This window comes from Enterococcus sp. DIV0691 (assembly GCF_051711145.1).
In the GTDB taxonomy this organism is placed as follows: Bacteria; Bacillota; Bacilli; order Lactobacillales; family Enterococcaceae; genus Enterococcus_B; species Enterococcus_B hirae.
Map to the genome: position 1 here is coordinate 1 of NZ_JBIOLY010000001.1, position 115,343 is coordinate 115,343.

Sequence of the window (115,343 nt, forward strand, 5' to 3'; positions counted from 1 at the left end):
ATGGTATCCCTCGATGCTTTATGGAACGAATTAAAAACAACTTATCAAAAGGATCTCTCACCTGCGAGCTATAATACTTGGATCGAAACCGCTCATCCACGTTCATTGGATCAGAGTCAATTAGTCGTCGAAGTACCAAGTAAAATTCATAAAGAATATTGGGAAAAGAATCTAACAACCAAAATTGTTGAAGTTGGTTACATGCTAACTGGAAAAGAGATCATTCCAAGGTTTGTAACTGGTGAAGAGGTGGAGCAAGAAGTCGTCGAAGAAATCAAAAGTCCTAAAATACCTGTTGCAAATCCAATAAAGAAGGCGATGTTGAACCCAAAATATACATTTGATACCTTCGTTATCGGTAAAGGAAACCAAATGGCTCATGCGGCAGCTTTAGTCGTTGCAGAAGACCCTGGTTCCATTTATAATCCTTTGTTCTTTTATGGTGGTGTCGGCCTTGGTAAAACCCATTTGATGCATGCTATCGGACATCAAATGTTGTTAAGCGAGCCTGATGCAAAGGTCAAATACGTTAGTAGTGAAACATTTGCCAATGACTTTATTAACTCGATCCAAAATAAAACTGCAGAGGAATTTCGCCAAGAATACCGAAACGTCGATCTTTTGCTGGTCGATGATATTCAATTCTTTGCTGAAAAAGAAGCAACACAGGAAGAATTTTTCCATACTTTCAATGCACTCTACAATGAAGGAAAACAAATTGTATTGACGAGTGATCGTTTACCAAATGAGATTCCAAAATTACAAGAACGTTTGGTTTCACGTTTTGCGTGGGGATTGTCAGTTGATATCACACCACCCGATTTAGAAACGAGAACTGCGATTTTACGTAAAAAAGCAGCAGCCGAACGTTTGGAAATACCCGATGATACCTTGAGTTACATTGCCGGACAAATTGATTCAAACATCCGTGAATTAGAAGGAGCACTCGTTCGCGTTCAAGCATTTGCTGCGATGAATAGTGAAGATATCTCAACTAGTTTAGCTGCAGATGCACTGAAAACACTAAAATCTGGTAAAGGTCATCCACAATTATCTATCTTACAGATCCAAGAAGAAGTCGCGAAATATTATCATATTCAGTTAAAAGACCTAAAAGGAAAAAAACGTGTCAAATCAATCGTTGTACCGAGACAAATCGCTATGTACTTAGCAAGAGAGCTAACGGATAGCTCTTTACCAAAAATTGGTGCTGAATTTGGTGGGAAAGACCATACAACAGTGATTCATGCTCACGAAAAAATCCAGCAATTAATGGAATCAAGTGTCAGCATGCAAAATGAAGTATCCGAAATCAAAAATTTCTTATTAAATTAACTTTGAAAAACGAAAAAACGCTTTGTGGATAAAATCAAAAAAAGCCTAAAAGTTATACACAGATTTTCCACAGCTGTTTTTTCTTTTATTTCTTGCATTTTTTTAGTTTTCCACAGAATCAACAGTACCTAATACTTTTATTATTTATATATTAACTAATAATAAATAAACGCTTAAAGGAGACACAACATGAAAGTAACTTTAAATCGAGCAAGTTTTATGCAAGAATTGCAAACTGTTCAACGTGCTATTTCAAGTAAAACCACTATTCCAATCTTGACTGGAGTCAAAATTACTTTGACTCAAGAAGGATTAACGCTAACTGGGAGTAATGCAGATATTTCTATTGAAACTTTTTTATCTGTTGAAAATGAAAAAGCCCAAATGCAAATTGAATCAACTGGAGCAATTGTGTTACAAGCTCGTTTCTTTAGTGAAATTATCCGTCGCTTACCAGAAGACACCTTTACTCTTGAAGTCTTAGAGAATAAACAAGTAGCCATTACTTCAGGAAAAGCCAACTTCTTAGTAAATGGGTTAGATGCAGATAATTACCCTCATTTACCTGTCGTTGAAAGCCATAATCAAATGAAATTACCGGTACATGTCTTAACGAAATTGATCAATGAAACAGTATTCGCTGTCTCACAACATGAAAGTCGTCCAATTCTAACAGGGGTCCATTTTATTTTAGAAGGAAATTCTCTTTTGGCTGTCGCAACTGATTCCCACCGTCTAAGCCAACGAGTGATTCCAGTTGAACAAGCAGCTGATCATTTTGATATCGTGATTCCTGGTAAAAGTCTGACTGAATTATCTCGTTCATTGACAAATGAAGAAGAAATCGTTGAGATCAGTATCATGGAAAACCAAGTACTCTTTAAAACAGAAAACATGTATTTTTATTCCCGTCTGTTGGAAGGAAACTACCCCGATACGAATCGGTTGATTCCTTCAAGCTTCAACACAGAAGTAGAATTTTCTGTTCCAAGTTTCCTTGCAGCGATTGAACGTGCCTCATTACTTTCTCATGAAGGACGTAATAATATCGTTCGTTTATCCATCCAATCAGATGCGGTGATTCTATATGGAAACTCACCTGAAATCGGAAAAGTAGAAGAAAGTCTGAATTATGTGGCAAGTAGTGGGGATCCTTTGGATATTTCCTTTAACCCTGATTACATGAAAGCTGCGTTACGTGCGTTTGGTGATATGAGTATCAAAGTGAAATTTATTTCTTCTATTCGTCCGTTTACATTAGAACCAACAGAAGATGGTGTTCAATTTATCCAGTTAATCACACCAGTACGTACGAACTAATCTGTATATCATTTTGAAAAAGTAATGAAAAAAACAAAAAATAAACAAAAAGCCATAAAATCACTTTTAAGGCTTTTTGTTTATTTTTGTTTAAAACACCTTTTTTCGCTTAAATCGTCTTATATGGAAAAATATATGGATAAATTTGTTTTATTGCCTAAAAAAAGGTATAATAGAGTATACATTTATTAATGAAAATGAGGGATGAACATTGAAACAACAAGTCATTCTAAAAACAGAATTTATGACGTTGGGTCAAATGCTAAAAGAAGTCACAGTAATTAGCAGTGGTGGACAAGCAAAATGGTATTTAGCTGAAAACACTGTCTTGGTAGACGGCGAACCAGAGAATCGTCGTGGACGAAAACTTTATCCCGGCATGATGGTTGAAGTTCCAGAAGTGGGAACTTTTTTTATGGTAAAAAAAGGAATAAACGATAATGAGGCTGAATAAGCTATATCTAAAAAATTATCGAAACTATCAGGAATTAAAGATTACGTTTACTAAAAACCTTGTCATTTTTTTAGGAGAAAATGCCCAAGGTAAGACGAATCTTTTGGAAAGTATTTATGTTTTGGCTATGACGAGAAGTCACCGTACCAGCAGTGAGCAAGAATTGATCGGATGGCAAGGCGAGCAAGCACTGATCCAGGGCGAAGTGACAAAAGGAACCTCTAAGATTCCTTTGGAGATCCTTCTTTCAAAAAAGGGACGCAAAACAAAGATCAATCATATCGAACAAAAAAAATTAAGTAGCTATGTTGGTCAATTAAATGTCATTTTATTTGCACCTGAAGACCTTTCATTAGTAAAGGGTAGTCCGCAGATCAGGCGAAAATTTCTTGATATGGAGTTAGGACAGATCAATCCGATCTATCTTTACGATTTGGTTCAATATCAAGGTATCCTAAAACAAAGAAATCAATATTTGAAACAACTGAATGAAAAAAAACAAACAGATTTACTTTATTTAGATATTTTATCTGAACAGTTAGCTGAATTTGGAAGTAAAGTATTGAAAGCACGTGCACAGTTTGTTCGACGACTGGAATTTTGGGCAAATACATTGCACCAACAAATCACCCATCAAAAAGAGCAATTAGAGATTGAATATGTCACCTCGTTTTCTTCTTTAAGTACACAAACACAAGAAGAGATCCAAACACAATTTTTAGAATTGTTGAATCAAAACAAAAAGAAAGATATGTTTCGCGGAACAACGACAATTGGACCACATCGTGATGATCTTTCTTTTTTCGTCAATCAAAAAAACGTGCAAACGTATGGTTCTCAAGGACAGCAGCGGACCACTGCTTTAAGTGTTAAGTTGGCTGAAATTGATTTGATCAAAGAAGAAACTGGGGAGTATCCAATTCTTTTACTTGATGATGTAATGAGTGAGCTAGATGATAATCGCCAACTACATTTACTAGAAACGATTGAAGGAAAGGTACAGACTTTCTTAACAACAACGACACTTGATCATGTAAAAAACAAAATGACTGTTGAACCAGAGATTTTTTATGTTCAGCAAGGGGAAATAAAAGGAGAAGAAGGCTAAATGACAGATGAAAAAAGTTTAGTAGAACGTGCAAAAGAATATGATGCCAGTCAGATCCAAGTTCTTGAAGGACTTGAAGCCGTTCGAAAACGTCCTGGTATGTATATCGGCTCCACAAGTTCGGAAGGATTACATCACTTAGTATGGGAAATCGTTGATAACTCTATCGATGAAGTCCTAGCAGGATTTGCGACGAAAATCCAAGTAATAATTGAAAAAGATAACAGTATTACTGTCATCGATGATGGCCGAGGTATCCCCGTTGATATCCAAGCCAAAACTGGTCGTCCAGCGGTAGAAACGGTGTTTACGGTACTCCATGCTGGTGGGAAATTCGGCGGAGGCGGTTATAAAGTATCTGGTGGTCTTCACGGGGTAGGTTCTTCGGTTGTAAATGCGCTCTCCACTCAGCTTGATGTAAAAGTCTACAAAGATGGAAATGTGTACTATCAGGAATATCGTCGTGGTGCTGTTGTCGATGATCTGAAGATTATTGAACAAACCGATCGAAACGGGACAACTGTTCATTTTATACCAGATCCAGAAATCTTTACGGAAACAACAGTTTTTGATTTTAATAAGCTAGCGACCCGTATCCGCGAATTAGCATTCTTGAACCGGGGAATGAAGATCTCGATTGAAGATAAGAGAGAAGAATCTCCAGTAGTAAAAGAGTACCATTATGACGGTGGGATCAAGAGCTATGTGGAATATTTGAATGCAAATAAAACGGTCATTTTTCCAGAGCCAGTTTATTTAGAAGGAGAACAACAAGACATCACGGTAGAAGTTTCCATGCAATATACCGATGGTTACCACTCCAACATCATGAGTTTTGCAAATAATATCCATACTTATGAAGGTGGTACGCATGAATCTGGCTTCAAGACAGCGTTGACACGTGTGATCAATGACTATGCACGTAAACAAAAATTGATGAAAGAAAATGATGATAACTTAACTGGTGAAGATGTGCGGGAAGGACTGACCGCAGTAATTTCGATCAAACACCCAGATCCACAATTTGAAGGGCAAACCAAAACAAAATTAGGTAATTCTGAAGTTCGGACAGTAACAGATCGTCTGTTTAGCGAGCATTTCATGAAATTCTTGTTAGAAAATCCAAGTGTTGGACGACAAATCATTGAAAAAGGATTATTGGCTTCTAAAGCACGTCTAGCAGCGAAACGTGCCCGTGAAGTAACCAGAAGAAAAGGCGCATTAGAAATCAGTAATTTGCCTGGTAAACTGGCGGATTGCTCAAGTAATGATCCAGAAAAATGCGAATTGTTCATCGTCGAAGGAGATTCTGCCGGCGGTTCAGCAAAACAAGGGCGAAATCGTGAATTTCAAGCAATTTTACCGATTCGTGGGAAAATCTTAAATGTTGAAAAAGCAAGTATGGATAAAATTCTAGCCAATGAAGAAATCCGCTCTTTATTTACCGCTATGGGAACAGGATTCGGTGAAGACTTCGATGTTTCCAAAGCTCGTTACCACAAATTAGTGATTATGACGGATGCCGATGTCGATGGTGCCCATATTCGAACATTGCTCTTAACCTTGTTTTATCGTTATATGCGCCCAATTGTTGAAGCGGGATATGTTTATATTGCACAACCGCCGCTATACGGGGTAAAACAAGGGAAAAAAATCACGTATGTACAACCCGGTAAAAACGCTGAAGAAGATTTGAAACAAGTAGTTGCTTCTCTACCAGCTACACCAAAACCAAGTGTTCAACGATACAAAGGGTTAGGTGAAATGGATGACCATCAACTATGGGAAACAACGATGGACCCTAGCAATCGTATGATGGCTCGTGTTAGTGTGGATGATGCTATCGCAGCTGATCAAATTTTTGAAATGTTAATGGGTGATCGAGTGGAACCTCGTCGTGCATTCATTGAAGAAAATGCCCATTATGTGAAAAACTTAGATATTTAGTCATGAAGGAGGAAAAAAGATGAGTGAAGAAATCAGAGAGAACATCCATGATGTCAATCTAACTAGCGAAATGAAAGACTCCTTCATCGATTATGCGATGAGTGTTATTGTTGCTCGTGCACTACCGGATGTTCGAGATGGGTTAAAACCTGTTCATCGCCGTATTTTATACGGGATGAACGAATTGGGTGTGACCCCAGATAAAGCCCATAAAAAATCTGCCAGAATCGTTGGGGATGTTATGGGTAAGTATCACCCCCATGGAGACAGTGCTATTTATGAATCCATGGTACGGATGGCACAACCATTTAGTTATCGGTACATGCTAGTGGATGGACATGGTAACTTTGGTTCTGTCGATGGTGATGGAGCAGCTGCGATGCGGTACACCGAAGCACGTATGAGTAAAATTGCCACGGAGATGCTACGGGATATCAATAAAAATACTGTAGATTTCCAAAGTAACTATGACGATACAGAAAGGGAACCAGTCGTACTTCCAGCACGCTTTCCTAATCTGCTAGTTAACGGAACAACAGGGATCGCAGTTGGTATGGCGACGAATATCCCCCCTCATAATTTATCTGAGGTAGTAGCAGCGATCGATCTATTGATGGAAAATCCAGAAGTAACAACCAATGAATTGATGGAAGTTTTACCTGGTCCCGATTTTCCAACCGGTGGTCTCGTGATGGGTAAATCAGGTATTCGCCGTGCATACGAAACGGGGAAAGGCTCAATAACTGTTCGAGCAAAAGTAGAAATCACGGAGATGCCTAATGGCAAAGAACGAATTATCGTAACGGAACTTCCTTATATGGTCAATAAAGCAAAATTGATCGAACGAATCTCTGAATTACACCGCGATAAACGGATTGAAGGAATTACGGATTTGCGTGATGAGTCTTCCCGTGAAGGAATGCGGATCGTTATCGATATCCGCCGTGATGCAAGTGCTTCGGTTATTTTAAATAACCTGTATAAGTTGACTTCATTACAAAATTCATTTGGTTTCAATATGCTGGCCATTGAAAAAGGCGTTCCTAAAGTACTGAGTCTTAAACAAATACTTGAAAACTATGTAGAGCATCAGCGTGAAGTGATCACTCGCCGAACGATTTTTGAAAAAGAAAAGGCAGAAGCACGAGCTCACATTTTAGAAGGTTTACGGATCGCATTGGACCATATTGATGAAATCATTGCAATTATCCGTGGGTCTAAATCTGACGATGAAGCAAAAACAACGATGATTGATCGTTTTGAATTATCTGATCGACAAGCACAAGCGATCTTAGATATGCGTTTACGTCGTCTAACTGGTTTAGAACGTGAGAAAATCGAAAATGAATACCAAGAATTATTACGATTGATCGAAGATTTAACGGATATTCTTGCTCGTCCAGAACGTGTGACCGAAATCATCAAAACAGAGTTAGCAGAATTAAACCAACGTTTTGGTGACAAACGTCGTACAGAATTACTAGTGGGTGAAGTTTTAAGTCTTGAAGATGAAGACTTGATCGAAGAAGAAGAAATCGTTATTACACTCACGAACAATGGGTATATCAAACGTTTAGCGAACAATGAATTTAGAGCACAACGTCGTGGTGGACGTGGTGTACAAGGAATGGGCGTGCATAACGATGACTTCGTCAAAAACCTTGTCTCTTGTTCGACACATGACACCTTGCTGTTCTTTACCAATAACGGGAAAGTCTATCGTGCCAAAGGATATGAAATTCCAGAATATGGTCGAACTGCGAAAGGAATCCCGATCATTAACTTGTTAGGGATCGATTCAAGTGAAAAAATTCAAGCAATTATTGCAGTCACCGGTGAAGCTCAAGAAGGACATTACCTCTTCTTCACTACTCGTCAAGGAACGGTGAAACGGACCACCGTAACTGCTTTTGCGAATATCCGCAGTAATGGATTGATTGCGATTGGCTTAAAAGAAGACGATGAATTAGTCAACGTGTTGTTAACAGATGGTCAATCAAACATTATCATTGGTACACATGATGGTTATTCGGTAACGTTTGCGGAAGGAGCTGTTCGGGACATGGGACGGACAGCGTCAGGAGTTCGAGGTATTCGTTTAAGAGAAGACGATTATGTGATTGGTGCTGCCTTGATGAATGAAAATCATGAAGTCTTGATCATTACTGAAAAAGGCTATGGTAAACGAACGAAAGTGAAAGAGTATCCAGTGAAAGGTCGCGGCGGTAAAGGGATCAAAACAGCAAATATCACTGAAAAAAATGGTCCATTAGCTGGACTAGCCACGATTGTTGGAACAGAAGATATCATGCTGATCACAGATAAAGGCGTTATTATTCGTTTCAATGTCTCAACTGTTTCTCAAACTGGACGTGCTACACTTGGCGTACGTTTGATCAAAATGGAAGCTGATACGAAGGTTGTGACAATGGCGGCCGTCGAGCCAGAAAGCACAGAAGAAACTGAGACACCAACAGAGACCGTGGAAGATACCACAATAGATAAAACAGAAGAATAGTCAAAAAACAGGGCTTGTCTCAGCGATGGGAAGCTTGTAAAAATAAGCCACAACCTCCGATACACAATGATTGTCGGAGGTTGTGGCTTATTATTGTTTTATGTTTATGGATTCTTTTGCAACATAAAAAAGAATCCACCTACGAATAGCTCTTGTAGTTTTTATACTTTGTTATTGTAGGAGATCGTGTTTTTCAAGAGATTCAAAAAGAGAACTTTCGGCAGTCATTTAGTAAAGCATTTTATTAAAACTTCTTTCTACACTATTTTCCCTTCAGCTTATTGCTTTTTTCACTCTATGCGTGTATAATTAAAGATTGTGAGTAGTCTAATTTATTAGAAAACTCTCCTTGCTCTTGGGAATCTAAGAGCCGAAAGTCCATAGGGAGGTGAAAATCAATGGAAAATACGAAATATGAAATCATGTACATTATTCGTCCAAACATTGATGAAGAAGCAAAAACTGCTTTAATCGAACGTTTCGATGCAATCTTGAAAGATAACGGAGCTGAAGTTATCGAATCTAAAGATTGGGAAAAACGCCGTTTAGCGTATGAAATGAACGGTTACCGTGAAGGTATCTATCACATCGTTAAAGTGTCTTCTCCATCATCTGCAACTGCTGTCAATGAATTTGACCGTCTTGCTAAAATCAACGACGATATCATTCGTCACATGATCGTGAAAGAAGAAGCATAATTTATTGTTTCATGTGGAACAATAGAACAACGATGAGAGGAGATGAATCTTTTGATTAATAATGTTGTACTAGTTGGACGTCTAACTAAAGATCCGGATTTACGATATACATCAAGTGGCACTGCAGTAGCAACGTTTACTTTAGCTGTTAATCGTAATTTTACTAGCCAAAACGGCAATCGTGAGGCTGACTTTATTAATTGTGTGATTTGGCGTAAATCAGCAGAGACATTAGCAAACTATGCTCGTAAGGGGACTCTTTTAGGAGTTACTGGACGTATCCAAACTCGTTCTTATGATAATCAGCAAGGACAACGTGTATACGTAACAGAAGTAGTTGCTGAAAACTTCCAATTATTGGAAAGTCGTGCTGCATCTGAAAATCGTCAACAAACTGGCGGTTACCAAAGCTCTGGTCAATCGACAAATGATTTTGGCGGAAGTAATAACTATAATCAAACATCTCAATCATCCAACGGTATGCCTGATTTTGATCGTGACAATTCTGATCCATTTGGTTCAAGTTCAACGATCGACATTTCAGACGATGATTTACCATTCTAAACGAATTTGATAGGAGGGAAATAGAATGGCACAACAAAGAAGAGGCGGACGTAAACGTCGTAAAGTAGACTATATTGCTGCTAACCATATTGAATATATCGATTATAAAGATATTGAATTACTAAAAAGATTTATCTCAGAACGTGGAAAAATCTTGCCACGTCGTGTAACAGGTACAGGCGCTAAAAACCAACGTAAAATTACTGTTGCTATCAAACGCGCACGTATCATGGGCTTACTACCTTTCGTAAGTGAAGATTAATTGAAATAATGAAACGAGGAAATGGTTTTACTACCGTTCCCTCGTTTTTTACTTTTTGAGAATGAATGTTTAGATGTTTTATTATCAAAAAAAAGAGTGTCATCTATACTTAGAAGAATCATAGAGAAAAGCATCCACGATTTTCGTTTAGGATTGGGGATAAAGAATACTATCTTTAAAAATTCCATCTCCCCAAATCTGACTTTCCGACAAGCTGCTCTCAATCAACTCGATCGGTTGCTGATTGACTAAGATCATTGCACAACGGTAGCCAGCGAAAGGTTGATAAAGAGGCATGATGATTTCTTGTCCTTTCAATGCTAGCTCAATGTTATCGACTGTAAAAGCAACATGAGCTTCTTTTTGAATGATTGGATCAAGACGACAATCGGGACCAAAGGCATGGAGTTCGATTGGCATAGATAAAGAATTTTTCACATCCAGTGAGTACATATCGAATAAAGGACTATACTTTGTTTCTGGATGATCTTTGATTTCTTCCAGATCGATTGGTTTACCGATATGATGGAAGCTTAATTTGTTCATTTTATTCATATAATGCTCCTTTGCCTTTTATAAATTGCTCATTTGAACATTCAAAGTAGTAATAATTTGCTTTATTTCGGTTTGAGGTTAGATGATAACTGTCATTTCAAGGTTGAAAACAAGTTATTCTACCATTTTTTTTAATACAGTGAAAAGTATTTTCAGTTAAATAATCAAGCATTTGTTTAGTCGCTTGAATACGGGAAGTTATGGTAAAATTAAACTAATCAACTATGGGAGGAAGAAGATGGAAAAAGAAAAAGAAAACTTAACCCCTAGACCTCTCTTCATTTTTTTATTTTTATTGCTTGAAGTACTGGTTGTATTATTTATGCCATTTCGTTTTGTTAGCGCTTTGGTTGTGCTTTTGATGAACCTTTTTGGCTTACGTTATTGGTTGAAATTAAAACGATGGCTAATGATAAAAAATCGTGAAAAAATCCAACAAGCCTCAACGGTGGCTGAGAACAATCTTGCTTATGTCTCCGAAGTGATGCCAGTAGGAGTGATTGCGTACCAACCAACAAGCCAAAAAATTGAATGGTTGAACCCACTCGCCTTAAAAATCAAAGATCAAAGCAGCTTAACAGAAGAAGAACTATTAGATGCTTTTTTTTCGGCAAAAGAAAAAAAGAAAAAACAAGTATATTTAGCAGATCGAACCTTTCAATTTGAAATGGATACAGTAAAGGGGGTCGTTTATTTCAACGATATCACCCAAAATCAATTGTTGAAGCTCCATCAAACCAACAGCCAACCAGTGATTGGTATCTTATCAATTGATAATTATGCAGATGCTATTGATAAGTTAGATGACAAAGAAATTTCTTATCTCAATTCGTTTGTGACTACAATGGTGTCTGATTGGATGAATGAATACCATGTCTTTTTTAAGCGGATCACTGCAGAACGCTTTTTCTTTGTCGCACAAATGATTGATTTGAAAAAAATGATGGACAAAAAATTTGATCTGTTGGATCGTTTACGTGCAGAAGCAGAGCGACAAAATTTGCCAATTACTCTAAGTATGGGGATTGCTTACGGTCAAGATTCGTTAGATGAAATTGGGGGAGAAGCCCAAAATAATTTGGACATTGCTCTAGTTCGAGGTGGCGACCAAGTTGTCGTGAAAGAACTACGTGAGGGAGCAAAACCTGTTTACTATGGAGGAAAATCAGCTAAGTCAGTCAAACGAACCCGTGTACGTTCACGAGCGATGAGTACTGCACTTCGTAAGATTTTTACTGAAACTGGCGATGTATTTATCATGGGGCATAAATTCCCCGATATGGATGCCATTGGTTCAGCATTTGGGGTAAGTTGCTTAGCTCGTTTCAATCAAAAAAAAGCGTATATCGTACTTGATGAAAACGAGATTATTCCAGACGTAGAACGATGTTTAGAGGAAATTCATAAACACCCTGAACTAGAAGCACAGCTGATTTCGCCCAAAAAAGCGATGGAGCTTAAAAAAGAAGAAGACCTGCTAGTTATGGTAGATTACCACAAACCCTCGCTATCGATCTCTCAGAGCCTATATGAGCAATTTGATAAGATCGTTATTATTGATCATCATCGACGTGGGGAGGAGTTCCCAAGTAAGCCGCTGTTGACGTATATCGAATCTTCTGCTTCTTCTGCTTCAGAGTTAGTGACAGAACTAATTCAGTATCAAAGCAATCGCACGAATCGCTTAGATCGTTTTGAAGCGACGTTGTTATTGGCAGGCATGACTGTTGATACGAACAGTTTTAATGTACGCACAACGGCACGAACTTTTGATGTAGCAAGTTATTTAAGGTCTTGTAGTGCGGATGCTTCCCTAGTACAATATTTATTGAGTTCAGATTTAGCAACCTATTTGGAAATCAGCCATTTGATTGCACAGAGCGAATATGTAACTTCAGATATTGTCGTAGCAGCTGGGACAGATGAAAAGGAATATAATAGTGTGATCGCTGCGAAAACGGCAGACACCCTCTTATCAATGATCAATATCAATGGGGCTTTTGTCATCACGAAACGAACGGACGGGCTAGTCGGGATCAGTGCTCGTAGTTCGGGCACGATCAATGTTCAAGTGATCATGGAGTCTCTTGGCGGCGGCGGTCATTTCACCAATGCAGCGACCCAATTGGAAGGTGTCACAGTAGAAGAAACCAAACAGCGTTTACTTGCTGCAATCAAAGAAAATAGGAATCAATTATATGATAAGGAGTAATGGATATGAAAGTCATTTTCTTACAAGATGTAAAAGGTAAAGGAAAAAAAGGTGATGTTAAAGAAGTACCGAATGGTTACGCACAAAATTTCCTATTAAAAAATAATCTGGCAAAAGAAGCAAATAAAAGTAGTATTAGCCAATTAGCTGGACAAAAAAAGGCACAAGAAAAACAAGAAGCTGAAATTTTAGAAGAAGCAAAAGAACTAAAAGGATTTTTAGAAAAAGAAGAAACGGTTGTCGAACTGAAAGCCAAAGCGGGTGAAGATGGACGTTTATTCGGTTCAATCCCTTCAAAACAAATTGCTGAAGGATTGAACAAGCAATACAAAGTAAAACTAGATAAACGAAAAATCGAATTGAATAATCCAATCCGTACGTTAGGTTACACGAACGTACCAGTCAAATTGCATCATGAAGTGACTGCAACGATCAAAGTGCATGTGGTAGCAGAATAGCTACCTCACCCATCATTTCTGTTAGCAGTCTCTTCAGGTTCTGTAATAGGACTTGTTGAGAAATGATCGCAGAGATTGAGAGTTCTTTTCAAAAAGAAAATCAGCCGGATTTTGATGAATCATGTCAAAATCCGGCTGATTTTCTTCATTTAATGGTAAAGATATTTGATAGGATGGTATGGAAAGCATACTTTCTTTTCGATTGATTTTAGCTACTTTATTCTTACAAGATTATGTGCTTTTTAATACCCTAGATCAAAAAAGTGGGACATTAACCAGATTTTTTTGTTCATGCCCTAGACTCTTTAAGCTTAGATTATTTTTTCTTGCGATATTTCAAAAATAGTAATATCATCACAAGGATTGTTGAATAAATTAATAAAGTTCCCAGTCTCATATACTACACTGCGTTTGTGACGTTAAACTGCAAATCGGAAATTCTGCTGTTAAAGTCATCCGCACTCCTCCATTTGATCTATTTTTACTAATCATTGTTTTTACATCACTTTGACCTTGATCGCAACGTTTGGCTAATACTGCAGCACCAATAATTGTCCCAACTACAGCTCCAATCACACCACCAATTACAGCACCATAACCCGCACCATTTACTGCTAAACCAACAGAACAAAAACCTAAATAGTCTCTTAAATTAGCTAATCCTGTCTTACTAGTGGCATAATCGTTGATACCACCATTAACAAATTTTTCTGACCACCCGGTAGTATCGTAAAGTCCTCGTGCGAACGTATTGTCACCATAAGCATAGTGGACTTCAGCGCCATCATATTTTAAGATAAGAGACTGGATCAAAACTTTTGTTTCTGCTGAGTCTGGCTGACTCAGTAACTGTTGTTTGATCTCTGGACGATTCACTTCTTTCACAAAAGTTTTGTATAATTCATTGGATTCGACAATCGTGACTTGATCTAGTTAAAAATGGTTTTCAGCTGGTACACTAGCGGTTTTCTCAGCTGCATCAACGATTTGTGTTACTTCTGGTACTACGGATCCAAATAAAGACAGACAAGACAATAAAATAGCAACGAGTTTCATTTTTTTCGTAACACATTTCCTCCTAAAATTTTTTGTGCGGGATAAAAAACGGTTTCTTTGATGGATTCTAGCACAATCAATAGTATATAGTATTAAATAATCATAAGTGATCTATTTTTTGTCAAAAAAAAAAAATAGGAAAAAACAAAAAAATTTTCCTTTTTTTTTGATTATGACAACACCTATTGAACATATAGCTAGTTTGGTACTAGCGTAAAGGATCACTTGACTGATATACTTTTTATAGTTGTTTCATTTTATCAAGGGATCTTCGTTCTCAAAGTTTTTGCTAGTTTAAGATTTTGCTGGATTTACGTGTGTATTTTCTGTACTTATTCTTGACATTGACTGTCTCTTTTATTGATTTCGAAAGATAAGCAACCATTAAACTCACTTTTTTAAAGTGACTTTTTTACGATTTTCTTGTAAAATAAAGCAATTGAAGACAAGGAGCGATATGTATGAATGAAGTGTGGCAGGATCGAATTCCACCGCAAAATATTGAAGCTGAACAAGCGGTTTTAGGATCGGTTTTTTTAGATGCTGAAACGATCATTGATGCCATGGAGTACATAGAACCGAAAGACTTTTATCGTCGGGGACATCAAATCATTTTTGAAACAATGATCGAGTTAAATGACCGTAATGAAGCAATAGATGTAGTGACTGTAAAAGATCGGTTGGAGCAAGCGAACTTATTAGAAGATGCTGGTGGGTTAAGCTACCTTTCAGATTTAGCGTTAGCTGTGCCTACTGCAGCAAATATCGTCTATTATGCGAAAATCGTTGAAGAAAAATCATTGCTCCGCACACTGATCCAAACAGCTACTGGGATCGTGACAAAAGGGTTTGAACAAGGGGAAGAAGTCCAGTCGATTCTGGATGATGCCGAGCGCAGTATTTTAGAAGTATCAGAAAAAAGAAACCGCAGTGGCTTTCTATCTATTGCAGAAGTCTTGAACTCAACCATTGAAAATATTGACCAACTGGCCCAAAATAATGAAGAAATCACAGGATTACCGACTGGATATCAAGGACTTGATAAAATGACAGCAGGTTTTCAACCTGAGGAATTGATCATCCTAGCAGCTCGGCCTGCGGTAGGGAAAACAGCTTTCGCATTAAATATAGCTCAAAATGTCGGGACAAAAACCGATCGTTCAGTTGCTATTTTTAGTTTGGAAATGGGGGCTGAATCGCTTGTCAATCGGATGCTTTGTGCGGAAGGATCGATCGAAGCAAGCCATTTGCGTACCGGTCAACTTTCTGAAGAAGAGTGGTCTAATTTGATCGTTGCAATGGGGAGTTTGTCACGGGCAAATATCTTTATTGATGATACTCCAGGAATAAAAATTTCTGAGATTCGTGCCAAATGCCGAAAATTAGCGCAGGAAAAAGGAAATCTTGGCTTGATCTTGATTGACTACTTGCAATTGATTGAAGGAAACGGGAGAGAAAATCGTCAACAAGAAGTATCTGATATTTCACGTCAATTAAAAAAGCTAGCCAAAGAATTAAAAGTACCAGTTATTGCGTTGTCCCAGCTTTCCCGTGGAGTAGAACAACGTCAAGATAAACGTCCTGTATTAAGTGATATCCGTGAATCGGGTTCCATTGAGCAAGATGCTGATATCGTAGCCTTCTTATATCGAGATGATTACTATGAAAGAGAAGGTGGCGAAGACAATGAGGATAACGAACCAAAAAACGACAATGTCATTGAAGTCATCATCGAAAAAAACCGTAGTGGTGCCCGTGGTACAGTAGAATTACTGTTTATCAAAGAATACAACAAATTTTCGTCGTTATCCCCGAGAGAAGAATATTGATTATAATATTGACTATAAAAAAGCACCTCCAAATTATCTCGTTAATTTGGAGGTGCTTTTTTAGCTATCGATCATTCCAACTGTTCTTTATCAAAAGAAAACGCAGCAGAATCACATTTGGGAAATAATAGTATAGTAAATTAGGAAGCAGTCTACCCTAGTAATCATTATTTCTAATAAGCAAAGGTGTTTAGATTACGATTCTGTCAGTGGCAACGAGTAATAAACCCTAAAAAACTATCTTATTTGCTTTGTACTAAAGGAACTTTCTTCTCTGAATAGTTTGGTTTACACTAGTTTCTATTTAAAATTTATCATCGTTCGTTTTTCAAGCGTTTTTATAAAATAAATAAAAGAATCATTCGATTTTAGTTGAATAAGTAATGAGTTATTGTTACAATAATTCAGGATTAAATAAAATAAAACGAGGTGTTCAAATGTCATCTGTAGTAGTGGTAGGTACACAATGGGGCGACGAAGGGAAAGGAAAAATTACTGACTTTCTTAGTGAAAATGCTGAAGTGATCGCACGGTACCAAGGTGGCGATAATGCAGGACACACGATCAAATTCAACGGTGTTACTTATAAACTGCATTTGATTCCTTCGGGGATTTTTTATAAAGATAAAATCAGTGTGATCGGGAATGGTGTGGTAGTCAATCCTAAATCATTAGTCAAAGAGTTAGCTTATTTACATGAACAAGGTGTAACTACTGATAACTTACGTATTTCTGACCGAGCACATGTTATTTTGCCTTATCACATCAAGTTGGATCAATTACAAGAAGATGCAAAAGGTGAAAATAAAATCGGTACAACAATCAAAGGGATCGGACCAGCATACATGGACAAAGCAGCTCGTGTAGGGATCCGCATCGCTGACTTACTAGACAAAGAAATTTTTGAAGAACGCTTACGTTTAAACTTAGAAGATAAAAACCGTCAATTTGTAAAAATGTTTGATTCTGAGCCAATTGATTTTGACTCGATATTTGAAGAATATTATGAATATGGTCAACAAATCAAACAGTATGTTACTGATACATCTGTCATTTTAAATGATGCCCTAGATGCAGGAAAACGAGTATTATTTGAAGGCGCACAAGGGGTTATGCTGGATATCGACCAAGGAACCTATCCATTTGTTACTTCTTCAAACCCAGTCGCAGGTGGCGTAACGATCGGTAGTGGCGTAGGTCCATCTAAAATCAATAAAGTTGTTGGTGTATGTAAAGCTTATACTTCTCGTGTAGGAGATGGTCCATTCCCAACTGAATTGTTTGATGAAACGGGACAACAAATTCGTGAAGTTGGTCGCGAATACGGAACGACTACAGGTCGTCCACGACGTGTGGGATGGTTTGATTCAGTAGTGATGCGTCACTCAAAACGTGTTTCAGGAATTACTAATCTATCCCTTAATTCAATTGATGTCTTAAGTGGACTTGATACAGTAAAAATTTGTACAGCTTATGAGCTCGATGGAGAATTGATTTATCATTATCCAGCAAGTTTGAAAGAATTGAAACGTTGTAAACCTGTTTATGAAGAACTTCCAGGTTGGTCTGAAGATATTACAGCATGCAAAACACTTGCTGAATTACCAGAAAATGCACGTAACTATGTCAGACGTATTTCTGAACTCGTAGGTGTGCGTATTTCAACATTTTCTGTTGGACCTGATAGAACACAAACAAATATCTTAGAAAGCGTCTGGGCACAAATTTAAGCCATTCAGCTAAGTTCGTTGAGACAGGACATTCTTGTTCCTTAAGAATGAACTAAATAGCAGAAGTATAGGTAAGAATGCTCATGCGGTAAAGAAAGAAAACGTCGAAACTGCGAAATTTGTTTTTAACATTTTTGTAGATTTTGGCGTTTTTTTTCAATAAGTAATCAAAGTTGGTTTAGAGGTTAGCGTTGTTCTTCTTTTTAATCATCCATTAAAATTTTACGAAGACAATGGTTTCCTTTTTACAAACATAGTTAACGTTATTTTCCATGCAAGAGATTTGCTATAATAGGAGTTAAGGGTAAAATGAAAAGTTGAAGGAGTTGAAGTGTGTGTATCAAATCGTAACCGATTCATGTTGTGATCTGCCTTATCAAGTGCTACAAGCAGCCAAGGTTGATTATTTATCAATGAAGATCCAGTTAGATGAAGAAGAATTAGTAGATGATCTGGGAAAAACGTTTAATTATGATCATTATATGGAACAATTAAGAAATGGGGCTACCCCAACGACCTCACAAATCAATGTGGGTCAATACTTAGAATTTTTCCGTCCTTATGTTGAACAAAATATTCCTATCCTTTATGTTGCTTTTTCCAGTGCTTTAAGTGGATCCTATAGTAGTGCGTTACAAGCAGTAGAATTATTAAAAGAAGAATATCCAGATCCACAAGTAAAGGTCTTTGATACAAAAGCCGCAAGCGTTGGGGAAGGGTTATTAGTATTGGAAGCTGTTCGATTGAAAAACGAGGGGAAAACATTAGAAGAGAACTTAGAATGGTTAGAAAACAATTACTTAAAAGTACATTCTTGGGTAACCGTTGATGATCTCAAACACCTTGAACGTGGGGGGCGTATCTCTAAAACTAGTGCTACACTAGGTAGTATTCTAAACGTGAAGCCAATTATCACAGTCGATCAGGAAGGACGTTTGACGAATATCAGCAAAGTACGAGGACGAAATAAATCGATACAAAAAATTGTTGAGGAAACTGTCAAAACCATTGTCGCCCCATTAGAACAAACTGTTTATATTGCTTATGCAGGCGATTTAGAAAGTGCTGAAAAAACAAAACAATTACTTGAAGAGAATATTAAGATGAAAGAAGTCAAGTTATATCCGCTTGGGCCTACCATCGCAAGCCATACAGGATATGGATGTATTGCGATATTCTCAATGGGAATCACTCGATAAAAAATTGTAGTCATTGTAGAAGAAATGCCCCAAAAAAGAACCATTCAGAAGAAAAAGAATATTCTTCGAGTGGTTCTTTTTTAGAATATAAAATAACTGATCTATATTAAGTTAAATCTTTTGTCGATAGTAAGTACTTCCTAAATTTGCTATAATAAAGCCAGTAATTCGTGGAGTGTAAAAGATGGTAGCTAATCTCTTGAACAAGGGGTGATGCTTATGGTTAAGAGCTTTGTCCCTGGAAAGGAATAAAGTTGTCAGTATATGAATCAATACAACTCATGCTCGCATTTGCGACATTTGTATTGTTGTTAATTGACAAAAAAGACCAAAAAAAATAACCATCTAAACCACTTTTGGCAGAGTTTTTAGATGGTTACCACATTAAAAACAAAGCTACCTTCTTTTTGACGGTACGAATTACTAATGAAGGGGTTGTTAAAGCAATCCCTTTTTCACTATTCATTATAGCTTATCAATTAGAAAAAAGTAAAGTTGTTGATTAAAAAAAATGAAGGCACACGAATCAAATACATGTCAGGTAAAAAATAACATTATTATTTAAAAATAAAGTTAATGAGGATAGTAAGTTTGTACTAAATTTGCTACAATAAAACCAGTAATTCGTGGAGTGTAAAAGATGGTAGCTAATCTCTTAGATAAGGGGTGATGCTTATGGTTAAGAGCTTTATCCCTGGAAAGGAATAAAGTTGTCAGTATATGAAGCAATACAACTCATGCTCGCATTTGCGACATTTGTGCTGTTGCTAATTGACAAAAAAGACCAAAAAAAATAACCATCTAAATCACTTTTGGCAGAGTTTTTAGATGGTATATATACCCAAAAAATAAAGCTACCGTCTTTTTAACGGCACGAGTTACTGATGAAGGGGTTGTTAGAGCAATCCCTTTTTCACTATCCATTATAGCTTATCAATTGGAAAAAAGTAAAGCTGTTGATTAAAAAAAATGAAGGCACACGAATCAAATACATGTCAGGTAAAAAATAACATTATTATTTAAAAATAAAGTTAATGAGGATAGCAAGTTTTCGATAAGTTTGCTACAATAAAACCAGTAATTCGTGGAGTGTAAAAGATGGTAGCTAATCTCTTAGATAAGGGGTGATGCTTATGGTTAAGAGCTTTGTCCCTGGAAAGGAATAAAGTTGTCAGTATATGAAGCAATACAACTAATGCTCGCATTTGCGACATTTGTGTTGTTGTTAATTGACAAAAAAGACCAAAAAAAATAACCATCTAAATCACTTTTAGCAGAAGTTTTAGATGGTCACCATTCTAAAAAGGCTACCGTCTTTTTAACGGCACGAGTTACTGATGAAGGGATTGTTTGCGCAATTCCTTTTTCATTTTCTATTATAGCTTACACATCAGAAAAAATAAAGCGGTTGATTAAGCGAAATAAGAGAAAATGATGAATATAGAAAGTAAATGGATCGAAGGTGTCTTGGTAGTTGTGAAAGACAGTGTTTATCGTAGAAGAAAAGGACATCTCACCGACTGATGAGATGCCCCCGATAGGCTATTTTCTTAAGTCTACAATGATGTTGTCTTATTTCCAAAGCTCATCCAATTGTTTTTGGATATCTTTATTTTCTAAAAATTCATCATAAGTTGTATCTGCTCGATCAATAACACCTTTATCAGAAACAGCAATGATACGATTAGCCAATGTTTGGATAAATTGATGGTCATGTGAAGCAAAAAGAATAGAACCAGTAAAGGCCATCAAGCCATCGTTTAGTGCGGTAATCGATTCTAGGTCTAAATGGTTTGTAGGATCATCTAAAACTAGGACATTTGCTTTAGAAAGCATCATTTTAGAAAGCATGCAACGCACTTTTTCACCACCAGAAAGGACATTGACAGGTTTTAATACTTCTTCTCCAGAAAATAGCATGCGTCCTAAAAAGCTTCGTAAAAACGTATTATCGTCTTCTTCTTTACTTGCATACTGACGTAACCAATCTAAGATCGTCAATTCATTATCAAATTCTTTCGTTGTATCTTTTGGTAGATAAGAATTGCTCGTTGTTACGCCCCATCTTACAGTTCCAGTATCAGGAGTGATCTCACCCATGATTACTTTAAACAAAGTTGTAGTTGTAATATCATTTTCAGCAACAAACGCAACTTTATCTTCTTTGCTTAAATTAAATGATATATCATTTAATATTTTCTTACCGTCGATCGTTACACTCACATTTTCGACCTGTAAAAGATCATTACCGATTTCACGTTCTGGTTTAAATCCAACGAATGGATAACGACGTGAAGAAGGTTGAATATCGTCAAGAGTAATTTTTTCTAACATTTTCTTACGAGAAGTTGCCTGTTTAGATTTTGAAGCATTCGCACTAAAACGAGCAATAAATTCTTGTAGTTCTTTGATTTGTTCCTCTTTTTTGGCATTGGCATTTGCTTGTAATTTTGCAGCAAGTTGACTTGATTCTAACCAAAAATCATAGTTACCAACGTATAATTTGATTTTTCCAAAATCTAAATCTGCCATATGGGTACATACTTTATTTAAGAAATGACGGTCATGAGAAACAACGATAACCGTATTTTCAAATTCAATTAAAAATTCTTCTAACCAGTTGATGGATTGGATATCTAATCCATTCGTAGGCTCATCAAGGAGTAACACATCCGGTTTACCAAACAATGTTTGAGCTAAAAGTACTTTGACTTTTTGACCACCAGTAAGTTCACTCATCAATTGATGGTGCAATTCTTCTGGAATATTCAGTCCTTGTAGTAAAACAGCAGCTTCAGGTTCAGCTTCCCAACCATTTAATTCAGCAAACTCGCCTTCTAATTCAGCTGCTCGGATACCATCTTCATCAGTGAAATCTTCTTTCATATAGATAGCGTCTTTTTCTTTCATAACTTCGTATAAACGCTTATGTCCCATAATAACTGTTTCTAAAACTGTATATTCTTCATAGTCATAATGGTTTTGTTTCAATACAGCCATTCGCTCATCTGGTCCCATGGAAACAGTCCCTGTAGAAGGTTGTAAGTCTCCTGATAATACTTTAAGGAACGTTGATTTACCTGCACCATTTGCACCTATTAAGCCATAGCAATTTCCTGGAGTAAATTTAATATTAACATCATCAAATAGTTTGCGGTCTGAAAAGTGCAAACTTACATCATTTACAGTAATCAATTTTTTTCCTCACTTTATCTTTATAATATTTAACGAGCCTCCTAGAATTATATAGGGGAAAAGAGAAAGTTTCAAGGTAATCAATTATTCTTTGTGTTTCACGTGGAACATGGGAATAAAAAATACTAAAAAATTATGAAAGAGTGAAAAAATTTGTACTTATGAAGCAATAATGAGGTTCGAAGATATCTAAGATAGAAAGGCAAAATGCTCGTTTATTTAGTAGAAGAATAAGTTGGTAGTGAATATACGCAAATTATAAGAAGTAGTAGCTTTTACTAAAAATGATAGTAGCAAAAGCTGATCAGAAGAGAAATTACTTTTGCTTTTCATCACCAGCATATGTTTTGACGTTATTTAAAGAGAGCGTTAGTATAATAATAGATTAAAATGAAAGTTGGAATGAAAATGAATGAAAGAAAAACACTAGACTGGGGATCATTAATTTTAGGGATTTTATTTGTCCTTGTTTCATTAATCTCTTTTCAAGATCCTGTTGGTAATTTAGTGGCGATTGTCGTTGTTTTTGCTATTTTTGCCTTTTTAAAAGGAATTTTTGAATTATTTGTACGAAATCGCATGAAAGAATTGACAGGATATAAAGGGAAAATGCCGTTGGTTATTGGTATCATTGATATTTTAGTCGGGATTTTCTTCTTGTTCAATATTGGTGCAGGAGTAGTTGCTTTACCGTTTGTTTTTGCCATTTGGTTTATTGCCGACTCTATCTTAGCTTTATTTACAGCTGATTTAGCGAAAGGTTATAGCACAGGCTACTATTGGTTTACAGTAATCATCAATATTTTGGGTGTGGTATTAGGATGTATACTATTGTTTAATCCTATTTCCTCCGCTTTGACTTTAAGTTTTCTTGTCGGTTTTTATTTTATGATCTTTGGGATCAACCATATCGTATATGCTTTCAGATAAACAAAGTAAAGTATATAAAGAAGCAATCAGGCTGAATTTTCCTGGTTGCTTCTTTTTTATAGTTGATATGTCTGAATCTCTCAAAGAGTAGAGGTTCAATTATTTACTTTTTTCATATAATTCATTCAATACAGGTAAATCATGCACTTCGTATTTTTCTTTGAATTGTTTGATTTCTTCTTCTGTATATTTTCTTGGATCAAGATGAAGATCTTCAACCGGTAAAGGACGTTTGTTATTGATTTTTACATCAATTACTACTGGTCGTTGGGATTTTTTAGCGGCATCAAATGCAGGTCTTAATTGGTGATACTCAGTAATCGTGAAACCGTCAGCTCCCAGTGCTTCGCTCGCTTTTCCGAAGTCAGCCTCTTCTAAAAACACACCAAATTTTTTCTGTTCAGTATCTTCTTGTTCTGCTTCAATAAACCCAAACGATGTATTCGATAAAACCACATTAATAATCGGTAGTTGGTATTTCACTTGTGTAATGATATCTTGCATCACCATTGCAAAACCACCATCACCGCTTAAAGTAAAGACTTGTCGATCAGGATAACTTAATTGTGCGGCAATGCCACCTGGAACACCATTCCCCATTGTAGCGAACCAACCAGAGGTCGTGTGTTTTTGTTTGCCGTTCATGTCTAATAATCGAATGGAATGGATCGTCGTATTCCCAACATCTGTTACAAAAATCGCATCTTCTTCAGCGATCCGATTGATTTCTTTATAAACAGCTTCAGGACGAATCGGTTGGTCTTCAAGGTCAGCGAATGAGTTTAACCAGTTTACCCAATTCGCTTTGTTTTCTTGGTTGGCTAGATACCAGCGATCTTCAGGACGTGGTTCGCCCAGCTGTGTTAATCTAGCTAATGTGGTATTGGCATCCCCTAAAATGGTATGAGAGGTAGCATGTCTTCGACCAAACTTTGAAGCATCGATGTCCACTTGGATAAATTCAGCCTCTGGGTTAAAGAACGCACGACCAAAAGGAAAGTCACTACCCATAAATAAAATCAAGTCGGACTCTGCTAATGCTTCATTTGCAGGTTTTGTGGCCACACGTCCAGCAAAGCCTAGAAAGTTTTTATAGTTATCTGGAATGATGCCTTTCGCTAAAACAGAAGCAACAACTGGCATGGAAAAGTGTTCTGTAAAATCTTTGATTTGTGAAAAGCCATTACGAGTGCCTTGTCCAATGTAAAGTACAGGCTTTTTAGCTTTTTCAATAAAAGGAAGAGCAGCAATTACATCTTTTTCATCAGGAAGGATAGTACCTGTTTTATGAGTAGCTGCGTTAGATATTTTCTCTTCTTCAATGTCTGCAAAACCTAAATCAACAGGAATGGTTACAATAGCTACTCCTTTATTTTCATAGGCTGCTTTAATTGCTTCGTCCACGACATGAGGTAAACTTTCAGGTGTCATAACTGTCCGGTTATAGACACTAACATCTGCAAAAATTGGATTTTCATTTAATTCTTGGAAAGAGTTATAGTTCATAGCAGTAGTTGCAACTTGTCCAAGCAACGCAACAACTGGAACATGATCCATTTGTGCATCATACAAACCATTGATCAAATGCGTGGCACCTGGTCCAGCAGAACCAAAAACAGCCCCAACTTTTCCTGTTAGTTTCGCATCGGCTGCTGCGGCTAGCGCTCCTACTTCTTCGTGACGTACTTGGATATATTTTATTTGATCTTTTTCATGATAAAGAGCATCCATGATTGAATTAAACGAACCACCAGGAATCCCATAAATGTGCTCGATTCCCCAACTTTCCATTACTTTGACCATTGCGATACCAGCATTGATTGTTGCCATATTCTCCCACTCCTTTATCAAATGAATGATAAAATTTTGTAACTTTATTAATTAAAGTATAGTGCTTTAAGAATAAAAGCCCAACTGATTCGCTTTTTTACACAAACAGTAGTCATGATTTTTTGAATATGCTAGAGTAATAAGTAAAGGCACGAAAGGAGAATAAAATGACAGAATGGCTACTAAGCTTAGCCCCGTGGCAACAAGCATTAGCGGGGACAGCATTTACGTATTTTATGACAGCTCTGGGGGCTGGGTTGGTATTTTTCTTTAAAGAAATCAAAAAAGAAGTATTGAATCTCATGCTTGGTTTTGCTTCGGGGGTCATGATTGCTGCTAGTTTTTGGTCATTGCTTGATCCTGCGATTACAAAAGCTGAAGAAAATGGCGATATCGCTTGGCTGGTCGTTAGTATTGGTTTTGGATTAGGTGGCGTCTTTCTGTACATCGCTGATAAAACGCTTCCCCATATGCATTTTGGCCCACAGCACGAAAAAGAAGGCCTACCTACGCATTTAAAACGAACAATCTTATTAGTTTTTTCGATCACCTTGCACAATATCCCTGAAGGTTTGGCTGTAGGGGTAGCATTTGGGGCTGCCAGTACAGCCGATAATCCAACAGCGGCCGTTTTGGCAGCCATTTCGGTTGCATTGGGTATTGGAATTCAGAATTTTCCGGAAGGTGCAGCTGTTTCGATTCCTTTAAGACAAGAAGGATTGAGTCGAACAAAGGCATTTATATATGGACAAGCTTCAGGTATTGTTGAACCGATCGCAGGTGTGATTGGTGCGGTGCTAGTGACACGAGTAACCATCCTTTTACCTTATGCACTGGCATTTGCAGCAGGTGCGATGATCTATGTGGTTGTTGAGGAATTAATTCCCGAAGCCCAACAAACGTTATCAAGTAAACGACATTTTGCCGTTTTTGGGGTGATGTTAGGTTTTATCATTATGATGGTACTAGATGTAGCTTTAGGGTAATACCATCAAATGATATATCATTTGGAACAACTGATAAAAATATAACGAAAAAAGCAGCACAAGACTGGGGAATCTGTCGTGTGCTGCTTTTTTCAATATTAGTAATATTTTCGATGATGTCGACGATTTGTTCCAGAAATTACACGAATTAGCCAAATAATGATTGCAATAGGAATGAGTAATTTAATTGCAAACCATACAATACTAGTAAAAAGGCTAATTACAAAACTACCTATAATCAATACCATTATTAGCATGAAAATAGTTAAAAAAGTATTTCTTTGTCCCATACAAACCCCTCATTTCTTGCTAGTTCCCAAAATAAGTTAAATTTAATAAAAATGTACTTAGAACTTAGCTTAGTTATTAGAGAACCACGATAGTTAAATCCTCTTGTTTCATTGAGTATAGCAGTATAAAGTGAGCGTTACCTCCAACTATAGACTGATTTAGTTGCTTTTTTCTAGCTATCTTTACTACAATAAGTCAGAAAAGGAGGCAAAAATATGCCAAAAAATCGTTTAGAAGCTTTTACCGATGCAGTTATCGCAATCATTATGACTATCTTGGTCTTAGAGCTTCACCAGCCGAACACTGACACTTGGCAAGCGCTAAGTGCCTTAGGATATCGTTTTATGATCTATATTGTCAGCTTTTTTACATTGGTCATCTATTGGAATAATCATCATCATATGTTTCAAGTCGTTCATAAAGTAAATTGGCGAGTTTTATGGGCGAATAGCTTTTTTATCTTTGCTTTATCATTTTTTCCCTTTGTCACGTCTTGGATCAGCGAGTATAGTCATAGTTTAGCGCCAGAGATCACATACGGTGTAGTAACTTTAGGAGCTAATATTGCTTACTATATTTTAGCAAGAGAGTTGGTTCAGTCTGATCCTAAAAATAAAAAGAATATCAAAGAATTACTAGATAACTATCGAAAATCCTACTGGTCAATTGGGTTAAATATTTTAGGAATTATTTTAGGCTATGTCATTACACCAATAGCTGTTTTAGTAACGAATGCTGTGATTTTACTTGGTTGGCTGATCCCTAGCCGTAAAATCGAATCTCAATATAGTAATTAAAGATGTTCAAAAAAATTAAGAGAAATATAACAAAAAGATAAAAAAATGGTCGAACTTCTAGAGGAAAATCTTCCTTGAAGAGGGATGCTTATGATCAATCAAAAAAAATTGAATATCGGTCTAACTACGAGCATGATAACGATCCTTATCTATATAGATCATCGGCAATGTAGTTTATTGGTTATTTTGTTATCTATGATGATTCCATTTGTTGTAGCATTAAAGAAGTAAGTAGCGTTTATTTTTGATCCCGGATCTTTCAGTCTAAAGAATTGAAAGATCCGGGATTCGTTGTATCTAATTATACACAGATACGTATCAGAGAGGTAATCTGTTTCGAAAGTTTTCCACAGGGGATAACGAAAACGAAAAGTTCCAACCTATCGATAAAAGCAGGTATACAATATTTTTGTATAAATATTAAATGAATAGGCAGACAACAATTTATATAGATTAATCCATCTGATTAAATAACTTTTAGTTTTTGCGTATAGTGTTATTTTATCTTTTTAAAATAACGAATTTAAGAATTGGTTTATTTTCTTCGCAAGAAGGATCAAATAAATTAGGAAAAATGACGAAAAACAAAGGAAACAAGCCGTCTCGAATTAAATAGTTAGTATAAAAGATCAATGGCCGAGTGGGAGAAGAAAAAAATAAACAGAAAAGTTATTCGAGGTTCTTTCCATTGAAAAAGATAAAAGCCAATTAAATATACCCCTACAAGGTATATTTAATTGGTCAGTCTGTTGTATGAGTGGCACTTGCGACAGGATAATTTTTTTTATAAGCAAAGTAGCGTGCTTCTTTTTTTGCTAAGCCAAAAGAATCAGAGAGCTGTAAATTTTGAGGTGAGAATTGTATGGCGGGGATTGAAAATGTCTGTTTTTGTTTGTCTATAATTGAAATAGAAAAGTTGATTTCTTCTTGTTCGGCATTTGCTAACGTCACATAAGAATGTCTGTCGAAATGGATACCAACTACTGTATAAATGCCCAGTAATTGAAGTTGATCTCCTTCAATTTTTACTAGTTCATCTTTTGTTGGCACATATTCCATCTTAGCTCCAGTAGTCATTTTCATTTCAGCTTTTGAAGTAACATCTTTTACAGGAGAAGCAAAGTATTCAATCATAAAAAATAAAGCAATTAAACCTAAAAAACTACTAACTATAATAATTGTTTTCTTCACCTTGGACACTCCCATCTAACAGTTATGACGTAAAAAAGTACATTTATGATAAAAATAGTTTTTTAATCATTAAAAATGGTATAATATATGCCTTTTTTTATTAATTTTTGTTATTAATTAATTGCTTTAAAAACAGTATAAATTTAAATATAAAAAAAATAAAGCATAAAATACTTAATTTTAGCAGTTTATTTTACTGAAGAAATGTTTCAATCAAATAATTTATTTCGCTAAAAAAATTTATTTAGTTATTTTTTAAAATGAGGAGGCGAATGATACTATTGTCTGTTGGCAAGATCAGCATTCTGTTTATTTGCAAGGTCTAAGGGCAAAAAAAGGCCATAGATGATCTATTTATAAAATTGGTAGATAGGATTGCTTATTTTTCATATTTTTTATACCCATTTTTACTATTTTTTTGAAAAAAAAATTCTAATTCGTTAAAAATTTTCTTTAAAATATAAATAGGAACATTCAAATAGAAAAAAGTGAATGCTTTTTTCTATTTGGTAAAAAGAGGGGAGGAAGTAAATGTTAAATATTTTATCGAAAAAAATGAAACGACAGTTACTTCTACTGGAATTGCTTTTTGAAGGAGAAACCTATCGCTTTCAAGATTTAGAATCTCAATTAAAGTGTTCTTCAAAAACATTGAGAAATGACTTGATGGATATCGATTCTTATGCAAAAGAAATTAATATACATACTGATCGTGAGAATGGGATATTTGCAGAAATTGCTCCTCATGTCACAGAAGAATATATTTACCGAATTATTATGAATGAATCGATTGAGTATCAATTTTTAGAAGCAATCGTGTTAAATAAATATACGAACTACTTGGAAGTAACGGAACAACTATTTATTTCAGAGAGCACTTTAAGACGAATGGTGAAGCGCATCAACCTTTCCTTAGAGCAATATCACTTAAGAATTCGAGGATTGATTCGATTAACGGGAAATACACAGTTAATTGAAAAGTTGACGATTCAGTTACTTTTAGAAAAATATGTGTGTTTAGAAGAGGCCTTCAATGAAGAAATTTGTCAAAAAAGTCGTCAATTATACTTAAAATACATAACGAATAATCAACTTCAAGATATAATTCGTAAACTGGAACACCGAAAACATAATCAGCTTTTATTTTATATTGCTATGAAAATTTACCAAGTAAAAAACGAAAAACAATTTATTGAAAAAGAGCAGAATAATCTTTTATGCCTAGAATCAAATGTGAAGCAAAATACTTCTTTATGGTTATCTCTTGAAGAGGATCAGGATCTGATAAAATACATCTTTGAACAGCCGTTTGTTTGTTCGCTACTGGATATACAGAACAACAGCGATGACTACCAACAAAAACCTTATTTAACAAAGATGGTTGAGATATTGCTTGATTATTTGGAAATAAAATATCAGATCAAATGTGAAGAACGGCAAGAAATCTGCTATAAAATAATTAATGATGGCGACTATATGGAAAATCTTTCTTTTATTTTATATGATAAACATCATCAGTTTTTAAAACAGATACTTCCAGAAATCGAAAGTATTCAAGTAGGACTAAAGAATTATTTAATTAACAAGGATCAAAAAGAGTTATTAAAGTATATGAAAAATGACGAATTTACCAGAAAATTAGTCGCTTTGTTACTTGTCTACTGGCATGATCTACTAAAAAAGATTGAAACGAGTAAACAAATTAGGGCTTTGATTGTAACCAATTCTGAACAATATGCTAGCTACATTATTGCAAAGCTTGAGCTTTATCTAGGAGGACGATATCGTTTTGTAGCCAGCAAAACCCCAGTAGTTACAGATCAGATGCTACATAAGGAAAACTATGATTGTATTGTTTCCAATACGATGCTAAACAGGCAGTTCAATATCCCTATATTTGGTATTTCTATTTATCCCAAATCAAGAGAAATTCAAAACTTGATTTTCTTTTATCAACAAACAAGAACAGAAATTAGATAGCGTGTTTGATATTTATTAACTTTGAGACATTGTTAGTTTGAACATAGGTGGTCAATAAAGGGAAACGCTGATCAATGGTGAAGGAATATTCCTCAGATAAAAGAGACAAAAAGAAGAGATAGGTTAAAAGTTAACCTAATTTTAAGGGCTCTTTGTTAAATGATATGATATTGGTAAAGAGAAATCTTAGAATCATTTGGACAGAAAGAAGAAAAACTTCTTTCTGTTCTTTTATAGAAGAGAAATATATCCTCATTGTTTTGGTAGTAATTCAAGTAAGTTTGCAGTAAAAATTACTCATTTAATATTAATGAAAAGTTTAATGTACTTTGCTATTATGGACTAATTAATTAGGAGACAGATGGAGGTTCTCAATGGAAGTACTGAGATCAGTTAGTCAATTTTATGCAATTATAGCGATACCCGTCTTTATTTTTTGTGGTTTTAGATTACGTAATCAAAGACGGGCTATGGAAAAGAAGAAAAAAAATAAAGTGATTGAAATGTTCCCCGAACTTAGTAACGAGGACTTAAAGCTGAGAAAAACAGCAATTATAAATTATCAAAATATGTATTTGAATACCACTTTTAAAAGAGGTATTCAAATGTTATTGACTGTTGCATTACTTGCAAGTATTATAGGCGCTTTGGTCACTAGTATGCTTTATCAAGATTTTTCGACTAGTTTCCTATTTATCATTGCATTAACCTTTTGTATTTTACTTCTTAGTATAATCGCTCCGTCAAGTCAGAACCAAGCGCAGTTTTGGGAGAATTATCTAAATGAACATCCCGATAATCCATTGAAAATCGTTCTGTTGGACAGGGAAGATGTCGAAAAGATAACTGCAATAAGAAAAAAACAAGTTATTAACTTTATGGTCATCGAGTTAGCTTTTCTGATTTTTTACGTTCTTTATTTTTAGCAAGATCTCCGATTTTATACGAATAGTCAATTGATTGTCATAAAGAAGAGGGGGAAGAAATTAAACGATTGACTGGAAATGGAGATAGAAAGAATTTTATCAAAAGGCTGCAGGTAATTTTTATAAAGAAAATACATGCTTCCTATCATTATTTTTTGTTGATTGGGTGGCTTCACATGAATGGTATAATCCTCTTTGATAGTATTTATAAAAAACAGGAAGTAGATTGTCTTTGCTAGAGAGTTATAAAGATTCATTGTTTGAAAAAAAGAACCGTGAGCACCTTTGATATCAAAGGCTTCACAGTTCTTTTTAAATTTATTTCTATTTAAAATTAATCTATCTAATGCCACTTGTTGCTGTTTCTTGCAACTTAATCCATAAACTTTTTTCTTTCTTCAACAATTCCTTGTTGTATTTGTTTCAGTCTAGAACTATAAGAATAGAAGTACATGTTGATAATGACTTCTATTTTTTTAATTTTTAAATCTCACTTTAAAAAAAACAGCTTTTTTGTATTCTTTTGTTTAATTTTAAAAAAATATAGGATATAATTGCTTCAAATATAAGTAGATTGGAGTTGGACAGATGGCAAATGAAGTTCTAAATGCAGAAGAAGCACAATTGGTTGTTGATGGGTTACTACTTGGTTACAAAGAATATCTAGATATTCGTAAAGAGATGAAAGAAAAATTGAAAGTTTCTGCTGGATTTGCTTTTACAAAAGGGAACTTTATTGATGACGGTGTTGCTAGAAAAACTTTTAATTTTGCAGAAAATAAACGCGAAAAAGCAGGCGAAAGTTGGGAATATTTAGAGTTTTCCTTTGGTGGAGAAAAACCTTCTCTTTTTATCGTAAAAAATGACTATAGATTAAATCAAACTTTCTCAAAAGAAAAAAAGAAAAAAGTAAGTAAATATTTGTCTGATTATGCTAAGATTAATAAACCTATCCTTAATTCAGTTCGTAAAGGTCAAAAGAAAGTGCCTAATACCTCAATTCAATTAGAGCTTCCATTGGAAGAACCAATGATTTCAGAACAAGAGTTATCAAAATATGAAAATTTTTACATAGTGGTTTATAAAACGAATACGGCAAAAGTGATAGAATCAGTTTCACTTGTTTTACCTGATGACGAAACAAAAGAACTACATATAATTCAAAATTTAACACCGTATTTGCAAACTACGTCTATAATTATAGAAGATGAAGAATATTCTGCTGTAGTTGGTGAAAAAGAAGAAATTGGTGATCTCTATGATTATGATTATACAATTCCTAAAGAGGAAAAAGAAATCTCCAATTAGTTTCCCAGTGCAGTGTATTAAGAAAGGAAGAGCACAATGTTTTATGGGAAAAATCTGCAAATAATTAGGATGTTGCATGGTCTTTCACGTAAGGAACTTGGAGAAAAACTACGAGTATCTGAACAATCGATATGGCAATTTGAAAAACAAATGATAGAACCATCATTTGAAAATATCTTACAAATGAAAGAAATTTTGCAAGTGAAATCCACTTTTTTCTTTGAAGAATTCCCTGTTGAAAAGACCTTTTTTGAAAATAATGTTGCGTATAGAAAAGCAGATATTTCTTCTAGAAAAAAAACTAATAGTGAGATAGTCTATTTAAATGTGGCTTCTAAAGTGATTAATTATTTAGAAAGCTTTCTAAATGTACCACCTAATAAGTTATTAGATTTTAGACAAAAAAGTTCTGAAATTTTATTTGATGAAATAACAAATGAGAAAATAGAAAAGATTGCTACTCTTTCTAGAAAGTTTTTAGAAATTCAATCTGATAATGGTAACCTATTATTATCATTAGAAAAGTCAGGAATTTATGTTTTAGAAAAAAATGTTGGTGGGAAGGCAGATGCTTATAGTGCGTGGTCAACAGAAGATGTCCCAATCATTGTATTAGGTATAAAAAAATCGGCAGTGAGAAGAAATTTTGATTTAGCTCATGAATTAGGACATTTGTTACTACACCCGTATGTTGACTTTTCTCTGTTAGATAAAAATGAACGACAACAAGTAGAAAGAGAAGCAGATTATTTTGCTTCATGTTTTTTATTGCCGTCAGAAATTATTCAAAAAGACTTAGAAAAAATAAAGAAGATATCAAATCCAGATAGTTATATCTCTTTAAAGGCCAAATACAATGTATCCATTCAAGCTCTTGAAATGCGAGCTTATAAATTAGGATTTCTTACACCAAAACAACATAGCTATTTTTATCGACAAATTGCTATAAAAAATTACAGATTAGAAGAACCCTTGGATAGGGAAATTGTATTTAAGCGTCCTGGAAAAATCCGAAGTATTTTCAACTTAGTTCTAACGAATAAGTTAACTGATTTATCAAGCATTGAAAATAATTTTAGGATTAATAGAAGCTTGTTAGAAAAAATGTTTTCGATTGAACCTGATTTCTTCGTTCCCTTTGCAAAAGAAGAAAATTTTACAGATTTAAATAATGTTTTGAAACTTAATTTTGGTTCTGTATAGTTTACAAGTTTTATCAAAGGATAGATTTGATTTTAGAAACGAAGGATCCATTATCGACAGAAAAAAGAATAATAAACACAAGTGTGACCCAACTGTGATCACACTAAAAGAAACCCGCTAGAAAACCTATGACATAGGCTTTTCTAGCGGGTTGTTTCTTATTCCCACTCCACAGTTGCAGGTGGTTTAGAAGTGATGTCGTACACGATACGGTTGACGTGAGCGACTTCGTTTACGATGCGGACAGAGATTTTTTGTAAAACATCCCATGGGATACGGGCAAAGTCTGCTGTCATCCCATCAATAGAAGTGACTGCACGGATACCTACTGTATAGTCGTAAGTACGGCCATCGCCCATTACACCGACAGAGCGGATTCCTGGTAGAACAGTGAAATATTGCCAAATGTCACGATCTAAGCCAGCTGCTGCGATTTCTTCACGTAAGATCGCATCTGATTCACGGACGATTTCTAGTTTTTCTTCACTGATTTCACCCAAGACACGGATACCTAGACCAGGACCTGGGAAAGGTTGACGCCAAACGATTGAATCTGGCATTCCTAGTTGTGTTCCTAATTCACGGACTTCATCTTTGAATAATGTATTCAAAGGTTCGATCAATTGGAATTGCATGTCTTCTGGTAGTCCACCCACGTTATGGTGAGATTTGATCGTTTGAGCAGTTTCCGTTCCACTTTCGATCACATCAGTATAAAGTGTTCCTTGGGCTAAGAAAGCAATTCCTTCTTCTCCCGCTAATTTTGTTGCTTCATCATCAAAAACATACACAAATTCATTACCAATGATTTTACGTTTTTTCTCAGGATCAGAAACGCCGGCTAACTTGTCTAAGAAACGTTTTCTTGCATCCACTTTGATAATATTTAGACCAAATTTCCCGCCTAAGCTTTCCATTACTTGGTCTGCTTCGCCTTTACGCAATAAACCATGGTCAACAAAGATGGAAGTTAGCTGATCACCGATTGCTTTTTGTAAAAGAACACCAACGACACTAGAATCCACGCCGCCAGAAAGTCCAAGCAATACTTTTTTATCGCCAACTTGTTCACGAATTTTTTCGATTTGCATATCAATGAAGTTATTCATTGTCCAGTTTCCTTCACAATGACAAACATCAAAAGCAAAATGACGGAGTAATTCGATTCCGTATTCAGAATGACGAACTTCTGCATGGAATTGGATACCATAGAAATTACGTTTTGTATCTTGGATGGATGCGATCGGGCAGTCTTTACTTGTACCAACGATTTCAAATCCTTCAGGAACTTGGGTTACTAAGTCCCCGTGGCTCATCCAAACGGTTTGTTGTTTAGGTGTGTCATTGAACAATACTGCATCGTCACTGGTTACTTCTAACTGAGCTTTTCCGTATTCACGGTTTTTAGCTGGTTCAACTTTCCCACCTAGCTTATACGTAATCAATTGCATACCGTAGCAAATACCCAATACAGGAATCCCTAAGTTAAAGATTTCTGGATCGATTCCAAAAGCATTTTCATCATACACACTGTTAGGACCACCGGAAAGAATGATTCCTTTTGGATTCATTGCTTTTACTTCTTCAGCAGAAACCCGATGGCTCAATAATTCAGAAAAAACTCCTAAATCACGGATGCGTCGTGTAATCAATTGGTTATACTGGCTACCGTAGTCTAATACGATAATCTTTTCAACGTTTGTCATGTCGGCAACGTTTGTCACATTTATTACCCCTATCCCTTTAAATTTTATCTCAAAATAGAATAAACTATTTTAAAATGCTAATATTTTCGCATGAAAATCGAATCAATAATATGATTTTCAGTTTTATGGAGAATTATATCTGCTCTGCCACGAGTAGGCAAGATATATTCGTTTAAATTTTTCAAATTCACATTTTTCCATACTTCTTGCGCCATTTTAAATGCATCGTCACGATCGCCAATAGCAAATTGATAGTAATAATTTTGTGGATTTTGAAAAGCGGTGTCGAGTAAGGCACCGAATCGATCTAAATACCATTTTTCAATTAATGATGAATCAGCATCAACATAAACAGAAAAATCAAAAAAATCACTGACATAGATTTGTTGATTAGCAGGCAGTTGTAGCGTGTTGATTCCTTCAACAATCAGAATATCAGGTTGTTGGATCAATTCATATTCGCCAGGAATGATATTGTAAATGTCATGTGAATAAACAGGTACTTTTATTTCTTCCTGACCGGATTTTACTCGATTAAGAAAATCGATCAACATCTCCATATCATAACTTTCTGGGAATCCTTTACGATTCATGATCCCTCGTTCTTTTAACGTTTCATTAGGATACAAAAAACCATCAGTTGTAATCAACTGAACATTCCTGCGTTTAAATGTACGTGATAAGATCGTTTGTAACAGGCGAGCTGTTGTGCTTTTTCCAACGGCAACACTCCCAGCAATTCCAATAATAAATGGCGGTACTTCGACATATTTATGAAGAAATAGACCTTTACTTAACGAAAGAGATTCAAATTCTTTCATATATAGATAAATCAAATGAGCAAGAGGAACATAGATATCTCGAACATCTTGCATTGAAATACGGTCATTTAAACTTTTGATGTTATCTAGCTCGTCTTGGGTCAAAGGTGCTTGTCCATTACGATAAAATTCACGCCATTCTTCTCTTGCCACACGGTAGTAGTTCATTGGATCATTCATAATAGCCTCCTGCATTCTCCCATCAATGGAATCATTTTAACATAAAACACGGCTAAACCCCACCACTAAACGAGAATGGTTATAAGTCTCTTATTTTTAAGCGAATAACTGTTAACTGAATAAATAAAAAGGATGACATATCAAAATTCATTCTGTTCGTGTTTCTGATCAACTATTTATTTAAACTAGGAAAAATAGACATTGCATGCCAATTGATAAAAGGATAGACTAAGAAACAAGAAACAATATAAAAAGGATGAACGATATGACGAATCATTATTATTCGCAAGAGCCAACGACAGAACATGACTTTGAACAATGGTCATTTGAATTAAAAGGAAAAAACTTCCAATTTGTAACAGATTCAGGAGTATTTTCACGTGAAACAGTCGACTTTGGTTCACGAGTGTTAATTGATACCTTTAATTGGGAAGAGCTGCCAGCTGATGGCAAAATTTTGGATGTTGGTTGTGGCTATGGTCCGATTGGATTGGCGATCGCTTTTGCTAGTCAGCGATTTGTTGAGATGGTCGATATTAACTCTCGGGCAGTAGAATTAGCTCAAGGAAACGCGAACCGCAATGGGATCGAACAGGTGGATATTCATCAATCGAATATCTATGAAGCAGTCCATGAAGAAACTTATGCAGCAATCGTCAGCAATCCGCCAATTCGTGCCGGTAAAAAAGTGGTACACGAAATTTTAACCGAAGCATATCCAAGGTTAAAATCGGGTGGAACACTAACCATTGTCATTCAAAAAAAACAAGGGGCTCCTAGTGCGAAAAGCAAAATGGCAGAGACCTTTGGGAATGCTGAAATCGTCCATAAAGAGAAAGGGTACTATATCATCAAAAGTATCAAAGAATAACTGTTAGATTGTGGTGTTTGAGACTAAATAAAAAGCTATGACAAAATAACACACTCTAAAAGCAACCGAAGAATCCTAAAATAGAAGTAACTATTTTCGGGTCCTTCGGTTTATTTTTGTCCCTTTCTTTCTATTAAAAAGCAGGCGACAGGTACTCTAGGTCATGGGAATATGGAGATCGTAAAAAAGTTGATGACAGGAGTGAGACATTTTGCTAACTAGTAGAACTTTTTCCTATTGAAAAGTGGCCTATTTCAAGGAGCTAATAATTGAATAACGTTTCTTCTTTTTTTAGAAAACAAAACTAGCATGGTATTGAAAAATTTGAGTGATTTGAAGGAGAATAAAAAAATGACACAAACCAGAATGATAGTAGATACTAAGTCTATTTTAGAATTACCCATGTATAACCAGGAAAACGTATTAAGGTATTTAGAAAAAGACCATGTCGAAATGGCTACAACATTTAAAGCATGGGAAGAAAAGGCGAAGGGGATCGTCCAGAACAATAAAACGAAAAGAGAAAAATTAAATAGCAAAAGAGAAAAAAGTGAGGTTCAGCCAGATGATCAACATGTTGCTTTAACAAATGAACTTTTAGATCTCTTAGATGGATTAGTACATCATGGTTTGCATCAGTATCGTCCCACGCTGGTGTCTAAGTATAAAAATCTATTGATATGGAAAGATCAAGAAAAATTTGATTTCTTACTTAAGAATCGAGATGCTAAGAACGGGTTCACTCAAATCATGAACGACAAGCCTATGATTAAGCTTTACCAAAAAAAGCCAAAGAAATTTGCTCAGATCAAAAAAGGCTACCATTCTCAAAAAAACAACGATGTCCTATTTGTTGGAAACATGCTGCTGTTTGAACTACTTGATTTTTCTCGCTCAGAGAGGGAACAACTGGTAAAAGAATTTCTAACCCATACGATTCCCAACGATCAGCGACGAGACAACTTAAATCAAGAAATTCAAAATCGTCCTGCGGCAACGCTTGACAAGCTTTCACAGAGAAATAAAACAGTCTATTGGGAGTTTGTTAGTATTAGAAGTGTGGCAGATTATTCTAAAGTAAAACAGGTGAAAGAACAAATTGATCATCAAGTTGGATTGACTCCAGAAGAAAAACAGGCACTTCATAACGATTTAGATGCGCGTATCGCCAAATTTAATAGTCAAGCTATACTGTTTGAAGAAGCAGTCGCGGATCTAAGTGAAAAAAATAAGGATTTACATAAGATGTTCAAAAAAGATGTACCACAAGAGCGAATTGACTTGCTCAAACGAATCAAAGATGAGTCAAATTTGGATTGGCTAACAAAGAATGTGTTGACCGAAGAATTAGTAAGAAAACAAGTGGCTCAAGAAAAACTAGATACATATAAAGCACTGATGAGTGACAAACAATTGACCCGAGAAGTGGTAGCTAGCATCAAACAAAGCAAAGAGTATTCAGAAGAAATAAAAAAAGCTCTCATTTCTGAAATTAATCCCTCAGAGGAAGCGAAAAAGAACAACATCAAAAAAATATCAGTTATCAAACAGGAATTTTTCATTAGAAAGCAACTGTTAGAAGTACTAAAAGAACGAGTGGCAACGGATAAAACCTATCAGCCACTTTTTGAACAAATAGAAAAAGCCACAAATAGTAATGAAAAACAAAAGGAACATGTAACTGCTCAAAGTGATATCAAAGAGTGCCAACGATTTATAAGTGAAAATAAATGGGAAGAGGAAATGATTAAAAGAATCAATCAAGAGGAACGAATCCCTCCACATTTGAAAGTAATCGTTTTATCTGAGTTAAAGGAACCAACAGCAAAAAATCAACGAGTTGGTGGAGAAAATCGGCAAGATTCCACGCTTGTTGCTCTTGTTTTAAAGTCTCACGTTCAAAATATACAACTAGGATACCAACAAGAGGTTTCTCAAAAGACGAAGAAGGAGCAACAAATTGATCATCGCATGATTAAATACGAACAAAAGTTACAAAAAATTCTAAAGATAAGAACAGGACTTTTTGATGCCATAAATAGATTTGAGAGCCAGGAGAAACAACTGATAGGGGATGGGGGAAAGATTTCTGTTCCCAAGGATGAACAAGAAAAAGGCAGTCAACAAGCTACGCTGACTAAAAAAGATTTGCAAGAGAATGAAGAGCAGAGGCTAGCTATGGATATCGGAGAGCTTCTTATGAAAGGAAATACGGCAGACTATTTTCAGGCAGTCGATAAACATGATTTAAACTTTTTAAATCTTAGGCAACAAGTAAGGCAAGATCCAAAGATTCCTATTGAAAATAAAAAACATTTCCTTGAACAGCTAACAACGATGATCGCCACGGATCGAACGGCAGGTTATCAAAAAGAGCTTCAACTTTTTTCATCTGTTCGAGAAAAGATTCTAGAACTCCATAATGAAATCTTAAACGATCAGGAAATAGCTCATGATGAGAAAAAAATACTTCTCAAGCAGGTAGATGGAATGGTAGGAGCGATTGAAAAACGGGATTCTGAACATATAGCTGCTGATCATTTAGTAACCCAAAGTCAGAAGTCTTCTTTGAGTGAGAAAGTAACTAGTGCAATCAATAATAGAAAAGATCAATCGCTAGTTACTCAAGCCAATGAAAAAACTCCTATGAAAGAGAAGAACAATGACAGATGATTGGCAGTTGCAGAAGTTTTTAAGAAGTCAGTTTAGGAAATTGGCACTTTCCAAGCTATTTATTTTTATTAGTGAATAAAAGATTTTTTCTTATTTTTTTCTATCTATTCTTTTTTATATGCTTTTGGTAAACTAAAAAAGAATTTACATCATAAAGGAGGAGAAGAAGTGAAACTAACGATCCGAGACATTGCAGAAATGGCAGGTGTTTCAGTCACCACTGTATCACAAATTTTAAATAATAAAGGGAGCCGCTTTAGTGATAAAACACGAAAAAAAGTCCTGAATATTGTTAACGAGCACCATTATAAACCAGATTACTTTGCCTCGAATGTGATCAATCGTCATTCTAAAACGATTGGTATGATCGTGCCAGATGTCACTGACTTCTTCTTTTCTAAATTGATTGAAGGGGTCGAGAGTTACTTGAATCCACTGGGGTATGTGATCATGCTTTGCAACTCTCGTCATAGTCAAGAAAATGAAATCAAGTATTTAAAAGAATTGGCTCATCGCTCAGTGGATGGAATCTTATTGGCTACGCCCAATGTTTTGCCAGATGACTATTCTTTAGATAGTGGTTTTTATAAAAATATGCCGATTATTTTGATTGATCGTGGATTGAATACCAGAGATAATGGTCGGTTGATCGTAAAAGAGTATGAGGGGGCTTATCAAGCAGTTTCTTTGTTTATTAAGAACGGTCATACCAAAATCGGTATGCTCAAAGAAACAACAGGCTATTACCAGTTAGAAGAACGGTTCAACGGGTATCGTCATGCACTAAAGGATCATGGAATCCCTTTCAATGGAAAGTATGTAGAACAAGGGGAGTTGACGGTCCAAGGGGGATACGAGGCGTCTAAACGGCTCTTAAAGCACAAAGATCTTACAGCAATTTTTTGTGGAAATGATGCAATGGCGATTGGTTGTTACCAAGCGATTGATGAATTAGGCAAAAAAATCCCCGATGATATTTCAGTTATTGGTTTCGATGGGTTGAAGTTATCCGAGTATATGATCCCTCAATTGACAACAGTGAAACAGCCAAGTTCTGATATTGGATTTTATGCCGCAAGATTTTTGATCGACACGATCGAGTTCCCACAACGCAAAGTTCCGAACAAAGTCTTTGAAACAAAATTAATTATTCGTGAGAGCATAAAAACATTGACAAAGGGATAACTCAGCGTTATATTGCTTATGTAAGTGTTTACAAAGGCGGTGAGTAGCTCTTTGTATTCTTAGTAAACTGGTTTACTAAAGTGGTTTACCTTTTGGAAAATTCCTGTATAATACCGAATGAAGACGAGGAGGATCAAGCAATGCGAATGGTGGATCTGATTGAAAAAAAGCGAGACGGAAATGAATTATCGACAAAAGAAATCGAGTATATTATTACAAAATACACGAATGGTGAAATTCCAGATTATCAAATCAGCGCATTGTTGATGGCGATCTTTTATCAAGATATGACCGATAGAGAAATCACGGATTTAACACTTGCCATTGCCCACTCAGGAGATGTCATTGATTTAAGTCCTTTAGATGGGATCAAAGTGGATAAACACTCTACAGGTGGTGTGGGTGATACGACAACGTTGATCTTAGCACCTTTAGTCGCAAGTGTGGGTGTTACAGTTGCCAAAATGTCTGGTAGAGGTTTGGGGTATACAGGTGGTACGCTGGATAAACTAGAAGCAATTCCTGGATTTCAAATCGAGCTTTCTGATGAAGCGTTTATCCGAATTGTCAATGAGAGTAAAGTGGCTGTTATTGGACAATCAGGAAATCTTGCACCAGCAGATAAAAAACTTTATGCTTTGCGGGATGTGACTGCGACAGTGGATTCGATTCCTTTGATTGCCAGTTCGATCATGAGCAAGAAAATTGCCGCAGGAGCAGATGCGATCGTTTTAGACGTGACGACAGGTGACGGCGCCTTTATGAAGAATATTGAAGATGCTAGACGTTTAGCAAAAACAATGACTAGTATTGGAAAATTAGCTCATCGTCAGACAGTAGCCGTAATTTCTGATATGTCTGAACCTCTTGGTGAAGCAATTGGTAATAGTCTTGAAGTTGTGGAAGCAATTGAAACGTTAAACGGCAATGGACCAGAAGACTTGCTGGAAATGTGTTATGCATTAGGGAGTCAGATGGTGGTCTTAGCCAATCAAGCAGCAACAATCGAAGAAGCTAGAAGTTTACTGCAAGAAGCACTAGAATCTGGCAAAGCCTTAGACAAATTTAAGGAAATGATCCGTAATCAAGGTGGAGATGACTCTATCGTAGACCAACCAGAACGATTACTGACAGCTAAGTATGTTGTTGAGTTGCCAGCCAAATCGAGTGGTATTGTCTCAAAACTCGTTGCGAATGAGTTGGGGATTGCAGCTATGATGTTAGGTGCAGGACGCAAAACTAAAGAAGATGATATTGATCACGCAGTTGGTCTTAAATTAAATAAAAAAATTGGTGATTCTGTAAAAGAGGGAGAATCATTGTTGACAATCTACAGTAATACAAAAGAGATTTCTTCTGTTCAAGAATTGCTCTATCAAAATATCCAAATTAGTGACTCGGCTGAAAAGCCTACATTGATACATGATATCATCACCGAATAAAAGGAGAGAAAAAAATGGAATTGAACCGAATGATCGATCACACCATCTTAAAAGCAGATGCTTCTCAAGAAGACGTTATGCGAATTATTGAAGAAGCAAAGAAATACCATTTCTATTCTGTTTGTATCAACCCAACATGGGTCGCACTAGCAAAAGAACAATTAAAAGGCGAACCAGTGGCAGTATGTACAGTAATTGGCTTTCCTTTAGGAGCTAATACTGCTGAAACTAAGGCTTTTGAAACTACAAATGCGATTGAAAATGGCGCAGATGAAGTGGATATGGTCATCAATATTGGGGCAATGAAGTCTCAACAGTTTGATAAAGTCCAAAAAGATATTGAAGCAGTGGTTGCAGCGGCCAAAGATCGTGCTTTAGTCAAAGTCATCATCGAAACAGCTTTATTAAATCATGAGGAAATTGTAAAAGCTTGTGAGCTGGCAAAAGCTGCTGGGGCAGACTTTGTTAAAACTTCTACAGGATTTTCAACTGGAGGAGCAAAAGTCGAAGATGTTCGTTTAATGCGTGAAACTGTTGGACCTGAAATGGGTGTAAAAGCATCTGGTGGTATCCATAACGAAGCTGAAGCTTTGGCAATGATTGAAGCTGGTGCGACAAGAATTGGTACCAGTGCAGGAGTTTCGATTATGTCAGGATCTACTGGCGAAGGCTATTAAGTAGTAAGGGGAAGCTTATGACAGAAGTGAAGCAAGAATGGATCAACATTGCAGTAGAAGCATTGGATAAAGCATATGTACCATATTCACATTTTCCAGTAGGCGCATGTTTAGTCACTGAATCTGGAAAAACGTATCAAGGAGTCAACATCGAAAATGCCTCGTTTGGTTTAACCAATTGTGCGGAGCGCACGGCTTTTTTCAAAGCTGTTTCTGAAGGAGAAAAAGAGTTTACTCATTTAGTAGTGGCTGGTCATACGCCAGAGCCAATTTCTCCTTGTGGTGCTTGTCGTCAAGTAATGGCTGAGTTTTGTGTACCAGACATGCCGGTAACTTTAGTAGGGGATAACGGTGTGACTAAGGCAATGACGGTTAAAGAACTATTACCTTACGCCTTTACAGAAAAAGATCTATAGAATTATCACTCATGTTCATTCAGTCAGCTGACTGTTGAAAAATAAAACAATTATTTTAGGGGGCTTTACAGAAATGAAAAAAGCAAAATTATTTGGTTTAAGTGCTGTAGCGTTATCTGCTGGGTTATTATTGGGCGCATGTGGCAGCGGATCAGATTCAACTGATTCAACCGGTGGAAACAGCGGTTCAAAAACAGCAACTGCAGCATTGATCACAGATACGGGCGGTGTTGATGACCGTTCATTCAACCAGTCAGCTTGGGAAGGACTACAAGCTTGGGGGAAAGATCATGATCTATCACGTGGGAATGATGGGTTCCAATATTTCCAATCAGCAAATGAATCAGATTATATCCCTAATATTGACCAAGCTTTGAATGCAGGTTTTAAAACAATCTTTGGTATTGGTTATAAATTGAAACCAGCTATTGAAGAGCAAGCTGCATCAAATCCTGAAACAAACTTTGCTATTATTGATGACGTTATCGACGGCAAAGACAACGTGGTTTCAGCAACATTTAAAGATAACGAAGCTTCTTATCTTGCTGGGATTGCCGCAGCTTACACAACTGAAACAAACACTGTTGGTTTCATTGGTGGGGTAAAAGGTGAAGTAATCGATCGTTTTGACGCAGGATTCAAAGCTGGTGTAGATGCTGGTGCAAAAGCATTAAACAAAGAAATTAAAGTCTTGAATCAATATGCAGGAGACTTCTCAGCGCCAGATAAAGGACGTTCAATTGCTCAAGGAATGTATGCACAAAATGCAGATATCATTTTCCACGCATCTGGTGGTACTGGTAACGGTGTATTCCAAGAAGCGAAATCATTAAACGAATCAGGCGACAAAAAAGTTTGGGTTATCGGGGTTGACCGTGACCAATCGGACGAAGGCGAATACACTTTAAACGGTGAAAAGAAAAACTTTACTTTGACATCAACTCTAAAAGGTGTAGGAACTGTTGTTGAAGACTTAGCTCAAAAATCAGCTGACGGTGATTTCCCTGGTGGAGAACATACCGTTTACGGATTGAAAGAAGACGGTGTTGGTATCACAAAAGGTCAACTTTCAGAAAAAGCAGAAAAAGCTGTGAATGAAGCAAAAGAAAAAATCATCTCAGGAGATATCAAAGTACCAGAAACTCCTGAAAAATAATCAAACGAATTTCTATAGCCTTGTTGGACAATTGTTTGACAAGGCTATGGTTTAGTAAATAACTAACGATTGTTTCTTTATCAAGATGTTGCTGAGAAGCTATTGAGATTTCCTTCCTTAATGCTCCTGCGGTTACTCGTCGCATTTTTTACTTGTCGGGTGTTCAGGTCAAAGCGCTCTTTTCACAGCTTCTTGCTAAACGGCGTTCAAGAAGCAGCTCCTCAACAATAAGCGATGATTTTTAAAAATATGAGAAGCTATTTTAAAAAATCCTCTCTTATTTGCTCGGAACTAAACGCTTCTTTCACAGCCTCTTGCTAAACGGCGTTCACAGCATTACTTCTGCGGAATTAAGCCCCAAAAAACAAAAATATGAAAAGCTATTTTCGTTTTTTTGTTCTTAATTCTTGAAGTAGAACATGCTGCTCACAGCCTTTTGATAAGGGAATAATCCCCTGAAGTTTTTGCTTCAATTTGAGATTTTATGAAAAATCTTTGTTAATCGTTGCCTAGATAGAAATCGTTAGGATGTGAAAAATTGTGGTTCAAGAAAATATTGTCATCGAAATGCGGAATATCACCAAACAGTTTGGTACGTTCAAAGCAAATGACAACATCAACTTGCAAGTGAAAGCAGGAGAGATCCACGCTTTACTTGGAGAAAATGGTGCCGGAAAATCAACCTTGATGAATGTGCTCTCAGGCCTTTTAGAGCCAACATCAGGTGAAATACTGATGCATGGGAAAGAAGTGAAAATTACAAGTCCGACAAAAGCGAACCAGCTAGGTATCGGAATGGTCCATCAGCACTTTATGCTTGTGGATGCATTTACTGTTACTGAAAATATTGTTTTGGGAAGTGAGCCAAGTCGAGCAGGGGTACTTGATCGTCGCCAAGCACGTGAAGAAATCCAAAAGCTTTCTGAACAATATGGTTTATCGGTCAATCCTGATGCGTATGTCCGAGATATCTCTGTTGGAATGGAACAACGGGTAGAAATCTTAAAAACACTTTATCGTGGGGCAGATGTCTTGATTTTTGACGAACCTACAGCGGTATTAACGCCACAAGAGATTGACGAACTGATTGTAATCATGAAAGAGTTGGTCAAAGAAGGAAAATCGATCATTTTGATCACCCATAAGTTAGATGAGATTAAAGCTGTAGCAGATCGTTGTACAGTTATCCGTCGTGGTAAAGGGATTGGTACAGTAAATGTAAAAGATGTCTCTTCACAACAATTGGCAGATATGATGGTTGGACGTACGGTTTCATTTAAGACAATGAAGAAAGAAAGTCAGCCTCAAGAAGTTGTGTTATCGATTGAAAATCTAGTGGTTAAAGAAAACCGAGGATTGGACGCAGTCAAAGACCTAAGTTTAGAAGTACGAGCAGGAGAAGTTTTAGGGATTGCTGGTATTGATGGTAACGGACAGTCAGAATTGATCCAGGCGTTAACCGGTTTACGTAAAGCAGAAAGTGGAACAATTCGCTTAAAAGATGAAGATATCACGAATAAAAAGCCAAGAAAAATTACGGAGGCTGGTGTAGGACATGTGCCCGAAGACCGTCATAAGTATGGCTTAGTGTTGGATATGACGTTAGCGGAGAATATTGCTTTACAAAATTATTACCAAAAACCTTACAGTAGAAATGGCTTATTGAATTATTCGTTGATCAATGAACATGCACGAGAATTAATCGAAGAGTATGATGTTCGAACAACGAATGAACTTGTGCCAGCAAAAGCATTATCAGGTGGGAATCAACAAAAAGCAATTATTGCTCGGGAAATCGATCGTGATCCTGACTTGTTGATCGTTGCTAATCCGACACGTGGGCTAGATGTTGGAGCAATCGAGTTTATTCATAAACGTTTGATTGAACAAAGAGACAAATACAAAGCGGTCTTATTGATTAGTTTTGAATTAGAAGAAATTTTGAATGTTTCTGATCGTATTGCGGTACTCCACGAAGGAAAAATCGTGGGAATCGTTGATCCAAAAGAAACTTCTGAAAATGAACTAGGATTACTTATGGCGGGCTATTCTTTAGAAGAAGCAAGAAAAGAGTTAGAAAAGGTTGGTGGCGCACATGAATGATCGCAATGAAAAGATACGTAATCTCCTAGTTCCTATTTTTTCGGTAATTCTAGGTTTAGTTTTAGGTGCTATCTTGATGGCAGCTTTTGGTTATAACCCAGGCCAAGGTTATTCTTCAATGTTAAATGCGTCCCTTGGTTCTCAAAGAAGTATTGGTGAAACATTACGGCAAGCAACACCGTTGATTTTTACTGCATTAGGTTTTTCTGTTGCGAACTCAGCAGGATTCTTCAATATCGGGCTTTCGGGACAAGCACTCTGTGGTTGGATCGTTAGTGTGTGGGTAGCACTTGCCTTTCCTGATCTGCCAAAAGTCATTTTATTACCGACTTGTGTGATTTTAGGTGCTTTGGCAGGAGCCTTGGCTGCGGCTATTCCAGGGGTGTTAAGAGCCTTTTTCGGTACAAGTGAAGTAATCGTCACTATTATGATGAACTATATTTTACTTTATTTAAGTACTTTTGCTTTACATGACATCATGCCAGACACGTATCGTTCAAGCTTAGATTCTTCAAATTTGATTGGGCAAAATGCTTCTCTTAGATTACCTTGGCTGACACAGATGTTTGGCGGTTCTCGTGTAAATGCTGGTTTGTTTTTAGCATTGATTGCACTGGTTGTTGTTTGGCTATTGATGAAGAAAACGACGTTAGGCTTTGAAATTCGTTCGGTAGGTCTAAATCCTTTTGCTTCTGAGTATGCTGGAATGAGTAGTAAACGTACGATCGTCTTTTCCATGATGATTTCAGGCGCTTTAGCAGGACTTGGTGGAGTAGTCGAAGGATTAGGAACGTATCAAAACTTTTTCGTCCAAACAACTTCATTAGCCATCGGATTTGACGGAATGGCTGTGTCACTGTTAGGTTCTGGTTCAGCGATTGGAATTTTACTTTCAGCACTCTTGTTCAGTATCTTGAAAATCGGTGGTTTGGGGATGCAAACAGGTGCCGGTATACCATTTGAAATCGTAAATGTATCGATTGCATTGATTATTTTCTTTGTTGGGATCAACTTCTTGATTCGTTTCATTATGGCGAAATTCTTCCAAGGTAAAAAACAAGAAGCGATCGTGGAGACTGTTGAATCGAAACCAACAAATCAGAGTCAAGAAGGAGGAGAATTATAATGTCAACAACTGAGTTAATTGCTTTAATCCTCACTTCAACGTTGGTTTATTCAACACCATTAATTCTTACATCTTTAGGTGGAACTTTTTCTGAACGAAGTGGGATTGTCAATGTAGGTTTAGAAGGCATCATGGTTATGGGTGCTTTCAGTGCGGTAGTATTTAATCTAACCATGAGTCCTACCTTAGGAGACATGACACCATGGATCGCTATTTTAGTCGGTGGGATAGTTGGTGTGTTATTCTCTTTATTACATGCAGTAGCAACTGTTAGTTTACGTGCAGACCATATCATCAGCGGGACAGTTATCAACTTGATGGCACCAGCTTTGGGTGTATTTTTAATTAAAACATGGTATGGAAAAGGGCAAACTGATAATATTTCAGTTAACTTAGGATATTTCTCATTTCCTGGATTATCAAAAATCCCTGTGATTGGACCAATTTTCTTTAAAAATACATTTTTACCAGCTTATTGTGCCATTTTAATTGCGATTCTTGCTTGGTTTATTATCTTTAAGACAAAGTTCGGACTTCGCTTACGTTCAGTGGGTGAAAATCCTCAAGCAGCGGATACATTGGGAATCAATGTTTACGCGATGCGTTATTCTGGGGTATTGATCTCTGGTTTACTTGGCGGAATGGGTGGCGCAGTATTTGCTCAATCGATTTCAGGGAATTTCTCTGCCGGAACGATCGTAGGTCAAGGGTTTATCTCAATGGCTGCTATGATCTTCGGTAAATGGAATCCACTAGGGGCCATGGGCGCTTCTTTATTCTTTGGTTTTGCGCAAAGTTTAAGTATCATCGGGGCTCAATTACCAGTGATTTCTTCGATACCGCCAGTATTGTTGCAGATTGCACCTTACCTATTAACCGTTATTGTGTTAGTAGCGTTCTTAGGAAAAGCATCTGGACCTAAAGCGAACGGTAAAAATTATATAAAATCAAAATAAACTTTTAGTGAATAAAAAGGGTGGGTTACGGGAAATGTTTTTTCGACTCGCCCTTTTTGATTTAATAGCAATAATAAAAAAGAAAGAAGGAATAATCATGTTTAAACGCGTACATTTGATTGTCATGGATTCAGTAGGAATCGGCGAAGCGCCAGATGCTGAAAAATTTGGTGATAAAGGTTCAGATACACTAGGGCATATCGCAAAAGAAGCTGGTTTGACAATTCCTCATTTAGAACAGTTAGGATTAGGAACGATTCGCCCATTAGAAGGTGTCGAAGCGGTTAAAAACCACCAAGGCTATGCCACTAAATTGGAGGAAGTATCTGTAGGAAAAGATACAATGACCGGTCACTGGGAAATCATGGGTCTGAACATCAAGACACCATTTCGAGTATTTCCTAACGGTTTCCCTGATGAATTACTTAAACAAATCGAAGACTTCTCAGGACGCAAAATTGTTTGCAATCAACCATATAGTGGAACCGCTGTTATAGATGACTATGGTGAACATCAAATGAAAACTGGTGATTTGATCGTCTATACGTCCGCAGATCCAGTTCTACAAATTGCTGCGCATGAAGAAATTATTCCTTTAGAAGAACTTTATCGGATTTGTCAGTTCGTTCGTGACATTACTAAAGACGACCCATACATGATTGGTCGAATTATTGCGCGACCTTACGTTGGAGAACCTGGTAATTTTACTCGTACGAGCAACCGACATGATTACGCATTGGATCCATTCGGTCATACGGTTTTAGATTCATTAAAAGAAGCAGGAAAAGACGTTATCGCTGTTGGAAAAATCAACGATATCTTCAACGGTCAAGGGATTACAGAGTTCGTCCGTACGAAAAGCAACATGGATGGCGTTGACCAATTATTAAATGTGATGAAAAAAGAGTTTACAGGGATCAGTTTTACTAATTTAGTTGATTTTGATGCATTATTTGGACATCGTCGGGATGTTGTAGGTTATGCCCACGCAATTGAAGATTTTGATTTACGTATTCCCGAAATATTAGAGGCAATGGCAGAGGACGACTTACTGATGATTACTGCTGATCATGGAAACGATCCAACATTCCCTGGAACAGATCATACACGTGAATATGTACCATTATTAGTTTTCAGCAAAAAAATGCAAGGACAAGGAAGCTTGCCACAAGGCTACTATTCAGATATCGCAGCAACGATTGCTGAAAACTTCGATGTTCCTGCTACCGAAAACGGCGAAAGTTTCTTAAAACTTTTGAAATAGGAATGACAGACCGCGTTTGAAAATTTGACCTGAAAAAGCGTAACTAAGATAGGTCAATCATTTTGTTCAAAGAGCCATCTTGCTTTAACAGTATCAATCAAGAGGTGAAAAAGCCCTGTTAATCAAGCATACCTGTTTTTTTAGCTAGTCGAACGACAGGGCTTCTAACCTCTTGACTTCTGTAGAAAAAAATAGTTAATAGGAGAAAGTAAATGACCCAATTAAGCGAAATGTTACAAGAAACGACTCAATTTATTCTAGAAAAGGGCGTAAAAGAAATTGATTTTGGTTTGATCTTAGGTTCAGGTTTAGGAGAGTTAGCGGAAGAAATCGAGGAAGCGATCGTGATTCCTTATGACCAAATCCCATTTTTCCCAACATCAACAGTTGTCGGCCATGCTGGTCAATTAGTCTATGGTACCTTGTCTGGTAAAAAAGTTCTGGCAATGCAAGGACGATTCCATTTTTATGAAGGTCATTCAATGCAAACTGTCACTTATCCTGTGCGGGTAATGGCAGCATTAAAGGCTCATTCGGTGATTGTCACGAATGCATGTGGTGGGGTAAATGAATCATTTGTTCCTGGCGATTTGATGTTGATTACTGATCATATCAACTTCACAGGTCAAAACCCATTGATTGGTCCTAACGAAGATGAGATCGGTCCACGCTTCCCTGATATGAGCGAGGCGTATACCTTAACTTACCGTGAAGTAGCCAAAGAGGCTGCGAGCCAATTAGATTTGACTCTTAAAGAAGGGGTATATATGGGCTATTCTGGACCAACATACGAAACACCTGCAGAGATTCGGATGTCACGTACGATGGGAGCAGATGCAGTCGGAATGTCCACTGTGCCAGAAGTGATCGTTGCAGCACATAGCGGGTTGAAAGTTCTCGGCATTTCATGTATCACTAATTTAGCAGCAGGCATGCAAGCGAACCTTAACCATGAAGAAGTGGTGGAAACAACGCAACGTGTCAAACAATCATTTAAGGCATTGATTAAAGAAGTATTAGTATTACTATAACTGAATCAAGGAGAGTGTCAGATGAGCGTACACATTGAAGCAAAACAAGGAGAGATCGCTGATAAAATACTACTTCCAGGCGATCCTTTACGAGCAAAATATATTGCTGAAACATTTTTAGAAGATCCAGTATGTTACAGCCAAGTTCGTGGGATGTTAGGTTTTACTGGAACCTACAAAGGCGAACGTGTTTCGGTACAAGGAACGGGGATGGGGATGCCGTCAGCGACGATCTATGCCCATGAATTGATTCATTCATACGGTGTGAAAAAATTGATACGAGTGGGTACATGTGGTGCATTATCTAAAGATGTCCATGTTCGTGATCTTGTTTTAGCTCAAGGAGCAGCTACTAGTTCTTCGATGATCGAGAAAAATTTCCAAGCCTTTCATTTTCCGCCGATCAGTGATTTTAATTTATTGTTGAAGGCGTATGAAATTTCAAAAGACAAAGGATTTACCACACATGTAGGAAATGTTCTCTCGGAAGATTCATTTTATAAAGATGATTCAACAGAAACGTTTAAATTAGCTGAATTAGGTGTGCTAGGTGTGGAAATGGAAGCAGCTGCTTTATACTATTTGGGAGCAAAATATCATGTCCAAACATTAGCAATCATGACAGTGAGTGACCATTTGCTTACCGGAGAAGAAACAACTGCAGAAGAGAGACAAACGACATTTAACGAAATGATCGAAGTCGGATTAGAAACAGCAATCGCAGATTAATAAAAGAAGTGAGCGAGTGATTCAATTGAATCGCTTGCCCACTTTTTTTATTTATTATAAATAGTATTTTTTAGCAACTGTCAAGTCATCGTTTAATTCATAAACAAGTGGTTGACCAGTTGGAATTTCAAGATCCATGATATCTTCATCAGAAATTCCTTCGATGTGTTTTGCTAAAGCACGTAGAGAGTTACCATGTGCAGCTACTAAAACAGTTTTGTTGTCTAGTAAAGCTGGAGCAATTTCGTCTTGCCAGAATGGTAAAGCACGTTCTAAAGTAACTTTCAAGTTTTCGCCACCAGGAATATCGCGTTTGTCTAACATTGCATAACGACGATCGTTTGCAGCAGAACCTTCGTCACTTTCGTCCATCAATGGAGGAAGAGTGTCGTATGAACGACGCCAAATGTGTACTTGGTCATCTCCATATTTTTCAGCTGTTTCTTTTTTGTTCAATCCTTGTAATTTACCATAATGACGTTCGTTTAAGCGCCATGATTTGATTTGAGGAACCCAAAGTTGATCTGAGTGTTCTAAAATCAAATTACATGTTTTGATGGCACGAGTTAAAACTGAAGTGTAAGCAACATCAAATTCAATTCCAGCTTCTTTGATTTTGCGTCCGCCTTCTTTGGCTTCTTCGATTCCTTCTGGTGCTAAGTTTACGTCAGCCCAACCAGTAAATTGGTTTAATGCATTCCATTCACTAAGACCATGACGAGAAAAAACTAATTTTGGCATGTTTAGCTCTCCTTTAAAATAGGTTATATTTCTGAAAATTTCAGTTCTGCTTTATTGTACAATTTTTTTGACTAGATTTCCATTGAAAAATGAAGTTAATGAAAGGGAAAATCAGAAGATAGACAGATAAAAAAACAAAAATAATTCTTACAGTGACAGATAAACAGAGGTAGGTGGGTCAATGGCTGCACTGTCATTGATCCACCTACCTATTCATTATATACAGTTGATTCGTCTTTAGCAGACAGTCTGCGTTTGTTGCGCCAATCCATTTTTAAATGAAAGAATATCAAGATGTAGGCAGTCGTTTAAGATAATTGCTGAATCTCTTTTTCTGGAAGATTGATATATTTATAACAGGTTCCGACTGATACACCACATTTAGTAGAAATTAATTGGATCGTTTCTTTTTTTTCATAATAAAGCCGACGAATTTTTTTAATTGTTTTTGGATCGATTTTTGGACGACCCCCGATTTTACCTTTTTTACGTGCTTCATCTAACCCGACAAGTGTCCGTTCCTTGATTAAAGAGCACTCCATAATGGCTAATCCTTCCATTAGTTGAAAATAGATTTTCCCCATCGGTGTACGCGTATCGATCTCTTCTTGGATACTAACTAGGTGTAAGCCACGATCTTTGAATAATTGTGTGAGTTCTGTTAGCTGACGAGTAGACTTCCCTAGACGATGAAGTTGACAGATAACTAAAGTATCGCCTTGTCGCATTTCCTTGATTACTTTTTCTAAACAAATATTATTAGACACCGCATCTTTAGACTTGTATGTCTCGTGAAAAATCTCCTGACAACCAAAATTAGAGAGTTGCTCCACTTGTGTTGTAAGATCAACATCATTTATGGTTGTGCGTGCATAACCAATAATCTTCATGGTGATTCCTTTCTAGCAATGATTTTCTGTCTATAGATAACAGTAAAAATGTAGCATAAAGTCCATTGAAAAGATAGTTTTTTTATGTTTTTAAAATGAACTATTTTTGCTAATTTTTATAACTAATATCAGGGTTGTTATTTTTGATGAGGTGAGTCGATAATTGATACGCCTTGTGCGGAGCCGACGACGACTTTTGAAACCATATTTAAAAACAGTCCATGTTCAACGACACCAACCAGTTGATCAAGGTACGTTGCTAAAGCTTCAGGGTCATTGATCACTTCTAAATGTAAGTCAATAATGTAATGACCACTGTCTGTTTTGACTATCTGACCTGTTTCGGTTTGACGTAAAACAGGTTGGTAACCTTTCTCATCAAAGATCCGCATCAATTGTTGAGCGCCATAAGGAATCACTTCTACTGGAAGAGGGAACTGCCCAAGTTGCTCCACTAATTTTGATTCATCAACGATCCAAATGACTTGTTTTGAATACGTAGCAACAATTTTTTCAAAAAGTAATGCTGCCCCACCACCTTTAATTCCTTGAAATGCTTTACTGATTTCATCAGCACCATCGATTGTGAGATCAACTACGGGTACTTCATCAATACTCTTAAGAGGAATACCTAATTTTTCTGCTTGTTCTTTAGTGGCATTCGATGTAGTGACACCAGTGATATTTAATCCTTCTTCACGCATTCTTCTACCAATTTCTTCTACCATATAATAGGCTGTAGAACCGGTACCCAAACCAACGATCATTCCGTCCTTCACAAATTTAGCTGCTTCAATTCCAGCTGCTTGTTTCAAATTCATCTGTTGTTCCCACCTTTTCTTTCGTCTCTATTCATAGCTATTTTATATTGAATGATTGGAAAAAGATAGCGTCCTTTTTTTAATTTCAAATGGCTAAAAAAAATACATAACACTGGTTGACAGAGTACTTTATTCATGGTATCCTAACCAAGGTGCTTTATCTACAGGTCTCTGGTAAAGAGACGTGCTGACTGTTTATCAAAGCATATTTGATAAAGATGCAGAATTGCATTTATTTTTTATCGCAAAAAAAGAACCACCTGGATGTGTGGAACTAGACGCGAATCGTGGGAAGGAGGAAACAAGGAATGCCTACAATTAACCAATTAGTACGTAAACCTCGTAAATCAAAGGTGGAAAAATCTAATTCACCTGCTTTGAACAAAGGATATAACAGCTTTAAGAAAACTCAAACAAACGTGAACTCTCCTCAAAAACGTGGGGTAGCAACACGTGTGGGTACAATGACACCTAAAAAACCGAACTCAGCTTTACGTAAATATGCTCGTGTTCGTTTGTCAAACTTAATTGAAGTTACTGCTTATATCCCAGGGATTGGTCACAACTTACAAGAACATAGCGTAGTATTACTACGTGGTGGACGTGTAAAAGACTTACCAGGGGTACGTTACCATATCGTTCGTGGTGCACTTGATACAGCTGGTGTAAACGACCGTAAACAAAGCCGTTCTAAATACGGTACTAAAAAACCTAAAGCTTAATTTTAATTATTAAACAAATGAAACTTGTTCTTACTATGTTAAGAGAGTAAGGCAATTACTATGAAGAATATTTCGGAAGGAGGAGTTACGGATGCCACGTAAAGGTCCTGTTGCAAAACGTGATGTTTTACCAGATCCTATTTATAACTCAAAATTAGTAACTCGCTTGATCAACCGTGTAATGGTTGACGGAAAACGCGGTGTTGCAGCTAGTATTATTTATAACGCCTTTGATTTGATTAAAGAATCTACAGGTAATGATCCATTAGAAGTGTTTGAACAAGCTATGAAAAATGTTATGCCTGTTCTTGAAGTTAAAGCACGTCGTGTTGGGGGTTCAAACTATCAAGTACCAGTTGAAGTTCGCCCTGAACGTCGTACAACTTTAGCTCTTCGTTGGGTAGTAAACTACGCTCGCTTGCGCGGTGAACACACAATGGAAGAACGCTTAGCAAAAGAAATCATGGATGCTGCAAACAACACTGGTGCTTCTGTTAAAAAACGTGAAGACACTCATAAAATGGCTGATGCCAACCGTGCATTTGCTCATTATCGTTGGTAAGATCCTCTCTGCCTGTTGGGTTAAACGACAGCAGAAAGTCAATTTACAATCGATTTAAATAAAGAGAGGAGTAAGAAAATGGCAAGAGAATTTTCGCTAGAAAAAACTCGTAATATTGGTATCATGGCTCACGTTGATGCAGGTAAAACTACAACAACAGAGCGTATCTTGTACTATACTGGTAAAATCCATAAAATTGGTGAAACCCACGAAGGAGCTTCACAAATGGACTGGATGGAACAAGAACAAGAACGTGGTATCACAATTACATCTGCTGCGACTACAGCGCAGTGGAAAGGTTACCGTGTAAACATCATCGACACACCAGGACACGTAGACTTCACAATTGAAGTTCAACGTTCTCTACGTGTATTAGATGGTGCGGTAACTGTACTTGACTCACAGTCAGGTGTTGAACCTCAAACTGAAACAGTTTGGCGTCAAGCAACTGAGTACCGAGTGCCTCGTATCGTATTCTGTAACAAAATGGATAAAATCGGTGCGGACTTCTTGTACTCAGTAAAATCATTGCATGATCGTTTGCAAGCAAACGCGCATCCAATCCAATTGCCAATCGGTGCTGAAGAAAACTTCACTGGTATCATCGACTTGGTTAAAATGAAAGCTGAAATCTATACAAATGACTTAGGAACAGATATTCAAGAAACTGAAATTCCTGAAGAATATTTAGAACAAGCTCAAGAATGGCGCGAAAAATTAGTCGAAGCTGTTGCTGAAACAGACGAAGAACTAATGATGAAATATCTTGAAGGTGAAGAAATCACACAAGAAGAATTGATTGCTGGTATCCGCCGTGCAACAATTAATGTTGAATTCTTCCCTGTATTAGCTGGTTCAGCGTTCAAGAACAAAGGGGTTCAATTAATGTTGGATGCCGTTCTTGATTACTTGCCTTCTCCAGTTGATATCGAAGCAATCAAAGGGATCGATACAAAAACAGACGAAGAAACAACACGTCCAGCTGACGATGAAGCTCCTTTTGCTTCATTAGCGTTTAAAGTAATGACTGACCCATTCGTAGGTCGTCTAACTTTCTTCCGTGTTTATTCTGGTGTCCTTGAAAGTGGTTCATATGTATTGAACGCTTCTAAAGGCAAAAAAGAACGTATCGGACGTATTCTACAAATGCACGCCAACACTCGTCAAGAAATTGATAAAGTGTACTCAGGTGATATCGCCGCTGCTGTTGGATTGAAAGATACAACAACTGGGGATACATTATGTGCATTAGACTCACCGGTTATTCTTGAGTCAATCGAATTCCCTGACCCAGTTATCCAAGTTGCTGTTGAACCTAAATCAAAAGCAGACCAAGATAAAATGGGTGTTGCGTTGCAAAAACTTGCAGAAGAAGATCCTTCATTCCGAGTTGAAACAAACGTTGAAACTGGTGAAACTGTTATCTCAGGTATGGGTGAGTTGCACTTAGACGTTTTAGTAGACCGTATGAAACGTGAATTTAAAGTTGAAGCAAACGTTGGTGCTCCACAAGTTTCATACCGTGAAACATTCCGTGAAGCAACAAAAGCTGAAGGTAAATTCGTACGTCAGTCTGGTGGTAAAGGTCAATACGGTCACGTATGGGTTGAATTTACACCAAACGAAGAAGGTAAAGGCTTCGAATTTGAAAATGCAATCGTCGGTGGGGTCGTTCCTCGTGAATACATCCCTGCTGTTGAAAAAGGACTAGAAGAATCTATGAATAACGGTGTTCTTGCTGGCTATCCATTAGTGGATATCAAAGCAAAACTTTACGATGGTTCATACCATGACGTCGATTCAAATGAAACAGCCTTCCGTGTTGCTGCATCTATGGCTTTAAGAGCTGCTGCAAAACACGCACGTCCTGTTATTTTAGAACCAATGATGAAAGTAACGATTACTGTTCCAGAAGATTACTTAGGTGATATCATGGGACACGTAACTAGCCGACGCGGTCGCGTTGAAGGTATGGAAGCACATGGTAACTCACAAATCGTTAATGCGATTGTTCCATTGGCTGAAATGTTCGGTTACGCAACAACATTGCGTTCAGCAACTCAAGGACGCGGTACATTTATGATGGTATTTGACCACTATGAAGATGTTCCTAAATCAGTCCAAGAAGAAATCATTAAGAAAAACGGCGGTAAAGCTGAATAATTTCTTAAAACAAGATCGTCTGTTTGACAGATTATCTAAAGAGACTGTATTTTTAATATAGTTTCGTGTAAAATAATTATCGATGATATGGGCATGTGATAGACTTTTGGTTTATCACATACCTATCAGACAAATAAAAAATATATTGTATTTTTAGGAGGACATTTTAAAATGGCAAAAGAAAAATTTGACCGTTCTAAACCACACGTTAACATTGGTACAATCGGACACGTTGACCACGGTAAAACAACTTTAACAGCAGCAATCACAACTGTACTATCTAAGAAAAACGGCGGCCAAGCTATGGCTTACGATCAAATCGATGGTGCTCCAGAAGAACGCGAACGCGGAATCACAATTTCAACAGCTCACGTTGAGTACGAAACTGACACTCGTCACTACGCTCACGTTGACTGCCCAGGACACGCGGACTACGTTAAAAACATGATCACTGGTGCTGCTCAAATGGACGGAGCTATCTTAGTAGTTTCTGCTGCTGATGGTCCTATGCCTCAAACTCGTGAACATATCCTATTATCTCGTCAAGTTGGTGTTCCATACATCGTTGTATTCTTGAACAAAGTAGATATGGTTGACGACGAAGAATTACTAGAATTAGTTGAAATGGAAGTTCGTGACTTATTAACAGAATACGAATTCCCTGGTGACGATGTTCCTGTAGTTGCTGGTTCAGCTTTGAAAGCTTTAGAAGGCGACGCTTCATACGAAGAAAAAATCCTTGAATTGATGGCTGCAGTTGACGAATATATCCCAACTCCAGAACGTGACAACGACAAACCATTCATGATGCCAGTCGAAGACGTATTCTCAATCACTGGTCGTGGTACTGTTGCTACAGGTCGTGTTGAACGTGGACAAGTTCGCGTTGGTGACGTTGTAGATATCGTTGGTATCGCAGAAGAAACAGCTCAAACAACAGTTACTGGTGTTGAAATGTTCCGTAAATTATTAGACTACGCTGAAGCTGGAGACAACATTGGTGCTTTACTACGTGGTGTTGCACGTGAAGACATCCAACGTGGACAAGTTTTAGCTAAACCAGGTACAATCACACCTCATACAAAATTCTCTGCAGAAGTATACGTGTTGACAAAAGAAGAAGGTGGACGTCATACTCCATTCTTCACTAACTACCGTCCACAATTCTACTTCCGTACAACTGACGTAACAGGTGTTGTTGAATTACCAGAAGGAACTGAAATGGTTATGCCTGGCGACAACGTAACAATGGAAGTTGAATTAATCCACCCAATCGCTATCGAAAACGGTACTAAATTCTCAATCCGTGAAGGCGGACGTACAGTTGGTGCCGGTGTCGTTACTGAAATCAAAGCTTAATCTTTGATCAACTGAATTGTAAGCAACATTGTATTCGGACAATAAAAAGTCATGGTGTCATTAGACATCATGGCTTTTTTTATGGCTTATTTTAAACTTTATTGAGTAAATGAAAGCATTTTGTTTGACAAAAGGAAAAAAAGATGTTGACAAAAAAACGTTCCCTCGATAAAATTAAAGCGTTAACATATTTATTTTTCATGTGACTAGATCATACTAGGCATGGGAAGATTCCGTCGATAAGGAGACTTTGGTGGAATTTTTCTATGCTTTTTTTGTTGTCAAGCTTAAGATTGATAAAGGATGATTGGTCCATGAAGTAACTTTAATTCTGCAGAAAAAGGGTTATTATTATGAAAATCAAAAAGATTTTTAATCAAAATGCGGTCTTAGTCGATGACGATGGACAAGAAAAGGTCGCAATTGGTAAAGGTGTTGGATTCGATAAAAAGCGCAATGACTTGATTTTTCATCGAGAAATTGAGCGGATGTTTGTGATGGAGCCAGAAAGTCAAATGAAACTACAAAGTTTGCTGAATCAAATTGACGAAAAGTTTCTTTTTGCTGCTGAACACATTATTGATCATGCAGAAACAGTTTTAATGAAAAAGCTGAATGAGCATGTGTTGATCGCGTTAACGGATCATATTGCTTTTGCTGCTGAAAATATTCGTAATGGAATTGTTATTCGAAATAAATTACTGCGAGAAATCGAGGCGCTGTACCACGAAGAATTTAGTATTGCGCAATGGGCAGTTGATTATTTGAATCACACTTTAGCTATTCCTTATACATATGATGAAGCGGGTTATATAGCGATACATATCCATAGTGGTCATAGCGGACAAACTAGTAATCATCGTAGCATTCGCGAAGTCACGATCGTGTCGGAAATTATCCAGTTGATTGAAAAAGAGCTGAGGATCGATATCCATTCCGAACAAATGGCACTGAATTATTCTCGTTTAGCAAACCATCTTCGGTTGTTGATCCAACGGTATCACAATCAGCAGTATGCGGTCTTAGACGAGGAGATTATTGAGATAGTCAAACGAAAATATTCAGGAAGTTATGCAGTCGCAAAAAAAATTCGAGTACTTTTAACTAAACAATATCAAATGTCTATTACAAGCGAAGAACTTGGTTATTTAGTTATTCATATCGAACGCTTGCGAGGGACAACAGAATAGGAGAACAAAATGAAAACATACTTACAACGAATGGGACGTTCCTTGATGTTACCAGTAGCAACCCTTCCAGTAGCTGCTTTATTCATGGGGATTGGTTATTGGATCGATCCGACTGGTTGGGGTGGCAATAACATTTTTGCCGCTTTTATGATCAAAGCTGGAGGAACAGTCTTAGATAATTTAGGAATCATTTTTGCTGTTGGATTAGCATTGGGGATGTCTAAGGACAAAGATGGTTCATCAGCATTGGCAGGATTGATCGCCTTTTTAGCGCCAGTCACATTAGTCAATAGTGCTTCTGTCGCATTGTTTACTAAAGTGGATGTTGAAAAAGTGAATATCGCTTTTGATGCAATCAATAATAAAAATGTATTTATTGGAATTTTGGCAGGCTTAGTCGCTGGTGCGATGTATAATCGCTTCAGCGGAGTTAAATTGCCAATGGCGTTGTCTTTCTTTAGTGGAAAACGAGCAGTACCGATCGTAACAGCTGGTTTAATGGCAATTATTTCTGCTTTATTGATTTTTGTTTGGCCACCAGTTTATGATACATTGGTTAGTTTCGGTGAATTGATCTCTGGAATGGGCGCGTTAGGTGCTGGTCTATATGGCTTCTTCAACCGTTTGCTGATTCCAACTGGTTTACACCATGCACTTAACAATGTTTTTTGGTTCAATTTAGCTGGAATTGATGATATCGGTAAATTCTGGGCAAGTGAAGGGGTAAAAGGAGTCACCGGTATGTACCAAGCTGGTTTCTTCCCTGTCATGATGTTTGGGTTACCTGCTGGTGCACTTGCTATCTATCAATGTGCGCGACCAGAAAAGAAAAAAGTGACTGCATCTTTGATGTTAGCTGCCGCTTTCGCTTCTTTCTTTACAGGAGTGACTGAACCGTTAGAATTTTCATTTATGTTTGTCGCTTGGCCATTGTACGTCGTTCATGCTGCTCTAACAGGGATTTCGATGTTTATCGCAGCAACCTTCCATTGGACAGCGGGCTTTAATTTTAGCGCCGGCTTTATTGATTTCTTCTTAAGCTTACGTGTACCTATTGCCAATCAACCATTAATGCTATTGGTATTAGGCTTGGCGATGGGTGTGATTTATTACTTTACATTTTTATTTGTCATCAAAAAATTCAATTTGATGACGCCGGGGCGTGAAGAAGATACTGGAGTTGCAGAAAATGGGGAAGTAGGAACAGTGCCAACTGGTGACAATCGATTTGCCACGCTAGCTAATCAACTTTATCTAGCATTAGGTGGTGCAGCGAACGTTGTTTCCATTGACAATTGCACGACACGTTTACGCTTGTATGTAAAAGATACGGCAAAAGTTGATCAAGGGAAAATCAAAGCAACTGGCGTTCCAGGCCTGAAAGTAATTGATGCCAAAAATATTCAAGTGATCGTTGGAACGGAAGTCCAATTTGTTGCAGATGAAATGAAAAAAATTCATGGAAGTAGCGGCAAAGGAACTGCTCAGTCCACGCCTACTGTGACAACCAAAACAGTCGTTGATCCACAAAACCAAGATATTTTTGCGGTAGCAAATGGGAAGCTAATGCCAATCACAGAAGTGGCAGATGATGTCTTTTCACAAAAAATGATGGGAGACGGGTTTGCGGTTCTACCAACAAATGGCGAAGTGTTTGCTCCAATCGCTGGTACGATTATCAATATTTTTCCAACGAAACATGCAGTTGGTATCAAAACGGAATCAGGAATTGAAGTTCTCTTGCATATGGGGATCGATACCGTGAACTTAAAAGGAGCGCCTTTTACGATCTACGTTGAAGAGGGACAAAAAGTTGCACGTGGTCAATTAATTGCAACCATGGATTTAGCTGCACTGCAATCAGCAAACAAACAATCAGATCTGATCGTTGCTTTTACCAATGGTGAAAAAGTGGCGAAGCTAACGATGGATGCTAGTGGGGTAGTTAAAGCAAATGCTGTGATTGGTCATGTTAAGAGTAATTAAGGAAGAAAACTACTGACACCAATCAATAGTTACTTATTTTCATCGTTTCGTCTAGTTATCACTTTTATGTACTCTGATGTCTCATGTAAAACACCGAAGACAGGTTTTTGCCTGCTTCGGTGTTTTTTGTCTTTTTTGCCATTTTTTGTAAACGCTTTTAAAAATGTCCAGAGTAATGGACAGAACAAAAAATGAGTTGTCAGAAAATTCCGTTATAGTATAAACAAGGAGGTTGAACAAATGCAGCTAAGCAAAAGAGAGAAAGAAATGGTCGAATACTTTGTTAAACATGGCTTATCCCTTACAGCTCAGGAGTTAGCTGAATTTGCCCATGTTTCTACGAAAACGGTCTACCGTACGATTAAAAAGATAAATGATGTGTCTGAAAACGGGGAAATCATTTTGGCAGAGGCAGGCAAAGGATTTCGGTTAGACTACGATAAATATTTAAATGTGAGTGCAACGCATAATGAAAGTCGAACGAGTCAAGGACCTTTGGAAAGAAGAAATGCGATTTTGCTTAATTTGTTGTTTAAGGCACCCAAGAAGTTATTAATCAATGAATTGTTCCATCCGTATTATGTGAGTGATCCGGTAATTAGTAATGATTTGGCTAAGATCAGTTTATTTTTAATGAAAAACCACCTCCAACTTAAACGACAAGGTACCCGAATTGGTATCGAAGGAACAGAAAAACATATTCGTAAAGTAGTGAATATGCTATTAAGTATCCATTTATTGGAAGATAAAAAAGTGGTTCCTAGTCACCCAATGATCAGCTCATTTGATATCAATTTTATTACTTCGATCGTTGAGTTTATCGAACAAAAACTAGTCAGTCGAATTGCCTATCCATATGCAATGAATATTTTTTCTCATATTTATATCTTAGTCAAACGCTTCCGTGAAGGGGTCGTATATTTAGAAGAAGATACGTGGGATTTAGATGAAGAAGATCAGGCGCTGATCCATTATAACCATGAACTGTACCAACTATCAAAGCAAGTCATGCTCAAATTAGGTCAATATTTAAATACGACTCTCCCTGAAAGTGAAACTTTTTATCTTTTTCAATACTTGATTTCCTCCAGGATCGAAAATGGTTCGATTAAACATCAAAATATTTCAAATGAAGCTGAAGAAATCACCCGTTTTTTTTCTGCTACGATGAGCCGGCTCATGGGAGTGGCGATTGATCAAGAACGAAACCGACATGATTTGTATAGTCACATTCAGCCGCTATTGTATCGATTAAAACATGAGATCACAATCAAAAATGATTTATTGCACGATATTGAATTAGAGTACCAGGAAACGTTTCAATTAGTAGAACTTGTCAGTAAAATGGTCCAAAAAAAATTTCATACAAACCATATATCCAAAGATGAAATTGGATTTTTAACATTATACTTTGTGAGATACAAAGAGTTAGCCCCAATAAAAAAACGTGTATTGATCATGTGTAGTAGTGGTGTTGGAACTTCAGAACTATTGAAAGTCAAAGTAAAAAAAGCCTTTCCTGAATTAGAGATTATTGCTGTTTTATCTTCTCGGCAGTACCAGAAAAACCAAGCGGAATTTAGTAAGATCGATTTGATTTTAACAACGGTTTGTTTGAATGAGCCACCGAAGATTCCCACGATATTAGTAAACTCAGTATTTACCAAGCAAGACGAAAAACGTGTGAAGCAAATGTTAGGAGAGATGTGAAATGGTTACAAAACAGGTAATGTCAGAATTTAGTATCGCAAATGTGATTACAGAAAAACTGATACGTTTAGAAATGAAAGCGAAAACAAAAAAAGAAGCGATTCTCGAATTAAGTGAATTACTAAAAGAAAACGGCATTATCAAAGATGTTGATGATTTTTCATCAGATGTCTTTCAACGGGAGAAAGAAGGAATCACAGGGATTGGAAACGGTGTGGCGATTCCCCACGGAAAATCAGCGAGTGTCATTCAGACTTCTTTGGTTGTGGGTAAAGTCGAGACCCCGATTCCTTGGGAATCATTAGATGAGCAGCCTGTAAAGGTCATTATCTTATTTGCAGTAAAAGATACAGATGCCAATACCGTTCATATCAAATTATTACAAAAAGTAGCAATGTTATTAGCAGAAGATACCATTATCGAAAAAATGAATCAGGCAACTAGTAAAGCAGAATTAATGGAACTATTAGCAAAAGAACCAACTGTCTAAAAGAAAAGGAGGAAGAAAAAATGAAGATCGTCGGAGTAGCAGCCTGTACTTCAGGAATTGCACATACGTATATTGCCAAACAAAAATTAGAAAAAGCAGCAAAAGCATTAGGACATGAAGTGCACATCGAAACACAAGGAACAATTGGTACAGAAGACGAGTTATCGAAGGAGGAGATCAAGCAGGCAGATGTCGTCATTATTGCAGCAGATATCAAAATTGGTGGCAAGGAGCGGTTCGAAGGAAAAAAAGTGATTGAGATTCCTACGAACATGGTCATTAAAGCACCGAAAGGGTTGATTACTAAAATTGAAGAAGAACTCAGTAAAACATAAAAGGAGAGGAATTGGATGCTTCGTCAACTACAATTAAAAAAGCATGCACTGACAGCTATTTCATACATGTTACCAGTTGTTGTGACCGCTGGACTCTTGATCGCTATTGGGAATTTAACAGGTGGGCAAGTCATCAATGATTATCAAACGTCTTATTCTGTACCCGATGCCTTAGTTTCTCTAGGGGTTTTGGGCATGGGATTATTGGCTCCAGTGATTTCTGCAGCGATTGCCTATTCCATTGCCGATCGCCCAGGGATTGGTCCAGGTTTGTTTATGGGGTTAATTGCCAATGCCATTGGCGCAGGTTTTTTAGGTGGTATGTTAGGCGGTTACTTGGTGGGGTTCTTTGTCCTGTTATTGGTGAAATATCTCAAAGTTCCTAAGTGGGCACAAGGATTGATGCCGATGATGATCATCCCACTGTTAGCGACCCTTAGTATCGGTTTATTGATGTTTTTCGTGGTAGGTGTGCCGATTGTTTGGGCAACAGAAGCGATGACCGATTTTTTACAAGGACTACAAGGTTCTGGAAAATTCCTCTTTGGGTCAATTGTCGGTGGGATGGCTGCCTTTGATTTTGGTGGACCAGTCAATAAGGTAGCCTCATTGTTTGCTGATGGGATGCTTTTGGAAGGTGTGCAAGAACCAGAAGCTGTGAAAGTGTTAGCGTCAATGGTTCCGCCTTTCGGTGTCACCATTTCATGGGTTTTATCTAAGTTATTTCGGCAAACAAAATATTCAAAAGAAGAAGAAAACAACATTAAGATTGCTTTTCCGATGGGACTTTGCATGATTACGGAAGGCGTTATCCCCTTAGCGGCAGTTGATCCGCTTCGTGTGATCATTTCGTGTACAGCTGGTGCAGCGATTGGCGGAGGTTTGAGTATGTCGTGGGGAATTGGGTCACCAGTTCCTTCTGGTGGGGTCTTTATTATCCCAGCAATGACGGATCCGTTGAAGTTTACTTTTGCCTTATTGATTGGTTCTGCAGTTACCGGCATTCTATTGTTTGTTTTGAAAAAGGCGCCAGCTGAACATCCTGTCGTAGAGGAAGAAGAGGAAGAAGTAGATTTTTCTTCTATTAAATTATCTTAAAAACTGTAGGGAGAAGGATTTGATATGTATGTGTCAATGAAAGAGATGCTCAAAAAAGCAAATCAAGAAAACTATGCTGTCATGGCGATCAATTGCTTTAATCTAGAAACAGCTAAAGCAACGATCCAAGCTGCTGAGGAATTACATGCGCCGATCATCATAGATTTATTGCAAGATCACTTAAAGCAACACATCAATTATCATTATTTAACGAAGCCCATCATCCGTATGGCACAGGATGCCAAAGTCGAAGTAGCAATTAATCTAGATCACGGGCAAGACATCGCATTTGTCAAACAGTGCTTACAAGAAGGATTTTCCAGTGTCATGATGGATGCTTCGATGTATCCCTTGGATCAGAATATCGAAATAACGAGAGCGATGGTCCAATTTGCCCAAACGTATGATGCGAGCGTAGAAGCAGAAGTAGGAAATATGGGGGCAGTCACAGGCGACCATTTTACAGATGATGCCATGTGTACGGACCCAGCAGAAGCAATCCGATTGATCAATGAAACGGGTGTGGACTGCTTAGCGATTTCCTATGGCTCCAGTCACGGAGATTATCCTAAAGGGTACAAACCACGTTTTCGTTTCGATATTGTCCAAGAAATAAAAGAGAAGACTCAACTTCCGTTAGTTTTACATGGGGGGTCAGGAGCGGGAAAAGACAACATTCGCCAATCCATTGAGTTAGGGATCAATAAGATTAATGTTGGTTCTGATTTTATGAAGGCGCAACAACAAAGATGCCAACAGCTTCTACAACAGGAGCCAACGATCGAATACCCCACTCTCATCCAACAAACAGTCATAGCAGGAAAAGAGTTAGTTCAGCAATACATTCAACTATCAGGTTCAACCAATAAATCATAGAAATGGAGAAAATAGACGATGTTAATCAATATGAATCAAATGTTAGAAATTGCCAAGGAAAATCATTTTGCAGTAGGGGCGTTTAACGTTGCTGACAGCAACTTTTTACGAGTAGTCATTGAGGCGGCAGAAGAAAATGATGCACCCGCAATCATTGCAGTCCATCCGACAGAATTAGACTTTACCAAAGATGAGTTTTTCCAATATGCAGTGAGCCGAGCGAAAAACAGCGCTGTGCCTTTCGTTATCCATATGGATCATGGCGATAGCTTAGCAAGTATCATGCGAGGGATTCATTGTGGGTTTAGTTCAGTTATGATCGACGGCTCCTTGTTGCCATTTGAAGAAAATATTGCACTAACAAAAGAAGTGGTAGATGTTTGCCATAAGATCGGGGTTTCGGTTGAAGGCGAACTAGGAACGATTGGTAACACGGGTACTTCAGTAGAAGGCGGTGTATCGGAAGTCATTTATACGAAGCCGGAAGATGCACAGGAATTTGTGGAACGTACAGGAATCGATTCGTTAGCGGTGGCAATCGGAACCGCTCATGGTATCTATCCAAAAGATGTCAAGCCAGCATTGAAAATGGATGTTTTAACAAGTATTAAAGAAAAAGTAGCCATTCCGCTAGTTTTACATGGAGGATCTGCTAACCCAGACGAAGAAATTGAGAAAGCAGTGCAAATCGGTATTCAGAAAGTCAATATTTCATCCGACTATAAATATGCTTTTTATAAAAAGTGTCGTGAGATCTTAGCTACAACAGAGCTATGGGACCCAAATGCCATTTATCCTGAATGTATCGCAGCAGCAAAAGAAGTGGTGAAGCAAAAGATGGAACTCTTCCATTCAATCAACCAAGCAAAAGTCTATCGTCAAGCGAATATTCAACCTTGGCGACAAGAACAGAACTAAAAAAAATAATCCAAACTTTGTTTTTCAAGAAAAGTGTATGGCTTAGATCGTCTATCACTTCCGATAGTTAATAGAATAAAAAACCGTAGAAACCAACATGATTGGGGGTTCTGCGGTTTTTTTGAATAACTGAAGATAGGCGAACTACTATAGGAAGGAAGTTTAGTAGAAATAAAATGTGACATTTAAGGATAAGAGGCATCTAAAGTTATCTAAATGAAAACTTATGAAAACAAATTGTTTTTTACAGGAAAAAAGCCTTGCTTTGTGGATTTATATATATTATAATTACAAAGGTGCGTTTACCTAAACGTAAATGTCACAGACGTGATCTATAGGATTTCGTCGGCTAAGAAACGAGAGGTTGCGACACGCCCGGACGCTTTGCCACGAACGAGCGTGACGGAAATTTTCGTGGAGCTATGTCTACTTTTCAAAATAGGCGAAGGAGGGAACAAGATGGCAAAACAAAAAATTCGTATCCGTTTAAAAGCGTATGAACACCGTATTTTAGATCAAGCGGCGGATAAAATCGTGGAAACTGCAAAAAGAACTGGAGCTAGCGTGTCTGGTCCAATTCCATTACCAACTGAACGCAGTCTTTACACAGTTATTCGTGCGACTCACAAATACAAAGATTCACGCGAACAATTCGAAATGCGTACACACAAACGTCTTATCGACATTGTGAACCCAACACCAAAAACTGTTGATGCTTTGATGAAGCTAGACTTACCATCTGGTGTTAACATCGAAATCAAACTATAATATTAAAATAAAATTAATGGAGGTGTACTCATGACCAAAGGAATCTTAGGGAAAAAAGTGGGAATGACACAAATCTTCACTGAATCTGGCGAATTAATTCCAGTAACTGTTGTAGAAGCTACTCCAAACGTAGTGCTACAAGTGAAAACAATGGAAACTGATGGCTACGAAGCTATTCAAGTTGGTTACCAAGATATGCGTGAAGTTTTATCAAACAAACCTGCGAAAGGTCATGTTGCAAAAGCAAACACGGCTCCTAAGCGCTTCATTCGTGAATTCAAAAATGTTGAGCTAGGAGAATATGAAGTAGGAAAAGAAATTACAGTAGATGTTTTCCAAGCAGGAGACATTATTGATGTAACAGGTACTACGAAAGGTAAAGGATTCCAAGGGGTTATCAAACGTCACGGCCAAAGCCGCGGACCAATGGCTCACGGTTCTCGCTACCATCGTCGTCCTGGGTCAATGGGTCCAGTTGCACCTAACCGTGTATTCAAAAATAAACGTCTTGCTGGCCGTATGGGTGGCAACCGCGTAACAATCCAAAACTTGGAAGTTGTTCGCGTTGATGCAGAAAGAAACGTTATCTTAATTAAAGGAAATGTTCCTGGAGCTAAAAAATCATTAATCACTATCAAATCAGCTGTGAAAGCTAAATAATAGTAGGAAGAAAGGAGGAACTAAGGAATGCCGAATGTAGCATTATTCAAACAAGATGGAAGCCAAAACGGTGAAATCACACTTAACGAAGAAATCTTCGGAATTGAACCAAATGAAAGTGTTGTTTACGATGCAATCGTTATGCAACGTGCGTCATTAAGACAAGGAACACATGCGGTTAAAAACCGTAGTGCTGTTCGAGGCGGTGGACGTAAACCATGGCGTCAAAAAGGAACTGGTCGTGCTCGTCAAGGATCAATCCGCTCACCACAATGGCGTGGAGGTGGCGTAGTCTTTGGACCAACACCACGTTCTTACAGCTACAAACTTCCTAAAAAAGTTCGTCGTTTAGCAATGAAATCTGTATTGTCAGAAAAAGTTGCTGAAAACAACTTGGTAGCAATTGAAGGATTAAGCTTCGATGCACCAAAAACAAAAGAATTTAAACAAGTTCTTGCTAACTTATCTATTGACTCTAAAGTATTGGTTGTTCTAGAGAATGGTAACGACTTTGCTGCTTTATCAGCACGTAACTTACCAAACGTAACTGTAGTAACTTCTGATAACGTAAGTGTTCTAGATGTTGTTTCAAATACAAAAGTGTTAGCAACACAAACTGCTCTTACTCAAATTGAGGAGGTGCTTGCATAATGAACTTACTAGACGTAATCAAACGCCCAGTGATCACTGAAAAATCAATGCTTGCCATGGATGACAAGAAATATACTTTTGAAGTGGACACTCGTGCAAACAAAACTTTAGTAAAACAAGCGGTTGAAGCTGCTTTTGACGTAAAAGTTAAAAACGTGAACATCGTGAACGTACGTGCGAAATTCAAACGTATGGGCAAATATGCAGGATATACAAAAAAACGTCGCAAAGCGATCGTTACATTGACTGAAGATTCAAAAGAAATCCAATTATTCGAAGCTGCTGAATAAGCACTTACTAGATAACTCATTAAATTAGGAGGGAAAAACGTGGCGATTAAAAAGTACAAACCTACCTCAAATGGTCGTCGTAACATGACAGGTTCTGATTTTGCTGAAATCACAACATCAACACCTGAAAAATCATTGTTACAACCATTGAAAAACCATGCTGGACGTAACAATAACGGCCGCATCACTGTACGTCACCAAGGCGGCGGACACAAACGCCAATATCGCGTGATCGACTTCAAACGTAACAAAGATAACGTTGTTGCAACTGTTCAAACGATCGAATACGATCCAAACCGTTCAGCTAACATCGCGTTAGTACACTATGAAGATGGAGTGAAAGCTTACATCTTAGCACCAAAAGGACTACAAGTTGGAATGAAACTTGTTTCAGGTCCAGATGCAGATATCAAAGTCGGAAATGCTCTTCCTTTAGAAAACATTCCAGTTGGTACTGTTATCCACAATATTGAAATGAAACCTGGTAAAGGTGGACAATTAATCCGTTCTGCTGGTACAAGTGCTCAAGTACTTGGTAAAGAAGGCAAATACGTATTGATCCGCTTAAACTCTGGTGAAGTTCGTATGATCTTAGCTGCTTGCCGTGCAACAATCGGTTCAGTAGGTAACGAACAACACGAATTGATCAACATCGGTAAAGCTGGACGCTCTCGTTGGATGCGTAAACGCCCAACTGTACGTGGTAGCGTAATGAACCCTAACGATCACCCACACGGTGGTGGTGAAGGTAAAGCTCCTATCGGACGTAAAGCACCAGTTTCTCCTTGGGGACAACCAGCACTTGGTTACAAAACTCGTGATAAAAAAGCTAAATCAGACAAACTTATTGTTCGTCGTCGTAAAAATAAATAATTTCTTTGACCATGTGTCGCACATTTTGAGAGGAGGTTCACCATGGGTCGTAGTTTAAAGAAAGGACCTTTCGTTGATGAGCATTTAATGAACAAAGTTGAAGCTCAAGCAGGGGTTGAAAAGAAAAAAGTTATCAAAACTTGGTCTCGTCGTTCGACCATTTTCCCAAGTTTTGTTGGATATACCATCGCAGTATACGATGGACGTAAACACGTACCAGTTTACATCCAAGAAGATATGGTAGGACACAAACTAGGTGAATTCGCACCAACAAGAACTTATCGTGGCCATGCTGCAGACGATAAGAAAACGAAACGCTAATTGAGGGGAGGATAAAACCAAATGGCAGAACAAATCACATCAGCTAAAGCAACTGCAAAAACAGTTCGCACTTCACCTCGAAAAGCCCGTTTAGTAATTGACCTTATCAGAGGTAAAAGTGTTGCGGATGCAATTTCAATCTTGAAATTCACACCAAACAAATCTGCTGGAATCATTGAAAAAGTATTGATGTCAGCAGTTGCGAATGCAGAAAACAATTTTGACTTAGATGTTGAAAACTTGGTAGTATCTGAAGCATTTGTTAACGAAGGACCAACAATGAAACGTTTCCGTCCACGTGCAAAAGGATCAGCTTCTCCAATCAACAAACGTACAAGTCATATCACGGTAGTCGTATCAGAAAAATAAGGAGGGATAATCAGTGGGTCAAAAAGTACATCCAATTGGAATGCGTGTAGGCATCATCCGCGACTGGGATGCTAAATGGTATGCTGAAAAAGAGTATGCAGAGTTCTTACACGAAGATTTAAGAATCCGTAAATTTATTTCAACTAAACTTGCTGATGCTGCTGTATCAACAATTGAAATCGAACGTGCTACAGGCCGTGTTAACATTTCAATTCACACAGCAAAACCAGGTATGGTTATTGGTAAAGGCGGATCTGAAGTCGAAAACCTAAGAAAAGAATTAAATAAATTAACTGGTAAAAGAATCCATATCAACATCGTGGAAATCAAAAAACCAGATTTAGATGCAAAATTAGTAGGTGAAGGAATCGCACGTCAATTAGAAAATCGTGTTGCTTTCCGTCGCGCTCAAAAACAAGCCATCCAACGTTCAATGCGTGCTGGCGCTAAAGGGATCAAAACTCAAGTATCTGGACGTCTAAACGGTGCGGACATCGCTCGTTCAGAAGGATACTCAGAAGGAACTGTTCCTCTTCACACATTACGTGCGGATATTGATTACGCATGGGAAGAAGCAGATACAACATACGGAAAACTAGGAGTTAAAGTGTGGATCTATCGTGGAGAAATTCTTCCAACTAAAAAAAACACTGAGAAAGGAGGGAAATAATCATGTTAGTACCTAAACGTGTAAAACACCGTCGTGAATTCCGCGGAAAAATGCGCGGGGAAGCCAAAGGTGGTAAAGAAGTAGCATTCGGTGAATACGGTTTGCAAGCTGTTGATTCACATTGGATCACTAACCGCCAAATCGAAGCTGCTCGTATCGCAATGACTCGTTACATGAAACGTGGTGGGAAAGTATGGATTAAAATTTTCCCTCACAAATCTTATACTGCCAAAGCAATTGGGGTACGTATGGGTTCTGGTAAAGGGGCACCTGAAGGATGGGTTGCACCAGTAAAACGTGGTAAAATCATGTTTGAAATTGCAGGCGTGTCTGAAGAAGTGGCTCGTGAAGCGTTACGTCTAGCTTCTCACAAATTACCAATGAAAACTAAGATCGTAAAACGTGAGGAAATGGGTGGTGAATCGAATGAAGGTTAAAGAAATCAGAGAATTAACCACTGCCGAAATGCTTGATCAAGAAAAACAATTAAAAGAAGAATTGTTTAATCTTAGATTCCAATTAGCAACAGGTCAATTAGAAAACACTGCACGTATTAAAGAAGTACGTAAATCGATTGCACGCATCAAAACTGTATTGCGTGAACAAGCTAAGTAATTATGGAAGGAGGCCATTAAGCGTATGACTGAAGAAAGAAATCAACGCAAAGTTTATCAAGGTCGCGTGGTATCTGACAAAATGGATAAAACCATTACAGTTTCTGTTGAAACAAAGAAAAACCACCCTATCTATGGCAAACGCATGAACTATTCTAAGAAATACAAAGTGCATGATGAAAACAACACAGCTAAAGTTGGCGACATCGTGAAAATTATGGAAACTCGTCCATTATCAGCTACAAAACGTTTCCGTTTGTTGGAAGTAGTCGAAGAAGCAGTTATTATCTAATAACACGAGATTTTCCTATATAGATTGAATGCAAAATCTGAAAGGAGGATACACAACGTGATCCAAGCAGAAAGTCGTTTAAAAGTCGCTGATAATTCAGGCGCACGTGAAATTTTGACGATCAAAGTCCTTGGTGGTTCTGGTCGTAAAACTGCTAACATCGGTGATGTGATCGTTGCTACGGTTAAACAAGCAACGCCAGGTGGGGTTGTCAAAAAAGGTGACGTCGTAAAAGCCGTTATCGTTCGAACAAAATCAGGAGCTCGTCGTACAGACGGTTCATATATTAAATTTGATGAAAATGCTGCAGTGATTATTCGTGATGATAAAAGCCCTCGTGGAACGCGTATCTTTGGGCCGGTTGCACGTGAACTACGTGAAAACAACTTCATGAAGATCGTTTCACTAGCACCAGAAGTTTTATAATCTTGAGACACTTATCAAAGGAGGTGCGAAACAGTTATGTTTGTTAAAAAAGGCGATAAAGTTAAAGTTATCACTGGAAAAGACAAAAATAAAGAAGGCGTTGTATTAGCAGCGTTTCCGAAAAAAGATAAAGTCATTGTCGAAGGTGTGAATGTTGTTAAAAAACACCAAAAACCTTCTCAAGCTGCTCCTCAAGGTGGAATTGTTGAGATGGAAGCACCAATTCATGTTTCTAACGTGATGGTGATCGACTCTACTGGCGTAGCTGGCCGAGTTGGCTACAAAGAAGTAGATGGCAAAAAAGTCCGCGTTTCTAAAAAAACCGGTGAAGTTTTAGATAATAAATAAGTTTAAGGAAGGAGGGGCTTACTGAATGAACCGCCTAAAAGAAAAATATCTTAAAGAAGTAACTCCATCATTGATGGAAAAATTTAACTATAGCTCTGTTATGCAAACACCTAAAGTTGAAAAAATCGTCATCAACATGGGTGTTGGTGATGCGGTATCAAACGCTAAAAACTTAGATAAAGCAGTTGAAGAATTAACTTTGATCACTGGACAAAAACCAATGATTACTAAAGCTAAAAAATCAATCGCTGGATTCCGTTTACGTGAAGGAATGCCAATTGGGGCAAAAGTTACCTTGCGCGGAGAAAGAATGTACGAATTTCTAGACAAATTGGTTTCAGTTTCTCTACCACGTGTACGTGACTTCCATGGTGTAAGTAAAAAAGCCTTTGACGGTCGTGGAAACTATACTTTAGGTATTAAAGAACAATTGATCTTCCCAGAAGTAGATTACGATTTAGTAGATAAAGTACGTGGTATGGACATCGTTATTGTAACGACAGCTAACTCAGATGAAGAATCTCGTGAGTTGTTGACACAATTAGGCATGCCATTCCAAAAATAATTAAAGGAGGCGAACTACGTGGCTAAAAAATCAATGATTGCTAAAAACAAACGCCCTGCAAAACATTCAACACAAGCTTACACTCGTTGCGAACGTTGCGGACGTCCACATTCAGTTTATCGTAAGTTCCATCTTTGCCGTATTTGCTTCCGCGAACTTGCCTATAAAGGTCAAATTCCCGGCGTGAAGAAAGCTAGCTGGTAAAAAAGTAAATTCGCATAAGAAGGAGGTAAAAGATCAATGGTCATGACAGATCCAATTGCAGATTTTCTAACTCGTATCCGTAACGCAAACATGGTTAAACATGAGTCTTTAGAAGTTCCTGCATCAAAAATTAAACGTGACATCGCTGAAATCTTAAAACGTGAAGGTTTCGTTCGTGATGTTGAATATATCGAAGATGACAAACAAGGCGTGATCCGTGTTTTCCTAAAATTTGGTAAAAACGGCGAACGTGTTATCACTAACTTAAAACGTATCTCTAAACCAGGTTTGCGTGCTTATGTCAAAGCTGACGAAGTACCAAAAGTATTGAACGGTTTAGGTATCGCAATCATTTCGACTTCTGAAGGTGTTGTTACTGATAAAGAAGCTCGTGAAAAAAATATCGGCGGCGAAGTTATCGCTTACGTATGGTAATCAACTAGAATTTACAAGGAGGTGTCTTTAAGTGAGCCGTATTGGAAATAAAGTTGTTGTGATCCCTGAAGGAGTAACAGTTACTCAAGATGGAAACAACATTACAGTTAAAGGACCTAAAGGTGAATTAACACGTACTTTCTCTTCTGATATCAAAATGAATATCGAAGGAAACGAAGTGACTTTCACTCGTCCAAATGACAGTAAAGAAATGAAAACAATCCATGGAACAACTCGTGCTAACTTCAACAACATGGTTGTAGGTGTTAGTGAAGGATTCCAAAAAGCATTAGAATTGATCGGGGTTGGGTACCGTGCGCAATTACAAGGATCAAAACTTGTCTTGAACGTAGGTTACTCACATCCAGTAGAAATCACACCACCAGCTGGCGTAACTGTTGAAGTACCAGCTAACACACAAGTAATTGTTAAAGGTGCGAACAAAGAAGAAGTTGGCGAATTAGCTGCGAACATTCGCGGAACTCGTCCTCCAGAACCTTATAAAGGTAAAGGTATTCGTTATGTTGGCGAATATGTACGCCGTAAAGAAGGTAAAACTGGTAAATAGTTTAGAAAAATTGCATAGAAGCCAGCAGCAGGAAAAAAGGATTTTGCAGAAGTTTACCTTCATTCAAAAGAAATTTAACTTGTGCCGCAGCTTCTATTTTTCGAGACTTTGGTGTTTCTGCCTAAGTGCAGTACAATAAAATTAAAGAGGTGACAATTGTGATTACAAAACCAGATAAGAACAAAACACGTCAGAAAAGACATCGTCGTGTACGTAACAATATCTCTGGTACTGCTGAGCGCCCACGCTTGAACGTTTTTCGTTCTAACAAAAACATCTACGCTCAAATTATTGATGACGTAGCGGGTGTAACGCTAGCAAGTGCCTCTACCTTGGATAAAGAAATTTCAGGTGGAACAAAAACAGAAGCAGCACAAGCTGTCGGTAAATTAGTTGCTGAACGTGCAACTGAAAAAGGCATTAAAGTAGTAGTCTTTGACCGTGGTGGATACCTTTACCATGGCCGTGTGCAAGCTTTAGCTGAAGCTGCTCGCGAAAATGGACTAGAATTTTAGGAAAAGGAGGAATACCATTCATGGTTTATATCGATCCAAAACATTTGGAATTAGAAGACCGCGTTGTTGCAATTAACCGTGTAACAAAAGTTGTTAAAGGTGGACGTCGTCTACGTTTTGCTGCTTTAGTTGTTGTCGGTGACAAAAACGGACATGTAGGATTTGGTACTGGTAAAGCACAAGAAGTACCTGAAGCAATCCGTAAAGCAATTGAAGATGCGAAGAAAAACTTAGTTGAAGTACCTATGGTTGGTTCAACAATCCCACACGAAGTCATCGGTGCTTTTAGTGGTGGTAGAATCCTAATGAAACCTGCTGTTGAAGGTTCTGGGGTTGCTGCTGGTGGACCAGTTCGTGCCGTATTGGAATTAGCAGGGGTAGCAGATATCACTTCTAAATCTTTAGGTTCAAATACACCAATCAACGTTGTTCGTGCAACTGTTGAAGGTTTGAAACAATTGAAACGTGCAGAAGAAGTTGCAGAACTTCGCGGCAAATCAGTTGAAGAATTAATCGGATAAGGAGGACAAAAATAATGGCTGAATTAAAAGTTACTTTAAAACGCAGTATTATCGGACGTCCTCAAAACCAACGTGATACAGTAAAAGCGTTAGGTCTTACAAAGATTAACAGCTCAGTGGTTAAACCTGCTAATGAAGCAATCAAAGGCATGATCAACACTGTTTCTCACTTGGTGGACGTTGAAGAAATCTAATTAAACAAACCTAGTATATAGTAAGAAATATGAACTAGAATATTAAGGAGGTGCCAAACCTATGAAACTTCATGAATTAAAACCTGCAGAAGGTTCACGACAAGTACGTAACCGTGTTGGACGTGGTACTTCTTCTGGTAACGGAAAAACTGCTGGACGTGGTCAAAAAGGTCAAAAAGCTCGTTCAGGCGGTGGTGTACGTCTAGGATTTGAAGGGGGTCAAACTCCATTATTCCGTCGTTTACCAAAACGTGGTTTCACAAACGTGAACCGCAAAGATTATGCAGTCATCAACCTTGATGTCCTAAATCGTTTTGAAGATGGTGCTGAAGTAACTCCAGTTGCTTTAGTAGAAGCTGGAATCGTGAAAAACGAAAAATCTGGAATCAAAGTATTAGCTAACGGTGAGTTAACTAAGAAATTGACTGTGAAAGCCGCAAAATTCTCTAAGGCAGCTGAAGAAGCAATCGTTGCTGCTGGTGGGTCAATTGAGGTGATCTAATGTTCAAACTGTTAAAAGATGCTTTTAAAGTAAAAGACATTAGATCCAAAATCCTATTTACTGTTTTTGTTCTATTTGTATTTCGCTTAGGTGCTCATATCACTGTGCCCGGAGTAAATGCTAGTTCATTGCAAAACCTTTCTTCTTTGCCTTTTTTCAACATGTTGAACTTGGTGAGTGGTAGTGCGATGCAAAACTTCTCCATCTTCTCAATGGGGGTTTCGCCTTACATTACAGCTTCGATCGTTATCCAATTGTTACAAATGGATATCGTGCCACGTTTTGTTGAATGGTCAAAACAAGGGGAGGTTGGTCGTAAGAAGTTGAATCAAGCAACTCGATACCTGACATTAGTATTGGCATTTGTCCAATCTGTTGGGATCACTGCTGGATTTAACCAATATGCTCAACTAGGTTTTGTGAATAACCCTAACGTTTCAACCTATGTTACTATCGGTCTGATTTTGACTGCGGGTACAATGTTTGTCACTTGGTTAGGAGAACAAATCACAGAAAAAGGAATCGGTAACGGAGTATCAATGATCATCTTTGCAGGGATCATTTCTCGACTTCCTGAAAGTGTAAAAGAAATTTATGAAGACTATTTCGTAAATATCAATCAATCAGATATCTGGAAATCTGCAATTTTCATTGCTATTTTAATCGTTGCAATCTTATTGATCGTAACGTGCGTTACATTTTTCCAACAAGCTGAACGCAAAATCCCAATTCAATATACGAAACGTGTAGCAGGGGCGCCAACAAGTAGTTATCTACCGTTGAAAGTCAATGCGGCTGGGGTTATCCCGGTTATCTTTGCAAGTTCGTTTATTGCGACACCTAATGCGGTTTTACAAGCATTGAGTGGAAGATTTGGGGCTGAAAACTGGTATAAAATAATGATGCAGATCTTTAACTATAATACTGCACCTGGTGCAACTATTTATACGATCTTGATCGTCGCATTCACATTCTTCTATGCTTTTGTTCAAGTAAACCCTGAGAAATTAGCGGAAAACTTACAAAAACAAGGAAGCTATATACCAAGCGTACGTCCTGGTAAAGGAACTGAAGAGTATGTCTCAAGCTTATTGATGCGTTTAAGTACAGTCGGTGCGATTTTCCTTGGTTTAGTGGCTTTATTACCAATCATTGCTCAAATGATTTGGAATCTGCCTCAGTCCATTGGGTTAGGTGGTACTAGCTTACTGATCGTCATCGGTGTAGCTTTAGAAACTGCGAAACAGTTAGAAGGCTTAATGCTGAAACGTAAGTACGTTGGATTTATCGAGTAAGAAAGCGTGTTGAGGTTTTTCCTCAACACACGTTCTCACATTTATTAGGAGGGAAAACAATGAACCTCATTTTAATGGGGCTACCAGGCGCAGGTAAAGGAACACAAGCAGAAAAAATCATTGATGCTTATCATATTCCTCACATCTCAACAGGAGACATGTTCCGTGCAGCAATGCAAAATGAAACAGCTCTTGGCTTGGAAGCAAAGTCTTATATTGATAAAGGTGAATTAGTTCCTGATGAAGTAACAAATGGAATCGTGAAAGAGCGCTTAGCTGAACCTGATACGGAAAAAGGCTTCTTATTAGATGGTTTTCCCCGTACACTTGAGCAAGCAGAAGCGCTAGATGCAATGTTAAAAGACTTAGACAAAAAAATTGATGCAGTCATCGATATCCATGTTGGTGAAGATGTATTGGTTGAGCGTTTAGCTGGCCGATTCATTTGCAGCAATTGTGGAGCAACTTATCATAAAATTTTTAACCCTACAAAAGTTGAAGATACATGTGATCGTTGTGGTGGGCATGAATTCTATCAAAGAGAAGATGATAAACCTGAGACGGTTAAAAATCGTCTGGCTATCAACATCAAAAATAGTGAACCAATCTTGGCCTATTACAAAGAACAAGGTTTGCTAAACACTATCGATGGTGATCGTGAAATCGATGCTGTATTTACTGATGTCCAAAAAATTATTGAAAAATAGCACGATTGCCCGTAGCCGACTTGCATTAAGCAGTTACTCTTGTCAAGTTCAATAAATTATGATAGAATATGTCAGTCCGACTTCTAGAGAAATCCTCTAGATGATCCATTTTGAGAATTTTGAGGTGGGAACTGCAGTTTCCGCCATTTTATCGTGTGAAAATGCGAAACAAGTACAAGGAGGTACTGTGCGTGGCAAAAGAAGATATGATTGAAGTCGAAGGTACAGTCGTCGAAACTTTGCCGAATGCAATGTTTAAAGTTGAACTAGAAAACGGACACCAAGTTCTTGCTACTGTTTCAGGTAAAATCCGTATGCATTACATCCGTATCTTACCTGGTGACAAAGTGACGGTTGAATTGTCTCCATATGATTTAAACCGTGGCCGTATTACTTATCGCTTTAAATAATTGTACTCCGTAAAACTACAGGAGGTATTATCATGAAAGTAAGACCATCAGTAAAACCAATGTGCGAACATTGTAAAGTAATTCGTCGTAAAGGACGCGTTATGGTGATTTGCCCAGCAAATCCAAAACATAAACAACGTCAAGGATAATTGGAGGTGCAATAAATATGGCTCGTATTGCAGGAGTAGATATTCCTCGTGATAAACGTGTAGTAGTTTCTCTTACTTATATCTATGGTATTGGTAACACTACTGCTAAAAAAATCTTAGCTGATGCTGGTGTATCTGAAGATGTTCGTGTTCGTGAATTAACGAATGAACAAACAGATGCTATCCGTGCAGAAGTAGATAAATTAAAAGTTGAAGGTGACCTTCGTCGTGAAGTGAACTTAAACATCAAACGTTTGATGGAAATCGGTTCATACCGTGGAATCCGTCATCGTCGTGGATTGCCTGTTCGTGGACAAAACACGAAAAACAATGCACGTACTCGTAAAGGTCCAGCTCGCGCTATCGCTGGCAAGAAAAAATAATTCTTAAGTGAAGGAGGTTAGAACTTCATGGCAGCAAAAAAAGTGAATCGTAAACGCCGTGTGAAAAAGAATATAGAAGCAGGTATTGCACATATCCATTCTACATTCAACAACACTATCATCATGATCACTGATACTCACGGGAATGCATTAGCGTGGTCATCAGCTGGTTCATTAGGCTTCAAAGGAAGCAAAAAATCAACTCCTTTTGCCGCTCAAATGGCAGCAGAAACAGCTACAAAAGCAGCAATGGAACACGGATTAAAAACTGTTGAAGTAACAGTTAAAGGACCTGGTTCTGGACGTGAAGCAGCAATTCGTTCATTACAAGCTACAGGTTTAGAAGTGACTGCAATTCGTGACGTGACTCCAGTTCCTCATAATGGTGCCCGCCCTCCAAAACGCCGTCGTGTTTAATGAGTGCCGCTCATTTTGAGTTCTATTAGTAACGTCATTGAACAAGACACTTTTCGTTTTGAAAGGGGTAAAGATAAGAATGATTGAGTTCGAAAAACCAAGAATCGCAAAAATTGATGAAGAAAAAGATTATGGCAAGTTCATCGTTGAACCTCTTGAAAGAGGATATGGGACTACTTTAGGGAATTCCCTACGTCGTATTTTATTATCTTCTTTGCCAGGTGCTGCCATCACTAATATTCAAATCGATGGTGTACTGCATGAATTCTCTACCATTAAAGGGGTAAGAGAAGACGTCACTCAAATCATCTTGAACATTAAAGGCTTAGCACTTAAAATGTATGGTCAAGAAGAAAAAACCCTTGAAATCGATATTACCGGACCTGCTACAGTAACTGCTGGCGATATTATCGTTGATAGTGAGGTAGAAATTCTTAACAAAGATATGTACATCTGTAGCGTCTCTGAAGGAGCTACGTTCCACGCTCGCTTAACAGTGAAGCCAGGACGTGGTTATGTTCAAGCAGATGAAAACAAAAAAGAAGATATGCCAATTGGTGTACTTCCAGTCGATTCAATCTACACGCCAGTTCGTCGTGTGAACTACCAAGTAGAAAACACTCGTGTTGGACACCGTGAAGATTTTGATAAATTGACGATGGAGATTTGGACAGATGGTTCAATCGAACCGTTGGAAGCAATGAGTTTATCTGCAAAAATCATGACAGAACATTTAGACATCTTTGTAAACCTAACTGATGAAGCTAAAAATGCTGAAATCATGGTCGAAAAAGAAGAAACACAAAAAGAAAAAATGTTAGAAATGACAATTGAAGAATTAGACTTGTCTGTTCGCTCTTATAATTGTTTGAAACGTGCAGGAATCAATACTGTACAAGAACTTACAAATAAATCTGAGCCAGAAATGATCAAAGTCCGTAACTTAGGACGTAAATCATTAGAAGAAGTGAAAGCTAAATTACACGACTTAGGTTTAGGTTTACGTAAGGAAGATTAAAACCTTTTACGAAGGAGGGAAACCAACGTGAGTTATCGTAAACTAGGACGCACATCTAGCCAACGTAAAGCGATGTTGCGTGATTTAACAACTGACTTATTAATTAACGAACGTATTGTGACTACTGAAGCTCGTGCGAAAGAAGTTCGCTCAACTACAGAAAAAATGATCACTTTAGGCAAACGTGGAGACTTACATGCACGTCGTCAAGCTGCGGCTTTTGTACGTAATGAAGTTGCTAGCGTACGTGAAGAGAATGAGGACATCGTCATTGAATCAGCTTTACAAAAACTATTTAATGATATTGCACCTCGTTATGCTGAACGTCAAGGTGGCTACACTCGTATCTTGAAGACAGAACCAAGACGCGGTGATGGTGCACCAATGGTTGTCTTAGAACTTGTCTAAAATCACACTAATAACATCACTTTATAGATGATTCTTTTAGAGTGTTATGATGTTGGAAGTTAACTCTTCCGAGTCTAGCTCAGCGCTACTCCCCAAATCTATCGGTTTGGGGAGTATGCACTCATCATAAAGTGTTTTTTTGTACCTTCAATTACCTGTCAAGACATCTAATTGAAGGTGTAAAAAAACACTTTAATTAAAACGGAAACAATTGAAAAATCAGGTGTTTTTTGATAGTGTTAGTAGGAACTTAGGATGGAGAAGGAGTAATTATGGAGCCAATAATTGAATTAGGAAAGATTAATTACAAATATCAACCTGATGACCCTCGTCCAGCATTAAAAGACATTTCATTTACCATCAAGCAAGGTGAGTGGATCGCAATCATCGGACATAATGGATCAGGGAAATCAACACTTGCAAAAACAATCAATGGGTTGCTTCTACCAGAGTCTGGTATTGTGAAAGTTGGCAATCAAACACTTAATGAAGAAAATATCTGGTCGATCCGTCGAATGGTTGGAATGGTTTTCCAAAATCCAGACAACCAATTTGTTGGATCTACTGTTGAAGATGATGTTGCTTTTGGTCTTGAGAACCAAGGTATACCTAGAGAAGAAATGGTAATCCGTGTACAAGATGCGCTAGAAAAGGTACGTATGATCGATTTTGCCAAACGTGAACCAGCAAGACTTTCTGGTGGACAAAAACAACGAGTAGCCATTGCTGGAGTCGTAGCTCTACGTCCAGATATTATTATCTTAGATGAAGCTACTAGTATGCTTGATCCAGAAGGTCGTGAAGAAGTGATTTCCACGATTAAAAAAATCAAAGATGAAAGTAATTTGACCGTCATATCTATCACTCATGATATCGATGAGGCAGCAAATGCCAATCGGATATTAGTGATGAAACAAGGAGAATTAGTCAATGAAGGCACACCAGAACAAATCTTTTCTGCTGGCCCAGAATTGATCAATTTAGGGTTAGATCTTCCTTTTCCTGAAAAATTGAAAAGCGCCTTGAAGCAACGAGGAATTGATGTTCCTAGTGAATATATGACAGAAGAAAGGATGGTGGAATGGTTATGGACATCCGTTTTGAAAAAGTAGATTTCACCTATCAACCAAACACACCATTCGAACAACGTGCATTATTTGAGATTGATTTAATGATTAAAGAAAATAGCTACACAGCCTTAGTCGGGCATACTGGAAGTGGGAAATCAACCTTACTGCAACATTTGAATGCGTTGATTAAACCTACCAGCGGGATCGTACATATTGGCGATCGACAAATCAAGCCCGATACGAATAATAAAAACTTAAAACCCATTCGTAAAAAAGTAGGCATTGTTTTTCAGTTTCCTGAAGCCCAATTATTTGAAGAAACGGTAGCAAAAGACATTGCTTTTGGACCAAAGAACTTTGGTGTCAGTGAGGAAAATGCACGAGATTTAGCTAAAGAAACATTAGCACAAGTTGGTTTAGATGAAACTTACTTAGAGCGTTCTCCTTTTGAATTATCAGGAGGACAAATGCGTCGAGTAGCGATTGCAGGTGTACTTGCTATGAAGCCGGAAGTACTAGTATTAGACGAACCAACGGCTGGACTTGATCCTCAAGGTCGAAAAGAAATGATGGATATGTTCTGGCGACTGCACAAAGAACAAAAAATCACGATCGTATTGGTCACTCATTTAATGGATGATGTGGCAAATTACGCTGATTATGTTTATGTCTTAGAAAAAGGTAGGATTGTAAATAGCGGTCAACCTCATGCAGTTTTTCAAAATCTATCTTGGCTCAAAGAAAAGCAATTAGGTGTTCCGACTGCGACAGAATTTGCGGAAAAGCTGAATAGTCGAACAGCGCTTTTTTCCGAACTTCCAATCACTGCAGATGAATTAGCAGATCAGCTCGTAGCATTAGTAGGGGGACAACCTGATGATGAATAAATTAATTTTTGGTCGATACATGCCTGGAGATTCTTTGATCCATCGATTAGACCCTCGAGCAAAGTTATTAGCAAGTTTCTACTTTATTGGAATTATTTTTTTAGCAAATAATTGGCAGACTTATGCGTTATTAGCTGTTTTCACTTTACTTGCTGTCTTTCTCTCAAAGGTAGATTTCAAATTTTTCATCCGAGGCATCCGTCCTTTGATCTGGTTGATTTTATTTACAGTGGCACTCCAAGTATTATTTACTAGTGGTGGTGCTACCTACTGGAGTTGGGGAATCTTCAATATTACGGAGTTCGGTGTAATGAATGGGCTGTTTATTTTTTGCCGATTTGTACTAATCATTTTTATGTCTACCTTATTAACATTAACGACTCCACCTTTGGAATTATCTGATGCGATTGAGTATTTACTTCGCCCATTAAAAGCAGTTCGCTTTCCGGTGCATGAAATTTCGTTGATGCTTTCGATTGCTCTACGATTCGTACCAACGTTGATGGATGAAACAGAGAAAATCATGAATGCACAACGAGCCCGTGGGGTTGATTTTGGTGAAGGAAGTCTAGTCCAAAAAATGAAAGCAGTTATTCCTTTGCTGATTCCTTTGTTTGTTAGCAGTTTTAACCGGGCAGAAGATTTAGCGACTGCCATGGAAGCGAGAGGATACCAAGGCGGCGAAGGAAGAACAAAGTACCGCATACTGCATTGGCATCAACGAGATACGATGGTCCTTGTTGTTTTTGTCTTGATGACCATTGCATTAGTCTTTTTAAGAAGTTGATGAGTAGGTGAAAGTATGACACGTTATAAAGCAATTATTGCCTATGATGGTACCCATTTTAATGGTTTTCAGAAGCAACCAAATGGTCGTACTGTCCAAGAGGAAATGGAAAAAACGCTAAAGAAAATGGCCAATGGAAAAGAGATCACTGTCTTTGGTTCTGGCCGTACTGATGCAGGGGTCCATGCGATGGGGCAAGTGATCCATTTTGATTATCCTGAAGAACGACCTTTAGAACGTATGCGTTTTGCATTAGATACGCAATCGCCAGAAGATATCGCAGTTAAAGCCGTTGAGATCGTCTCAGATGATTTTCACGCGCGCTATTTAGTAAAAGAAAAAACTTACCAGTTTCGGGTCGATATTGGAAAACCACGCAGCCCGTTTCGTCGGCATTATGCGAGTTATTTCCCCTATCCACTTGATTTATCGAAAATTCAACGAGCATTGCCTGATTTAATAGGTACCCATGATTTCACTTCTTTTTGTGCTTCTGGAAGTTCAATCGAGGACAAAGTAAGAACGATCTATGAAGCAAAGATGGAAGTCAATGAAGCCGGGGATGAGTTGTTATTTACTTTTCGTGGGAATGGTTTCTTGTACAAGATGATTCGGATCCTTGTCGGTACGTTGCTGAAGATTGGGAACGGGCGACTCTCAGAGGATAGTATACCCGAAATCATTGCGAAAAAAGATCGAAATGCTGCAGGACCCACAGCTCATCCAGAAGGGTTATACCTGTATGAAGTGGTGTATGATCAATAAAGAAAAGTTCCAAATAGATCCTATTGGAGGTAATAAACTTCAAAAAAGGATGAGAGGGTTAAATGGTTAAGAGAAAATAGCTCTTTTTATGAATCCATAAAGACCTTTCATTCACACGTTCCGTTTAGAGAAAAAATATTTCTCTAAACGGAACGTTTTTTTATTTTTTTATGAGTTTTAACTCTCCAAAAATAATAACAGTAACAAGGTATTACTAGTATATAAGTAGCTAAATGATCAATTTTATAGAAATATAAAATAACTATTATTTAAAATAACAATCGAAATAACATAAAGTATATAAAAAAGAAAAAGTTGTTGCTAAAGAGAGGATTCTTTTCTTTATAATAGAACCTAATGAGCGAAAGGAGAATAAATGATATGAGCAATGAAAAATTAGATCAGAATACTTTAATCAGCATACTGGGAGAAGTACATGAGGAAAAACCCTTTATTGAGACGAGACTAGATGAGAAAGAAAATTTTAAAAACGCTATGGGTAATATTTTCCAACAAAACGCATACATACAGCCAAAAATAGTAACACCAGACCCAGCAAAAAATTCGGCAAACAATAATCCATCAGTACTATCGAGTGCGCAGATGGAAAATCCAACTAGCATATTAGGAGAAACAACCGGTTCAAAATCGTTTATGGCTATGACAGCAGCTGAGAAAAAAAATTTTAAAAATGCTATGGGTAATATATTCCAACAAAAGCTAACCATACAGCCAAAAATAGTAACACCAGACCCAGCAAAAAATTCGGCAAACAATAATCCATCCATACTATCGAGTGCGAAGATGGAAAATTCAACTAGCATATTGGGAGAAACAACCGGTTCAAAATCGTTTATGGCTATGACAGCAACTGAGAAAGAAATTTTTAAAAACGCTATGGGTAACATATTCCTAAAGAACCTGCCCATACATCAGACAACAGTAATACCAGTGCCAATAACAAAGGAATCGTCAAAAACTAAACCTTCTGATCAAGGAGAGCATAGAAGAAAATTCGTTGATGTATTAAACCAAATAAAGTTAAATAATCCAGTAGCACAAGAAAGAACAGCAGAGTCTGCAAAAAAAGAATTTACAGAAAACACCTCTTTGATATTACCGAGTGAGGAGAAGTCAGGACAACCCGAGTCAACAAGAATAGATCTTACGGAAAACAATTCTTCGAAACTATTGAGCGGAGAGAAGCCAGAACAACCCGAGCCAGCAAAAAAAGAATTTACAGAAAACATCCCTTTGACATTACCGAGTAAGGAGAAGCTAGAGCAACCTGAGCCAACAAGAACAGATCTTACGGCAAACAATTCTTCGAAACTAGAAGTTGATCAAGAAAAGCATAACAATAAAACCAATCAACTGGTACCAAAAACAAATGTCAAAGCATTAACTAAGTTTTTTGAAACAAAGAGTTCTATAAACGAAGCTTGTGATAGAGCAAAACAAGGTGCGGAGTTAGAAAAAAATAGAATTTCCCAAAATACTGTGACAAATGGACAATCTTTATCTAGGTAATAGCTGATAATCAACCCTTAAATAAAGAAGTCAGATGGATTTTATACGGCTAGTGAGTACACCTGTTGTTTAATTATTTGAGAACGTACCATAGCTACTCAAGGTGAGCCATTTTTGTAGGATAGAATGCTTCAATTCATGATTTTGTTTTATGAATATGCGAATCGAGATCAGTACTCAGCTAAATATTGGAAGAGTAGATATGAAAAATAATGACTAGATATTAAGTTAGACGATGTGTACGAATGTCGAACATTTTTACTAAGCGAAACATAAATTTTAAAAAAAAGAAAAAATAGGTAAAGGAATGATTGGATTTTAGTATACAATATGGACTAACTTAACGGAGGGAGATTTTTTAATGGAAAATAATCAGGAAACATTGGAGACTATACATGGAGACCTTATAGCGATAGCTAACAATCTAGGATTTTATGATAGCGAAACATTTCATAAAAAAATAAGTGAAGAAACAAAGAAAACGTTATCGAAAGACAATAAGCAATTAACCAAAGAAAAACTAGAAGTAGCAGTGATGAACTTAACTGAAATGATACCGAATACTATAAAAACTAAACTAAAGGCAGATGAAAGGCTAGTAGCAAGTAAAAGCTCACGTTTATTTACACGTGCTGTAAGCGAAAAAAAGCAAGATTCAGATGGTATTTTACAAGATATACTAGCATATAACAAAAGTATTAGTGATGGAGTGGAATCACTGAAGAAAGCTAGACCGCATGAAAGAGAACAGCTAATTAGTTCAATTGAAGAAGGTTGGGAAGCTGCTAAGAACAATTTGAACCTATTAAAAAAAGACGAGGGTATTGCCCCTGATGGAATGACTAACACTGCAGTAATAGAATCTCTATTATTTCAGAGAAAGAATTTTTTAAATACATATCACATGATACATCAAGTAAGGGAACAACTTGGTTTAAAACAAATTCGAAGGCAAGATTTAAGCGTTGGTGCTAATAGCCAAAACTCTTCGGTTAGTTTAGTAGAAGGGGTTAAAATGAAATTTAAAGAATTCCAAAAGAAACGACAAGAGAGTCTAAAAAACAGTTCAGAGGACAACACAATACCTAGTTCCCAATTTACGAGTCAAGAACAAAACGGAAATCCTGCTGTTGATGATAATGTGTATGACGAACCAGTTGAATATGGTGAAGTAGGCATTTATGGGGAGAACGAAAATCCTGAGGAGCTAAATCCTCGTTCAAATGCTGTTGATGATAATGTGTATGGCGAACCAGTTGAATATGATGAAGTAGACATTTATGGGGAGAACGGGAATCCTGAGGAGCTAAATCCTCGTCCAAGTGCTGTTGCTGCTCATGTGTATGGCGAATCAGTTGAATATGGTGAAGTAGACAGTTATAGGGAGAACGGGAATCTTGAGGAGCTAAATCCTCGTCCAAGTAATGCTTCTACCACGTCTTCAATATCTTTTAGCATCTATGATGAAGTTGCGGATATTAATAATGATTATGAAGTCGTAGATAATAACCGGGATCAAGGTCCAAAACCTGAACTTTGGCAATCCATGAACTCTTTAAGAAAGGAAAAGCAAAAACTATATAAAGAGATCATTCAGTTATCTAAAGAACATAAAGTAGGTACAAAAGAATTTTCTGAAAAAGTAGAGAGATTACTAGATATTCGCTATAAAATCGCCATAAAAAAAGAACTGATTCAAAAGGTTGGTTTTGATTTCACAAAAATTTTAAATAATTCTAGATTGTTAGGTAGAGACAATCCAGACATGATAAACAAATATGATGATGCAATCAGTAATTTTATAAACCAAAAGAAAACTGATATACCACAAGTAACAACTGACAATACTAAAGATGATAATAAGAAAAAAATAGCTAAATTATATCAGGAAATGAAACATCAATTTAATACCGATAAAACATTGTCTGGAAGAAAATCGGCTGAAGATATTTATCCGCTTATAGTAGAAGCATTGAACAAAAATATACCTAATAACTTATCGACCTATGATTATTACGATTTGAGTAAAAGTAAAACGTTGAAAAAGGCCGGTCTTCATAAATGGGGAAATGTTGAGAAGATATTGGATGCTTCGAATCGATTAAAGTTTAATTATCCGTCACCTGATACTAAAAACTTGCAGTACGTTAAACAAAGCAAAAAAGAGTTAAAGGAACTTGAATTGGTTTTCAATAAACAAGTTACTAAATTTTATAAGCTTTTTAAAAATGCTAAAACTTCACTAAATAAGGATGTGCATGAAAAAGAATTCATCACTAATCTAAGCAACTTACGTGACATCCATCATCAACTTGAGACTAGAAAAACGATCGAACGCATGCTTGGGATGGACTATGAGAAATTTTGTCACAAATTTGCTGAGCGAAACAACGTTGATCCCCAAAAAATCATTCATGCATGGCAGGAGACAGCAGCAACGCAATTAAAAGATAAAAGTCCTAATCTGGTGGATGATTTTACACAGGAGGTTAGCAAAAGATTTCAGGATGTGACAAGGAGTGCTGACCCGCTATCAGTTGGGAAGTTGAATGAATTTTTTAATATGGATCTATATAAGGCTAGAATAGCGAAGAAATATTTAGACTCCAAAAAGGTTGATTATGCTCAAGATAGAGCTTGGATTATTAATAAGGTCAATTATATAAAACGATTGGATAAAGAGGGATCATATAAAAGGGCGAATGAAGAGTTCATAAAGCTACTACCAGAAATAGATAAGCTACTTAATCAATACACGCTAATCGAACAACCATTTTATCACATTAATACCCCTATTAATGAGTGTCCTACATTAAAGAACTTAGGAATTAAAGATTGCCGTGAGTATTTACCAGATCCTGTGAAAAAAATAGAACCCCTTTACGCTGAAGTGAATAAAAATAAGGGAATGAATCCAGAAAATGCCCAAGGACGATTATTAAATATAATAAATGGAGCACAAAGTAAAGTACAGCAGGATGCGCAAAATCAACAACTTGATCCGTCTAAAGGAAAGCCTAGTAATGATTTATTAAGAGAGACTAGTGTCTAATTTAAATTATAAAATGTAAAACAAACAGTTAAAGAATCTAAAACCATTTTTGTACCGATCCCTAAAGATTAGCTCAAAAACTAACTTCTGGGGGTCGGTAGTTTTATGAATAAATAGATAAAAAAGTAAGGGACAAAAAAAGACACCACAACATTATAATTTACCTATGACATAAAGTCTGAAAGAGCGAAGGGAGAAAAAATTTATGGAAAATAAGCAATCAATAGGACAAGGTAAGCACCATGGAAAATAAAAAGAACGATGGTATCCCTAAAGAGCAGGCAATGCGATCCGATCCAAGTATCATCAAATGACAATAAAACAATTGCAACAAACAAAAAAAGAATTGTATAAAACTATTATTGCGTTATCTAAAAAAGGGGAGGTAAATACCGAAACATTTAAAGAAAATCTATCTAATTTGTTGGAAATAAGATATCAACTTGCAATAAAAAAAGAATTTGAACAAAGTATTGGTGTAGATATTTCCATTTTTTATCAAAAAGAGTCATTATTTACTATGCCAGCTATAGAATCAAGTTTGGAGCAAACTTTAGAATCAATACAACCTTTAAATCAAATTTACAAAAATAAAATGACTGAACTTTATCAAAAAAACCAGCAATCATCAGAAGGTCCTTCGGTATAATTTACCATCAACAAATAGTTTTTCTAATAGTCGATCGAAACCTGTAACTAGAAATGATCGTTCTTTTTAACTAATAGATAAATAAAGCATCAAGAGTGGCAGAAGCATTCAGCCAGGATGTATCATTTGTGTTATTTTATTTTTGGAGTTCCTAATTGGAAGACTCAGGTAAGCTCGCGTACTACGGGTAAATTCTAAAATAGATCAATCAGTTTACTGAATCCTCTTTTACTATACAGAACTTAAATTTTAAAAATAAAGAAAAAAATGGACTAGGAACCACTTGTTTTGAGTATATAATGTGAAGGACTTAGTAGGTTTATTAACGGAAGGAGAGTTATTTTATGGGAACTGAAGAAGATAAATATCTAGGAACATCAAGCTTTAACCGTATTACTTACCATCAAAGTTTTGACGATAGTTCGGATTCTGAGGATGAGTTTGAACAAGCTGCAGACCCAAGGGAGAATGCTGGGGCTAACGAAAACCAAGCTATGATCGTTGACTATAGTAAGCTAACAATGAAAGAGTTGAAACACGAGAAAGAAGATTTGTACAAAGAAATCATCCCAGCTTATGAAGAAGGGGATTTGGATACCAATCAATCGAAAGAAAAATTACGTAACTTGTTAAACATACGATACCAAATTCTTGCTAGAAATCAGCTTAAAAAACAATTCGGTATTGATGTTCACGCTTTGTATCATAAAGATCATTTGTTTGATGATCGAAGCGTAGAAGGGCAACCATTGAATCAAACATACAAAAAAAAATAGTTGCTCTTTCTAATGGAATCTCAGACCCTCCAGAACAATCAGTAGATTATTTAGATAAACCATCAAAAAAAGATCTAAAAGAAATTGGTGAGCTCTATAAGCAAATAAAGAAGTTAAAAACAAAAGATTTAGAAAAAGCAAGGAGTTTAGTTAAGCTTTTGCATAACAAACTTCAACCTGAATTGAATAAAAAATTACAATACCTAAATGATCGACATAGCTATGACTATTACGATCTAAGTCGAAGCAAAACTTTACAAAAAGCAAGGATACACGATATAGATAGTAAAAATATACTTATAACAAATAGCAAAGAACGTTTAACTCATAGAAGCTATAATCATAAAACATTTGACTTTGACATCCATACTAAAAATAAGAAGGAACTAAAGCAACTAGAAGAGAAGTACAATAAATCACTTGCTTCGTTGATTAAAAAATCAAGAAAGCAAGAAGTCCCTGGTTTGAATGAGCGTATTAAATGGACTATAGGACAACTACGTGATGTCCGTCTTCATCTTTATGTCGTAAGAAACGTGGATCGTGTTTCTAGTATTGACCTGCGCGAGTTTTGTGAAAAATATGCTCCAAGAATAGGGGAAAATCCGCAACGACTCTATCGGTCGTTTCAATTGACACTGGCAGATCATTTAAAAACGTCGGGGTCTAGCTTAAGTGAAAGGCAATCTATTGATAAAAAATATCAAGAATTAAAAAAAGAGGATAGTGAAATAAACTGGAATGAATCGAAGAAGAAGATAAACGAACTCTGTTCCCAAATATTCCGGGTACTTAAACATAATGGCTTGATAGAAGCTAACGCCTATAAGTACAAAAATGACTTAGAAAATAATAGTCCTATCTATAAGCTATTTGAAAAAGAGATTGAAGAGATCAAAAAGACTACATTAGAAAATGCTGTTCCTGAAATTTCAAAAGAACGAAGTGAGTATGTAGAATTAGGAATAAAAGATTTGAGGAAAACAAAAAAGAAATTATATGATGAGATTATTACGGCGTATCGAAACGGGTATGGAGACACTCCAAGCTTTAAAGAAAATTTACGAGATTTACTAGAAGTTCGTTACCAAATTGCAATGAAAAAAGGGGTGAAACGAAATGTTTTTAGCCTAATGACAAAAGCGGAAAATTCAGTCGCAACAAAAAGCTATAATTATTACGATCTCAGCACAAGCAATACGTTAAAAAAAGCAGGTATACATAACATAGATAGTAAGATGATTCTCAGTAAGGAAAATGAATACACATTAAATGAACAAGATCAAGAATATCTTACAAAAAATGAGCAAGAATTGGAACAAGAATTAGCTGATTTGAAAAATCTGAAGAATACACTTGATAAACAATCAAGTGAACAAACAGATCCTCGGCTGAAAAAGCAAATGGAAGTGGGATTAGCTGAATTAACAGCTCAAATAGAGGACACTTCTCTTCATCATCGTGTATTGCGAGATATAAACGAATTTGTTGGTATTGACCTCCAAGAGTTTTGTGAAAAATATGCTCGAAGAGTAGGGGAAGATCCACAAAAATTACATTATATGTTTCAAAAAAAAGCAGTAGAAAAATTAAAAACGTATAATGGAAATGTTGAAGAAACAAAGTCAGAATTAAAATTTGTTGCTGAGAGCTACGAGAGCATAAAACAGGATGATAAAAAAAAATACTGGAAGAAAGCGAATAGGGAGATAAACACCCTTATTTCAAAAATAAACAATGTATTTGAAACGGATGAGTTAACCGAAAATCAACACTTACAGGAACCACGATTATCTGTGGAAGAAGGACAATCAAGTAGAAGTAGTTTTGATCAATCCGCTCGTAGCTCTCAAGCCGGCTCCGAATTTTCAATTAGTAGTAGTTTATTGGATAAAGCAAATCCAGAAGAAACAAATTTATATCTAGAAGCGAGAAATACTACATTAGCTAGTGAGATAAAAGGAGTAACAGACGGTTTAGGCAAACCCGCTTGTAACTTTAAAACTGGCTCCAATACTTCAAACCAGAGTAGTTTAACAGATAAAGAGATTAATCCAAATCCAGAAGAAACACAGCTTAGTGGAAACAGCAAGGAAGAAGGAAAAACAGGCAGTTTAGATCAACATACCTCTCAAACCAAAAAAACAGGTGGCATGCCTTTGTTTAGACCTACATATTTGAATAATATCGGTGACTTGCAAAACAACCCAATATATCAAAGAATCGCTAGACAATTAAGTAATGAAGTGGGGAATAATGGCAAGTTTAATAACGGAGAAGTGTATAACAGAAAGGTAGATAACGGTAGATTGAGTAATGGTCAGCAAAAAGAACTTAGAGTAATTTTAGGAAACTATGGCACACAGGAGGTCAAAATAGATTCGCAGTCTGAAAGACCTACAGCATCTCGAAATCTTGTAAGCCGGGTAAATAATCCTAAGGGCGCCGTTGGGTACGACAGATGAGTAATCAATAAACCAGAACATTTAACTTTTTAACTTCGTTGAGGAATGATCAGAAATTGATGTTGGTTATGAGAGATAGAATAATTGGGACAGAAAGAAGAAAAGTTTCTTTCTGTCTTTTTTTATTTGGTAGGTTTTACCATGACGGAACATGTTTTGTAGGTTGAAATAATAAAAATAAGCGATTGGATCCTTGACAATTCACACTCTCTTTCCGGAGGTGGGAATTTAAATAAGGGCAGTTCATCTAATCAACAGGGTGATGTTCAACGCTTAAGAGAGCTTTTGGAGAAAAGACGTGAATCAAGTTCGAGTCTGCAATCAACGTCAAGGATTGCAGGCTCCACAAGTCCTGTAAGGAAGATAACAGAACATAATGAAATTACTGAATACGGTAGTAGATAAGTAATCAGAACTATAAGAGTCATCAACGTAAAAATCAGCGCCATCATTTCAATTTTAGAAATGATGGCGCTGAGTGGATCATTAACTATGTTTATATCGCTTATTTACTTTGGGCTCTTTCTTTTGATACCACACATATAGGATAAAAAGTCCGATACAAAGAACGAACAAAATCGATCCGATGATAAAACCTTGAGGTAAGTAACTAAAAGTGACGGTATGTTTGCCTGCAGGTAGTTTGATCATTACAAAGGCATCTTTGAAGTTTTCGACTTTGACTGCCTTTCCATCGATTTTTGCGGACCAGCCAGCATCATAAGGGATCGTTGTGACTAGCATTCTTTCTTCGGATGTGTTGACAGTACCAGTGGCTGTTCGACCGGTCGTTTTCATAGCAACACCATTTTCTTTGATTTGATTCATTGCTGCTTGATAAGCAACAACATCAAGTCCAAGAACTTTAGGTTCCATAAAGCTAACCTCTTTTGTGCCATAAAAACTAGTAGAGAAAGTAACTGTTGTGTCTTGAGGATAATATCCTAGATCATAATATTGTCCAGAAATACTGATCTGAGTCTTTCGTGACACACCGTTGACAGTAATCGTGGCGGTAGAACTTTCTAATTGGGCATAGTTAGTAGGGAACAAACTGAGATAAGCTTGTGTGTTTGCTGGTACACGCACTTCCCAAGTGAGCGTTTTGGGCTGGTTATTCGTGGTTTCAGAATAAGTCACCCCGGTAGACGTCTTGTTTACTGTGACGTTTTGTTGGCTTTTCAAAGTTGGTGTGTAGAAAGTAAAATACCGCTCATTTAAATCAGCCAGACGATTGATCAAATTGGTTTGGCTCGTGAGATTGTCAGTTAATGGTTGTTCCACGTGATTAATATCTAATGGTGCTGTAAAAGCTAGCGGTAAAGCATTTAAATTTTTATAGAGTGTATAGTCACCGCTCTGACTTTCTTTCACAAAGCCATATTTACTAAAGCTGCTGTCGTTTTTAGCAATATTATATTTTATTCCTGTAAACCCATCCATCAATAACGTATTGTTTGCATAGCGGATATTAAGATTTGTTCCTCTTGAACGAAAACCTAACGAATCTAGATAAGCAGAAGAGTTCCTGTTTCTAATAGAAGAAAACAAACTGATACCACTATAGCCATAGTTAATGGAATCATTAGGAGAAATCGGATCAAGATTTTCTAATCGATAAAAAGTATCCGATTCTTTTTTTGTCTGATCAACAAGTGACTTGATGCTAGGAGCAGGATCAGTATATAAGCTTCGTGAAGCATAATTCCAATCGTCTAATATCCCATGAATCATACTATTCGTATTGACACTTGCTTCTCCTGTCATCAGTAACAGTAACAATAAGCTAAGGTATTTAACGGGCTGTTTTGGTTGCTGGAAAAAGCCAATTGTTAATGCATAAAGACTCAAGAAAACAATCGTTAAGACAAACGATGTCGTTGTAATATAAGAGTAACTATTATTAGGCTTAAGGCCCCATGCGATAGCAAAAACTGCTGCTAAAATGATGATGATACTTAGGAGTAAGCCTTGATCCTCTTTAGTTATTCGTTCCCATCCTTTGGCCGCTAACAAAAGGACGAGAAAAGAAAATAAATAGGAATAGCGGAACAAAAACATATTTGGCGCATGCATACCATGCCAAAAGAGGTTGAGTGGTACAAGATAGAAACTAGCAATCAATAAAGCAAATAAACTACCATACAAAAGTTTGTTCTTTAAGTTGATTTTTCGACTAGCAAAATAAAATAGACATAAAACTAATGGAAACAAACCAGCATAAATAAAAGGAATGGAGCCATATTTGGTTGTGTCATAGACACCGATCATGTTTTTCATGATGATATCCAAATATGAGGTAGCTTCGGTTTTTAGTGTAGTGATCTGTGTTAATGTTTCGCCATTTGATCGGAGATCCAAGACTGCTGGAAGAATAATGATCATTGATGCTCCACCAGCTAATAAGGAAGTAATCCCATAAGGTACAATCGATTTTTTGTAGAGTGACCATTTTGTAAACAGCCTTGCCATAAAATAAAGAAAAGAAAAAATACCGATCATAAAGCCCATATAAAAACTGGATAAAAAGAGCAATAAGTAACTAACAAATAATAATGTTGGTCGTTTATAATCCATGACCCGATGGATACCCAAAATAATAAGTGGAAGATAAATAAACGCATCCAACCACATAATGATCTCAGAATGAGCGGTAATGAAAGAGATCGAAGCATAGCTAACACTTAAAGCCACTTGTCCCCAACGTGGAATTTTATACGTCCGCGCAAGGAACCAAAAAGATAATCCAGCAAACCCAACTTTAAGCAGAGTTAGAAAATATAAAGCATCAGGCATCATATTATTAGGAAACAAAAGAACAAGCGGAGTAAATAATCCGCCTAAGTAATATGAAATTAAAGATAAATAATTCAGACCTAATGAGGCGTTCCAAGTATAAAAAATACTTTGCTTTCCTAATAACATGTTCCGAAAGCTTGCATGGAAATTTGAAAATTGAGAAAATGCATCACTTGCAAGAATGCTTCGGCTACTTCCTGGATAAATTCCGATACTTAAGTAAACTAACGCAAGTATCAAAAAAGGGATCAGAAAACTAGCAAAAGCATAACGACCATTTTCTTTAAAAAAAAGTTTGATTTTTGTTTTCATTGATTCATTCACCAAATTTCTATGAAATATGAAGTTATCTCTAGTTTATCATATTCATATTTTTAACTACATGAAAAGACTTGGCATTTCCAAAAAAATAAAAAAACAATAATAAATAACGTTTATTTTGAAAATAAAAGGCAAAAAAACTTATATAAACTGATTTTATAAATAATAAAATACCAGTTTTTAAAAGAATACATGTTTAATATTAAGGATTTGGCAAAACCTAAAAAGCCTACAAATGATCGTTCATCCAGATCATTTGTAGGCTTTTCAACTAACTTCTTTTATGAAAAGTAAGGCATTATAATAAAAATAAAAACCGTTCACGCACCGAACGGTTCAAACTTCATTCAATTAAACGCGTGCAACTTTTCCTGACTTCAAAGCACGAGTTGACACCCAAACTTTTTTAGGTTTTCCGTCGATCATAACGCGAACTTTTTGTAAGTTAGGTTTAACAGTACGTTTTGTTGAGTTCATCGCATGAGAACGATTGTTTCCACTTTTTGTCTTGCGACCAGTAAAGTAACAAACTTTTGCCATGTAATTTTCCCCCTTTACCTCGATTTGGAGCGATAGAATAATTCAGCTCATACCAGAATAACATATCATATGAAGGGGTAATATGCAAGTGTCTTTTCATAGCAAGAATTGACAATCCATGGGAATAATTGTAAATTATACAGGACTAATTTTAAAATTTTCAGCGGTTTTTGAGTACTTTAGGGTAACTGCCTTTTATTTCGGGTGACGCTATGATAAAATATGATAGAAGAAAAATGGGAGTATTTTGCCCGTTAAGGAGGCTCATTCATGGCTGTAAAAATTCAAACGTCAGCTGGAACCATTGAAATTACCAATGATGTGATTGCAACAGTTGTTGGTGGCGCCGCAACAGATGTGTTCGGTGTTGTAGGAATGGCCAGCAAGAACCAAATAAAAGATAATATTACTGAAATTCTACGAAAAGAAAATTATTCTCGAGGAGTAGTTGTTCGCCAAGAAGCTAATGGTATCGCAGTAGATGTTTATACGATCATTAGTTATGGTACAAAAATTTCAGAAGTTTCTCGCAATGTCCAAGAAAAAGTAAAATACAACTTGGAGACATTACTAGGTGTAACAGCCAATTCTGTTAATGTTTTCGTCCAAGGTGTTCGTGTACTGCCAGACTAGGCAGAAGGCTTGCTGAATGATTCAGCAGTCGATCTGAAGGAGGATTATCTAGGTGAGTGTAACAGAAATCAGTGCAAGCCAATTCCAGGAAATGGTTCAGGCGGGCGCGAATCGTCTGCAAGTAAATGCAGAATATGTCAATTCGTTAAATGTATTCCCAGTTCCTGATGGAGATACAGGTACCAATATGAATTTATCTATGACAAGTGGAGCTAAAGCAGTTGCTGATTCTACTTCTGAAAAAGTAGGCGAATTAGCAGCAATGTTATCAAAAGGCCTACTAATGGGAGCCAGAGGAAATTCAGGAGTTATTTTGTCTCAATTATTCCGAGGTTTTTCAAAGCAAATACCTGACGTGACAGTGTTAAACGCTGCAGATTTAGCTGCGGCTTTTACGCATGGCGTTGAGACAGCTTATAAAGCAGTTATGAAGCCTGTTGAAGGAACCATTTTGACAGTAGCCCGTGAAGCTGCAAAAGCAGGAGAAAAGAAAGCTAAAACAAGTGACGACGTTGTTGAAGTGATGACGGCTGTGGTAAAAGGTGGGAAACGTGCCTTAGCGAAAACACCTGATTTGTTACCAGTGTTAAAAGAAGTCGGTGTCGTCGATAGTGGCGGTCAAGGTTTGCTATTTGTATATGAAGGCTTCTTAAGTGCCTTGAATGGTGAGTTCAAAATGACAGAAGTCTATGAACCATCACCAGCTGAAATGGATGAAATGGTCAATGCTGAGCATCATCGCAGTGTCCAAGGTCAATTAGCAACAGAAGATATCCATTATGGTTACTGTACAGAAATCATGGTAAAAATCGGTGAAGGGCCAACCGTCGATAGCCAATTTGACTATGAAGAATTTCGTAATTACTTAGATGGAATCGGTGATTCATTATTGGTTGTTAATGATGATGAGATCATTAAGGTCCACGTGCATACCGAAAATCCAGGTGAAGTATTAAATTATGGACAAAAATTTGGTTCATTAGTAAAAATCAAAGTCGACAACATGCGTTTACAGCATGAAACGATTTTAGAACACGATGAGCAAGCGAAGCCACAAAAAGCAGCTCGTACACCTTATGGGATCGTAGCGATTGCAGCCGGTAAAGGAGTGCAAGAGTTATTTGAAAGTTTAGGAGCAAACTACGTCATTAGTGGTGGACAAACGATGAACCCAAGTACGGAAGATATCGTTAAAGCGATCAAGGAAGTTAATGCGGATAAAGTCATCGTATTACCAAACAATAAAAATATCTTCATGGCTGCGGATCAAGCGGCTGAAGTAGCAGATATCCCAGTAGCGGTCGTACCATCAAAAACGATCTCTCAAGGACTAACTGCGATGCTTTCATTTAATGATCAAGTATCGTTGGAAGAAAACAAAGCGACTATGACAGAAATGCTTGCAAGTGTCGTTAGTGGGCAGATTACTCATGCAATTCGTGACACAACCATTGATGGTGTGAAAATTACTGAGGGCGATTTCTTAGGGATGATTGATGGGAAAATCGTTATCTCAGATTCTGACATGATGGCAACTTCATTCGCTACCTTAGAAAAAATGATCACTGAAGAAACAGAAATTGTGACGATTTTAGCAGGTGAAGGTGGTTCGGTTCATCAAGCAGAAGAATTATCAGCTAAATTAGTTGAACAACATCCAGATTTAGAAATTGAAATTCATCAAGGCGATCAACCGGTTTATCCGTATTTATTCTCTGCAGAATAGAAAAGGACAATCCTTTTCGCCTGAACGAACGGTAAAAGAACGGGGGCTGTACCAGGTTGTTGGTGCAGCCCTATTTCTAAGGAATGGATTGATAGTGAAACATACGGTAAAGGAGGGTGAAATATGAGGTCTTTAAATGATCCAGTGACGATGTTAGCCGGTGTGGGAGCAAAAAGGGCGGATAGTCTTGCTAGTCTGGGAATACAAACCATCGAAGACCTATTGACCTATTATCCTTTTCGCTATGAAGATATTCAAGAAAGAAATTTAAATGAAATACTTGATCAAGAAAAAGTGACTTTAAAAGGCCTGGTTGTTTCACCACCAGTAATGAGTCGCTTTGGCTACAAAAAGAATCGACTCCGATTTCGTATGATGCAGGATCATGCTGTCTTCAATGTTTCTTTTTTCAATCAACCATATTTGAAAGATAAAGTGATCTTATCCGAAGAAATTGCTGTCTATGGAAAATGGGATGCGAAACGGAAGTCATTAAATGGTATGAAAATTTTGGGTTCTCAAGCGGTGGATGATTTTTCTCCAATCTATCATGTCAATAAATCAATCCGTCAAACAACTTTAGTCGATTTGATTCGAAGAGGGTTCGAAGAGTATGGTGATTTGATCGAAGAGAATCTTCCCAATGGATTAGTTGAGAAATATCGACTGTTGGATCGGCCAACAGCTGTTAAGAGCATGCATTTTCCGAAAAATCATGAAGAAAACCATCAAGCAAAACGAAGAATTGTCTTTGAAGAATTCTTTTTATTTCAAATGCGACTTCAAGGGCTTAAAAAATCGGAAAAAGCAGAAACAAATGGCATTGAAATTTTATATGACATCCAGCGCTTGAAACAATTTATTCAAAAACTACCTTTTGAATTGACGGATGCCCAAAAAAGAGTCACGAATGAAATTTGTCGTGACTTAAGAAGTCCGCAACATATGCAACGCCTATTGCAAGGTGATGTAGGTAGCGGAAAGACGATTGTTGCAGCAATTGCCTTATATGCGGCGGTCACTGCAGGGTTTCAAGGCGCATTGATGGTACCAACTGAAATTTTGGCACAACAACACATGGAAAGCCTTCTTCGATTATTTGATGCGCAAGAAGTTAAACTTGCTCTGTTAACGGGTTCGACGAAAGCCAAAGAACGAAGAGAACTACTCGAATTGCTGGAACAAGGAGAAATCGATATCGTTGTCGGTACCCATGCGTTGATTCAAGAAGGAGTCGAATTTCAACACTTAGGTTTAGTTATTACGGATGAACAACATCGTTTTGGTGTGAATCAGCGAAAAGTACTCCGTGAAAAAGGCTGGCGTCCAGATGTTTTATTTATGACAGCCACACCAATTCCTCGGACTTTAGCGATTACTGCATACGGAGAAATGGATGTTTCGGTAATTGACGAACTTCCAGCTGGCCGGATTCCAATAGAGACGAGATGGGTTCGTACGCCACAATTAAATAGTGTGTTAGATTGGACATGGAAGGAACTGGCGAAAGGACATCAAATGTATGTCATTTGCCCGTTGATTGAAGAGTCAGAAGCATTAGACGTTAAAAACGCTGTTGAAATTTATGAAAAATTAAGTGCGCTTTTTGCGCCTCAGTATGAAGTCGGATTGTTACATGGTAAAATGAAGAACCAGGAAAAAGAAGCAATTATGGAAACATTTAAAGAAAACAAGATGCAAATCTTGGTTTCAACGACGGTCATCGAAGTGGGTGTAAATGTTCCGAATGCTACAGTCATGTTGATCATGGATGCTGATCGTTTTGGATTAGCACAGTTACATCAATTACGTGGACGTGTTGGACGTGGTAGTGATGCTTCTTATTGTGTATTGGTAGCTAATCCTAAAAATGAATTAGGGATTGAGCGAATGAAAATAATGACAGAAACGAACAATGGCTTTGTTCTAAGTGAGAAAGATTTAGAGTTGCGTGGACCAGGAGAAGTATTTGGTTTTCGCCAATCAGGCTTACCGCAATTTGCAATTGCTGATCTTGTAACAGATAGTAATATATTAGAGGTAGCTCGTGATGAGGCACAAAAGCTATGGCAGTTAAAGGATTGGCAACTATTGCCAGAATACCAACATTTGGTCCGCAGTTTAGACTTGGAAAATCAAGATAATCGTTATTTTGATTAATAGACTGTGCTATACTTTATAGTGATGATAAAAAAGGAGTGGAAATAATGAAAATTGCCGTAGATGCAATGGGTGGAGATCACGCACCACAAGCCATTGTGGAAGGTGTGGCTTTAGCTCAAAAAGATTTCCCAGATGTGGAATTTATCCTTTATGGTAAGGAAAATGAAATAAGAAAATATCTAACAACGGAACACAATGTGACGATTATTCATACAGATGAAAAAATCGATAGTGATGATGAACCAGTTAAAGCCATTCGCCGTAAGAAGAATGCTTCGATGGTTTTGGCAGCACAAGCTGTCAAAAATGGTGAAGCAGACGCGATTTTTTCAGCGGGGAACACTGGTGCATTATTAGCAGCTGGACTCTTTATTGTTGGTCGTATCAAAAACATTGAACGCCCTGGTCTGATGTCTACTTTACCGGTAGTCGGTCAACCCAATGCAGGGTTTGATATGCTTGATCTAGGTGCAAATGCTGAAAATAAACCGGAACATTTATTACAATATGGAATCTTAGGCTCATTTTATGCAAGAAAAGTCCGAGGAATCGGTAGACCTCGAGTTGCTTTATTGAATAATGGGACGGAAGCAACAAAAGGAAGCGAATTAACTAAAAAAGCTTTCGAATTACTTCAAAATGAAACCAGTTTGAATTTTATTGGAAACGTTGAAGCGAGGGAACTATTGAACGGGGTAGCAGATGTTGTTGTAACCGATGGATTTACAGGCAATGCAGTATTGAAATCCATTGAGGGGACAGCAATGAATCTGATGGACCTTCTGAAAGCTGCCATTTTAAATGAAGGGTTTAAAGGAAAAATGGGCGCACTATTATTGAAAGATGGGTTACGTTCATTAAAATCAGAAATGGATTATTCAAAACATGGCGGAGCAGTTCTTTTTGGATTAAAGGCACCAGTCATCAAAACTCACGGTGCGACTGGACCAGATGCAGTGAGACATACCATCAGACAAATCCACACTATGTTGGAAACCAATGTGGTAGGGCAGTTAGTTGAACAATTCGAAAAACCTGCAGAATAATGTTTCTGGTTGCTCGTCGACGACCCTATAGAAAAAAAGGTGGACAATCTTAGAAAATGTCAGTAAAATTAGCCTTGGTGAAGGAAATCGGCAATTTTGATAATTGTTGGAGGTGAAAACATTGTCACGTGAAGAAGTATTTAATAAAGTAGCGAAAATTATTTCAAATCATTTTGAAATTGATACAGATAAAGTAACTGATGAATTAAATATCAAAGATGACCTAAAAGCTGACTCAATCAGCATCATGGAATTTGTTTTGGAACTTGAAGATGAGTTTGGAACAGAAATTTCTGACGAAGATGCAGAACAAATTGAAACAGTTGGTGGGGCAGTTGACTACATCAGCAATCATCTTAACTAATCATTAGCATGAAAGTGAGTAAAGATCAATCGGATCTTTACTCACTTTTTTTTAATTTTTCAAGTGATTTATCTTTATTTTAAATAGATTTTTCTGACAATTCTGGCAACTGACTGAAATTTTCTTGCATTGTAGAGGGGTTTTATATATAATTATTAATAATATATTGTACTATCCTTAGAATAACGCTTATTATAAAACGTTTTATTCTGTGGGATATCATTTTTTATTAAGAAAACTTCCAACCAGGGAGCAGAGAGGGGTATTCGATTGTCAGATAATCAACTATTAGATGTTCAGAACCTACATACAGGCTTCCGTCTTAAAGATGAGTATTACGATGCAGTAGATGACGTTTCTTTTACATTAGATAAAAACGAGATTTTAGCAATCGTTGGAGAATCTGGTTGCGGGAAAAGTACATTAGCGACTACTATTATGGGGTTACTTGATCCAAACAACACAAAGATCACAGGCGAAATTTTATATAATGATTTAAACTTGATTGAATTGAATGAAACTTTGTATAACAAAATCCGCGGGAATGATATTGGGATGATTTTCCAAGATCCGTTATCTGCGTTAAACCCTTTGATGCGTATTGAAGATCAAATTAAGGAAGGGTTATCTTATCATACCAAAATGAACGCTGAACAACGGCAAGCACGTGCCTTGGAATTGCTGGAGCAAGTTGGGATTCCTAATCCTGCAAGAGTCGGACGACAATATCCCCATGAATTATCTGGGGGGATGAGACAGCGGGTAATCATCGCCATTGCGATTGCGTGTAAGCCACCGATTGTTATTGCAGATGAGCCAACGACAGCGCTAGATGTAACGATTCAAGCGCAAATCCTTGATTTATTAAAAGACTTACAAGAAGAAACCAAAACAGGAATCATTCTGATCACGCATGACTTAGGTGTTGTGGCAGAAATGGCTGATCGGGTAGCGGTAATGTATGGTGGTCAATTTGTTGAAGTAGCTGGGGTCAAAGAACTTTTTGAAAATCCTAAACACCCTTATACCCGTTCATTGTTGAACTCTATTCCTCAAGAGGGGAACCATGAAGCTGAGCTCCATGTGATTGAAGGCGTTGTTCCTTCTTTGAAAAATATGCCACGAACTGGTTGTCGTTTTGCTCCTCGGATTCCTTGGATCCCAGCCAGTGATCACGAAGAAAACCCTGTCCTTCATGAAATTGCTCCGAATCATTTGGTTCGTTGCTCTTGCTACAAACATTTCCACTTTAGAGACGAAAAAGGAGAGGTGTAGATGACAGAATTAATTACAATCAGCGATTTGAAAGTACACTATCCTATTCGTAGTGGATTCTTTAATCGAGTAACGGATCATGTATATGCAGTAGATGGTGTCGACTTCATTATTGAAAAAGGAAAAACGTATGGCTTAGTCGGAGAATCTGGTTCTGGTAAATCAACGACAGGGAAAGCAGTCGTTGGATTAGAAAAAGTGACTTCAGGACAAATCATTTATGAAGGTAAAGATGTCACTAAAAAAAGTAACCGACAAAAAATTGGCTATAACAAAGATGTTCAAATGATCTTCCAAGACTCAATGTCCAGCTTGAATCCTAAAAAGCGAGTATTGGATATTATTGCAGAACCGATCCGTAACTTTGAACGTTTGAGTGATCAAGAGGAAAAGAAAAAAGTGAAAAATCTACTGGATATCGTAGGGATGCCGGAAGATGCGCTGTATAAATATCCGCATGAGTTTTCAGGTGGACAGCGTCAACGTTTAGGGGTTGCACGTGCAGTTGCGACAAACCCAAAACTCATCGTAGCAGATGAACCAGTTTCTGCATTGGATTTATCCGTTCAGGCGCAAGTATTAAATTTCATGAAACGAATCCAACAAGAATTTGGTTTAAGTTATTTATTTATTTCTCATGACTTGGGAGTCGTGAAACATATGTGTGATAATATCGCAATTATGTATAAAGGTCGATTCGTTGAAATTGGTACACGAGAAGATATTTATAATGATCCACGTCATATCTATACGAAACGTTTACTGTCTGCTATCCCACGGATTGATGTCGAAAATCGGGAGTTACACAAAGAGAATCGACGAAGAGTGGAACGTGAGTACATCCAAAATCAAAAGGAGTACTACGATGCAACTGGTCGAGTGTACGATCTCCGTACGATCACACCGACGCATAAAGTAGCGTTGAAAGATGGAGGTGCCAGCTAATGTGGAAAACGATATTACGACGTGTATTATTAATGATCCCACAAGTTATTATTCTTAGTATTTTGATCTTTATGTTGGCAAAAGCGATGCCTGGAGATCCTTTTACCGGGTTGATCAACCCCAACCAAGATCCAGCAGTCATCGAGCAAATGAGACAGGCAGCTGGTTTGAATGATCCTTGGTATGTCCAGTATTTCCGATGGATCGGGAATGCGTTACAAGGAGACTTCGGTCAAAGTTTCTTATACAAACGTTCAGTTTCTGATTTGATTGGTGAGCGTATCGTCAATACTCTTTACTTGTCGATCTTAACAGTTATCATTACTTATTTGATTGCTGTACCACTAGGTATGTTGGCGGGCAGATACCAAAACTCATTTTTGGATAAAGCTGTTGTAATCTACAATTTCTTTAGTTTTGCTGTTCCGTTATTTATCTTTGGATTGATTATGTTATTTGTATTTGGTTATCGTCTAGGTTGGTTCCCAACCAGCGGCTCCCAGACGTTAGGAATCCAAGGGGGCTTTTTCACCCAGTTGATTGATCGCATGAAATACATCATTTTACCATCGATCACTCAAGCCTTTTTAGCTACAGCTGTAACGATCCAGTATTTACGTAGCGAAGTCATTGATTCAAAATCTTTAGACTTTGTGCGAACTGCTCGTTCAAAAGGGGTACCAACCAATAAAGTATTTAGTCGTCATATTTTCCGAAACGCGGCATTGCCGATGGCTTCACAAATGGGTTATGAAATTACTTCCTTGATTGCTGGTTCAGTAGTTATTGAAAAGATTTTTGGCTACCCAGGAGTTGGTAAATTGTTTATTGATTCGATCGGACAACGTGACTATACAGTTATTACCTCCTTAGTATTGATTTTAGGAATTGCGACGTTGATCGGAACCTTGCTTTCAGATATCATCATGAGCATTGTTGATCCACGTATCCGTATCCAATAAAATTCAATCAGAAAGGAGAAAAGACAAATGAGTGATAAAAAGAAAGACGTTGTGCAAGAAAGTATCCCGCCAATGGGGTTACGAATGATTGCCCGTGAATTTAAAAAAGATAAAATCGCCATTTTTTCATTAGGCTTACTCGTTATTTTATTGTTAGTTATCTTTATCGGTGCGTTATTTACAGACCAAGATAAAGTAATGTATGTCAGCATCTTTGATAAATATGCAGCTCCAGGTGCTATCTCTACCGAGGGGACAAAATTTATTTTAGGAGCAGATGAAGGTGGTCGGGATGTTTTAGGACAACTGATTATCGGTGCAAGAAACTCCGTCACCATTGGTTTTGCAATCACAGTCATCACTTCGATTATCGGGGTTGGACTAGGGATCATTTCTGGGTTTTATGGGGGGATCATCGATAACATTTTGATGCGTATCGTTGACTTCATTATGATTTTACCGATTATGTTGATTATTATCGTATTTGTATCGATTATCTCTAGATATAATGTTTGGTCGTTCATCTTCATTATGAGTGCATTTTATTGGGTTGCTAAAGCTCGATTATTCAGAAGTAAAACTTTATCAGAAGCAAGGCGTGATTATGTGAGTGCTTCAAAAACAATGGGAACAAGTGATTTTAAAATCATGTTCCGTGAAATCATGCCTAACTTAAGTTCATTGATCATTACCAACTTAACGATGAACTTTGCAGCAAATATTGGGATCGAGACCACTTTGACTTTCTTAGGGTTTGGCTTACCAGCAAATGTTCCTAGTTTAGGAACACTAATCGGTTATGCCAGCAACGGTGAGGTTTTAGTGAATCGACAATGGATCTGGTTACCTGCGTCAATTCTAATTTTAGTATTGATGTTGAGTATAAACTATGTTGGACAAGCGTTTAAGCGTTCTGCCGATGCACGCCAACGATTAGGATAAAGAAGAAAGCAAAGGGGGAAATAAGGAATGAAGAAATCAATTTTAGGCGTTGTTACACTTTTTTCAGTAATGGCATTAGCTGCTTGTGGAAGCGGCGGAGGTTCTAACTCTTCTGGGAGTTCAGCAAATAACGGTGAGAAGAAGGAATTAACATTTCCAATCTCAACGAAAAATGATAAAGATGCAATAAAAGATGGCGAATTGGAGGCTGCAGTAGCAACCGATAGTCAATTCAAAGGATTGTTCCAATGGGAATTTTATCAAGATTCTTACGATGCAGCATTTATGGCACCTTCTCATGAAGCACTATTTACAAATGATGCGGACTTCAAGATCACAAATGATGGTGCAGCGAGTTTAGATTTAGACCAAGAGACGAAAAAAGCAACGATCAAAGTAAAAGACAATGTAAAATGGTCAGATGGTAAAGATGTAACCGCAGATGACGTGATTTTCCCTTATGAAATTATCGGTAACAAGGATTATACAGGTATCCGTTATGATGATAACTTCCGAAACATCGTTGGGATGGAAGAATACCATAGCGGTAGCGCTCCGACAATCTCAGGTATCAAAAAAGTGGACAATAAGACAGTTGAAATCGAATATAAAAAAGTGGAACCAAGTATGCTTCAATCAGGTGGTGGGATTTGGGCATATGCAGCTCCAAAACACACACTTGAAGGTGTAGCAATCAAAGACATGGAATCAAGTGATCAAGTACGTAAAAATCCAGTGACTTTTGGTCCATATTACATGAGTAATATCGTTGCAGGAGAATCAGTAGAGTATCTACCAAATGAATATTACTGGAATGGCAAACCACAATTGAAAAAAATCACGATGAAATCATTGCCGATTGCTAGTGCAACAGAAGCTTTGAACTCAAAACTTTATGACATGATTTTCCAAATGCCTACAGATACGTATGACACATATAAAGATGTCTCAGGTTACACAAACTTAGGACGTGAACAAACATCATACACTTACTTAGGCTTCAAATTAGGTAAATGGAATGCTGAAAAGAGCAGTGTTGAATACGATCCAAATTCTAAAATGGCAGATAAATCATTGCGACAAGCAATGGGTTATGCATTAGATAACGATGCAGTAGGGGAACGTTTCTATGCAGGGTTAAGAAGCAATGCTACTTCATTGATTCCTCCTGTATTTGAATCATTCCACGATGACGATTTAAAAGGATTTACGCAAGATATCGATAAAGCAAACAAATTATTAGATGATGCTGGCTATAAAGATGTAGATGGTGATGGGTTACGTGAAGATAAAGACGGAAATAAATTAACGATCAACTTTGCTTCAATGTCAGGTGGCGAAACAGCGCAACCATTATCTGATTACTATGTGCAACAATGGAAAAAAATCGGCTTAGATGTGAAATACACGACTGGACGTTTAATCGAATTTAACTCATTCTACGATAAATTAGAAAATGACGATCCTGAAATTGATGTATATCAAGCAGCTTGGAGTACAGGAACTGATCCAAATCCAAACGGACTATGGGGACCAAATGCAGCATTCAACTACACTCGTTTTGAATCAGAAGAAAATACGAAATTGATCAATGATATCAATTCAAGTGAAGCATTTGATGCAGATTACCAAAAAGAAGCATATAAAAAATGGCAAGCATATGCATTTGAAGAAGCTTTCGCAATTCCAACATTGTTCCGTAATGAAGTACTACCAGTGAGCGATCGTACTAAAGATTGGGATTGGTCATATGATGCACCAAATCCATGGGCGAAAGTAACGGTAACAGCAGAATCACGTTCTTAAAATAAGGACATACATGCCGTTTAGCGAAAGTAATGAATGAATCTGGCAATGAGAAAGACCTCCCAAACACGGAAACGGTTTGGGAGGTCTTTTCGTATAGCTGGCAATTTTTGAATACTATTTATAAAATCAATCAAATGATCAGCTAATAAATTCTTTAATCGAAAAAATCATTGGATCCTTGAGGTTTATTAAACCTTTACTTACCTTTTGTCGGAACCATTTCAAATTTAGACAAAAACCAGTATAATAAGGAAGTATTGAAAAAATATCCATAAAGGAATGTGAAAAATGGACAATCAGCTGACAAATGAATTAAAAGAAAAGTATACTATCGTTTTTCACGATCTCAATCTACTTGAACAAGCTTTTACCCATTCATCCTATGTGAATGAGCATCGCAACCTTCAACTATCAGATAACGAACGATTAGAATTTTTAGGAGATGCCGTATTAGAATTAATGGTTTCAGAATATTTATATCGTTTATATCCAGATATCCCAGAAGGTAAACTAACAAAGACACGTGCGGCGATCGTTCGTGAAGATAGTTTATCCAAGTTTGCCAAAGAATGTGGATTTGATAAATATATCATGTTAGGTAAAGGAGAAGAAAATTCTGGGGGAAGAACCAGACCAGCTCTTCTTTGTGACTTATTTGAAGCCTTTCTAGGTGCTTTGTACCTTGATCAAGGGTTTGAAGCAGCCCATGCCTTTCTTCAAACAGTTGTCTTTCCAAAAGTCAAAGCAGGTGCTTTTTCACATGAGATGGATCATAAAACGAAGTTGCAAGAAGTGTTGCAAAAATCAGGTGATGTATTTATTGAATACCGATTAATAAAAGAGGAAGGTCCGGCACATGAACGGATTTTTTGGATCGAAGTCTATGTAGATGACAAGTTGATTGGGACTGGACAAGGAAAATCGAAAAAACTAGCAGAACAAGCTGCTGCAGAAAATGCACTGGCAGCACTGTAAAAGTAAGTGAGGGAACGCTTCGTGTATTTAAAACGAATTGAAATAGCTGGATTTAAATCCTTTGCAGATAAAACAGTGATTGATTTTGAAAATAGTGTGACAGCCGTCGTTGGACCAAATGGGAGTGGCAAAAGTAATATCACTGAAGCAATCCGCTGGGTTTTAGGCGAGCAATCTGCTAAGAGCCTTCGAGGTGGGAAAATGCCCGATATTATTTTCGCTGGTTCAGACTCTCGTAAGCCTTTGAATGTGGCAGAAGTTACAGTACTTTTGGATAATACCGATCATTATTTACCATTGGATTATCAAGAAATCAGCGTGACTCGTCGCTATCGACGAACAGGCGAAAGTGATTTTTTTATCAATAAACAACCTTGTCGATTGAAAGACATCCAAGAACTGTTCTTAGATTCAGGTTTAGGAAAAGAATCGTTTTCGATCATTTCACAAGGGAAAGTAGAAGCAATTTTTAGTAGTAAGCCAGAAGACCGTCGGGGAATATTTGAAGAAGCAGCAGGTGTATTAAAATATAAACAACGCAAGAAAAAAGCGGAACAAAAGTTATTTGAAACAGAAGATAATCTTAGTCGAGTGCAAGACATTATTTACGAGTTGCAAGAGCAATTAACACCTCTAGCTGAGCAAAGTGAAATCGCTAAGAAATTTTTGCAGTTAAAAGAAGAATTAACCCAAACGGATATAGCGTTGATGATTACGGAGATCAACTTAGCGAAAAAAGAGTGGGAAGAAAAACAAACTCAGCTGACACAATTCAATCAAGAGCTGACAAAATTAGCGACACATATCCAATCGCAAGAAGCCGTGCTATCAGAAAAAAGAAAGCAAAACGCCAAAAAAGACCGTCAAATTGAAAAAGGTCAACAAAGTCTGTTGGCATTGTCTGAAAGATTAAAACAAGCAGAAGGGCAAAAAGATGTCTTAATAGAGCGGACAAAGCATACACAAAAGAGTACGCAAGAATATCAGGCTTCTTTGGCCGAGGCGCAAAAGAAAGTAGCGCATTTTGAGGAACTTCAGGAAAAATTGACAAAAGAAACAACTGAAAAAGAAACAGAAATCCAAGAAGCACAACAACAGTTGATGAAGACACAACAAGAATTGGAAAAATATCAAAAATCAACGAAGGAATTATTATCTGAATTACGAGATCAATATGTTGATTTGATGCAAGAACAAGCGAATGTCGGAAATGAATTGAAATATCTTGAACGTCAATATTTACAAGAAACGTCCAAAAGTAAACAAACATTAGCGAAGCAATCAGAAGTAGAAGCCTCTGTCTTGGCGTTATCCTCTCAAAAACAGGAACTATCTGAAAAACAAGCAAATCTTCAACAAGCTTTAGTTAAGAACCAACATGAGTTGGAAGAAGTTCAAACAAAAGGGAAAACAGTACAAACTAAATTAACCAATGAACAACCTAAAATGTACCAATTGATGAACCAAGTCCAACAATTAAAGGCACGCCAAAAAAGTTTACAAGAAATCCAAGAAAACTATTTTGGTTTTTACCAGGGCGTTCGGTTAGTTTTACAACATAAACAACAATTATCTGGTATCGTAGGTGCAGTCGCTGAGTTGATTGATGTACCTAGCTCTTTTACCCTTGCAATCGAAACAGCTCTAGGCGGAGCAGCGCAACACGTCATTGTTGAAAACGAACACGATGCACGTCAAGCAATCACTTATTTGAAAAAGCAAAGAGGGGGTAGAGCGACCTTTTTACCGTTAACAACGATTAAACCTAGACAGTTACCTGCGCACGTTCTTTCGCAAGCAGCAGCGGTAGATGGGTTTTTAGGTATCGCAAGTGAACAGGTGACATTCCCTGCAGAAATTCAAACCGTGGTCCACAATTTATTGGGAACGATCTTATTAGCGAAGGATCTAACTAGTGCCAATGCTATTGCTCAGACCATACGATACCAATACCGAGTAGTGTCTCTGGAAGGAGACGTGATGAATGCTGGTGGTTCCATGACGGGTGGAGCAAATAAACGGGGGAATCAAGGCAGTCTCTTCTCTCAAAATCAAGAATTGAAACAGCTGACAGCAGAATATGAACAAGCAGATCAGCAGTTGCAAAATCAAGAAAAAATTGTTCAAGAACTACAAACCAAAGTCGCTGACTTGAGCCAAAAACAAGAAAAATTGCGTACGCAAAATGAACAATTGCGGTTTGAAGAGCAGGAAATAACGAATCAACTGCAAAATATCATGAATGACTTAGCACGCTTTGAAAAAGAAAAGCAACTCTCAAACTTTGAAACGAGAGAATTGCAACAATTCATCGAAACATATCAAAAACAACAAGCAGAGTTAACGGCAAGACAAAAGGAAATCGAACAACAACGACAACAAATCGATGAAGAGATCAAATCACTGAACCAAGAAAGTGATCAACTGGAAGAAAAACGATCACAAGTCCAAGCACGAAAAGCACAGGAACAAGCAGATTTAGCTGTCTTGAAAGAGCAATTCAATCATTTACAGATCCAATTACGTGGAGCACGTGTTCAAAAAAATGAAGCACTTGAACGTCAGACAAGTTTAGAGCAACAATTAGCAACATTGACTGCAGATTTTTCTGATCATGAAATCACTGAAGAAAGTTTAGCGAGCCAAATCACGGAACTTGCGCAACAGCGTGAAGAACTGCAAGCAGAACTAGTGGCAGTGAAGGAACAACGAGAACGTACGCAAAAAGAAATCGATCAGCTTGAAACAGTACTTGCTGAAAAAAACCAACAACAAAAGCAACAGCTAACAAAACAATCGAAACTGGAAGTGCAAAAAGACCGTGCAGAAATGTTGTTGGATCATCAGCTGAGCTATTTGCAAACGGAATACCAAATCAGCTTTGAAAAAGCTGTCACTGATTACCAGCCAACTTCCGATATTGTAAGTAGTCGCACGAAAGTAGCAGTCTTAAAAGAGCAGATCGCAGACCTTGGACCAGTGAATATCCGTTCGATTGAGCAATTTGAGCAAGTGAATGAACGACATACGTTTTTAGCCACACAACGTGATGATTTGTTATCTGCAAAGAACCAATTGTTTGAAACAATGGAAGAAATGGATGCTGAAGTACGGGCTCGCTTTAAAGAAGTCTTTGAAGCAATCAGGCAAGAGTTTAAAGTAGTCTTTCCTAATATGTTTGGTGGTGGTCGCGCAGAATTGGTATTGACTGACCCATCGGATCTATTAAAAACAGGGATCGAAATCGAAGTGCAACCACCGGGCAAGAAATTACAAAGTCTGAGCTTGCTTTCTGGCGGGGAAAGAGCATTAACTGCTATCGCCTTGCTGTTTTCAATCATCCGAGTTTGTCCTGTTCCATTTTGTATTTTAGACGAAGTAGAAGCTGCGTTAGATGAAGCAAATGTGAAAAGATTCGGACGTTATTTAAGTGATTTCCAAGATGACACTCAATTCATCGTGGTCACACACCGAAAAGGTACCATGGTAGCTGCCGATGTTTTATATGGAGTAACCATGCAAGAATCAGGTGTTTCAAAAATTGTGTCTGTCCGTATGGAAGATATCAATGAAGAAGGAAAAATGGAAACGAAGGTGTAAGGAAATAAATGATTAAATTAATTGCGATCGACTTAGACGGTACATTATTGAATGAAGAAAAACAAATTTCAGATGAGAATAAGCAAGCTTTAGCGAAAGCAAAAGAAAAAGGTGTTAAGATCGTTTTATGTACTGGTCGTCCCTTAGCAGCAATGGCTCATTATTTGCAAGAGTTGGGATTAGTGGACGAAGGGGATTATAGCATCACCTTCAATGGTGGTCTTGTTCAAAAAAATGATACAGGAGAAATCATTGAGAAAAAAGTGATGGAAGTTGCTGATATCCATCGTTTATATGATCTTGCGCAAAAATTGGCATTGCCCTTAGATGTATTATCAGATCATGTGGTTTTACAATTACCGACTGCACCAGGGAAGAAATCTTTATACAACACATTAAATAAATTATTGCAGTTTCAACCGGCAAATTTAGCAGATCTGACAGACGAGTTTGTGTTGAATAAAGCAGTTATTGCCTATCCGCAAGCGGAATTAGATCCTAAGATCAAAGAAATACCAGCCGAATTTCATGAACGTTATGAAATCATCAAGACCCGCAGTATGCTTTTAGAATTTATGCCAAAAGGTGTGACAAAAGCTTATGGTATTTC

The 115,343-nt window shown here is 37.3% G+C and carries 115 protein-coding genes (1 of these 115 running past the window's edge); 101 read left to right on the top strand and 14 right to left on the bottom strand.

Translation table 11 applies throughout. The features are described 5' to 3' along the window. From dnaA to rpsR, 9 genes are all read left to right on the top strand, one after another. On the top strand, positions 1 to 1,335 hold a 1,335-nt coding region (gene dnaA / locus IGJ11_RS00005; protein ID WP_010720504.1), incomplete at its 5' end, for a chromosomal replication initiator protein DnaA. 189 nt (positions 1,336 to 1,524) lie between these two features. Further along, positions 1,525 to 2,655, top strand: a complete 1,131-nt coding sequence (gene dnaN, locus IGJ11_RS00010) for a DNA polymerase III subunit beta (RefSeq protein ID WP_010720503.1) — start codon at positions 1,525 to 1,527, stop codon at positions 2,653 to 2,655. A 211-nt stretch (positions 2,656 to 2,866) separates the two neighbouring features. After that, entirely contained in the window at positions 2,867 to 3,109 is a 243-nt protein-coding gene (gene yaaA, locus IGJ11_RS00015; protein ID WP_010720502.1) for a S4 domain-containing protein YaaA, read from the top strand. Further along, positions 3,096 to 4,217 (top strand): DNA replication/repair protein RecF, encoded by a 1,122-nt coding sequence (gene recF / locus IGJ11_RS00020; RefSeq protein ID WP_034697664.1) that lies wholly within the window; start codon positions 3,096 to 3,098, stop codon positions 4,215 to 4,217. The genes yaaA and recF overlap by 14 nt, the downstream gene beginning before the upstream one ends. Next, positions 4,218 to 6,164, top strand: a complete 1,947-nt coding sequence (gyrB, locus tag IGJ11_RS00025) for a DNA topoisomerase (ATP-hydrolyzing) subunit B (protein ID WP_010736776.1) — start codon at positions 4,218 to 4,220, stop codon at positions 6,162 to 6,164. A 19-nt stretch (positions 6,165 to 6,183) separates the two neighbouring features. Beyond that, positions 6,184 to 8,682: a DNA gyrase subunit A gene (gene gyrA, locus IGJ11_RS00030; RefSeq protein WP_010720499.1), complete on the top strand. Its 2,499-nt coding sequence runs from the start codon at positions 6,184 to 6,186 to the stop codon at positions 8,680 to 8,682. Between the two features lie 398 nt (positions 8,683 to 9,080). After that, the gene (rpsF, locus tag IGJ11_RS00035) at positions 9,081 to 9,380 is read left to right on the top strand and encodes a 30S ribosomal protein S6 (protein WP_010720498.1); all 300 of its coding nucleotides are present in this window, start codon (positions 9,081 to 9,083) and stop codon (positions 9,378 to 9,380) included. A gap of 51 nt (positions 9,381 to 9,431) precedes the next feature. After that, the gene (gene ssb / locus IGJ11_RS00040) at positions 9,432 to 9,944 is read left to right on the top strand and encodes a single-stranded DNA-binding protein (RefSeq protein ID WP_010720497.1); all 513 of its coding nucleotides are present in this window, start codon (positions 9,432 to 9,434) and stop codon (positions 9,942 to 9,944) included. A gap of 25 nt (positions 9,945 to 9,969) precedes the next feature. Beyond that, positions 9,970 to 10,206 (top strand): 30S ribosomal protein S18, encoded by a 237-nt coding sequence (gene rpsR, locus IGJ11_RS00045; protein ID WP_002288370.1) that lies wholly within the window; start codon positions 9,970 to 9,972, stop codon positions 10,204 to 10,206. A gap of 147 nt (positions 10,207 to 10,353) precedes the next feature. On the opposite strand, the gene IGJ11_RS00050 is transcribed toward rpsR, so the two are convergent. Next, the gene (locus tag IGJ11_RS00050; RefSeq protein ID WP_010736777.1) at positions 10,354 to 10,761 is read right to left on the bottom strand and encodes a hypothetical protein; all 408 of its coding nucleotides are present in this window, start codon (positions 10,759 to 10,761) and stop codon (positions 10,354 to 10,356) included. 238 nt (positions 10,762 to 10,999) lie between these two features. Between IGJ11_RS00050 and IGJ11_RS00055 the strand changes: the two genes are divergently transcribed. Both IGJ11_RS00055 and rplI read left to right on the top strand, forming a co-directional pair. Further along, positions 11,000 to 12,973 carry a DHH family phosphoesterase gene (locus IGJ11_RS00055; protein WP_034697669.1) on the top strand — a complete coding sequence of 658 codons (1,974 nt, stop codon included), beginning with the start codon at positions 11,000 to 11,002 and terminating at the stop codon, positions 12,971 to 12,973. Positions 12,974 to 12,978: 5 nt separating this feature from the next. Next, positions 12,979 to 13,431 (top strand): 50S ribosomal protein L9, encoded by a 453-nt coding sequence (rplI, locus tag IGJ11_RS00060; RefSeq protein WP_010720494.1) that lies wholly within the window; start codon positions 12,979 to 12,981, stop codon positions 13,429 to 13,431. A gap of 393 nt (positions 13,432 to 13,824) precedes the next feature. Here the strand turns inward: rplI and IGJ11_RS00065 are convergent, their stop codons facing one another. Both IGJ11_RS00065 and IGJ11_RS00070 read right to left on the bottom strand, forming a co-directional pair. Beyond that, positions 13,825 to 14,316: a glycine zipper family protein gene (locus tag IGJ11_RS00065; RefSeq protein WP_207431757.1), complete on the bottom strand. Its 492-nt coding sequence runs from the start codon at positions 14,314 to 14,316 to the stop codon at positions 13,825 to 13,827. A 48-nt stretch (positions 14,317 to 14,364) separates the two neighbouring features. Beyond that, complete coding sequence (locus IGJ11_RS00070; RefSeq protein ID WP_272927201.1) at positions 14,365 to 14,487, bottom strand: hypothetical protein; 123 nt, start codon at positions 14,485 to 14,487, stop codon at positions 14,365 to 14,367. A 461-nt stretch (positions 14,488 to 14,948) separates the two neighbouring features. On the opposite strand from IGJ11_RS00070, the gene dnaB reads away from it, so the two are divergent. The 6 genes from dnaB to IGJ11_RS00100 all read left to right on the top strand — a co-directional run bounded on the left by dnaB (position 14,949) and on the right by IGJ11_RS00100 (position 20,500). After that, positions 14,949 to 16,316 carry a replicative DNA helicase gene (gene dnaB, locus IGJ11_RS00075; protein WP_010720492.1) on the top strand — a complete coding sequence of 456 codons (1,368 nt, stop codon included), beginning with the start codon at positions 14,949 to 14,951 and terminating at the stop codon, positions 16,314 to 16,316. Between the two features lie 437 nt (positions 16,317 to 16,753). Then, a complete protein-coding gene (locus IGJ11_RS00080; protein WP_207431759.1) occupies positions 16,754 to 18,046 on the top strand; it encodes an adenylosuccinate synthase in 1,293 nt (430 codons plus the stop codon). Between the two features lie 335 nt (positions 18,047 to 18,381). After that, the gene (locus IGJ11_RS00085) at positions 18,382 to 19,245 is read left to right on the top strand and encodes a DegV family protein (protein ID WP_010736781.1); all 864 of its coding nucleotides are present in this window, start codon (positions 18,382 to 18,384) and stop codon (positions 19,243 to 19,245) included. A 254-nt stretch (positions 19,246 to 19,499) separates the two neighbouring features. Beyond that, positions 19,500 to 19,586, top strand: a complete 87-nt coding sequence (locus IGJ11_RS00090) for a putative holin-like toxin (protein ID WP_225792586.1) — start codon at positions 19,500 to 19,502, stop codon at positions 19,584 to 19,586. A gap of 369 nt (positions 19,587 to 19,955) precedes the next feature. Beyond that, entirely contained in the window at positions 19,956 to 20,042 is an 87-nt protein-coding gene (locus tag IGJ11_RS00095) for a putative holin-like toxin (RefSeq protein ID WP_223603319.1), read from the top strand. 371 nt (positions 20,043 to 20,413) lie between these two features. Beyond that, entirely contained in the window at positions 20,414 to 20,500 is an 87-nt protein-coding gene (locus IGJ11_RS00100; protein WP_223603319.1) for a putative holin-like toxin, read from the top strand. A 317-nt stretch (positions 20,501 to 20,817) separates the two neighbouring features. Here IGJ11_RS00100 and IGJ11_RS00105 read toward each other — a convergent pair whose 3' ends face one another. Then, positions 20,818 to 22,440, bottom strand: a complete 1,623-nt coding sequence (locus tag IGJ11_RS00105) for an ABC-F family ATP-binding cassette domain-containing protein (protein WP_010720489.1) — start codon at positions 22,438 to 22,440, stop codon at positions 20,818 to 20,820. Positions 22,441 to 22,848: 408 nt separating this feature from the next. Between IGJ11_RS00105 and IGJ11_RS00110 the strand changes: the two genes are divergently transcribed. Beyond that, positions 22,849 to 23,370: an HdeD family acid-resistance protein gene (locus tag IGJ11_RS00110; RefSeq protein ID WP_053766578.1), complete on the top strand. Its 522-nt coding sequence runs from the start codon at positions 22,849 to 22,851 to the stop codon at positions 23,368 to 23,370. 99 nt (positions 23,371 to 23,469) lie between these two features. On the opposite strand, the gene spxB is transcribed toward IGJ11_RS00110, so the two are convergent. Further along, entirely contained in the window at positions 23,470 to 25,200 is a 1,731-nt protein-coding gene (gene spxB, locus IGJ11_RS00115) for a pyruvate oxidase (RefSeq protein WP_207431766.1), read from the bottom strand. A gap of 167 nt (positions 25,201 to 25,367) precedes the next feature. Between spxB and IGJ11_RS00120 the strand changes: the two genes are divergently transcribed. Continuing rightward, positions 25,368 to 26,186 (top strand): ZIP family metal transporter, encoded by an 819-nt coding sequence (locus IGJ11_RS00120; protein ID WP_010720486.1) that lies wholly within the window; start codon positions 25,368 to 25,370, stop codon positions 26,184 to 26,186. 98 nt (positions 26,187 to 26,284) lie between these two features. On the opposite strand, the gene IGJ11_RS00125 is transcribed toward IGJ11_RS00120, so the two are convergent. Then, complete coding sequence (locus IGJ11_RS00125; RefSeq protein ID WP_242697135.1) at positions 26,285 to 26,476, bottom strand: hypothetical protein; 192 nt, start codon at positions 26,474 to 26,476, stop codon at positions 26,285 to 26,287. Between the two features lie 216 nt (positions 26,477 to 26,692). Between IGJ11_RS00125 and IGJ11_RS00130 the strand changes: the two genes are divergently transcribed. Both IGJ11_RS00130 and IGJ11_RS00135 read left to right on the top strand, forming a co-directional pair. Next, positions 26,693 to 27,274, top strand: a complete 582-nt coding sequence (locus tag IGJ11_RS00130; protein ID WP_010720484.1) for a TMEM175 family protein — start codon at positions 26,693 to 26,695, stop codon at positions 27,272 to 27,274. A gap of 90 nt (positions 27,275 to 27,364) precedes the next feature. Next, positions 27,365 to 27,505 (top strand): hypothetical protein, encoded by a 141-nt coding sequence (locus IGJ11_RS00135; protein ID WP_014834373.1) that lies wholly within the window; start codon positions 27,365 to 27,367, stop codon positions 27,503 to 27,505. Positions 27,506 to 28,015: 510 nt separating this feature from the next. Here the strand turns inward: IGJ11_RS00135 and IGJ11_RS00140 are convergent. After that, positions 28,016 to 28,465 (bottom strand): hypothetical protein, encoded by a 450-nt coding sequence (locus tag IGJ11_RS00140; protein WP_010720483.1) that lies wholly within the window; start codon positions 28,463 to 28,465, stop codon positions 28,016 to 28,018. A gap of 531 nt (positions 28,466 to 28,996) precedes the next feature. Here IGJ11_RS00140 and IGJ11_RS00145 point away from each other — a divergent pair. From IGJ11_RS00145 to IGJ11_RS00160, 4 genes are all read left to right on the top strand, one after another. Further along, complete coding sequence (locus IGJ11_RS00145; protein WP_207431767.1) at positions 28,997 to 30,445, top strand: helix-turn-helix domain-containing protein; 1,449 nt, start codon at positions 28,997 to 28,999, stop codon at positions 30,443 to 30,445. A gap of 374 nt (positions 30,446 to 30,819) precedes the next feature. Then, complete coding sequence (locus IGJ11_RS00150) at positions 30,820 to 31,371, top strand: hypothetical protein (RefSeq protein WP_207431768.1); 552 nt, start codon at positions 30,820 to 30,822, stop codon at positions 31,369 to 31,371. Positions 31,372 to 31,959: 588 nt separating this feature from the next. Next, positions 31,960 to 32,679, top strand: a complete 720-nt coding sequence (locus IGJ11_RS00155) for a hypothetical protein (protein WP_034697686.1) — start codon at positions 31,960 to 31,962, stop codon at positions 32,677 to 32,679. 36 nt (positions 32,680 to 32,715) lie between these two features. Next, entirely contained in the window at positions 32,716 to 33,882 is a 1,167-nt protein-coding gene (locus IGJ11_RS00160; RefSeq protein ID WP_207431770.1) for a helix-turn-helix domain-containing protein, read from the top strand. A 158-nt stretch (positions 33,883 to 34,040) separates the two neighbouring features. Here the strand turns inward: IGJ11_RS00160 and guaA are convergent, their stop codons facing one another. Both guaA and coaA read right to left on the bottom strand, forming a co-directional pair. Next, a complete protein-coding gene (gene guaA / locus IGJ11_RS00165) occupies positions 34,041 to 35,606 on the bottom strand; it encodes a glutamine-hydrolyzing GMP synthase (RefSeq protein WP_207431772.1) in 1,566 nt (521 codons plus the stop codon). A 59-nt stretch (positions 35,607 to 35,665) separates the two neighbouring features. Next, positions 35,666 to 36,589 carry a type I pantothenate kinase gene (gene coaA, locus IGJ11_RS00170; protein ID WP_010720479.1) on the bottom strand — a complete coding sequence of 308 codons (924 nt, stop codon included), beginning with the start codon at positions 36,587 to 36,589 and terminating at the stop codon, positions 35,666 to 35,668. Between the two features lie 265 nt (positions 36,590 to 36,854). Between coaA and IGJ11_RS00175 the strand changes: the two genes are divergently transcribed. From IGJ11_RS00175 to deoD, 13 genes are all read left to right on the top strand, one after another. Further along, entirely contained in the window at positions 36,855 to 37,460 is a 606-nt protein-coding gene (locus IGJ11_RS00175) for a class I SAM-dependent methyltransferase (protein WP_207431774.1), read from the top strand. A 351-nt stretch (positions 37,461 to 37,811) separates the two neighbouring features. Further along, complete coding sequence (locus IGJ11_RS00180) at positions 37,812 to 40,133, top strand: hypothetical protein (protein WP_242697136.1); 2,322 nt, start codon at positions 37,812 to 37,814, stop codon at positions 40,131 to 40,133. A gap of 168 nt (positions 40,134 to 40,301) precedes the next feature. After that, positions 40,302 to 41,318: a LacI family DNA-binding transcriptional regulator gene (locus tag IGJ11_RS00185; RefSeq protein WP_010720475.1), complete on the top strand. Its 1,017-nt coding sequence runs from the start codon at positions 40,302 to 40,304 to the stop codon at positions 41,316 to 41,318. Between the two features lie 140 nt (positions 41,319 to 41,458). Then, the gene (locus IGJ11_RS00190) at positions 41,459 to 42,760 is read left to right on the top strand and encodes a pyrimidine-nucleoside phosphorylase (RefSeq protein WP_063626393.1); all 1,302 of its coding nucleotides are present in this window, start codon (positions 41,459 to 41,461) and stop codon (positions 42,758 to 42,760) included. Between the two features lie 14 nt (positions 42,761 to 42,774). Continuing rightward, positions 42,775 to 43,437, top strand: a complete 663-nt coding sequence (deoC, locus tag IGJ11_RS00195) for a deoxyribose-phosphate aldolase (protein ID WP_010720473.1) — start codon at positions 42,775 to 42,777, stop codon at positions 43,435 to 43,437. 17 nt (positions 43,438 to 43,454) lie between these two features. Continuing rightward, positions 43,455 to 43,853 carry a cytidine deaminase gene (locus IGJ11_RS00200; RefSeq protein ID WP_010720472.1) on the top strand — a complete coding sequence of 133 codons (399 nt, stop codon included), beginning with the start codon at positions 43,455 to 43,457 and terminating at the stop codon, positions 43,851 to 43,853. A 73-nt stretch (positions 43,854 to 43,926) separates the two neighbouring features. Continuing rightward, the gene (locus tag IGJ11_RS00205; protein WP_010720471.1) at positions 43,927 to 45,009 is read left to right on the top strand and encodes a BMP family lipoprotein; all 1,083 of its coding nucleotides are present in this window, start codon (positions 43,927 to 43,929) and stop codon (positions 45,007 to 45,009) included. A 540-nt stretch (positions 45,010 to 45,549) separates the two neighbouring features. Then, on the top strand, positions 45,550 to 47,112 hold the full coding sequence (locus IGJ11_RS00210; RefSeq protein ID WP_010720470.1) for an ABC transporter ATP-binding protein: 1,563 nt from the start codon (positions 45,550 to 45,552) through the stop codon (positions 47,110 to 47,112). Then, the gene (locus tag IGJ11_RS00215) at positions 47,105 to 48,238 is read left to right on the top strand and encodes an ABC transporter permease (protein WP_010720469.1); all 1,134 of its coding nucleotides are present in this window, start codon (positions 47,105 to 47,107) and stop codon (positions 48,236 to 48,238) included. Before IGJ11_RS00210 ends, IGJ11_RS00215 begins: the two co-directional genes overlap by 8 nt. Continuing rightward, on the top strand, positions 48,238 to 49,194 hold the full coding sequence (locus IGJ11_RS00220) for an ABC transporter permease (RefSeq protein ID WP_010720468.1): 957 nt from the start codon (positions 48,238 to 48,240) through the stop codon (positions 49,192 to 49,194). Before IGJ11_RS00215 ends, IGJ11_RS00220 begins: the two co-directional genes overlap by 1 nt. Positions 49,195 to 49,291: 97 nt before the next feature. After that, positions 49,292 to 50,458 carry a phosphopentomutase gene (gene deoB, locus IGJ11_RS00225; protein WP_010720467.1) on the top strand — a complete coding sequence of 389 codons (1,167 nt, stop codon included), beginning with the start codon at positions 49,292 to 49,294 and terminating at the stop codon, positions 50,456 to 50,458. 212 nt (positions 50,459 to 50,670) lie between these two features. After that, on the top strand, positions 50,671 to 51,489 hold the full coding sequence (locus IGJ11_RS00230) for a purine-nucleoside phosphorylase (RefSeq protein WP_053766559.1): 819 nt from the start codon (positions 50,671 to 50,673) through the stop codon (positions 51,487 to 51,489). Positions 51,490 to 51,510: 21 nt separating this feature from the next. Then, positions 51,511 to 52,218: a purine-nucleoside phosphorylase gene (deoD, locus tag IGJ11_RS00235; protein WP_207431776.1), complete on the top strand. Its 708-nt coding sequence runs from the start codon at positions 51,511 to 51,513 to the stop codon at positions 52,216 to 52,218. Positions 52,219 to 52,272: 54 nt separating this feature from the next. On the opposite strand, the gene gpmA is transcribed toward deoD, so the two are convergent. From gpmA to rpiA, 3 genes are all read right to left on the bottom strand, one after another. Further along, positions 52,273 to 52,959 carry a 2,3-diphosphoglycerate-dependent phosphoglycerate mutase gene (gene gpmA / locus IGJ11_RS00240; protein ID WP_010720464.1) on the bottom strand — a complete coding sequence of 229 codons (687 nt, stop codon included), beginning with the start codon at positions 52,957 to 52,959 and terminating at the stop codon, positions 52,273 to 52,275. Between the two features lie 308 nt (positions 52,960 to 53,267). Then, positions 53,268 to 53,849, bottom strand: coding sequence for a recombinase family protein (locus tag IGJ11_RS00245; RefSeq protein ID WP_010720463.1), 582 nt, complete (start codon positions 53,847 to 53,849; stop codon positions 53,268 to 53,270). 137 nt (positions 53,850 to 53,986) lie between these two features. Beyond that, positions 53,987 to 54,670 carry a ribose-5-phosphate isomerase RpiA gene (gene rpiA / locus IGJ11_RS00250; protein ID WP_010736793.1) on the bottom strand — a complete coding sequence of 228 codons (684 nt, stop codon included), beginning with the start codon at positions 54,668 to 54,670 and terminating at the stop codon, positions 53,987 to 53,989. 308 nt (positions 54,671 to 54,978) lie between these two features. On the opposite strand from rpiA, the gene rpsL reads away from it, so the two are divergent. The 50 genes from rpsL to IGJ11_RS00500 all read left to right on the top strand — a co-directional run bounded on the left by rpsL (position 54,979) and on the right by IGJ11_RS00500 (position 94,633). Then, the gene (gene rpsL / locus IGJ11_RS00255; RefSeq protein WP_002294318.1) at positions 54,979 to 55,392 is read left to right on the top strand and encodes a 30S ribosomal protein S12; all 414 of its coding nucleotides are present in this window, start codon (positions 54,979 to 54,981) and stop codon (positions 55,390 to 55,392) included. A gap of 91 nt (positions 55,393 to 55,483) precedes the next feature. Beyond that, positions 55,484 to 55,954: a 30S ribosomal protein S7 gene (gene rpsG, locus IGJ11_RS00260; RefSeq protein ID WP_010720461.1), complete on the top strand. Its 471-nt coding sequence runs from the start codon at positions 55,484 to 55,486 to the stop codon at positions 55,952 to 55,954. Between the two features lie 78 nt (positions 55,955 to 56,032). Beyond that, positions 56,033 to 58,117 carry an elongation factor G gene (fusA, locus tag IGJ11_RS00265; RefSeq protein WP_010720460.1) on the top strand — a complete coding sequence of 695 codons (2,085 nt, stop codon included), beginning with the start codon at positions 56,033 to 56,035 and terminating at the stop codon, positions 58,115 to 58,117. 171 nt (positions 58,118 to 58,288) lie between these two features. Then, positions 58,289 to 59,476 (top strand): elongation factor Tu, encoded by a 1,188-nt coding sequence (gene tuf, locus IGJ11_RS00270; protein ID WP_010720459.1) that lies wholly within the window; start codon positions 58,289 to 58,291, stop codon positions 59,474 to 59,476. A 353-nt stretch (positions 59,477 to 59,829) separates the two neighbouring features. Then, positions 59,830 to 60,666: a PRD domain-containing protein gene (locus IGJ11_RS00275; RefSeq protein ID WP_010736794.1), complete on the top strand. Its 837-nt coding sequence runs from the start codon at positions 59,830 to 59,832 to the stop codon at positions 60,664 to 60,666. Between the two features lie 9 nt (positions 60,667 to 60,675). Then, positions 60,676 to 62,652 carry an N-acetylglucosamine-specific PTS transporter subunit IIBC gene (gene nagE / locus IGJ11_RS00280; RefSeq protein ID WP_178286985.1) on the top strand — a complete coding sequence of 659 codons (1,977 nt, stop codon included), beginning with the start codon at positions 60,676 to 60,678 and terminating at the stop codon, positions 62,650 to 62,652. A gap of 240 nt (positions 62,653 to 62,892) precedes the next feature. After that, positions 62,893 to 64,362 carry a BglG family transcription antiterminator gene (locus IGJ11_RS00285; RefSeq protein WP_207431786.1) on the top strand — a complete coding sequence of 490 codons (1,470 nt, stop codon included), beginning with the start codon at positions 62,893 to 62,895 and terminating at the stop codon, positions 64,360 to 64,362. A 1-nt stretch (position 64,363) separates the two neighbouring features. After that, the gene (locus tag IGJ11_RS00290; protein ID WP_053766556.1) at positions 64,364 to 64,852 is read left to right on the top strand and encodes a PTS sugar transporter subunit IIA; all 489 of its coding nucleotides are present in this window, start codon (positions 64,364 to 64,366) and stop codon (positions 64,850 to 64,852) included. A gap of 20 nt (positions 64,853 to 64,872) precedes the next feature. Continuing rightward, a complete protein-coding gene (locus IGJ11_RS00295; RefSeq protein ID WP_010736797.1) occupies positions 64,873 to 65,187 on the top strand; it encodes a PTS fructose transporter subunit IIB in 315 nt (104 codons plus the stop codon). A gap of 15 nt (positions 65,188 to 65,202) precedes the next feature. Further along, entirely contained in the window at positions 65,203 to 66,285 is a 1,083-nt protein-coding gene (locus tag IGJ11_RS00300; RefSeq protein ID WP_126342725.1) for a PTS fructose transporter subunit IIC, read from the top strand. A gap of 24 nt (positions 66,286 to 66,309) precedes the next feature. Then, the gene (locus tag IGJ11_RS00305; protein ID WP_010720452.1) at positions 66,310 to 67,161 is read left to right on the top strand and encodes a class II fructose-bisphosphate aldolase; all 852 of its coding nucleotides are present in this window, start codon (positions 66,310 to 66,312) and stop codon (positions 67,159 to 67,161) included. Positions 67,162 to 67,179: 18 nt separating this feature from the next. Continuing rightward, positions 67,180 to 68,079: a ketose-bisphosphate aldolase gene (locus tag IGJ11_RS00310; protein WP_178286983.1), complete on the top strand. Its 900-nt coding sequence runs from the start codon at positions 67,180 to 67,182 to the stop codon at positions 68,077 to 68,079. Between the two features lie 459 nt (positions 68,080 to 68,538). Continuing rightward, positions 68,539 to 68,847 (top strand): 30S ribosomal protein S10, encoded by a 309-nt coding sequence (rpsJ, locus tag IGJ11_RS00315; protein ID WP_010720450.1) that lies wholly within the window; start codon positions 68,539 to 68,541, stop codon positions 68,845 to 68,847. Positions 68,848 to 68,877: 30 nt separating this feature from the next. Continuing rightward, positions 68,878 to 69,507: a 50S ribosomal protein L3 gene (rplC, locus tag IGJ11_RS00320; RefSeq protein WP_002290445.1), complete on the top strand. Its 630-nt coding sequence runs from the start codon at positions 68,878 to 68,880 to the stop codon at positions 69,505 to 69,507. 27 nt (positions 69,508 to 69,534) lie between these two features. Then, complete coding sequence (gene rplD, locus IGJ11_RS00325; protein ID WP_010720449.1) at positions 69,535 to 70,158, top strand: 50S ribosomal protein L4; 624 nt, start codon at positions 69,535 to 69,537, stop codon at positions 70,156 to 70,158. Then, positions 70,158 to 70,448, top strand: coding sequence for a 50S ribosomal protein L23 (gene rplW / locus IGJ11_RS00330; RefSeq protein ID WP_002290449.1), 291 nt, complete (start codon positions 70,158 to 70,160; stop codon positions 70,446 to 70,448). The genes rplD and rplW overlap by 1 nt, the downstream gene beginning before the upstream one ends. A 39-nt stretch (positions 70,449 to 70,487) precedes the next feature. Next, positions 70,488 to 71,321, top strand: a complete 834-nt coding sequence (gene rplB, locus IGJ11_RS00335; RefSeq protein WP_010720448.1) for a 50S ribosomal protein L2 — start codon at positions 70,488 to 70,490, stop codon at positions 71,319 to 71,321. A gap of 42 nt (positions 71,322 to 71,363) precedes the next feature. Continuing rightward, positions 71,364 to 71,642, top strand: coding sequence for a 30S ribosomal protein S19 (gene rpsS, locus IGJ11_RS00340; protein WP_010720447.1), 279 nt, complete (start codon positions 71,364 to 71,366; stop codon positions 71,640 to 71,642). A gap of 21 nt (positions 71,643 to 71,663) precedes the next feature. Beyond that, on the top strand, positions 71,664 to 72,011 hold the full coding sequence (gene rplV, locus IGJ11_RS00345) for a 50S ribosomal protein L22 (protein ID WP_002288657.1): 348 nt from the start codon (positions 71,664 to 71,666) through the stop codon (positions 72,009 to 72,011). A 13-nt stretch (positions 72,012 to 72,024) separates the two neighbouring features. Next, on the top strand, positions 72,025 to 72,681 hold the full coding sequence (rpsC, locus tag IGJ11_RS00350; protein WP_010720446.1) for a 30S ribosomal protein S3: 657 nt from the start codon (positions 72,025 to 72,027) through the stop codon (positions 72,679 to 72,681). Between the two features lie 2 nt (positions 72,682 to 72,683). Then, the gene (rplP, locus tag IGJ11_RS00355) at positions 72,684 to 73,118 is read left to right on the top strand and encodes a 50S ribosomal protein L16 (protein ID WP_010720445.1); all 435 of its coding nucleotides are present in this window, start codon (positions 72,684 to 72,686) and stop codon (positions 73,116 to 73,118) included. Next, positions 73,108 to 73,296 carry a 50S ribosomal protein L29 gene (gene rpmC / locus IGJ11_RS00360; protein ID WP_002288664.1) on the top strand — a complete coding sequence of 63 codons (189 nt, stop codon included), beginning with the start codon at positions 73,108 to 73,110 and terminating at the stop codon, positions 73,294 to 73,296. The genes rplP and rpmC overlap by 11 nt, the downstream gene beginning before the upstream one ends. A gap of 24 nt (positions 73,297 to 73,320) precedes the next feature. Then, positions 73,321 to 73,587: a 30S ribosomal protein S17 gene (gene rpsQ / locus IGJ11_RS00365; RefSeq protein WP_010720444.1), complete on the top strand. Its 267-nt coding sequence runs from the start codon at positions 73,321 to 73,323 to the stop codon at positions 73,585 to 73,587. Positions 73,588 to 73,644: 57 nt separating this feature from the next. Further along, on the top strand, positions 73,645 to 74,013 hold the full coding sequence (gene rplN, locus IGJ11_RS00370) for a 50S ribosomal protein L14 (RefSeq protein ID WP_002288669.1): 369 nt from the start codon (positions 73,645 to 73,647) through the stop codon (positions 74,011 to 74,013). Positions 74,014 to 74,049: 36 nt separating this feature from the next. Beyond that, a complete protein-coding gene (rplX, locus tag IGJ11_RS00375) occupies positions 74,050 to 74,361 on the top strand; it encodes a 50S ribosomal protein L24 (protein WP_010720443.1) in 312 nt (103 codons plus the stop codon). A gap of 25 nt (positions 74,362 to 74,386) precedes the next feature. Next, positions 74,387 to 74,926, top strand: coding sequence for a 50S ribosomal protein L5 (gene rplE / locus IGJ11_RS00380; RefSeq protein WP_002288671.1), 540 nt, complete (start codon positions 74,387 to 74,389; stop codon positions 74,924 to 74,926). A gap of 18 nt (positions 74,927 to 74,944) precedes the next feature. Continuing rightward, complete coding sequence (locus tag IGJ11_RS00385) at positions 74,945 to 75,130, top strand: type Z 30S ribosomal protein S14 (protein WP_002356214.1); 186 nt, start codon at positions 74,945 to 74,947, stop codon at positions 75,128 to 75,130. Between the two features lie 36 nt (positions 75,131 to 75,166). Further along, positions 75,167 to 75,565 carry a 30S ribosomal protein S8 gene (gene rpsH / locus IGJ11_RS00390; protein WP_002288675.1) on the top strand — a complete coding sequence of 133 codons (399 nt, stop codon included), beginning with the start codon at positions 75,167 to 75,169 and terminating at the stop codon, positions 75,563 to 75,565. 31 nt (positions 75,566 to 75,596) lie between these two features. Further along, the gene (gene rplF / locus IGJ11_RS00395) at positions 75,597 to 76,133 is read left to right on the top strand and encodes a 50S ribosomal protein L6 (protein WP_010720442.1); all 537 of its coding nucleotides are present in this window, start codon (positions 75,597 to 75,599) and stop codon (positions 76,131 to 76,133) included. Positions 76,134 to 76,291: 158 nt separating this feature from the next. Continuing rightward, on the top strand, positions 76,292 to 76,648 hold the full coding sequence (gene rplR, locus IGJ11_RS00400) for a 50S ribosomal protein L18 (RefSeq protein ID WP_005880747.1): 357 nt from the start codon (positions 76,292 to 76,294) through the stop codon (positions 76,646 to 76,648). Between the two features lie 20 nt (positions 76,649 to 76,668). Beyond that, on the top strand, positions 76,669 to 77,169 hold the full coding sequence (rpsE, locus tag IGJ11_RS00405) for a 30S ribosomal protein S5 (RefSeq protein WP_002288681.1): 501 nt from the start codon (positions 76,669 to 76,671) through the stop codon (positions 77,167 to 77,169). 14 nt (positions 77,170 to 77,183) lie between these two features. Beyond that, the gene (gene rpmD, locus IGJ11_RS00410) at positions 77,184 to 77,363 is read left to right on the top strand and encodes a 50S ribosomal protein L30 (protein ID WP_010720441.1); all 180 of its coding nucleotides are present in this window, start codon (positions 77,184 to 77,186) and stop codon (positions 77,361 to 77,363) included. A 61-nt stretch (positions 77,364 to 77,424) separates the two neighbouring features. Beyond that, on the top strand, positions 77,425 to 77,865 hold the full coding sequence (rplO, locus tag IGJ11_RS00415; protein WP_010720440.1) for a 50S ribosomal protein L15: 441 nt from the start codon (positions 77,425 to 77,427) through the stop codon (positions 77,863 to 77,865). Continuing rightward, a complete protein-coding gene (secY, locus tag IGJ11_RS00420) occupies positions 77,865 to 79,160 on the top strand; it encodes a preprotein translocase subunit SecY (RefSeq protein WP_010720439.1) in 1,296 nt (431 codons plus the stop codon). Before rplO ends, secY begins: the two co-directional genes overlap by 1 nt. A gap of 59 nt (positions 79,161 to 79,219) precedes the next feature. Further along, entirely contained in the window at positions 79,220 to 79,867 is a 648-nt protein-coding gene (locus IGJ11_RS00425; protein ID WP_010720438.1) for an adenylate kinase, read from the top strand. A 191-nt stretch (positions 79,868 to 80,058) separates the two neighbouring features. Further along, positions 80,059 to 80,277: a translation initiation factor IF-1 gene (gene infA / locus IGJ11_RS00430; RefSeq protein WP_002288695.1), complete on the top strand. Its 219-nt coding sequence runs from the start codon at positions 80,059 to 80,061 to the stop codon at positions 80,275 to 80,277. Between the two features lie 32 nt (positions 80,278 to 80,309). Further along, positions 80,310 to 80,426: a 50S ribosomal protein L36 gene (rpmJ, locus tag IGJ11_RS00435; RefSeq protein WP_002288710.1), complete on the top strand. Its 117-nt coding sequence runs from the start codon at positions 80,310 to 80,312 to the stop codon at positions 80,424 to 80,426. Positions 80,427 to 80,443: 17 nt separating this feature from the next. Beyond that, positions 80,444 to 80,809: a 30S ribosomal protein S13 gene (gene rpsM, locus IGJ11_RS00440; protein WP_002288713.1), complete on the top strand. Its 366-nt coding sequence runs from the start codon at positions 80,444 to 80,446 to the stop codon at positions 80,807 to 80,809. A gap of 27 nt (positions 80,810 to 80,836) precedes the next feature. After that, positions 80,837 to 81,226, top strand: coding sequence for a 30S ribosomal protein S11 (gene rpsK / locus IGJ11_RS00445; RefSeq protein WP_002288714.1), 390 nt, complete (start codon positions 80,837 to 80,839; stop codon positions 81,224 to 81,226). 79 nt (positions 81,227 to 81,305) lie between these two features. Beyond that, positions 81,306 to 82,244: a DNA-directed RNA polymerase subunit alpha gene (locus IGJ11_RS00450; RefSeq protein WP_005880735.1), complete on the top strand. Its 939-nt coding sequence runs from the start codon at positions 81,306 to 81,308 to the stop codon at positions 82,242 to 82,244. A 27-nt stretch (positions 82,245 to 82,271) separates the two neighbouring features. After that, complete coding sequence (rplQ, locus tag IGJ11_RS00455) at positions 82,272 to 82,652, top strand: 50S ribosomal protein L17 (RefSeq protein WP_005880733.1); 381 nt, start codon at positions 82,272 to 82,274, stop codon at positions 82,650 to 82,652. 272 nt (positions 82,653 to 82,924) lie between these two features. Further along, positions 82,925 to 83,764: an energy-coupling factor ABC transporter ATP-binding protein gene (locus IGJ11_RS00460; protein WP_034697737.1), complete on the top strand. Its 840-nt coding sequence runs from the start codon at positions 82,925 to 82,927 to the stop codon at positions 83,762 to 83,764. After that, on the top strand, positions 83,740 to 84,609 hold the full coding sequence (locus IGJ11_RS00465) for an energy-coupling factor ABC transporter ATP-binding protein (RefSeq protein WP_207431788.1): 870 nt from the start codon (positions 83,740 to 83,742) through the stop codon (positions 84,607 to 84,609). The genes IGJ11_RS00460 and IGJ11_RS00465 overlap by 25 nt, the downstream gene beginning before the upstream one ends. Next, on the top strand, positions 84,599 to 85,396 hold the full coding sequence (locus IGJ11_RS00470) for an energy-coupling factor transporter transmembrane component T family protein (protein ID WP_010720435.1): 798 nt from the start codon (positions 84,599 to 84,601) through the stop codon (positions 85,394 to 85,396). The genes IGJ11_RS00465 and IGJ11_RS00470 overlap by 11 nt, the downstream gene beginning before the upstream one ends. A gap of 15 nt (positions 85,397 to 85,411) precedes the next feature. After that, positions 85,412 to 86,161 (top strand): tRNA pseudouridine(38-40) synthase TruA, encoded by a 750-nt coding sequence (gene truA, locus IGJ11_RS00475; RefSeq protein ID WP_063626400.1) that lies wholly within the window; start codon positions 85,412 to 85,414, stop codon positions 86,159 to 86,161. A 381-nt stretch (positions 86,162 to 86,542) separates the two neighbouring features. Continuing rightward, positions 86,543 to 87,691, top strand: a complete 1,149-nt coding sequence (locus IGJ11_RS00480) for a hypothetical protein (protein ID WP_242697137.1) — start codon at positions 86,543 to 86,545, stop codon at positions 87,689 to 87,691. A gap of 361 nt (positions 87,692 to 88,052) precedes the next feature. Continuing rightward, positions 88,053 to 90,743, top strand: a complete 2,691-nt coding sequence (locus tag IGJ11_RS00485; protein WP_207431790.1) for a hypothetical protein — start codon at positions 88,053 to 88,055, stop codon at positions 90,741 to 90,743. Between the two features lie 310 nt (positions 90,744 to 91,053). Next, positions 91,054 to 91,392 carry a hypothetical protein gene (locus IGJ11_RS00490; protein WP_096709759.1) on the top strand — a complete coding sequence of 113 codons (339 nt, stop codon included), beginning with the start codon at positions 91,054 to 91,056 and terminating at the stop codon, positions 91,390 to 91,392. Positions 91,393 to 91,736: 344 nt separating this feature from the next. Next, positions 91,737 to 92,168: a hypothetical protein gene (locus tag IGJ11_RS00495; protein WP_251849584.1), complete on the top strand. Its 432-nt coding sequence runs from the start codon at positions 91,737 to 91,739 to the stop codon at positions 92,166 to 92,168. A 182-nt stretch (positions 92,169 to 92,350) separates the two neighbouring features. Further along, positions 92,351 to 94,633 carry a hypothetical protein gene (locus IGJ11_RS00500; RefSeq protein WP_438772240.1) on the top strand — a complete coding sequence of 761 codons (2,283 nt, stop codon included), beginning with the start codon at positions 92,351 to 92,353 and terminating at the stop codon, positions 94,631 to 94,633. Between the two features lie 486 nt (positions 94,634 to 95,119). Here the strand turns inward: IGJ11_RS00500 and IGJ11_RS00505 are convergent, their stop codons facing one another. Together IGJ11_RS00505 and rpmB are read right to left on the bottom strand one after the other, a co-directional pair. After that, positions 95,120 to 97,744 (bottom strand): YfhO family protein, encoded by a 2,625-nt coding sequence (locus tag IGJ11_RS00505; protein WP_207431792.1) that lies wholly within the window; start codon positions 97,742 to 97,744, stop codon positions 95,120 to 95,122. A 360-nt stretch (positions 97,745 to 98,104) separates the two neighbouring features. Then, positions 98,105 to 98,293, bottom strand: coding sequence for a 50S ribosomal protein L28 (gene rpmB / locus IGJ11_RS00510; RefSeq protein WP_010720425.1), 189 nt, complete (start codon positions 98,291 to 98,293; stop codon positions 98,105 to 98,107). Between the two features lie 270 nt (positions 98,294 to 98,563). Here rpmB and IGJ11_RS00515 point away from each other — a divergent pair, with 270 nt between their 5' ends. The 13 genes from IGJ11_RS00515 to IGJ11_RS00575 form a co-directional block, all read left to right on the top strand. After that, entirely contained in the window at positions 98,564 to 98,926 is a 363-nt protein-coding gene (locus IGJ11_RS00515) for an Asp23/Gls24 family envelope stress response protein (RefSeq protein WP_010720424.1), read from the top strand. Positions 98,927 to 98,978: 52 nt separating this feature from the next. Beyond that, complete coding sequence (locus IGJ11_RS00520) at positions 98,979 to 100,652, top strand: DAK2 domain-containing protein (protein WP_010720423.1); 1,674 nt, start codon at positions 98,979 to 98,981, stop codon at positions 100,650 to 100,652. A gap of 123 nt (positions 100,653 to 100,775) precedes the next feature. Next, positions 100,776 to 102,812: an ATP-dependent DNA helicase RecG gene (recG, locus tag IGJ11_RS00525; RefSeq protein ID WP_438772241.1), complete on the top strand. Its 2,037-nt coding sequence runs from the start codon at positions 100,776 to 100,778 to the stop codon at positions 102,810 to 102,812. A 47-nt stretch (positions 102,813 to 102,859) separates the two neighbouring features. Further along, a complete protein-coding gene (gene plsX, locus IGJ11_RS00530) occupies positions 102,860 to 103,861 on the top strand; it encodes a phosphate acyltransferase PlsX (RefSeq protein ID WP_010720421.1) in 1,002 nt (333 codons plus the stop codon). Positions 103,862 to 103,982: 121 nt separating this feature from the next. Further along, positions 103,983 to 104,225 (top strand): acyl carrier protein, encoded by a 243-nt coding sequence (gene acpP / locus IGJ11_RS00535; protein ID WP_010720420.1) that lies wholly within the window; start codon positions 103,983 to 103,985, stop codon positions 104,223 to 104,225. A gap of 270 nt (positions 104,226 to 104,495) precedes the next feature. Next, positions 104,496 to 105,500: an ABC transporter ATP-binding protein gene (locus IGJ11_RS00540; RefSeq protein WP_010736807.1), complete on the top strand. Its 1,005-nt coding sequence runs from the start codon at positions 104,496 to 104,498 to the stop codon at positions 105,498 to 105,500. Beyond that, positions 105,501 to 106,445, top strand: coding sequence for an ABC transporter ATP-binding protein (locus tag IGJ11_RS00545; RefSeq protein ID WP_010720418.1), 945 nt, complete (start codon positions 105,501 to 105,503; stop codon positions 106,443 to 106,445). Further along, the gene (gene opp4B / locus IGJ11_RS00550) at positions 106,445 to 107,407 is read left to right on the top strand and encodes an oligopeptide ABC transporter permease (RefSeq protein WP_010720417.1); all 963 of its coding nucleotides are present in this window, start codon (positions 106,445 to 106,447) and stop codon (positions 107,405 to 107,407) included. The genes IGJ11_RS00545 and opp4B overlap by 1 nt, the downstream gene beginning before the upstream one ends. Positions 107,408 to 107,434: 27 nt before the next feature. Then, positions 107,435 to 108,349 carry an ABC transporter permease gene (locus IGJ11_RS00555; protein WP_010720416.1) on the top strand — a complete coding sequence of 305 codons (915 nt, stop codon included), beginning with the start codon at positions 107,435 to 107,437 and terminating at the stop codon, positions 108,347 to 108,349. A 27-nt stretch (positions 108,350 to 108,376) separates the two neighbouring features. Continuing rightward, positions 108,377 to 110,155, top strand: coding sequence for an oligopeptide ABC transporter substrate-binding protein (locus tag IGJ11_RS00560; RefSeq protein WP_010720415.1), 1,779 nt, complete (start codon positions 108,377 to 108,379; stop codon positions 110,153 to 110,155). A gap of 291 nt (positions 110,156 to 110,446) precedes the next feature. Further along, the gene (rnc, locus tag IGJ11_RS00565; protein WP_010720414.1) at positions 110,447 to 111,133 is read left to right on the top strand and encodes a ribonuclease III; all 687 of its coding nucleotides are present in this window, start codon (positions 110,447 to 110,449) and stop codon (positions 111,131 to 111,133) included. Positions 111,134 to 111,154: 21 nt separating this feature from the next. Beyond that, positions 111,155 to 114,733, top strand: coding sequence for a chromosome segregation protein SMC (gene smc, locus IGJ11_RS00570; protein ID WP_207431796.1), 3,579 nt, complete (start codon positions 111,155 to 111,157; stop codon positions 114,731 to 114,733). An 8-nt stretch (positions 114,734 to 114,741) separates the two neighbouring features. Further along, positions 114,742 to 115,343, top strand: the 5' portion of a protein-coding gene (locus tag IGJ11_RS00575) for a Cof-type HAD-IIB family hydrolase (protein ID WP_063626406.1). Its footprint extends 208 nt past the window's final position; 602 of the gene's 810 nt are visible here — the first part of the coding sequence; its start codon is at positions 114,742 to 114,744; its stop codon lies beyond the right edge, outside the window.

Excerpts from the sequence above, each read along its gene's own strand:
- dnaN (WP_010720503.1), top strand. The coding sequence starts at position 1,525 with ATGAAAGTAACTTTAAATCGAGCAAGTTTTATGCAAGAATTGCAAACT.
- recF (WP_034697664.1), top strand. The coding sequence starts at position 3,096 with ATGAGGCTGAATAAGCTATATCTAAAAAATTATCGAAACTATCAGGAA.
- gyrB (WP_010736776.1), top strand. The coding sequence starts at position 4,218 with ATGACAGATGAAAAAAGTTTAGTAGAACGTGCAAAAGAATATGATGCC.
- gyrA (WP_010720499.1), top strand. The coding sequence starts at position 6,184 with ATGAGTGAAGAAATCAGAGAGAACATCCATGATGTCAATCTAACTAGC.
- rpsF (WP_010720498.1), top strand. The coding sequence starts at position 9,081 with ATGGAAAATACGAAATATGAAATCATGTACATTATTCGTCCAAACATT.
- rpsR (WP_002288370.1), top strand. The coding sequence starts at position 9,970 with ATGGCACAACAAAGAAGAGGCGGACGTAAACGTCGTAAAGTAGACTAT.
- IGJ11_RS00050 (WP_010736777.1), bottom strand. The coding sequence starts at position 10,761 with ATGAATAAAATGAACAAATTAAGCTTCCATCATATCGGTAAACCAATC.
- IGJ11_RS00055 (WP_034697669.1), top strand. The coding sequence starts at position 11,000 with ATGGAAAAAGAAAAAGAAAACTTAACCCCTAGACCTCTCTTCATTTTT.
- rplI (WP_010720494.1), top strand. The coding sequence starts at position 12,979 with ATGAAAGTCATTTTCTTACAAGATGTAAAAGGTAAAGGAAAAAAAGGT.
- IGJ11_RS00070 (WP_272927201.1), bottom strand. The coding sequence starts at position 14,487 with ATGAAACTCGTTGCTATTTTATTGTCTTGTCTGTCTTTATTTGGATCC.
- dnaB (WP_010720492.1), top strand. The coding sequence starts at position 14,949 with ATGAATGAAGTGTGGCAGGATCGAATTCCACCGCAAAATATTGAAGCT.
- IGJ11_RS00080 (WP_207431759.1), top strand. The coding sequence starts at position 16,754 with ATGTCATCTGTAGTAGTGGTAGGTACACAATGGGGCGACGAAGGGAAA.
- IGJ11_RS00110 (WP_053766578.1), top strand. The coding sequence starts at position 22,849 with ATGAATGAAAGAAAAACACTAGACTGGGGATCATTAATTTTAGGGATT.
- spxB (WP_207431766.1), bottom strand. The coding sequence starts at position 25,200 with ATGGCAACAATCAATGCTGGTATCGCAATGGTCAAAGTAATGGAAAGT.
- IGJ11_RS00120 (WP_010720486.1), top strand. The coding sequence starts at position 25,368 with ATGACAGAATGGCTACTAAGCTTAGCCCCGTGGCAACAAGCATTAGCG.
- IGJ11_RS00125 (WP_242697135.1), bottom strand. The coding sequence starts at position 26,476 with ATGGGACAAAGAAATACTTTTTTAACTATTTTCATGCTAATAATGGTA.
- IGJ11_RS00130 (WP_010720484.1), top strand. The coding sequence starts at position 26,693 with ATGCCAAAAAATCGTTTAGAAGCTTTTACCGATGCAGTTATCGCAATC.
- IGJ11_RS00135 (WP_014834373.1), top strand. The coding sequence starts at position 27,365 with ATGATCAATCAAAAAAAATTGAATATCGGTCTAACTACGAGCATGATA.
- IGJ11_RS00145 (WP_207431767.1), top strand. The coding sequence starts at position 28,997 with ATGTTAAATATTTTATCGAAAAAAATGAAACGACAGTTACTTCTACTG.
- IGJ11_RS00150 (WP_207431768.1), top strand. The coding sequence starts at position 30,820 with ATGGAAGTACTGAGATCAGTTAGTCAATTTTATGCAATTATAGCGATA.
- IGJ11_RS00155 (WP_034697686.1), top strand. The coding sequence starts at position 31,960 with ATGGCAAATGAAGTTCTAAATGCAGAAGAAGCACAATTGGTTGTTGAT.
- IGJ11_RS00160 (WP_207431770.1), top strand. The coding sequence starts at position 32,716 with ATGTTTTATGGGAAAAATCTGCAAATAATTAGGATGTTGCATGGTCTT.
- coaA (WP_010720479.1), bottom strand. The coding sequence starts at position 36,589 with ATGAATGATCCAATGAACTACTACCGTGTGGCAAGAGAAGAATGGCGT.
- IGJ11_RS00175 (WP_207431774.1), top strand. The coding sequence starts at position 36,855 with ATGACGAATCATTATTATTCGCAAGAGCCAACGACAGAACATGACTTT.
- IGJ11_RS00180 (WP_242697136.1), top strand. The coding sequence starts at position 37,812 with ATGACACAAACCAGAATGATAGTAGATACTAAGTCTATTTTAGAATTA.
- IGJ11_RS00190 (WP_063626393.1), top strand. The coding sequence starts at position 41,459 with ATGCGAATGGTGGATCTGATTGAAAAAAAGCGAGACGGAAATGAATTA.
- deoC (WP_010720473.1), top strand. The coding sequence starts at position 42,775 with ATGGAATTGAACCGAATGATCGATCACACCATCTTAAAAGCAGATGCT.
- IGJ11_RS00200 (WP_010720472.1), top strand. The coding sequence starts at position 43,455 with ATGACAGAAGTGAAGCAAGAATGGATCAACATTGCAGTAGAAGCATTG.
- IGJ11_RS00205 (WP_010720471.1), top strand. The coding sequence starts at position 43,927 with ATGAAAAAAGCAAAATTATTTGGTTTAAGTGCTGTAGCGTTATCTGCT.
- IGJ11_RS00215 (WP_010720469.1), top strand. The coding sequence starts at position 47,105 with ATGAATGATCGCAATGAAAAGATACGTAATCTCCTAGTTCCTATTTTT.
- IGJ11_RS00220 (WP_010720468.1), top strand. The coding sequence starts at position 48,238 with ATGTCAACAACTGAGTTAATTGCTTTAATCCTCACTTCAACGTTGGTT.
- deoB (WP_010720467.1), top strand. The coding sequence starts at position 49,292 with ATGTTTAAACGCGTACATTTGATTGTCATGGATTCAGTAGGAATCGGC.
- IGJ11_RS00230 (WP_053766559.1), top strand. The coding sequence starts at position 50,671 with ATGACCCAATTAAGCGAAATGTTACAAGAAACGACTCAATTTATTCTA.
- deoD (WP_207431776.1), top strand. The coding sequence starts at position 51,511 with ATGAGCGTACACATTGAAGCAAAACAAGGAGAGATCGCTGATAAAATA.
- gpmA (WP_010720464.1), bottom strand. The coding sequence starts at position 52,959 with ATGCCAAAATTAGTTTTTTCTCGTCATGGTCTTAGTGAATGGAATGCA.
- IGJ11_RS00245 (WP_010720463.1), bottom strand. The coding sequence starts at position 53,849 with ATGAAGATTATTGGTTATGCACGCACAACCATAAATGATGTTGATCTT.
- rpiA (WP_010736793.1), bottom strand. The coding sequence starts at position 54,670 with ATGAATTTGAAACAAGCAGCTGGAATTGAAGCAGCTAAATTTGTGAAG.
- rpsL (WP_002294318.1), top strand. The coding sequence starts at position 54,979 with ATGCCTACAATTAACCAATTAGTACGTAAACCTCGTAAATCAAAGGTG.
- rpsG (WP_010720461.1), top strand. The coding sequence starts at position 55,484 with ATGCCACGTAAAGGTCCTGTTGCAAAACGTGATGTTTTACCAGATCCT.
- fusA (WP_010720460.1), top strand. The coding sequence starts at position 56,033 with ATGGCAAGAGAATTTTCGCTAGAAAAAACTCGTAATATTGGTATCATG.
- tuf (WP_010720459.1), top strand. The coding sequence starts at position 58,289 with ATGGCAAAAGAAAAATTTGACCGTTCTAAACCACACGTTAACATTGGT.
- IGJ11_RS00275 (WP_010736794.1), top strand. The coding sequence starts at position 59,830 with ATGAAAATCAAAAAGATTTTTAATCAAAATGCGGTCTTAGTCGATGAC.
- nagE (WP_178286985.1), top strand. The coding sequence starts at position 60,676 with ATGAAAACATACTTACAACGAATGGGACGTTCCTTGATGTTACCAGTA.
- IGJ11_RS00285 (WP_207431786.1), top strand. The coding sequence starts at position 62,893 with ATGCAGCTAAGCAAAAGAGAGAAAGAAATGGTCGAATACTTTGTTAAA.
- IGJ11_RS00290 (WP_053766556.1), top strand. The coding sequence starts at position 64,364 with ATGGTTACAAAACAGGTAATGTCAGAATTTAGTATCGCAAATGTGATT.
- IGJ11_RS00295 (WP_010736797.1), top strand. The coding sequence starts at position 64,873 with ATGAAGATCGTCGGAGTAGCAGCCTGTACTTCAGGAATTGCACATACG.
- IGJ11_RS00300 (WP_126342725.1), top strand. The coding sequence starts at position 65,203 with ATGCTTCGTCAACTACAATTAAAAAAGCATGCACTGACAGCTATTTCA.
- IGJ11_RS00305 (WP_010720452.1), top strand. The coding sequence starts at position 66,310 with ATGTATGTGTCAATGAAAGAGATGCTCAAAAAAGCAAATCAAGAAAAC.
- IGJ11_RS00310 (WP_178286983.1), top strand. The coding sequence starts at position 67,180 with ATGTTAATCAATATGAATCAAATGTTAGAAATTGCCAAGGAAAATCAT.
- rpsJ (WP_010720450.1), top strand. The coding sequence starts at position 68,539 with ATGGCAAAACAAAAAATTCGTATCCGTTTAAAAGCGTATGAACACCGT.
- rplC (WP_002290445.1), top strand. The coding sequence starts at position 68,878 with ATGACCAAAGGAATCTTAGGGAAAAAAGTGGGAATGACACAAATCTTC.
- rplD (WP_010720449.1), top strand. The coding sequence starts at position 69,535 with ATGCCGAATGTAGCATTATTCAAACAAGATGGAAGCCAAAACGGTGAA.
- rplW (WP_002290449.1), top strand. The coding sequence starts at position 70,158 with ATGAACTTACTAGACGTAATCAAACGCCCAGTGATCACTGAAAAATCA.
- rpsS (WP_010720447.1), top strand. The coding sequence starts at position 71,364 with ATGGGTCGTAGTTTAAAGAAAGGACCTTTCGTTGATGAGCATTTAATG.
- rplV (WP_002288657.1), top strand. The coding sequence starts at position 71,664 with ATGGCAGAACAAATCACATCAGCTAAAGCAACTGCAAAAACAGTTCGC.
- rplP (WP_010720445.1), top strand. The coding sequence starts at position 72,684 with ATGTTAGTACCTAAACGTGTAAAACACCGTCGTGAATTCCGCGGAAAA.
- rpmC (WP_002288664.1), top strand. The coding sequence starts at position 73,108 with ATGAAGGTTAAAGAAATCAGAGAATTAACCACTGCCGAAATGCTTGAT.
- rpsQ (WP_010720444.1), top strand. The coding sequence starts at position 73,321 with ATGACTGAAGAAAGAAATCAACGCAAAGTTTATCAAGGTCGCGTGGTA.
- rplX (WP_010720443.1), top strand. The coding sequence starts at position 74,050 with ATGTTTGTTAAAAAAGGCGATAAAGTTAAAGTTATCACTGGAAAAGAC.
- rplE (WP_002288671.1), top strand. The coding sequence starts at position 74,387 with ATGAACCGCCTAAAAGAAAAATATCTTAAAGAAGTAACTCCATCATTG.
- rpsH (WP_002288675.1), top strand. The coding sequence starts at position 75,167 with ATGGTCATGACAGATCCAATTGCAGATTTTCTAACTCGTATCCGTAAC.
- rpsE (WP_002288681.1), top strand. The coding sequence starts at position 76,669 with ATGGTTTATATCGATCCAAAACATTTGGAATTAGAAGACCGCGTTGTT.
- rpmD (WP_010720441.1), top strand. The coding sequence starts at position 77,184 with ATGGCTGAATTAAAAGTTACTTTAAAACGCAGTATTATCGGACGTCCT.
- rplO (WP_010720440.1), top strand. The coding sequence starts at position 77,425 with ATGAAACTTCATGAATTAAAACCTGCAGAAGGTTCACGACAAGTACGT.
- secY (WP_010720439.1), top strand. The coding sequence starts at position 77,865 with ATGTTCAAACTGTTAAAAGATGCTTTTAAAGTAAAAGACATTAGATCC.
- IGJ11_RS00425 (WP_010720438.1), top strand. The coding sequence starts at position 79,220 with ATGAACCTCATTTTAATGGGGCTACCAGGCGCAGGTAAAGGAACACAA.
- rpmJ (WP_002288710.1), top strand. The coding sequence starts at position 80,310 with ATGAAAGTAAGACCATCAGTAAAACCAATGTGCGAACATTGTAAAGTA.
- rpsM (WP_002288713.1), top strand. The coding sequence starts at position 80,444 with ATGGCTCGTATTGCAGGAGTAGATATTCCTCGTGATAAACGTGTAGTA.
- rpsK (WP_002288714.1), top strand. The coding sequence starts at position 80,837 with ATGGCAGCAAAAAAAGTGAATCGTAAACGCCGTGTGAAAAAGAATATA.
- IGJ11_RS00450 (WP_005880735.1), top strand. The coding sequence starts at position 81,306 with ATGATTGAGTTCGAAAAACCAAGAATCGCAAAAATTGATGAAGAAAAA.
- IGJ11_RS00460 (WP_034697737.1), top strand. The coding sequence starts at position 82,925 with ATGGAGCCAATAATTGAATTAGGAAAGATTAATTACAAATATCAACCT.
- IGJ11_RS00465 (WP_207431788.1), top strand. The coding sequence starts at position 83,740 with ATGGACATCCGTTTTGAAAAAGTAGATTTCACCTATCAACCAAACACA.
- IGJ11_RS00470 (WP_010720435.1), top strand. The coding sequence starts at position 84,599 with ATGATGAATAAATTAATTTTTGGTCGATACATGCCTGGAGATTCTTTG.
- truA (WP_063626400.1), top strand. The coding sequence starts at position 85,412 with ATGACACGTTATAAAGCAATTATTGCCTATGATGGTACCCATTTTAAT.
- IGJ11_RS00480 (WP_242697137.1), top strand. The coding sequence starts at position 86,543 with ATGAGCAATGAAAAATTAGATCAGAATACTTTAATCAGCATACTGGGA.
- IGJ11_RS00485 (WP_207431790.1), top strand. The coding sequence starts at position 88,053 with ATGGAAAATAATCAGGAAACATTGGAGACTATACATGGAGACCTTATA.
- IGJ11_RS00490 (WP_096709759.1), top strand. The coding sequence starts at position 91,054 with ATGACAATAAAACAATTGCAACAAACAAAAAAAGAATTGTATAAAACT.
- IGJ11_RS00495 (WP_251849584.1), top strand. The coding sequence starts at position 91,737 with ATGGGAACTGAAGAAGATAAATATCTAGGAACATCAAGCTTTAACCGT.
- IGJ11_RS00505 (WP_207431792.1), bottom strand. The coding sequence starts at position 97,744 with ATGAAAACAAAAATCAAACTTTTTTTTAAAGAAAATGGTCGTTATGCT.
- rpmB (WP_010720425.1), bottom strand. The coding sequence starts at position 98,293 with ATGGCAAAAGTTTGTTACTTTACTGGTCGCAAGACAAAAAGTGGAAAC.
- IGJ11_RS00515 (WP_010720424.1), top strand. The coding sequence starts at position 98,564 with ATGGCTGTAAAAATTCAAACGTCAGCTGGAACCATTGAAATTACCAAT.
- recG (WP_438772241.1), top strand. The coding sequence starts at position 100,776 with ATGAGGTCTTTAAATGATCCAGTGACGATGTTAGCCGGTGTGGGAGCA.
- plsX (WP_010720421.1), top strand. The coding sequence starts at position 102,860 with ATGAAAATTGCCGTAGATGCAATGGGTGGAGATCACGCACCACAAGCC.
- IGJ11_RS00545 (WP_010720418.1), top strand. The coding sequence starts at position 105,501 with ATGACAGAATTAATTACAATCAGCGATTTGAAAGTACACTATCCTATT.
- opp4B (WP_010720417.1), top strand. The coding sequence starts at position 106,445 with ATGTGGAAAACGATATTACGACGTGTATTATTAATGATCCCACAAGTT.
- IGJ11_RS00555 (WP_010720416.1), top strand. The coding sequence starts at position 107,435 with ATGAGTGATAAAAAGAAAGACGTTGTGCAAGAAAGTATCCCGCCAATG.
- IGJ11_RS00560 (WP_010720415.1), top strand. The coding sequence starts at position 108,377 with ATGAAGAAATCAATTTTAGGCGTTGTTACACTTTTTTCAGTAATGGCA.
- rnc (WP_010720414.1), top strand. The coding sequence starts at position 110,447 with ATGGACAATCAGCTGACAAATGAATTAAAAGAAAAGTATACTATCGTT.